The 113044-nt window shown below is 71.4% G+C and carries 108 protein-coding genes and 1 tRNA gene (2 of these 109 only partly in view); 39 read left to right on the top strand and 70 right to left on the bottom strand.

Annotation, left to right across the window (positions count from 1 at the left end; translation table 11 throughout):
* Positions 1–1152, bottom strand: partial view of a nickel pincer cofactor-dependent isomerase, group 22 gene (locus QFW96_RS05895; RefSeq protein WP_281454498.1) — the 5' portion only. Its footprint begins 144 nt before the window's first position; the window shows 1152 of its 1296 coding nt (coding positions 1–1152); the start codon lies at positions 1150–1152; the stop codon falls past the left edge of the window.
* Positions 1153–1300: 148 nt separating this feature from the next.
* On the opposite strand from QFW96_RS05895, the gene QFW96_RS05890 reads away from it, so the two are divergent.
* Both QFW96_RS05890 and ilvA read left to right on the top strand, forming a co-directional pair.
* Positions 1301–1645 (top strand): DUF5313 family protein, encoded by a 345-nt coding sequence (locus tag QFW96_RS05890; protein ID WP_425524717.1) that lies wholly within the window; start codon positions 1301–1303, stop codon positions 1643–1645.
* A gap of 46 nt (positions 1646–1691) precedes the next feature.
* Positions 1692–2939, top strand: coding sequence for a threonine ammonia-lyase IlvA (ilvA, locus tag QFW96_RS05885; RefSeq protein WP_281454496.1), 1248 nt, complete (start codon positions 1692–1694; stop codon positions 2937–2939).
* Positions 2940–2993: 54 nt separating this feature from the next.
* Here ilvA and QFW96_RS05880 read toward each other — a convergent pair whose 3' ends face one another.
* From QFW96_RS05880 to QFW96_RS05870, 3 genes are all read right to left on the bottom strand, one after another.
* Positions 2994–3515, bottom strand: a complete 522-nt coding sequence (locus tag QFW96_RS05880; protein ID WP_281454495.1) for a lytic polysaccharide monooxygenase auxiliary activity family 9 protein — start codon at positions 3513–3515, stop codon at positions 2994–2996.
* A 392-nt stretch (positions 3516–3907) separates the two neighbouring features.
* Positions 3908–5488 (bottom strand): phytoene desaturase family protein, encoded by a 1581-nt coding sequence (locus QFW96_RS05875; RefSeq protein ID WP_281454494.1) that lies wholly within the window; start codon positions 5486–5488, stop codon positions 3908–3910.
* A gap of 86 nt (positions 5489–5574) precedes the next feature.
* Positions 5575–6876 carry an MFS transporter gene (locus QFW96_RS05870; RefSeq protein ID WP_281454493.1) on the bottom strand — a complete coding sequence of 434 codons (1302 nt, stop codon included), beginning with the start codon at positions 6874–6876 and terminating at the stop codon, positions 5575–5577.
* Between the two features lie 104 nt (positions 6877–6980).
* On the opposite strand from QFW96_RS05870, the gene QFW96_RS05865 reads away from it, so the two are divergent.
* Positions 6981–7169 (top strand): hypothetical protein, encoded by a 189-nt coding sequence (locus tag QFW96_RS05865; RefSeq protein WP_281454492.1) that lies wholly within the window; start codon positions 6981–6983, stop codon positions 7167–7169.
* Between the two features lie 30 nt (positions 7170–7199).
* On the opposite strand, the gene QFW96_RS05860 is transcribed toward QFW96_RS05865, so the two are convergent.
* The 5 genes from QFW96_RS05860 to QFW96_RS05840 form a co-directional block, all read right to left on the bottom strand.
* Positions 7200–7619, bottom strand: coding sequence for a hypothetical protein (locus tag QFW96_RS05860; protein ID WP_281454491.1), 420 nt, complete (start codon positions 7617–7619; stop codon positions 7200–7202).
* Between the two features lies 1 nt (position 7620).
* The gene (locus tag QFW96_RS05855) at positions 7621–9027 is read right to left on the bottom strand and encodes an Nramp family divalent metal transporter (RefSeq protein WP_281454490.1); all 1407 of its coding nucleotides are present in this window, start codon (positions 9025–9027) and stop codon (positions 7621–7623) included.
* Between the two features lie 301 nt (positions 9028–9328).
* Positions 9329–11458: an acetate--CoA ligase family protein gene (locus QFW96_RS05850; protein ID WP_281454489.1), complete on the bottom strand. Its 2130-nt coding sequence runs from the start codon at positions 11456–11458 to the stop codon at positions 9329–9331.
* Position 11459: 1 nt separating this feature from the next.
* The gene (gene frc / locus QFW96_RS05845; protein WP_281454488.1) at positions 11460–12686 is read right to left on the bottom strand and encodes a formyl-CoA transferase; all 1227 of its coding nucleotides are present in this window, start codon (positions 12684–12686) and stop codon (positions 11460–11462) included.
* A gap of 11 nt (positions 12687–12697) precedes the next feature.
* Positions 12698–14395: a thiamine pyrophosphate-binding protein gene (locus QFW96_RS05840; protein WP_281454487.1), complete on the bottom strand. Its 1698-nt coding sequence runs from the start codon at positions 14393–14395 to the stop codon at positions 12698–12700.
* 303 nt (positions 14396–14698) lie between these two features.
* On the opposite strand from QFW96_RS05840, the gene QFW96_RS05835 reads away from it, so the two are divergent.
* The gene (locus QFW96_RS05835) at positions 14699–15781 is read left to right on the top strand and encodes a 2-dehydropantoate 2-reductase (RefSeq protein ID WP_281454486.1); all 1083 of its coding nucleotides are present in this window, start codon (positions 14699–14701) and stop codon (positions 15779–15781) included.
* Positions 15782–15845: 64 nt separating this feature from the next.
* On the top strand, positions 15846–16955 hold the full coding sequence (locus QFW96_RS05830) for an acyl-CoA dehydrogenase family protein (RefSeq protein ID WP_281454485.1): 1110 nt from the start codon (positions 15846–15848) through the stop codon (positions 16953–16955).
* Between the two features lie 506 nt (positions 16956–17461).
* On the opposite strand, the gene QFW96_RS05825 is transcribed toward QFW96_RS05830, so the two are convergent.
* Positions 17462–18157: a GntR family transcriptional regulator gene (locus QFW96_RS05825; protein WP_281454484.1), complete on the bottom strand. Its 696-nt coding sequence runs from the start codon at positions 18155–18157 to the stop codon at positions 17462–17464.
* A gap of 259 nt (positions 18158–18416) precedes the next feature.
* Between QFW96_RS05825 and QFW96_RS05820 the strand changes: the two genes are divergently transcribed.
* From QFW96_RS05820 to QFW96_RS05800, 5 genes are all read left to right on the top strand, one after another.
* The gene (locus QFW96_RS05820) at positions 18417–19235 is read left to right on the top strand and encodes a hypothetical protein (RefSeq protein ID WP_281454483.1); all 819 of its coding nucleotides are present in this window, start codon (positions 18417–18419) and stop codon (positions 19233–19235) included.
* A 60-nt stretch (positions 19236–19295) separates the two neighbouring features.
* Complete coding sequence (locus QFW96_RS05815) at positions 19296–20687, top strand: amidase (RefSeq protein ID WP_281454482.1); 1392 nt, start codon at positions 19296–19298, stop codon at positions 20685–20687.
* On the top strand, positions 20684–21673 hold the full coding sequence (locus tag QFW96_RS05810) for a PHP domain-containing protein (RefSeq protein ID WP_281454481.1): 990 nt from the start codon (positions 20684–20686) through the stop codon (positions 21671–21673). Before QFW96_RS05815 ends, QFW96_RS05810 begins: the two co-directional genes overlap by 4 nt.
* A 109-nt stretch (positions 21674–21782) precedes the next feature.
* Complete coding sequence (locus QFW96_RS05805; RefSeq protein ID WP_281454480.1) at positions 21783–22778, top strand: NsdA family TPR-like regulatory protein; 996 nt, start codon at positions 21783–21785, stop codon at positions 22776–22778.
* A gap of 27 nt (positions 22779–22805) precedes the next feature.
* Entirely contained in the window at positions 22806–23294 is a 489-nt protein-coding gene (locus QFW96_RS05800) for a MarR family winged helix-turn-helix transcriptional regulator (RefSeq protein ID WP_281454479.1), read from the top strand.
* A gap of 249 nt (positions 23295–23543) precedes the next feature.
* Here QFW96_RS05800 and QFW96_RS05795 read toward each other — a convergent pair whose 3' ends face one another.
* Positions 23544–25523: an ABC transporter ATP-binding protein gene (locus tag QFW96_RS05795; protein ID WP_281454658.1), complete on the bottom strand. Its 1980-nt coding sequence runs from the start codon at positions 25521–25523 to the stop codon at positions 23544–23546.
* A 226-nt stretch (positions 25524–25749) separates the two neighbouring features.
* Here QFW96_RS05795 and QFW96_RS05790 point away from each other — a divergent pair, with 226 nt between their 5' ends.
* Positions 25750–26565 (top strand): GPP34 family phosphoprotein, encoded by an 816-nt coding sequence (locus QFW96_RS05790; RefSeq protein ID WP_281454478.1) that lies wholly within the window; start codon positions 25750–25752, stop codon positions 26563–26565.
* Positions 26566–26587: 22 nt separating this feature from the next.
* A complete protein-coding gene (locus tag QFW96_RS05785) occupies positions 26588–28063 on the top strand; it encodes an APC family permease (RefSeq protein ID WP_281454477.1) in 1476 nt (491 codons plus the stop codon).
* A gap of 57 nt (positions 28064–28120) precedes the next feature.
* On the opposite strand, the gene QFW96_RS05780 is transcribed toward QFW96_RS05785, so the two are convergent.
* Entirely contained in the window at positions 28121–28333 is a 213-nt protein-coding gene (locus QFW96_RS05780) for a hypothetical protein (protein ID WP_281454476.1), read from the bottom strand.
* A 164-nt stretch (positions 28334–28497) separates the two neighbouring features.
* Between QFW96_RS05780 and QFW96_RS05775 the strand changes: the two genes are divergently transcribed.
* The gene (locus QFW96_RS05775; protein WP_281454475.1) at positions 28498–29529 is read left to right on the top strand and encodes a DUF3616 domain-containing protein; all 1032 of its coding nucleotides are present in this window, start codon (positions 28498–28500) and stop codon (positions 29527–29529) included.
* 1 nt (position 29530) lies between these two features.
* Here QFW96_RS05775 and QFW96_RS05770 read toward each other — a convergent pair whose 3' ends face one another.
* From QFW96_RS05770 to QFW96_RS05760, 3 genes are read right to left on the bottom strand one after another with little or no spacing between them, the layout of a single operon-like run.
* The gene (locus QFW96_RS05770; protein ID WP_281454474.1) at positions 29531–30166 is read right to left on the bottom strand and encodes a LutC/YkgG family protein; all 636 of its coding nucleotides are present in this window, start codon (positions 30164–30166) and stop codon (positions 29531–29533) included.
* Complete coding sequence (locus tag QFW96_RS05765) at positions 30163–31596, bottom strand: LutB/LldF family L-lactate oxidation iron-sulfur protein (RefSeq protein ID WP_281454657.1); 1434 nt, start codon at positions 31594–31596, stop codon at positions 30163–30165. The genes QFW96_RS05770 and QFW96_RS05765 overlap by 4 nt, the downstream gene beginning before the upstream one ends.
* Positions 31597–31613: 17 nt before the next feature.
* Positions 31614–32348, bottom strand: a complete 735-nt coding sequence (locus QFW96_RS05760; RefSeq protein WP_281454473.1) for a (Fe-S)-binding protein — start codon at positions 32346–32348, stop codon at positions 31614–31616.
* Between the two features lie 144 nt (positions 32349–32492).
* On the opposite strand from QFW96_RS05760, the gene QFW96_RS05755 reads away from it, so the two are divergent.
* Entirely contained in the window at positions 32493–33248 is a 756-nt protein-coding gene (locus QFW96_RS05755; protein ID WP_281454472.1) for a FadR/GntR family transcriptional regulator, read from the top strand.
* A gap of 202 nt (positions 33249–33450) precedes the next feature.
* Here the strand turns inward: QFW96_RS05755 and QFW96_RS05750 are convergent, their stop codons facing one another.
* The 9 genes from QFW96_RS05750 to QFW96_RS05710 form a co-directional block, all read right to left on the bottom strand.
* Positions 33451–34251, bottom strand: a complete 801-nt coding sequence (locus QFW96_RS05750; protein WP_281454471.1) for an IclR family transcriptional regulator — start codon at positions 34249–34251, stop codon at positions 33451–33453.
* Between the two features lie 38 nt (positions 34252–34289).
* Positions 34290–34673 (bottom strand): 4-carboxymuconolactone decarboxylase, encoded by a 384-nt coding sequence (gene pcaC / locus QFW96_RS05745; protein ID WP_281454470.1) that lies wholly within the window; start codon positions 34671–34673, stop codon positions 34290–34292.
* Positions 34670–35428 carry a 3-oxoadipate enol-lactonase gene (pcaD, locus tag QFW96_RS05740; RefSeq protein ID WP_281454469.1) on the bottom strand — a complete coding sequence of 253 codons (759 nt, stop codon included), beginning with the start codon at positions 35426–35428 and terminating at the stop codon, positions 34670–34672. Before pcaD ends, pcaC begins: the two co-directional genes overlap by 4 nt.
* Positions 35425–36741 (bottom strand): 3-carboxy-cis,cis-muconate cycloisomerase, encoded by a 1317-nt coding sequence (gene pcaB / locus QFW96_RS05735; protein ID WP_281454468.1) that lies wholly within the window; start codon positions 36739–36741, stop codon positions 35425–35427. The genes pcaD and pcaB overlap by 4 nt, the downstream gene beginning before the upstream one ends.
* Before the next feature lie 38 nt (positions 36742–36779).
* Positions 36780–37340 carry a protocatechuate 3,4-dioxygenase subunit alpha gene (gene pcaG / locus QFW96_RS05730; protein WP_281454467.1) on the bottom strand — a complete coding sequence of 187 codons (561 nt, stop codon included), beginning with the start codon at positions 37338–37340 and terminating at the stop codon, positions 36780–36782.
* Positions 37340–38092, bottom strand: coding sequence for a protocatechuate 3,4-dioxygenase subunit beta (pcaH, locus tag QFW96_RS05725; protein ID WP_281454466.1), 753 nt, complete (start codon positions 38090–38092; stop codon positions 37340–37342). Before pcaH ends, pcaG begins: the two co-directional genes overlap by 1 nt.
* 218 nt (positions 38093–38310) lie before the next feature.
* Positions 38311–39066: a CoA-transferase subunit beta gene (locus QFW96_RS05720; RefSeq protein ID WP_281454465.1), complete on the bottom strand. Its 756-nt coding sequence runs from the start codon at positions 39064–39066 to the stop codon at positions 38311–38313.
* Positions 39063–39884 carry a CoA transferase subunit A gene (locus QFW96_RS05715; protein WP_281454464.1) on the bottom strand — a complete coding sequence of 274 codons (822 nt, stop codon included), beginning with the start codon at positions 39882–39884 and terminating at the stop codon, positions 39063–39065. Before QFW96_RS05715 ends, QFW96_RS05720 begins: the two co-directional genes overlap by 4 nt.
* 114 nt (positions 39885–39998) lie before the next feature.
* On the bottom strand, positions 39999–40505 hold the full coding sequence (locus QFW96_RS05710) for an NUDIX domain-containing protein (RefSeq protein ID WP_281454463.1): 507 nt from the start codon (positions 40503–40505) through the stop codon (positions 39999–40001).
* A 184-nt stretch (positions 40506–40689) separates the two neighbouring features.
* On the opposite strand from QFW96_RS05710, the gene QFW96_RS05705 reads away from it, so the two are divergent.
* Positions 40690–42135, top strand: a complete 1446-nt coding sequence (locus tag QFW96_RS05705) for an Nramp family divalent metal transporter (protein ID WP_281454462.1) — start codon at positions 40690–40692, stop codon at positions 42133–42135.
* 93 nt (positions 42136–42228) lie between these two features.
* Here the strand turns inward: QFW96_RS05705 and QFW96_RS05700 are convergent, their stop codons facing one another.
* Positions 42229–43179 carry a DUF3048 domain-containing protein gene (locus tag QFW96_RS05700; protein WP_281454461.1) on the bottom strand — a complete coding sequence of 317 codons (951 nt, stop codon included), beginning with the start codon at positions 43177–43179 and terminating at the stop codon, positions 42229–42231.
* 185 nt (positions 43180–43364) lie between these two features.
* Here QFW96_RS05700 and QFW96_RS05695 point away from each other — a divergent pair, with 185 nt between their 5' ends.
* The gene (locus QFW96_RS05695) at positions 43365–44684 is read left to right on the top strand and encodes a carboxypeptidase regulatory-like domain-containing protein (RefSeq protein ID WP_281454460.1); all 1320 of its coding nucleotides are present in this window, start codon (positions 43365–43367) and stop codon (positions 44682–44684) included.
* Positions 44685–44758: 74 nt separating this feature from the next.
* Positions 44759–45502: an SDR family oxidoreductase gene (locus QFW96_RS05690; protein ID WP_281454459.1), complete on the top strand. Its 744-nt coding sequence runs from the start codon at positions 44759–44761 to the stop codon at positions 45500–45502.
* A 187-nt stretch (positions 45503–45689) separates the two neighbouring features.
* Here QFW96_RS05690 and QFW96_RS05685 read toward each other — a convergent pair whose 3' ends face one another.
* The 7 genes from QFW96_RS05685 to QFW96_RS05655 all read right to left on the bottom strand — a co-directional run bounded on the left by QFW96_RS05685 (position 45690) and on the right by QFW96_RS05655 (position 52788).
* Positions 45690–46814, bottom strand: a complete 1125-nt coding sequence (locus QFW96_RS05685) for an MsnO8 family LLM class oxidoreductase (RefSeq protein WP_281454458.1) — start codon at positions 46812–46814, stop codon at positions 45690–45692.
* A gap of 15 nt (positions 46815–46829) precedes the next feature.
* Positions 46830–48167: an NtaA/DmoA family FMN-dependent monooxygenase gene (locus QFW96_RS05680; protein WP_281454457.1), complete on the bottom strand. Its 1338-nt coding sequence runs from the start codon at positions 48165–48167 to the stop codon at positions 46830–46832.
* Positions 48164–49285, bottom strand: a complete 1122-nt coding sequence (locus tag QFW96_RS05675; RefSeq protein ID WP_281454456.1) for an LLM class flavin-dependent oxidoreductase — start codon at positions 49283–49285, stop codon at positions 48164–48166. Before QFW96_RS05675 ends, QFW96_RS05680 begins: the two co-directional genes overlap by 4 nt.
* A 352-nt stretch (positions 49286–49637) precedes the next feature.
* A complete protein-coding gene (gene selD / locus QFW96_RS05670; protein ID WP_281454455.1) occupies positions 49638–50636 on the bottom strand; it encodes a selenide, water dikinase SelD in 999 nt (332 codons plus the stop codon).
* A 34-nt stretch (positions 50637–50670) separates the two neighbouring features.
* A tRNA-Sec gene (locus QFW96_RS05665) sits at positions 50671–50765 on the bottom strand.
* Between the two features lie 37 nt (positions 50766–50802).
* Positions 50803–51786, bottom strand: a complete 984-nt coding sequence (locus tag QFW96_RS05660) for a sigma-70 family RNA polymerase sigma factor (protein WP_281454454.1) — start codon at positions 51784–51786, stop codon at positions 50803–50805.
* A gap of 72 nt (positions 51787–51858) precedes the next feature.
* A complete protein-coding gene (locus QFW96_RS05655; protein WP_281454453.1) occupies positions 51859–52788 on the bottom strand; it encodes a siderophore-interacting protein in 930 nt (309 codons plus the stop codon).
* 60 nt (positions 52789–52848) lie between these two features.
* Here QFW96_RS05655 and QFW96_RS05650 point away from each other — a divergent pair, with 60 nt between their 5' ends.
* Complete coding sequence (locus QFW96_RS05650) at positions 52849–53856, top strand: ABC transporter substrate-binding protein (RefSeq protein WP_281454452.1); 1008 nt, start codon at positions 52849–52851, stop codon at positions 53854–53856.
* A 96-nt stretch (positions 53857–53952) separates the two neighbouring features.
* Here QFW96_RS05650 and QFW96_RS05645 read toward each other — a convergent pair whose 3' ends face one another.
* From QFW96_RS05645 to QFW96_RS05635, 3 genes are all read right to left on the bottom strand, one after another.
* Positions 53953–54939 (bottom strand): LLM class flavin-dependent oxidoreductase, encoded by a 987-nt coding sequence (locus QFW96_RS05645; protein ID WP_281454451.1) that lies wholly within the window; start codon positions 54937–54939, stop codon positions 53953–53955.
* A 145-nt stretch (positions 54940–55084) separates the two neighbouring features.
* A complete protein-coding gene (locus QFW96_RS05640) occupies positions 55085–56104 on the bottom strand; it encodes a LacI family DNA-binding transcriptional regulator (protein WP_281454450.1) in 1020 nt (339 codons plus the stop codon).
* Between the two features lie 69 nt (positions 56105–56173).
* Positions 56174–58486 (bottom strand): beta-xylosidase/alpha-l-arabinosidase, encoded by a 2313-nt coding sequence (locus tag QFW96_RS05635; RefSeq protein WP_281454656.1) that lies wholly within the window; start codon positions 58484–58486, stop codon positions 56174–56176.
* Positions 58487–58785: 299 nt separating this feature from the next.
* Here QFW96_RS05635 and QFW96_RS05630 point away from each other — a divergent pair, with 299 nt between their 5' ends.
* From QFW96_RS05630 to QFW96_RS05620, 3 genes are read left to right on the top strand one after another with little or no spacing between them, the layout of a single operon-like run.
* Complete coding sequence (locus QFW96_RS05630; protein ID WP_281454449.1) at positions 58786–60084, top strand: extracellular solute-binding protein; 1299 nt, start codon at positions 58786–58788, stop codon at positions 60082–60084.
* Positions 60081–61013: a carbohydrate ABC transporter permease gene (locus tag QFW96_RS05625; protein WP_281454448.1), complete on the top strand. Its 933-nt coding sequence runs from the start codon at positions 60081–60083 to the stop codon at positions 61011–61013. The genes QFW96_RS05630 and QFW96_RS05625 overlap by 4 nt, the downstream gene beginning before the upstream one ends.
* On the top strand, positions 61013–61831 hold the full coding sequence (locus QFW96_RS05620) for a carbohydrate ABC transporter permease (RefSeq protein WP_281454447.1): 819 nt from the start codon (positions 61013–61015) through the stop codon (positions 61829–61831). Before QFW96_RS05625 ends, QFW96_RS05620 begins: the two co-directional genes overlap by 1 nt.
* A 46-nt stretch (positions 61832–61877) precedes the next feature.
* Here QFW96_RS05620 and QFW96_RS05615 read toward each other — a convergent pair whose 3' ends face one another.
* Positions 61878–62534, bottom strand: coding sequence for a response regulator transcription factor (locus tag QFW96_RS05615; protein ID WP_281454446.1), 657 nt, complete (start codon positions 62532–62534; stop codon positions 61878–61880).
* Positions 62522–63769 (bottom strand): sensor histidine kinase, encoded by a 1248-nt coding sequence (locus QFW96_RS05610; RefSeq protein ID WP_281454445.1) that lies wholly within the window; start codon positions 63767–63769, stop codon positions 62522–62524. Before QFW96_RS05610 ends, QFW96_RS05615 begins: the two co-directional genes overlap by 13 nt.
* A 124-nt stretch (positions 63770–63893) precedes the next feature.
* On the opposite strand from QFW96_RS05610, the gene QFW96_RS05605 reads away from it, so the two are divergent.
* On the top strand, positions 63894–64112 hold the full coding sequence (locus tag QFW96_RS05605; RefSeq protein ID WP_281454444.1) for a hypothetical protein: 219 nt from the start codon (positions 63894–63896) through the stop codon (positions 64110–64112).
* A gap of 167 nt (positions 64113–64279) precedes the next feature.
* On the opposite strand, the gene QFW96_RS05600 is transcribed toward QFW96_RS05605, so the two are convergent.
* The 6 genes from QFW96_RS05600 to QFW96_RS05575 form a co-directional block, all read right to left on the bottom strand.
* Complete coding sequence (locus tag QFW96_RS05600; protein ID WP_281454443.1) at positions 64280–66214, bottom strand: cellulase family glycosylhydrolase; 1935 nt, start codon at positions 66212–66214, stop codon at positions 64280–64282.
* Positions 66215–66277: 63 nt separating this feature from the next.
* Entirely contained in the window at positions 66278–67117 is an 840-nt protein-coding gene (locus QFW96_RS05595; RefSeq protein ID WP_281454442.1) for a carbohydrate ABC transporter permease, read from the bottom strand.
* The gene (locus QFW96_RS05590; RefSeq protein ID WP_281454441.1) at positions 67110–68078 is read right to left on the bottom strand and encodes a carbohydrate ABC transporter permease; all 969 of its coding nucleotides are present in this window, start codon (positions 68076–68078) and stop codon (positions 67110–67112) included. The genes QFW96_RS05595 and QFW96_RS05590 overlap by 8 nt, the downstream gene beginning before the upstream one ends.
* Positions 68075–69382 (bottom strand): ABC transporter substrate-binding protein, encoded by a 1308-nt coding sequence (locus tag QFW96_RS05585; protein WP_281454440.1) that lies wholly within the window; start codon positions 69380–69382, stop codon positions 68075–68077. Before QFW96_RS05585 ends, QFW96_RS05590 begins: the two co-directional genes overlap by 4 nt.
* Before the next feature lie 134 nt (positions 69383–69516).
* On the bottom strand, positions 69517–70536 hold the full coding sequence (locus tag QFW96_RS05580; protein ID WP_281454439.1) for a LacI family DNA-binding transcriptional regulator: 1020 nt from the start codon (positions 70534–70536) through the stop codon (positions 69517–69519).
* Entirely contained in the window at positions 70533–71714 is a 1182-nt protein-coding gene (locus QFW96_RS05575; protein ID WP_281454438.1) for an ROK family protein, read from the bottom strand. Before QFW96_RS05575 ends, QFW96_RS05580 begins: the two co-directional genes overlap by 4 nt.
* A 78-nt stretch (positions 71715–71792) precedes the next feature.
* Here QFW96_RS05575 and QFW96_RS05570 point away from each other — a divergent pair, with 78 nt between their 5' ends.
* The 3 genes from QFW96_RS05570 to QFW96_RS05560 all read left to right on the top strand — a co-directional run bounded on the left by QFW96_RS05570 (position 71793) and on the right by QFW96_RS05560 (position 75341).
* On the top strand, positions 71793–73280 hold the full coding sequence (locus tag QFW96_RS05570; RefSeq protein WP_281454437.1) for a sugar porter family MFS transporter: 1488 nt from the start codon (positions 71793–71795) through the stop codon (positions 73278–73280).
* Between the two features lie 375 nt (positions 73281–73655).
* Complete coding sequence (locus QFW96_RS05565) at positions 73656–74408, top strand: SDR family NAD(P)-dependent oxidoreductase (RefSeq protein WP_281454436.1); 753 nt, start codon at positions 73656–73658, stop codon at positions 74406–74408.
* Between the two features lie 3 nt (positions 74409–74411).
* Positions 74412–75341: an aldo/keto reductase gene (locus tag QFW96_RS05560; RefSeq protein ID WP_281454435.1), complete on the top strand. Its 930-nt coding sequence runs from the start codon at positions 74412–74414 to the stop codon at positions 75339–75341.
* A gap of 34 nt (positions 75342–75375) precedes the next feature.
* On the opposite strand, the gene QFW96_RS05555 is transcribed toward QFW96_RS05560, so the two are convergent.
* On the bottom strand, positions 75376–76314 hold the full coding sequence (locus tag QFW96_RS05555; RefSeq protein ID WP_281454434.1) for an NADP-dependent oxidoreductase: 939 nt from the start codon (positions 76312–76314) through the stop codon (positions 75376–75378).
* A gap of 82 nt (positions 76315–76396) precedes the next feature.
* On the opposite strand from QFW96_RS05555, the gene QFW96_RS05550 reads away from it, so the two are divergent.
* The 3 genes from QFW96_RS05550 to QFW96_RS05540 all read left to right on the top strand — a co-directional run bounded on the left by QFW96_RS05550 (position 76397) and on the right by QFW96_RS05540 (position 79054).
* Entirely contained in the window at positions 76397–77221 is an 825-nt protein-coding gene (locus tag QFW96_RS05550; RefSeq protein ID WP_281454433.1) for a PhzF family phenazine biosynthesis protein, read from the top strand.
* A 400-nt stretch (positions 77222–77621) separates the two neighbouring features.
* Positions 77622–78476, top strand: coding sequence for a polymorphic toxin type 44 domain-containing protein (locus QFW96_RS05545; protein WP_281454432.1), 855 nt, complete (start codon positions 77622–77624; stop codon positions 78474–78476).
* Positions 78461–79054 (top strand): hypothetical protein, encoded by a 594-nt coding sequence (locus QFW96_RS05540; RefSeq protein ID WP_281454431.1) that lies wholly within the window; start codon positions 78461–78463, stop codon positions 79052–79054. The genes QFW96_RS05545 and QFW96_RS05540 overlap by 16 nt, the downstream gene beginning before the upstream one ends.
* Before the next feature lie 71 nt (positions 79055–79125).
* On the opposite strand, the gene QFW96_RS05535 is transcribed toward QFW96_RS05540, so the two are convergent.
* Positions 79126–79887, bottom strand: coding sequence for a TetR/AcrR family transcriptional regulator (locus tag QFW96_RS05535; protein WP_281454430.1), 762 nt, complete (start codon positions 79885–79887; stop codon positions 79126–79128).
* Positions 79888–79954: 67 nt separating this feature from the next.
* On the opposite strand from QFW96_RS05535, the gene QFW96_RS05530 reads away from it, so the two are divergent.
* Positions 79955–80332 (top strand): VOC family protein, encoded by a 378-nt coding sequence (locus QFW96_RS05530; protein ID WP_281454429.1) that lies wholly within the window; start codon positions 79955–79957, stop codon positions 80330–80332.
* A 201-nt stretch (positions 80333–80533) separates the two neighbouring features.
* On the top strand, positions 80534–81328 hold the full coding sequence (locus QFW96_RS05525) for an SDR family NAD(P)-dependent oxidoreductase (protein WP_281454428.1): 795 nt from the start codon (positions 80534–80536) through the stop codon (positions 81326–81328).
* Here the strand turns inward: QFW96_RS05525 and QFW96_RS05520 are convergent.
* The 4 genes from QFW96_RS05520 to QFW96_RS05505 all read right to left on the bottom strand — a co-directional run bounded on the left by QFW96_RS05520 (position 81304) and on the right by QFW96_RS05505 (position 84173).
* Positions 81304–81519: a hypothetical protein gene (locus tag QFW96_RS05520; protein ID WP_281454427.1), complete on the bottom strand. Its 216-nt coding sequence runs from the start codon at positions 81517–81519 to the stop codon at positions 81304–81306. The genes QFW96_RS05525 and QFW96_RS05520 overlap by 25 nt on opposite strands.
* Positions 81520–81560: 41 nt before the next feature.
* Entirely contained in the window at positions 81561–82322 is a 762-nt protein-coding gene (locus QFW96_RS05515) for an IclR family transcriptional regulator (RefSeq protein ID WP_281454655.1), read from the bottom strand.
* Complete coding sequence (locus QFW96_RS05510) at positions 82322–83551, bottom strand: D-arabinono-1,4-lactone oxidase (RefSeq protein ID WP_281454426.1); 1230 nt, start codon at positions 83549–83551, stop codon at positions 82322–82324. Before QFW96_RS05510 ends, QFW96_RS05515 begins: the two co-directional genes overlap by 1 nt.
* Positions 83552–83621: 70 nt before the next feature.
* Positions 83622–84173, bottom strand: a complete 552-nt coding sequence (locus QFW96_RS05505) for an NADPH-dependent FMN reductase (protein ID WP_281454425.1) — start codon at positions 84171–84173, stop codon at positions 83622–83624.
* 117 nt (positions 84174–84290) lie between these two features.
* Here QFW96_RS05505 and QFW96_RS05500 point away from each other — a divergent pair, with 117 nt between their 5' ends.
* The 4 genes from QFW96_RS05500 to QFW96_RS05485 all read left to right on the top strand — a co-directional run bounded on the left by QFW96_RS05500 (position 84291) and on the right by QFW96_RS05485 (position 87959).
* Entirely contained in the window at positions 84291–84947 is a 657-nt protein-coding gene (locus QFW96_RS05500) for a TetR/AcrR family transcriptional regulator (RefSeq protein WP_281454424.1), read from the top strand.
* Between the two features lie 154 nt (positions 84948–85101).
* Complete coding sequence (locus tag QFW96_RS05495; protein WP_281454423.1) at positions 85102–86109, top strand: TRAP transporter substrate-binding protein; 1008 nt, start codon at positions 85102–85104, stop codon at positions 86107–86109.
* 9 nt (positions 86110–86118) lie between these two features.
* Complete coding sequence (locus tag QFW96_RS05490) at positions 86119–86652, top strand: TRAP transporter small permease (protein WP_281454422.1); 534 nt, start codon at positions 86119–86121, stop codon at positions 86650–86652.
* The gene (locus QFW96_RS05485; protein WP_281454421.1) at positions 86649–87959 is read left to right on the top strand and encodes a TRAP transporter large permease; all 1311 of its coding nucleotides are present in this window, start codon (positions 86649–86651) and stop codon (positions 87957–87959) included. Before QFW96_RS05490 ends, QFW96_RS05485 begins: the two co-directional genes overlap by 4 nt.
* Before the next feature lie 630 nt (positions 87960–88589).
* Here the strand turns inward: QFW96_RS05485 and QFW96_RS05480 are convergent.
* Both QFW96_RS05480 and QFW96_RS05475 read right to left on the bottom strand, forming a co-directional pair.
* Positions 88590–90056, bottom strand: coding sequence for a CoA transferase (locus QFW96_RS05480; protein WP_281454420.1), 1467 nt, complete (start codon positions 90054–90056; stop codon positions 88590–88592).
* Positions 90053–90697, bottom strand: coding sequence for a TetR/AcrR family transcriptional regulator (locus QFW96_RS05475; protein ID WP_281454419.1), 645 nt, complete (start codon positions 90695–90697; stop codon positions 90053–90055). The genes QFW96_RS05480 and QFW96_RS05475 overlap by 4 nt, the downstream gene beginning before the upstream one ends.
* An 85-nt stretch (positions 90698–90782) precedes the next feature.
* Between QFW96_RS05475 and QFW96_RS05470 the strand changes: the two genes are divergently transcribed.
* A complete protein-coding gene (locus QFW96_RS05470) occupies positions 90783–91589 on the top strand; it encodes an oxygenase MpaB family protein (protein ID WP_281454418.1) in 807 nt (268 codons plus the stop codon).
* 65 nt (positions 91590–91654) lie between these two features.
* Here QFW96_RS05470 and QFW96_RS05465 read toward each other — a convergent pair whose 3' ends face one another.
* Together QFW96_RS05465 and QFW96_RS05460 are read right to left on the bottom strand one after the other, a co-directional pair.
* The gene (locus QFW96_RS05465) at positions 91655–92431 is read right to left on the bottom strand and encodes a DUF1932 domain-containing protein (protein ID WP_281454417.1); all 777 of its coding nucleotides are present in this window, start codon (positions 92429–92431) and stop codon (positions 91655–91657) included.
* A gap of 78 nt (positions 92432–92509) precedes the next feature.
* Complete coding sequence (locus QFW96_RS05460; protein ID WP_281454416.1) at positions 92510–93763, bottom strand: amidohydrolase; 1254 nt, start codon at positions 93761–93763, stop codon at positions 92510–92512.
* Positions 93764–93934: 171 nt separating this feature from the next.
* Between QFW96_RS05460 and QFW96_RS05455 the strand changes: the two genes are divergently transcribed.
* A complete protein-coding gene (locus QFW96_RS05455) occupies positions 93935–95845 on the top strand; it encodes a primary-amine oxidase (RefSeq protein WP_281454415.1) in 1911 nt (636 codons plus the stop codon).
* A 3-nt stretch (positions 95846–95848) separates the two neighbouring features.
* On the opposite strand, the gene QFW96_RS05450 is transcribed toward QFW96_RS05455, so the two are convergent.
* Positions 95849–96058 (bottom strand): DUF2277 domain-containing protein, encoded by a 210-nt coding sequence (locus QFW96_RS05450; protein ID WP_281454414.1) that lies wholly within the window; start codon positions 96056–96058, stop codon positions 95849–95851.
* A 73-nt stretch (positions 96059–96131) separates the two neighbouring features.
* On the opposite strand from QFW96_RS05450, the gene QFW96_RS05445 reads away from it, so the two are divergent.
* Entirely contained in the window at positions 96132–96920 is a 789-nt protein-coding gene (locus tag QFW96_RS05445) for an MBL fold metallo-hydrolase (RefSeq protein WP_281454413.1), read from the top strand.
* Between the two features lie 5 nt (positions 96921–96925).
* Here the strand turns inward: QFW96_RS05445 and QFW96_RS05440 are convergent, their stop codons facing one another.
* The 14 genes from QFW96_RS05440 to QFW96_RS05380 all read right to left on the bottom strand — a co-directional run bounded on the left by QFW96_RS05440 (position 96926) and on the right by QFW96_RS05380 (position 110200).
* The gene (locus QFW96_RS05440) at positions 96926–97978 is read right to left on the bottom strand and encodes a DUF418 domain-containing protein (protein WP_281454412.1); all 1053 of its coding nucleotides are present in this window, start codon (positions 97976–97978) and stop codon (positions 96926–96928) included.
* Positions 97979–98065: 87 nt separating this feature from the next.
* Complete coding sequence (locus QFW96_RS05435) at positions 98066–98680, bottom strand: response regulator (protein ID WP_425524722.1); 615 nt, start codon at positions 98678–98680, stop codon at positions 98066–98068.
* 74 nt (positions 98681–98754) lie between these two features.
* Positions 98755–99957 (bottom strand): sensor histidine kinase, encoded by a 1203-nt coding sequence (locus QFW96_RS05430; protein WP_281454410.1) that lies wholly within the window; start codon positions 99955–99957, stop codon positions 98755–98757.
* Positions 99958–100067: 110 nt separating this feature from the next.
* The gene (locus QFW96_RS05425; RefSeq protein WP_281454409.1) at positions 100068–101405 is read right to left on the bottom strand and encodes an MFS transporter; all 1338 of its coding nucleotides are present in this window, start codon (positions 101403–101405) and stop codon (positions 100068–100070) included.
* 25 nt (positions 101406–101430) lie between these two features.
* Positions 101431–102903 carry a mannitol dehydrogenase family protein gene (locus tag QFW96_RS05420; protein ID WP_281454408.1) on the bottom strand — a complete coding sequence of 491 codons (1473 nt, stop codon included), beginning with the start codon at positions 102901–102903 and terminating at the stop codon, positions 101431–101433.
* A 29-nt stretch (positions 102904–102932) separates the two neighbouring features.
* Positions 102933–103910: a LacI family DNA-binding transcriptional regulator gene (locus QFW96_RS05415; protein ID WP_281454407.1), complete on the bottom strand. Its 978-nt coding sequence runs from the start codon at positions 103908–103910 to the stop codon at positions 102933–102935.
* Positions 103911–104029: 119 nt separating this feature from the next.
* A complete protein-coding gene (locus QFW96_RS05410) occupies positions 104030–105319 on the bottom strand; it encodes a hypothetical protein (RefSeq protein ID WP_281454406.1) in 1290 nt (429 codons plus the stop codon).
* Positions 105320–105470: 151 nt separating this feature from the next.
* Entirely contained in the window at positions 105471–105959 is a 489-nt protein-coding gene (locus QFW96_RS05405) for a winged helix-turn-helix domain-containing protein (protein ID WP_281454405.1), read from the bottom strand.
* 50 nt (positions 105960–106009) lie between these two features.
* Positions 106010–106090 (bottom strand): putative leader peptide, encoded by an 81-nt coding sequence (locus QFW96_RS30200; RefSeq protein WP_406693064.1) that lies wholly within the window; start codon positions 106088–106090, stop codon positions 106010–106012.
* Between the two features lie 66 nt (positions 106091–106156).
* On the bottom strand, positions 106157–106657 hold the full coding sequence (locus QFW96_RS05400) for a DnaJ family domain-containing protein (protein ID WP_281454404.1): 501 nt from the start codon (positions 106655–106657) through the stop codon (positions 106157–106159).
* 50 nt (positions 106658–106707) lie between these two features.
* The gene (locus tag QFW96_RS05395; protein WP_281454403.1) at positions 106708–107217 is read right to left on the bottom strand and encodes a mycothiol transferase; all 510 of its coding nucleotides are present in this window, start codon (positions 107215–107217) and stop codon (positions 106708–106710) included.
* Between the two features lie 97 nt (positions 107218–107314).
* A complete protein-coding gene (locus QFW96_RS05390; RefSeq protein WP_281454402.1) occupies positions 107315–108229 on the bottom strand; it encodes a ribonuclease Z in 915 nt (304 codons plus the stop codon).
* 43 nt (positions 108230–108272) lie between these two features.
* Positions 108273–109910, bottom strand: coding sequence for a cytochrome bc1 complex cytochrome b subunit (gene qcrB, locus QFW96_RS05385; RefSeq protein ID WP_281454401.1), 1638 nt, complete (start codon positions 109908–109910; stop codon positions 108273–108275).
* A gap of 104 nt (positions 109911–110014) precedes the next feature.
* The gene (locus tag QFW96_RS05380; RefSeq protein ID WP_281454400.1) at positions 110015–110200 is read right to left on the bottom strand and encodes a hypothetical protein; all 186 of its coding nucleotides are present in this window, start codon (positions 110198–110200) and stop codon (positions 110015–110017) included.
* Between the two features lie 161 nt (positions 110201–110361).
* Between QFW96_RS05380 and QFW96_RS05375 the strand changes: the two genes are divergently transcribed.
* Positions 110362–111468, top strand: a complete 1107-nt coding sequence (locus QFW96_RS05375; protein ID WP_281454399.1) for a VIT1/CCC1 transporter family protein — start codon at positions 110362–110364, stop codon at positions 111466–111468.
* 48 nt (positions 111469–111516) lie between these two features.
* Here the strand turns inward: QFW96_RS05375 and QFW96_RS05370 are convergent, their stop codons facing one another.
* Together QFW96_RS05370 and QFW96_RS05365 are read right to left on the bottom strand one after the other, a co-directional pair.
* Positions 111517–112500: an aldo/keto reductase gene (locus QFW96_RS05370; protein ID WP_281454398.1), complete on the bottom strand. Its 984-nt coding sequence runs from the start codon at positions 112498–112500 to the stop codon at positions 111517–111519.
* Between the two features lie 90 nt (positions 112501–112590).
* Positions 112591–112902 (bottom strand): GNAT family N-acetyltransferase, encoded by a 312-nt coding sequence (locus tag QFW96_RS05365; RefSeq protein WP_281454397.1) that lies wholly within the window; start codon positions 112900–112902, stop codon positions 112591–112593.
* A gap of 74 nt (positions 112903–112976) precedes the next feature.
* Here QFW96_RS05365 and QFW96_RS05360 point away from each other — a divergent pair, with 74 nt between their 5' ends.
* On the top strand, positions 112977–113044 hold the 5' end (the start) of the coding sequence (locus QFW96_RS05360; RefSeq protein ID WP_281454396.1) for a pirin family protein. It continues 925 nt past the right edge of the window; 68 of the gene's 993 nt are visible here — the first part of the coding sequence; the start codon lies at positions 112977–112979; its stop codon lies beyond the right edge, outside the window.

Below are 113044 nucleotides of genomic sequence, written 5' to 3'. Positions count from 1 at the left end.
GTTGCGGATGCGCACGACCTTCGGTGCCCGCGGCCGGGGCCCTTGGGTGAGGGCCACGGCTGCGGTGATCGCGTCGCGGTCGGAGGCCAGCGCCATCGGGATCCGCGCTCCGTCGGGAACGCCCGAGGTCAGCGAGTTGGTGTAGAACGAGCCGAACTCGATCTGGTCCACGCAGCCCTGGGTGGTGAAGTCCGCCAGCCCGAGCCCGCACGCGTTGCCGTTGGTGTGCTCGGTCAGCCCCAGCACCACGATCCGCTTCACCGGTGTCGCGCGGAACTTGTCGGCGTTGACCGGGGCCCGGCCGGTTATGTTGGGGTCCATGCCCGCGCCGCTGATGTCCTTGCCGATCTCGTCGACGACCAGCACGTCGATGTCGGACATGAGCAGCTTCGGCATCAGCGACTTCGCCTCGGCCAGCAGTTCGGCCTCGCGCTCCAGCAGCCCCTCGGTGGGCACCAGTTCGAGCCGGGCGAGGTCCTCGTAGGCGTTCTCCACCACGGCCAGGGCGAACTCGAACGGCAGCACCGCCAGGGCCGCCGCCGCGGTCTCGGGGATCAGGGTGTCGAACTTCTCGAAGCCGTGGCGGTGCAGCGTCGCCGCGCCCTCGTGCTTGCCCAGCCCGATGGCGATCATCTTCGCCAGACCGCTCTCGTGGGAGCCACGGAAGTCGGTGTGCGGCTTGACCCGGCCGAGCACCACGATGCTGTCGGCCTGGGCGGCCTCGGCGTCGCAGTGCACCGGTGTGCCGTCGGGCAGCTCGGTGACCACGACGGTCTCCATCGAGGCGATCACCGGCGCGCCCACGGTCTCCTCGGTGACGCCGTACTCGGCGAGCACCTGCCGCTGCCCGTCGGCGGTGCCGCCGCCGTGGCTGCCCATCGCCGGGATGACGAACGGTTTCGCCCCGTGCTCGGCCAGGGCGCCGACGAGGGCGATGACGATCCGGTCCAGCTGCGCGATGCCGCGGCTGCCGACGGTCACCGCGATCCGCTTGCCGCCGAGCTGGTGGGTGCGGGCGTGCTCGGCGACCTGCGCGCGGATCGTCCCTTCGAGGTCCTCGACCGACGAGGCCGCGAAGCGCTGCTCGACGGGCAGCATCCGCGGCAGCGGCACGTCGGCACCGGCCAACCGAACTCTCTCAACGTTGAACATGCTTCTTCTCCGGGGCTGCGGACCAGGTGTTTCCCCCACCCTGGCAGGTCGAACGGCCGCGATCACCACCTGAGCGGCGTGGTTCTATGCTGGGGGAATGCTGCGGCCGGGGCCTCTTCGGTGGATCGCGTACCAGTACGGACGGCGGTTGCCCGATCGGTACCGGGACTGGGTGCTGCACGACGCGACCTGCCGGACGTGGGTGCTGCGCGTGCTGATCCGGGGATTGCTGCAGATCGCGCCGCTGGGTGTGCTGCTGTTCCTCGCCCTGGGTGTGCTGGGCGGGGCGTGGCCGATCGCGGCCGGGGCGCTGCTGCTGGGGGTGCTGGTGGTGGCCCGGATCGTGCTGACCAGCTCGGTCGACAGCGTCGACAGCAGGCTCGCGAAGTACGGCTTCCCGCCTGGTCACGGCTCCGCTGTGCGGCGGCAGCGGGACGCCGCGGCCGCCGAGCGGTACCGGGCGGTGTGGCGGCAGGACCCGCCTGAGAGCTGAGCCACCCGACGGCCGCCCGATTCACCAGCGGCTTTAGTATCGACAGGTGTCCGTTGAGCTGAGTCCCGCCGCGATCTTCCGGGCCGGAACGCGCCTGCGTCAGGTGGTCCGGCGCACGCCGCTGGAGACCAGCAGCCGCCTGAGCGCGGAGCTGGGCGTTCCGGTCCGTCTCAAGCGCGAGGACCAGCAGGTGTGCCGGTCCTACAAGGTGCGCGGTGCCTACAACCTGATCTCCGGTCTCGACGCCGAGGAGCGCGAGCGGGGAGTGGTGTGCGCCAGCGCGGGCAACCACGCGCAGGGGCTGGCGTTCGCGTGCCGCGAGCTGCGGATCAAGGGCCGGGTGTACCTGCCCGCCAACACGCCGCGCCAGAAGCGCAAGCGCATCGCGAGCATCGGTGGCGAGTGGGTCGAGCCGATCATCGCGGGGTCGTCGTTCGACGAGGCCAGCGCGGCGTCGAAGGCGGATTCGGAGAGCACCGGCGCGATCTACGTGCACCCGTTCGACGATCCGCGCACCATCGCCGGTCAGGGCACGGTGGGCCTGGAGATCGCCGAGCAGCACGACGGTCCGATCGACACGGTGATCGTGCCGGTGGGCGGCGGTGGGCTGCTGGCCGGGATCGTGCTGTGGCTCAAGGAGCACTTCCCGGAGATCCGCGTGGTGGGTGCCGAGCCTGCCGGTGCGGCGAGCATGCGCGCGGCCTTCGAGGAGGGCGCGCCGGTGAAGCTGCCGGAGGTCGACACGTTCGTCGACGGTGCGGCGGTGGGCCGCGTGGGCGATCTGGGCTTCGAGGTGGCGCGGGAGCTGGTCGACGAGCTGGTGGCGGTGCCCGAGGGTGCGGTGTGCACCGAGATGATCGAGCTGTACCAGACCGAGGGGATCATCGCCGAGCCCGCGGGTGCGCTGGCGAGCGCGGCGTCGCGGATGCTGGAGCGGGCGCCGCGAGGTCCGGTGGTGTGCGTGGTCTCCGGTGGCAACAACGACCTGAGCCGCTACGGGGAGATCGTCGAGCGGTCCCTGCTGCACGAGGGTCTGCGGCACTACTTCCTGGTGACGTTCCCGCAGGAGCCGGGCGCGCTGCGGCACTTCCTGGACGACGTGCTGGTGGACGGCCAGGACATCGTGGCCTTCGAGTACGTCAAGAAGAACAACCGGGAGACCGGTCCGGCGCTGGTGGGCATCGAGCTCGACAACGCCGACGACCTCGACGACCTGCTGAGGCGGATGAAGGAGTCCCCGCTGCAGATCGAGCAGGTCTCGCCCGGTTCGCCGCTGTTCTCGTTCCTGGTCTAGCAACGGTCGTGGGAAGGCGGGCCCGGGATCGTCCGGGCCCGCCTTCTCGCGTTCCTACTTCTTGGCGCCGACGTTGACGTCGATGCAGGCGTAGAAGGCGTTGGCGGTGTCGGCGACGTTCCACACCGCGAGGACCTTCTGCGGGCCGCTGTAGCCGGACAGGTCGACGTTGTGCTGCAGCGTCTGCGGGGGTTGCTCGCCGCCCTGGTCGAAGGAGGCGACCAGCTTGTCGCCGATGTAGTACTCCCACGTGGTGGTGGCGTGGGCGGCGGTCAGCTTCCAGTTGAAGGTGGCCTGGGTGCCGATCGGGGTGGCGGTCCAGCCCTTGGAGTCGTCGTCGAGCTCGGCGAAGCTCTCGTTGCCGCCGCTGCAGCTCTTGAGGCCCTTCGGTCCCTCGACGCTCTGCGGCTCGTAGGTGATGGACCCGCACTGGACGGTGCCGGCGGCGCACTGGGCCTGGCGGCTCGGCGGGGCGTCGATGTAGCCGTGGGCGCTGGCGGTTCCGGCGGGGATCGCGAGCAGGAACGGTGCGACGGCGGCACCGACCATGGCTGCGGAGATCTTGCGCTTGGGCATTGTCAGCTCCTTCGGGGGAGAACGCGCGACAGTGTGAATCGATTCCGAACAGCGGTGCCCGTGGTGGGGCGCTCGTTGTCGGTTTTTCCTGTCGCGGAAGGGAATTCACCAATCGCTTGGTGGTCTGGACCATAATTCGGACGCGTGGGCCGGTCAAGGACGAATCGGCTACGCGTCCATTCGCCCGCGCCGGCGAAAGCGTCCTGACCTGCGAGAATGGATGATGTTCGTCGGTTGGTACGAAATTTCCCAGCCGCATTCCCGTTTTTTGTGGAGGATGGCATGAATTCGCCACGCGCGCGGCGAAGATCATTCTTTCGCCTGCTGAAAACACGCCGATCCAGGGCTCTTCCGGCGTTCTGAATCGGGAATGGCGGTGAGCGGAGGGGTGCTCAGCGAATGCGCTTGAGCAAGGCCGTGGCGGCCGCGTGACCGGACCCGCCGCCCATGCCCGGGCCCGGGTGCGTCGAGGCGCCGATGTGCCACAGGCCGGGGATCGAGGTCGAGTGGCCGCCCGCCGAGGGCAGCGGGCGCCACAGGTAGTTCTGGTCGAGCTCGGTGCTGCCGCCGTAGGGATCGCCCTGGGCGGAGTTCGGGTTGTGGGCGGTGAGCTCGGGCGGGCTGATGATGTCGACCGCGCACACCAGGTCGCCCAGGCCGGGGGCGTGGGCGTCGAGCCGGTCGAAGACCCGCCGGGCGTAGCCCTCGGCCAGCTCCCGCGTCCAGCCCCGGCTCGTGTCGAGCTCACCGGCCGAATCGCCGACGGGGTGGAACGGCAGCTCCTGCAGCTGCAGCCACAGCGACGCCGCGCCGGTGGGCACGCGGCTGGCGTCCACCAGGTACTGGCGTCCGACCACCACCGTGGGCCGTCGCGGCAGCAGTCCGGCTTCGGCCTCGGCGCACGCGATCCCGGTGCTCGCCGACCCGTCGGTGAGGTGCACGATGGGGAAGTCGGCGAGGCGTTCGTCGCGCCACTGCAGGGGTGCGGACAGGGCCACGTGGATCTGCATGGCGGCGCGCCCGTAGCGGAACTGCGAAGCCTGGCGCGCCAGGTGGGGTTTCACCGCGCTCGGCGGCAGCAGCCGCTGGTAGAGGGTCGAGGGGGCGACGGAGGCGAGCACGCCGTGGCGGGCGCGGAAGACGTGGTCGCCGGAGATGACGCCGATCGCGCGGCCGTCGTCGATCATGATCCGCTCGACCTCGGTGTCGGTGCGCACCTGCACGCCGAGGGAGTCCAGCAGCTCGGCGAAGGCGGTCACGAAGTTGTCCGCGCCGCCCTCGACCACGGGCAGCCCCGCGCCGTGCAGGCCGGCCGCGAGCAAGCCGGTCATCAACCCGCCGGAGGCGTGGTCGGGCCCGAGTCCGGCGTGCAGCAGCCACGGGGTGAAGAGGTGGTCGACCTCGTCGCCGCGGAACTCGCGGCGGCAGAACGAGCGCCCGCTGGTGGCCAGCTGCCGCAGCCAGCCCTCGGCGCCGCGGACGCCCCCGGTGTTGATCAGCTTCGCGCCGTGCCGCAGCAGCGCCCAGGAGCGCAGCTCGCTTCCGAGGAAACCGTTGATGGCGGCCATGTTCCCGCCGATCCTGTCCAACATGGACAGGTAGGCGGAGCCGTCGGCGTCGTGCTCGAAGCCCTCGACGGTGCGGACCGGGTCCCGGTGGGCCAGGCTCACCCGGCCGTCGTCGGCGACGCTGGCCGCCGCCCAGGTGTCGGTGTTGCGGTAGACCAGCCCGTGCTCGTGCAGCTGCGCGCCGAGGGAGGCGTAGGCGGGCCCGGCCAGGAACAGCGGGTGCCACGAGGAGTAGGTGTCGTGGACGTAGCCGGGCGCGGTGCGCTGCTCGGAGGTGATGAAGCCGCCGAGGCGGTCGTTGCGCTCGACGAGCAGGACGGAGCGGCCCGCGCGGGCGATCTCGGCGGCGGCGACCAGGCCGTTGATGCCGGATCCGACGACGATGACATCGACTTCGGTGCTCATCCCAGCCCGACCCTCCCGCGTGCCCGGCCGCGGGCACCTGATCATCACCAGAAGCGGAAAGATCCTCGCACTCGGCGCTAGACCGATCAAGGTCTTCCGCTGGGCAGAGTGTGGGGAAATCCCTGGCGTCGCAGTGCTCCGCACAACGTCGTGGCCAGCAAGGACAGCACGGCCGCGAGGGCCAGCGCCACCGCAGGGCCCCAGCCGGCCAGAACCAGCCAGCCCAGCCCGATGCCCACCACGCCGCTGATCGCCTTCGCGCTGTAGACCAGCCCGTGGACCTCGACGCTGCGGGACTGCCCGAAGCACTCCCGCGCCAGCGCCGCGAACAGCGGGTAGAACGCGCCGCCGCCGAGTCCGGCGACGGCGGCCCCGGTCGCCAGCCATCCGGGCGAGCCCTGCGAGATCCCGGTCAGCAGCAGCACCTGCCCGAGAGCTTGGGCGGTCATCACCCAGCGCAGCGCGCGTCGCCGGCCCAGCCGCGCGGCGACCGGGGTCGCCACCGAGCGGCCCGCGCCGTTGGTCGCCACGAACAGCGCGATCGCCGCGACCGGCGACAGCGGGGCGGCCAGCAGGGCGAGGAACGCCGCGTCGAACAGCGACACCGCCGCCGCGCAGAACAGGCAGGTCGCCATCAGCGGCAACGCCGGGGTGCGAAGCGCTTCGGCGGCCGAGAACTCCCGCGCGGCAGGCGGATTCGCCCGCGCCCAGCTGCGGTGGTCGACGTGCGCGGGCCACCAGTGCCGCGGCGGGTCGGCCAGCAGGAACCCGCACCCGGCCACGCCGACGAGCAGGACGGGGGAGTAGGCGATCAACCCGGTCTCGACGTGATCGGGTGCCAGGGTCGCGGCGATGACCAGCGGGGTGGCTCCGTAGGCGAACGCGCCGGTGACGACGCCGACGCGCGCGGCGGGGCTCTCCGGGAACCACTTCTCGGCCGTGGAGGTGCAGGCCGCGTAGACCAGGCCCGCGCCGGTGCCGCCCAGCAGCCAGTACCCGGTCGTCATGCCGTGGCCGAGGCTGAGAACTCCTGCCGCGCAGAGCATCCCGCCGACCACGAGCATCGTGCGCGGTCCGCTCCGGGAGCGGCGGCGCAGCAGAGCGGCCGGGTAGCCCGCGCCGGCCTGCAGCACGGTCCAGCCCGCCAGCGTCCAGCACAGCTCGGCCAGGTCGTGCCCGGCGGCCAGCAGGCCGGGGATCGCGGCGCCGAAGGCGTACTGCAGGGCGCCGACCAGCAGCATCGGCAACCAGCAGGCGCCCAGCATGACCGCGCGCGGCAGTCCCGCGAGCTCGCGCGGGCGCTCGCCGACGCGGTAGCGGCGACCGTGGTGGTCGCGCACCACCAGCTGCGGGGTGTGCAGGCCGATCATCGCCTGGTCGTCGCGCATCGGCTCCCCTCCGTTCGGGTGTCGGTGCTCACAAGAACTTCGTCAACCGGACAGCGAACCGGCATACTGTATGCAGTGAACGAGAACGGGAGGAGGTGAGGACAATGCGGATCATCGGAGCCATCCTGCGCCATTTCGAACGCATGCCGCGCGGCTACGCGGCGGACGGGCGCGTGCTGGGACTGGCCACGTCCGCCGCGATCGCGTCGGCTCGTCACGACGACCGGCGCGGTGGCGCGCGGCCCGAGCCGGGACGCGCCGACGAGGGGCGACTCGTCGACGCGCACGGCTGATCGCCGGTGGTGGTGCCCGGTCCGCTCATGTCAGGCACCACCCCGCACCAATCGCTCCTGCACCCACACGAACCCGATCGTGAACCCGATGCTGATCAGCGCCTGGTAGACCAGGAAGGACCCCGGCTGCGGCGGCAGCGCGAACCCGTCGCCGACCACCAGCCGGGTGCCGACCTCCTGGATCAGCCGCGCCAGCGGGAACGCGATCAGCCAGTACAGCGCGATCGGCGCGAACGCCCCGGTGCGCAGCCTCCCGCTCAAGCGCAGCGCGCTGCACCCGGCGCCGAAGACCGCCAGCGGCACCGCCAGCAGCAGCCCGCCGGTCACCGCCCACGCCGCCGGCGCCCCGGCCACCAGCGCGAACAGCGCCGCGAACAGCCCGGCGACGGTGCCGATGACCAGACCCGGTGCGGTGATCCTCGTGGCAGCCCTGCCTCCCGTGATCGTCATGTCAGCTCACGACCACGCCGAACTCGACCAGGCTGTAGAACAGCATCCCGAGGTAGAACACCGCGCCCAGCCCGATGATCAGGTTGGACCACCACCTCGGCCGGATCGGCTTGGGCAGCATCCGGTTGTTCACCAGCAGCAGCACCACGCAGTAGGCGCCCATCGCGAAGGTGGACAGGAACGCGAGGATGTCCAGGATCGAGCTCGGTCCGTCGGCCGGGCCGAACAGCAGGATCACGATCCCGAAGATGATCACGCCCCACAGGAACGCCGCGTAGAGCTTCGACATCCCGAACCGCTTGGCGCCGGGCACGAAGTGGTAGGTCATGTCCGCCTGGCCGCGGGAGAACGAGTCGAACAGACCCAGCGTCGCGTTGAGGCCGATCAGGGCGATGAACCCGAGGAACACCGTGCCCAGCACCGGCGAACCCGCCGCCGAGAACGCGTCCGACATCGCCGACAGCGCGGCCTCGCGCTCGCCCGACTCGATGAGCGTCTTGACGTTGGGGTTCTCCCGCGAAGCGGCCTGGGCGAGGACGGTGAACGAGATCGTCACCAGCATCGTCACGCCCCAGAACAGCAGCAGCGCGTCGAAGGTGACCCAGCGCCGCCAGCCCTTCCACTTGGCCATCTCCGACGGGTCGTCGGTGTCGAACATGAACCCGCGCGAGGGCATGGCCTCCTCCTCGCCCGCGTGCCTGAGGCCGCGGATGCGGGGGATGTGCGAACCCATGCCGGCACCCGAATCGCGCAGGTGCAGGGTGTACCACATCTGCTGCATGCCCGACGGTCCCGCGAAGGCGATCGCGCCGACGACCACCGGGAACCACTCCGGCGACATCGCCGCCTGCGGGAAGTACCCGAAGTGGAACATCCCGGCGATCGTGCTGGTCAGATCGCCGAGGTTGCCCACCAGCGAGGCGATGACCGCGGTGCCCACCACCAGCAGGCCGATCAGGATCGACAGCACGTTCTCCAGCAGGCTGTAGATCACCTTGGCCATCGTGAAGATGACCCCGACCAGCAGCAGGCCCACGCATCCCGAGATGTACCAGGGGATTCCGGTGATCTGCTCCAGCGCCGCCGCGCCCGCCGAGAGGTGGCCGGGCCAGATGTAGACCGCGATGGCGGTGATGAAGAAGAACCACATGACCGGTTTGGCCACGCGCGCCGCGCCGGAGAAGATGCTCTCGCCGGTGGCCATCGCGTAGCGCGCCATCTCCAGCATCACCACGGCCTGCAACGTCACACCGATCAGGAACAGCCAGCGGATCTCCGGGCCGAAGATCAGCACCAGCCGCGGCCACATGTAGGACTCGCCCATGCCCACACCGAGCGCCACGAGGAACACGGTGGGGCCGAGCAGGTGGATCGACGGCGGAGCGTCGGGCAGCTTGCGGATGGGCATCGGCTCCAGCCCACCTGCGCGCCACACCCGACCGCCGTCTGCTAATACCGGTTCTTGATCGTCTCTCCCAGGCGCCTGCTCAGCGTCCACATCGGACCTCCTTGTCCTTTGGGGTTGTCCATGGGAGTGCACACCGGCCCCCGCAGGTCGAATACCGCGGTTCTCGCCCGGACGGGAACCGCAGTTCTCGACCCGACGGGAACCGCGGTGTTCGACCCGACGAAAACCGCAGTTTTCACGCGAGGAAAACCGCGGTCTTCGACGCGACGAATGGTGCGGTTTCCGTCCGGGGGACCGCCGATCAGGGGAGGAGGTGGGCGGAGCGGGCCCATTGGTACTTGGCGCCCAGGACCGCTACCGGTTTCTCCGTCGTGTAGGGGAAGGCGACTATGCCGTGGTCGAACAGGTAGTCCGCGGCCTTCTCCACCTCCGTGTCGCCCGCGAGCGACACCACGATCGGCTTGTCGATCCCTTCCGCGCGAGCCTCTTCGGCGACGCGGGAAGCCAGTTCGGCGAACACCATCGGCGGGGTGACGATGGTGTGCCAGTAGCCGAGGATCAGCGAGTGGATCCGCGGGTCGCGCAGGCCGAGCCGGATGGTGGCCTCGTAGGTGCTCGGCGGCTCGCCACCGGTGATGTCGACCGGGTTGCCCGCCGCGCCGAACGGCGGGATGTAGCGGCGGAACTCCTCGTCCAGATCCGGCGGGATGTCCATCAGCCGCAGCCCGTTGGCCACGCAGGCGTCCGAGAGCAGCACCCCGGACCCGCCGGCACCGGTGATGATCACGACGTTCTCGCCCTTCGGCGTCGGCAGCACCGGCAATCCACGGGCGTACTCCAGCATCTCGTTGAGGCCAGGCGCCCGCACCACGCCCGCCTGGCGCAGGACGTCGTCGTAGACCTTGTCGTCGCCGGCCAGCGCGCCGGTGTGCGAGCTGGCCGCCCGCGCACCCATGTCGGTGCGCCCGGCCTTGAGCACCACCACCGGCTTCTTCTTGGTGATGCTGCGCGCGGCGTCGACGAACGCCCGGCCGTCCTTGAGGTCCTCCAGGTGCATGGCCACCACGTTGGTGTTGTCGTCGTGCTCGAAGAACGTCAGCAGGTCGTCCTCGTCCACATCGGACTTGTTGCCCAGCCCCACGATCGCCGACACGCCCATCTTCGTGGTCCGCGAGAACCCCAGGATCGCCATGCCGATCCCGCCGCTCTGCGAGGTCAGCGCCACGCCGCCGCGCACGTCGTAGGGCGTGCAGAACGTCGCGCACAGGTTCTTCGGCGTGTAGTAGTAGCCGTAGATGTTGGGGCCCAGCAGCCGGATCCCGTGCTCGCGGGCCACCGCCACGACCTCGTCCTGCAGCTCCTGGTTTCCGGTCTCGGCGAAACCCGACGGGATCAGCACCGCAGCCGAGACGCCCTTGGCACCGCAGTCCCGCAGCGCCGAGGCCACGAACTTCGCCGGCACCGCGAACACCGCGACGTCCACCGGCCCCGGCACGTCGGTGATGCTCTTGTGGGCCGTGCGGCCCATGATCTCGTCGGCCTTCGGGTTGATCGGGTGGATCTCGCCCGCGTAGCCGCCGTTGATCAGGTTCTTCATCACCGAGTTGCCGATCTTGCCCTCCTCGTTGGAGGCCCCGATCACCGCGACGCTGCTCGGCGTCATCAACCGCCGCATCGACTCCAGGATCTCCTCGGGGGAGCGCTGCGGCACCGCCGCCGGCTCGTCGGAGCGCAGCACCACCCGCACGTCGGCCGCCGTGGCCCCCGACGGCGTGGCGAACACCGGGTTGAGGTCCAGCTCGGCGATCTCCGGGAAGTCGCTGACCAGGTTCGAGACCCGCCGCAGCACCTCGGCCAGGGCCTCGGCGTCGACCGGCTCGGCGCCGCGCGCGCCGCGCAGCACGTCGGCGGCGGCGATGTCGTCGAGCATCGACCTGGCCTCGTCGGCGCTCAGCGGCGCCAGCCGGAACGTGACGTCCTTGAGCACCTCCACCAGCACCCCGCCGAGCCCGAAGGCCACGACCTTGCCGAAGGTCGGGTCGGTGGTGGCGCCGACGATGACCTCCTGGCCGCTGACCATCTGCTGCACCTGCACCCCGGCGATGGCCGGGTTCTCGGTGTGGGCGTGGGCGTTGGCCAGGATCGTCTCGTACCCGGCGCGCACGTCGTCGGCGCCGCGGACGTCGACGAGCACGCACCCGGCGTCGGTCTTGTGCAGGATGTCCGGTGAGACGATCTTGAGCGCCACCGGTCCGCCGATCTCGGCGGCCAGCGCGACCGCCTCGTCGGAGCTGGTGGCCAGGCCCTCACCGGCGGTGGGGATGCCGTAGGCGTCGCACAGCTTCTTGGCCTCGGGGGCGGTGAGCGCCGTGCGGCCGTCGGACCGCACCGCGTCGAGCACCTCCCGCACGAGGGCACCGTCGTATGCCACGTCAGATCACTCCGTTCGCCTTGAGCTCGGCCAGTTCGGACTCGTCGATGCCCAGCCGGTCCCGGAAGACCTCGGCGGTGTGCTCGCCGAGCAGGGGGGAGCGCTGGACGTGCACGGGGGAGTCGGAGAGCTTGATCGGGCAGCCGACCGTCTTGAACTCACCGCGCTCGGGGTGATCGACGCTGACGATCATGTCGTTGTCGGCCAGCGAGGCGTCCTCGATGATCTCCTTGGTCGACAGGATCGGGCCGCAGGGCACGTTGTGCTCGTTGAGCGCGGCCAGCACGGTCCACTTGTCGTGCCCGAGCGTCCACTCCTCGATCATGCTGAACATCTTGTCCAGTTTGGACAGACGTGCTTCCGGGGTGGCCCAGTCCGGGTCCTCGACCAGCTCCGGGCGCCCGATGAGGTGGGCGATCGGCGCCCAGCCCTGCGGCTGCACGATGACGTAGATGTAGTCGTTGTCGCCGCCGGGCTTGCAGCGCACCGCCCACCCGGGCTGGCCGCCACCGGAGGCGTTGCCCGAGCGCGGCACCTCGTCGCCGAACTCGGCGTTGGGGTACTCCCGCAGCGGGCCGTGCGCCAACCGCTGCTGGTCGCGCAGCTTGACCCGGCACAGGTTCAGCACCGCGTGCTGCATCGCCACCGACACCCGCTGGCCCTCGCCGGTGCGCTCGCGCTGCAGCAGCGCGGCGAGGATCCCGGCGACGGTGTGGATCCCGGTTCCCGAGTCGCCGATCTGCGCTCCGGTGGCCAGCGGTGGCCCGTCCTCGAACCCGGTGGTCGACATCGACCCGCCCATCGCCTGGGCGACGACCTCGTAGGCCTTGAAGTGGGTGTAGGGGCCCTCGCCGAAGCCCTTGATCGAGGCGTAGATCAGCTTCGGGTTCATCTCGCGCAGCTTGTCCCAGGTGAAGCCCATCCGGTCCACGGTGCCCGGGCCGAAGTTCTCCACCAGCACGTCGGATTCGGCGACCAGGCGGGTGAAGATCTCCTTGCCCGCCTCGGACTTCATGTTCAGCGTGATGCTGCGCTTGTTGCAGTTGAGCATCGTGAAGTAGAGGCTGTCGGCGTCGGCGACGTCGCGCAGCTGCTTGCGGGTGATGTCGCCGGTGGGGGCTTCGAGCTTGACCACGTCGGCCCCGAGCCAGGCCAGGATCTGGGTCGCCGACGGGCCCGACTGCACGTGAGTCATGTCCAGGACCCGGACACCTTCGAGTGCGCTCATGACGTCACACCTCACTTGTACATGGTCTGGTTCATCGTTCCCGGGGCGTAGACCTCGGGATCGACCCAGACGTTGATCAACGACGGCTTGCCGGACTCGCGTGCGCGCTGCAGCGCGGGGGCGATGTCGGCGGGGTCGTCGACCTCCTCGCCGTAACCGCCGAGCATCTGCGCGAACTTGCTGTAGGAGATGTCGCCGAGGGTGTTGCCGACCCGGCCGCGGTCCTCGCCGTACTTGGCGATCTGGCCGTAGCGGATCTGGTTCATCGAGGAGTTGTTGCCGACGATGCCGACGAAGGGCAGGTCGAAGCGCACCATCGTCTCGAAGTCCCAGCCGGTGAGGCTGAAGGCACCGTCGCCGAACAGGCACACGACCTCCTTGTCGGGGCGGGCCTTCTTGGCGGCCATCGCGAAGGGCACGCCGACGCCGAGGGTGCCCAGCGGTCCCGGGTCCATCCAGTGGCCGGGGGACTTGGGCTGGATGACCTGGCCGGAGAAGGTGACGATGTCACCGCCGTCGCCGATGTAGATCGAGTCCTCGGTGAGGAACTCGTTGATCTCGTGCACCAGCCGGTAGGGGTCGATGGGGGAGGCGTCGGAGTGCTGGCGCGGCAGGCGCTTCTGCAGCGCGGCGGTCTCGACCTCGCGCAGCTCCTGCACCCAGGTCGTGCGGCCGCCGGCGCCGTTGTTCAGGCGCCCGGAGGCGGCCTGGGCCACGGCGGTGAGCACCGCGTCGGCGTCGCCGACGATGCCCAGGTCGACGTCGCGGTTGCGGCCGACCGTGCGGTAGTCCAGGTCGATCTGCACGACGGTGGCCTGCGGCGACAGGCGCTTGCCGTAGCCCATCCGGAAGTCGAACGGGGTGCCCAGGATGATGATCAGGTCGGAGTTCTGGAAGGCGTAGCGGCGCGCCAGCTGGAAGTGCAGCGGGTCCGCGGGCGGAAGCGTGCCCCTCCCGGCCCCGTTGCAGAACGCGGGCACGTTCAGCTCGCGGACCAGCTTCACCGCCGAGTCCGTGGCTCGGCAGGTCCAGGTCTGGCTGCCCAGCAGGATGCAGGGCTTCTCGGCCTTTACCAGCAGGTCGGCCAGCTTCTCGATCGCGTCGGGGTCGCCCGCGGAGCGGGTGGTGGCGCGGTAGCCGCCGGGACGCGGCACGCGGGCGCGCTCGACCGGAACCCGGGCGTCGAGGACGTCGCGCGGGATCTCCAGGAACGACGGGCCGGGGGAGCCGTGGTAGCACTCGCGGAAGGCCATCGACACCATGTCGGCGGCGCGCTCGGTGTGCGGCACGGTCGCGGCGAACTTGGTGATCGGGTTCATCATGTCGACGTGCGGCAGGTCCTGCAGCGACCCCATCTTGTGCTGCGACAGGGCTCCCTGGCCGCCGATGAGCAGCATCGGGCTCTCCGCGCGGAAGGCGTTGGCCACGCCGGTGACCGCGTCGGTGGTGCCGGGGCCGGCGGTCACGACCGCGCAGCCGGGCTTGCCGGTGATGCGGGAGTGGCCGTCGGCGGCGTGGGCGGCGACCTGCTCGTGGCGCACGTCGACGACGTCGATGCCCTCGTCCACGCAGCCGTCGTAGATGTCGATGATGTGGCCACCGCAGAGGGTGTAGATCGTGTCCACGCCTTCGGCCTTGAGCGCCTTGGCGACGAGGTGCCCGCCGGAGATCGTCTCGGGTTCGCCTGCGTTGTCGGAAGCCTGGGCCATGTGCGCTCATCCCCTTTGAAGAAGGCCGCGTCTACGGTCGGCGACATACTGCATACCGTATGAGGTGTGTCTCAGGCATACCCCAGCGGAAGCCGGGTGTCCATAGGTCGAGCCGGGGAACCGGGCCCCGCCGAATTCGTCCAGTGTGGACTCAAAGGTCCGGATTCAGCCTGGTCGCAGGCGGTTCGGAGGCGACTCTCGACGGCCTGAGGAGTGCGGAAATCTTGTCCGCGAAGTCGCATACTGTATACTGCGTGCACCGACACCCACGCCTGGCCCGCATGACCAGAGTGGAGATCACCAGTGAGAGTCGCTGTTGTCGGCGCCGGTGCCATCGGCGCGTACATGGGTGCCTGCCTGCAGCGGGCAGGCGCGGACGTGAGCCTCATCGCCCGCGGGGACAACCTCGCCGCCCTCCGCAGCCGCGGGGTCGAGGTCCTGAGCCCCCGAGGGGGCTTCCAGGTCGCACCGCACGCCACCGACGACCCCGCCGAGATCGGCCCGGTGGATCACGTCATCCTCGGCCTCAAGGCCTACTCCTACGCCAGCTCCGGACCCCTGGTCCACCCCCTGCTCAAGGAGGACACCACCGTCATCGCCGCGCAGAACGGCATCCCGTGGTGGTACTTCCACGGACTGCGCGGCCCGCACGAAGGCCACCGCATCGAGACCGTCGACCCCGGCGGCGCGGTCAGCCGAGTCCTCCCCCCGCACCGCGCCATCGGCTGCGTCGTCTACGCCGCCACCGAACTCGACGCCCCCGGCGTGGTGCGGCACCGGGAAGGAACCCGCTTCTCCATCGGCGAACCCGACGGCAGCGACAGCGCGCGCTGCCGCGAGTTCAGCGACGCCATGATCGCCGGTGGGCTCAAGTGCCCCGTCGAGGACGACATCCGCCGCGACGTCTGGATCAAGCTGATGGGCAACGTCGCCTTCAACCCGATCAGCGCCCTCACCGGCGCCACCCTCGCCGGCATGTGCCGGCACCCGGGGGTGCGGGAACTGGTCGCCGCCCTGATGCGCGAAACCCTCCAGATCGCCGCCGCGCTCGGCTGCCACCCCGACATCGCCGTCGAACGCCGCCTCGCCGGGGCCGAACGCACCGGCGAGCACAAGACCTCCACCCTCCAAGACCTGGAGCGGGGAAAACCCCTGGAACTGGCGGCGATGCTCACCGCGGTCGTCGAACTCGCCGACCTCGTGGGCGCCGACGCCCCGACCCTGCGCACCGTCAACGCACTCGGCGACCTGCTCGGCCAACGCCTCGCGCCCCGCGAACCCGCGCCCCGCGAACCCGCGCCCCGCGAACCCGCGCCCCGCGAACCCGCGCCGCGCGAACCGGCGGTGCGCGAACCGGCAGGGGCCGGGCCGAACTCACGGGAGTGAGCATGCACGAGAGCACCACCCGGGCCCGTCGCGCACGCGCGGCGGGCCCGACCCGGGACCGGACATGACCGCCCACCGGAGCGACCCGCTCGGACACGTCCTGCGCACCGCCGTCGAACCCCGCGCCCGCGAGATCGACGACCGCGGCCGCTTCCCCCGCGACACCCTCGCCGCCCTGGCCGGAGCGGGCCTGCTCGGCCTCACCCTGCCCAGCAGGTGCGGCGGAGGAGGCCGCGGCCTGGTCGAAGCCACCGAGGTGATCACCCGCCTCGCCCGCGCCTGCGGCTCCACCGCCGCGATCCTCGCCTCGCACTACACCGCCACCGCCGCACTCGCCCGCCACGCCGGGCCCGAGCTGCTGCGCGCCCTGGCCACCGGACGCCACCTCAGCACCCTCGCGCTGGCCGAGGCCGGCAACCCCGGCACGGTCCCCACCGGCCGCGCCGAGTCGGGCGGGGGAGTGACCGCGCTGTCCGCGCGCAAGAACTGGGTGACCGCCGCCGGCGAAGCCGACAGCTACCTCTGGTGCAGCCGAGACGAGCAGGGCCTGTCGTGGTGGCTGGTCCCCTCCCAAGCCCCAGGGCTGTGCGTCCCCGCGCACGCCGACGCCGTCGGGCTGCGCGGCAGCGCCACCGCCACCATCACCGCCGACCCCGTGCGGGTCCCCGACTCCGCCCTGCTCGGCACCCGAGGCGGCGGAACGGCCCTGCTCGTCGACGAGGTCCTGCCCTGGCTGTGCGCCCTGCAAGCCGCGCTCGCCCTCGGGCTCATGCAAGCCGTGCTCACCCGCAGCGTCGAATGCGTCACCGGACCGCAACCCTCCTGGTCGCGCTGGCAGGACCCGCCCAGCCGGCAACCCGAGGTCCGGGCCGACCTCGCCCGGATGCGCACCAAGGTCGACACCGCGGCGCTCGTGCTCACCGACGCCGCCGGAAGCCACTGGCACGCCGACGGACTCGAACGACTCCTGCAAGCCCGAGCGCTCGCCGGCGACAACGCCGTGCAGGTCGCCGAACTCGGCATCAAGGTGTGCGGCCAGCACGCCTTCCGCCAGGACTACGGCGTCGAACGCCGATTCCGCGACGCCCACACCGCCGCCCACGGCCAACTGCCCGCCGACCGGGCCCTCGACCACCTCGCCCGCCTGACCTGCGGACAACCGCTGCTGAGCTGAAACCCGGCGGCCACCGCGATGTTGTGCGAGCCGAACGAAGAGAAAGGGCGACCGCTCCCCACAAGCGGCCGCCCTTTGGTCCCCCTCCTGAACGGTGACGCCGGCGCCGGTGCGACGAATCCCCCATCCTCATCGAACCGACGCCCGGCCACCCGGGCGGCCGTCGAACCCAATCAGCGGACGCCCTGTGCCCCAGGCAGGCAAAAAGGATAATGCCCGATGTGGCTTTCTCGGGACTTTCACCGATGGGAAATCCGAGGTCATGATCGTTTCGCGGGGTTAGGGGTTTCGTCCACTGACAAGGCTCTGCGGTCTCTTTGCTCGGCGGTGCGGGTGGCGGAACCCGACACGCCTTCTCGTTCCGGGATCCGAGGCTTGTGCGTGCCGACGCACGACACGTCGGCTGTCCTCCCCAGAAGACGTGTCAGAACCCGCGGCGGTGCCAGGTGCTTGCTCGGGGCAAAGGGAAAGCGCCTGCGGCGCTTGCCTGACGGTGGTTGCTCTCGTCAGTCCTCGTCCGCGTCTGCGCTCTGGTCCAGGTAGGTCTTTCGGGTGTGCTCCGTGTGCTCTCGCATGAGGGTGGCCGCTGTGTCGGCGTCCTTCTTGGCGATGGCGTCGATGAGGGCCGAGTGCTCGTCCCAGGCCTGCTTGCCCCGGCTCTTGGCGACCGGGGTGTGGTACCAGCGGACCCGGCGGTTGATCTGCGAGGCGAGTTCGATGAGGACCTTGTTGCCGGAGAGCTCCGTGATGGTGGCGTGCAGCTCGGAGTTGGCGGCCACGACCGCGTCGATGTCGTCGGCCTTGAGGGCGGCGACGCCGCGCTTGTAGATCTGCTTGAGGGCCGCGACGCCGTCCTTGGTCGCGTGCAGCGCGGCCAGCCGGGCTGACTCGGCCTCCAGCAGGGTGCGCACGCCCAGCAGCTGGTCGGCCTCCTCGGGCGTGGGGCTGTGGACGAACGCGCCGTAGCCCGGGCGCAGGTCCACCCACTCGTCCTTCTTGAGCCACTGCAGGGCTTCGCGGACCGGCTGGCGGGACACGCCCAGCGCCTCGGCCAGCTCCTTCTCGACCAGGTGCTGGCCCGGCTTGAGCTCGCCGGTGATGATCAGTTCGAGGATGGCCTCGTAGACCGTCTCGCGCAGCGGGACCGGGCGCGCCACCTGGCGGGCGGCGAGGGCCTCGGACGGTTTCGAGGTCAGGGACATGCGGTCAGCTCCGGTTGCTCGTGGGCGATGCGGTCCACGGGTTCAGCCCGTGGCTTTAGCATACAGTATCCCGCCATGCGTGACGGGTCGCGGCGAACGGCCCCGACCGAGCCGTCCAGTGTGGACCACCCCTTGGGCCGAACGGATGGATCGGCGGTGTGGTTCTGGACACCGCCCTTCCGCCCGACTAGAACCACCGATGCCAGGCCCGAGAGCCGTGGCCTGCGGGGATCACCGACTCCCCACGCCGGAGGCGCCCATGAGCGTGCCCGCCTTAGTCCCGTCCGCAGCGGTGATCCTGCTGCTCGCGGCCCTGACCGCCGACCTGCTCACCTGCGCCCGGGAGCGCGCGCCCACCCGCCGCGACCCGCTGGTCGCCGGCGCCGGCCTGCTCGCCGCACCTCTGCTCGCGGGCGCGCTCGCGCTCGACGCCCCGGCGAAGGCGGCGGAGTTCCTGGCCGCCTGGGGCGCGGCGCTGGCGATGACCGTCGACCTCGTCGTGCTGCTGGTCCTGCTCACCCACCGCGCACCCGGCGCCGGCGAGAACCCCGGTGTTCGTCGCGTCCGCAGCGGTTCTCGACGCGTGCCGGTCGCCGTCGGCGCCTCGGCGCTGGTCCGGATCGTGCTGGTGAGCACCGGAGCCCCCGGGCTCGGGTGGCTCTCGGCGGCCACCGGGGTCGTGGTGCTGGTGGGTGCCTGGTGGCTGTTCCGCCGGGACGAACCCGGGCTGCCCGAGGTGCGGGTCGCCCGGCTCGCCGCGATCCCGGTCGCCGTCGTGCTCGGCGCCTTCGCCGTGACCGCCACCGGCGGGAGCTCCCCGCTGGTGCTGTGCGCGAACCTGCTGGCGCTGCTCGGCGTCGCGCGCCTGGTGCGCGCGGCCGCCCCGCTGTGCTCCCGCGCGCCGGGAGCGTCGGTGGGCGGAGCGGCCGTGCTGGTGTTCCTCGGCGTCGAAGCGCTGCTGGCCGGGATCGCCGGGCACGGGCCCGCCCAGGACGCCTCGGTGACCGCGCTGTCGCTGACGATGACGCTGCTGGTGGTGGTGCTCGGGGCGATCACCGCCGTGCGCTCGGGGCGTTGACGATCACCGACCGCGAGCGCACGATGAGCTCTTCGCTGACCACTCGGGGCGGGAGTCGCGTTGAGCACCGGAACACAGCACACGACGGGATATTTCCGCGGCCGCACCATCGCCGAGCTCGGTGAGCGGTTGCGCGCCGACGAGATCCGCGCCGTCGATCTCGTCAAGGCTGCGCTGACCGCGATCGACGCGCTCGACGGGACGCTCAACGCCTTCGTCACCGTCGACCGGGCCGGGGCGCTGCGCGCCGCCGAGACCGCCGACGCCGAACTCGCCGACGGGCGCGACCGCGGGCCGCTGCACGGCATCCCGGTCGCGGTCAAGGACATCATCGACGTCGCCGGGCTGCGCACCACGATGGGCTCGGCGCACTTCGCCGACAACGTGCCCGCGCAGGACGCCGAGTGCGTGACGCGGCTGCGCGAGGCCGGGGCGATCATCATCGGCAAGACCACCACCCAGGAGTTCGCCTTCGGCCCCACCGGCGACCGCGCCCACAACGGGGCCTCCCGCAACCCGCACGACCCCGGGCGGATGACCGGCGGTTCCAGCGGCGGCAGCGGCGCCGCGGTCGCCGCCGGCATCGTGCCGCTGGCCCTGGGCACCGACACCGGCGGTTCGGTGCGCATCCCCGCCTCGCTGTGCGGGGTGGCCGGGTTCAAACCGGCCTACGGCGCCGTGCCCACCGGCGGGGTGTTCCCGCTGTCGCAGACCCTCGACCACGTCGGCGTCCTCGCCGGCAGCGCCGACGACTGCCGCACCGGCTACCGGGTGCTGGCCGGACTGCGGCCGATGCCGCGCCGCGAGCGCGGAGCCGAGGTGAGCGTCGGCTGGATCCCGCCGGACCTGCTGCACCCCACCGATCCTCGGATCGCCGAACTCGCCCGCACCGCGGTGCGGGCCGACGGTCTCGACATCCGCGACATCCGGCCCGGCGGCCTGGACGGGATGCTGCGGGCGTTCGGCGCCATCCAGTTCAGCGAGGCCCACGCCGTGCACGCCGAGCGCGTCGCCGAGGCGCCGCAGCTGTTCACCGACGACGTGCTGGCCATCCTGCGGCAGGCGGGGGAGACCGCCGGGTGGCAGTACGTGCGGGCGCTGACCGAGCGCGAGCAGTGGCGCGCCGAGGTCGGTGCGCTGCTCGACCAGGTGGACCTGCTGGCCATGCCCACCACCTGCGTCGCCGCGCCCGAGGTCGACCAGCGCGAGATCGAGGTCGGCGGCGCGCCGCTGCCGGTGCGCGGACCGCTGATCGGGCTCACCCGGCCCTGGAACCTCGCCGGAACTCCCGCCCTGTCGGTCCCGGTCGGAACCGTCGACGGGCTCCCGGCCGGCCTGCAGCTGGTCGGCAGCCCCGGCCAGGAGGACCGGCTGTTCGCCGTGGCCGAGCGCATCGGCGCGGCGCTGCAACGGTGGCGCGGAGCGACCGGAGCCGATACCAAGGACGGGTGAGCGACGACGCGACCGCGGCGCTGCGCGAGATCGCCTTCTGGCTGGAGCGGCAGAACGCGCCCACCTACCGGGTGCGGGCCTTCCGGCGGGCCGCCGCCGTCCTCGACGACGTCGACGACCTCGACCGGCGCGTCGAGCGCGGCACGCTCACCGACCTGGAGGGCATCGGCCGCACCACCGCCACCGTCATCGCCCAGGCCCACCGCGGCGAGACGCCCGACTACCTGGTGAAAGTCCGCGACGCCGCCGAGGTTCCGGAGAACGGGACCGCGCTGCGGGAGGCGCTGCGCGGCGACTGCCACGCCCACTCCGACTGGTCCGACGGCGGCAGCCCGATCGCCGAGATGGCCACCACCGCCCGCTGGCTCGGGCACGAGTGGATGGCGCTGACCGACCACTCGCCGCGGCTGACGGTCGCGCGGGGTCTGTCCGCCGAACGGCTGCGCGAGCAGCTCGACGTGGTCGCGCGGCTCAACCGCGAGCTCGCGCCGTTCCGGATCCTCACCGGGATCGAGGTCGACATCCTCGGCGACGGCTCCCTCGACCAGGACGAGGACCTGCTGGCCGAGCTCGACGTGGTGGTCGCCAGCGCGCACTCCGAGCTGCGGATGGCCTCCGGGCCGATGACCCGCCGCATGGTCACCGCCGCGAGCAACCCGCACGTCGACGTGCTCGGGCACTGCACCGGCAGGCTCATCGGCGACCGCAAGCGCCCGCAGTCCACCTTCGACGCGCGCGAGGTCTTCACCGCGTGCCGCGACCACGACGTCGCCGTGGAGATCAACTCGCGGCCCGACCGGCTCGACCCGCCTCGCGAACTGCTGCGCCTGGCTCGCGACCTGGGCTGCGAGTTCACCGTCGACTCCGACGCCCACGCGCCCGGCCAGCTCGACTGGCTGGTGCACGGCTGCGCCCGCGCCGAGGAGTGCGGCATCGGTGCCGACCGCGTCCGCAACACCCGCCCGGCTGCGGACATCGCCCGGTAGACCCCACTTGCGGGCCGGGTCGGCGGGCTGTCACCGTACGCCTGAGCCGCCGAAATCCCAGGTCCGGACCGGCTCGTGAGGCAACGGCCACGTGGAGAGCGAGGCGCTCATGCCTGCTACCGAACCCGTCACCCCCGCCCGGTCCGGCCACGGCGGGCCGCAGAGCCTCGACCGCTTCCGCGTCGACGTCGCGCGGATCATCGACGACTACCCGCACCAGCCGGTGTTCCCGCTGTTCGTGGAGCTGCGCGAGCTGCGTGACCGGGCGCTGAAGGTGCTGGAGCGGAGGGTCCCGGCCGAGCACGCCCGCGACTGGTTCCGCACCGCCGGGTTGATCTGCGCGGCGATGTCCACCGCCGCCTTCGACCTCGGCCACCCCGCAGCGGCCGAAGCGCAGGCGCGCACCGCCTTCCAGTGCGCCGATCAGGCCGGGGACGACGCGCTGCGCTGCTGGGTGCGCGGCACCCAGAGCCTGGTGGCCTACTGGGACGACCGCGGCCGCGACGCCGTCGAACTCGCCCGCGACGGACTGCACTACCCGCCCGAATCCGGCACCGCCGCAGTGCGATTGGCCGCGATCGAGGCCCGCGCGCACGCGCGCCTGGGCGACGCCCACGCCGCCGAACGCGCCCTGACCCGGGCCGAGCAGGCGCGCGAGGAGGTCGCCGAGGCGGACTTCCCGGCCGGGATGATGGAGTTCCCGGTCGCCAAGCAGTACGCCTACGCCTCCTCCACCGCGCTGTGGCTGGGCGGGCAGGTGGGCCTCGCCCACGCCGAGCGGGACGCGATCACCGCCATCGCCGGTTACGCCCAGGAACCGCCCGAGCGGCAGCGGATCGGGGAGCTGTGCCTGGCCCGGCTGGACCTGGCGGAGGTGCGGTTGCGGGGCCGCGACGTCGACGGCGCCGCGGAGCAGGTCGACCTCGTGCTCGCCGCGGCCACCACCCGGCGCACCGAGGCCGTGCTGCGGCGGCTGCGGCGGCTCGGCCGGTCGCTGGAGCGCACGCCGCTCCAGGCGGCCCCGGCGGCGGTTCGGTTGCGGGAGGAGATCGGGTCGTTCTGCGCCGCGCGCGGCGTGTCGCCGCTGGTCGTAGGGCCTCTTTGAAACTTCAACCCCTGTTAAGCTCGGGTCGTGAGCGATACGCGCTGGCTGAGCGACGACGAGCAGCGCGCCTGGCGGAAGCTGGCGGCCCTGATGACGGTGGTTCCCGCCGCCCTGGACGCGCAGCTGCAGCGCGACGCGGGCCTGACGATGTTCGGCTACTGGGTGCTGTCGATGCTGTCGGAGGCGCCCGGGCGCGAGCTGCGGATGAGCCACCTCGCGCAGCAGTCCAACGCCTCGCCGTCGCGGGTCTCGCACGTGGTGTCCCGGCTGGAGCAGCAGGGCTTCGTCGCCCGCCGCAAGGCCGAGGACGACGCCCGCGGCAGCATCGCCGAGCTCACCGAAGCCGGCCTGGCCAAGGTCGTCGCCTCGGCTCCCGGCCACGTGGAGAAGGTCCGCTCGCTGATCGTCGACGCCCTCGACGAGTCCCAGGTGACCCTCCTCGACGACCTCTGCACAGCCCTCCTCACCCAGGTCGACCCCCGAGGCACCCTCTCAGTCGCACCACCCCGGGAATAACCCGCCCAAAACCCCTTTCAAAATCCCCTCCCAAATCTTCCTCCGGGGACTCGTCTCAGAGGCACCCTTCGGTGCACCTCCTGCCCCCGAGGTCCCTCCGGGTGGTTCGCGGTTCTGGAGGGGGACAGTTTTAGCCATAATTGTCCCGACATTTCGGACATTGATCATGGGTGATTATGGCTAAAACTGCCCCCTGCCAACGGACGTTGTCACCGTGACCGTTGGCAGGGGAACGAGGAGCGCTGACCGCTAGGCGGCTTCGTCGGAGTCCGAGGCCGCGTCCGGACCGGTCCGCTGGGTGTCCGGGCGGGTCTGCTGAGCGTCCGAGTAGGACTGCTCGGCGTCCGGGCCGGTCTGCTGAGCGTTCGAGGCGGACTGCTCGGTGTCGGGGTCGGTCTGCTGGGCGAACTGGGTTCGGTAGAGCTCGGCGTAGTGGCCGCCTCGGGCGAGGAGCTCTTCGTGGGTGCCGTCCTCGGCGATGCGGCCGTCGTCGATGACCAGGATCCGGTCGGCTTCGCGGATGGTGGCGAGGCGGTGGGCGATGACCAGGGCCGTGCGCCCGGACAGGGCCGTGGCCAGGGCGCGCTGCACCGCGGCTTCGGACTCCGAGTCGAGGTGGGCCGTGGCCTCGTCGAGGACGACGATCGGCGGGGCCTTGAGCAGCAAGCGGGCGATCGCCAGGCGCTGCTTCTCGCCACCGGAGAGGCGGTGCCCCCGGTCGCCGACCACCGTGTCCAGGCCGTCGGGCAGCGAGTCGATCAGGTGCCCGAGCTGAGCCGTGCGCAGCGCCTCGGTCAGCTCCTGCTCGGACGCGTCGGGGCGGGCGAAGGTGAGGTTGGCGCGGATCGTGTCGTGGAACAGGTGCGCGTCCTGCGTGACGACCCCGACGTGGTCGTACAGCGAGGCCAGCGACGTGTCGCGCACGTCCACGCCGCCGATGCGCACCGCGCCCGCGTCGACGTCGTAGAGCCGCCCGGCCAGGTTCGTGATCGTGGTCTTGCCCGCCCCGGAATGCCCCACCAGCGCGACGGTCCGGCCCGGCTCGGCCCGGAAGCTGATGTCGTGCAGCACCGGGTGCGCCGGGGAGTGATCCGCCCGCGCCACCGACTCCAGCGACGCCAGCGACACCTCGCTGGAGGCCGGGTAGCGGAACGAGACGTGGTCGAACTCCACGTCGGAGGCCCCCGCGGGCAGCACCCGCGCATCCGGCTTCTCGGTGATCATCGGCTTGAGGTCCAGGATCTCGAAGACCCGGTCGAAGCTCACCAGCGCCGTCATCACGTCCACGTGCACGTTCGACAGCGCCGTCAGGGGCCCGTACAAGCGGTTGAGCAGCGTCGCCAGCGCCACCAGCGTGCCCAGCTGGAACGCCCCCGCCAGCACCAGGCCGCCGCCCAGGCCGTAGACCACGGCCGTGGCCAGCGCCGCCAGCAGCGTCAGCGCCACCATGAACACCCGGCTGTACATCGCCGAGATGACGCCCATGTCGCGCACCCGCTCGGCGCGGGCGGCGAAGCGCTCGGACTCCTCGTCGGCGCGGCCGTAGAGCTTGGCCAGCATCGCCCCGGCCACCCCGAAGCGCTCGGTCATCAGCGAGCTCATCTCGGCGTCGAGCTTCATCTGCTCGCGGGTGATGCGCTGCAGCCGGCGGCCCACCCAGCGCACCGGCAGCAGGAACAGCGGCAGCAGCAGCAGCGCGATCACGGTGATCTGCCAGGACAGCGTGAACATGGTGACCAGCACCAGCACCAGGCTCAGCACGTTGGACACCACCGACGACAACGTCGAGGTCAGCGCCCGCTGCGCGCCGATCACGTCGTTGTTGAGGCGGCTGACCAGCGCCCCGGTCTGGGCGCGCACGAAGAACGCCACCGGCATCCGCTGCACGTGGTCGAAGACCTCCCGGCGCAGGTCGTAGATCAGGCCCTCGCCGAGGCGGGCCGAGTACCAGCGCTGGGCCAGGCTCATCGCCGCCTCCAGCACCGCCACCCCGGCCACCGCCACGGCCAGCCACACGACCAGCGAGAAGTTCCGGGGCACGATGCCGTCGTCGATGATGGCCTTGAACAGCAGCGGGTTGACCACGCCGAGCGCGGCGGCCAGCGCGACCAGCACCAGGAACGGCACGATGTCGCGCAGGTAGGGGCGTGCGTAGCCGCCGATGCGGCGGAGCAGGCCGGCGGACAGGCGTTGCCGGGTGACGGACTTGTCGCTCGCGAACGAGCGCATCGTCGACCAGTTGGCGTTCACTGGAGGTCCTTCGTGACGTGGTGGTGGTGTCGTTCGGGTGGTTCCATCCTCGAACCTCGACTCAGGTGGAAGTCAATGCGCGTCCCGGTTGTTCCCGCCCGGTTCCGGCGCTGAGCGCGGACCGGTAAACGGACGGTTAGCCACCACAACGATTCGGCCACATCAGACGCCCGGCCGATGCGCGACCCGGCGTTGATCTTGAACGATGGGGTTCACCACGCGGAGTGCCGCCCTGGACACCTTCCGGAGTGCAACTCCCGCGACGAACGCGTTCTGGCTGGTGAAGGAGATCGACCACGTGTTGAAGGGCGTGGCCAGGAATGGCCGGAGCGTTTCCGAGCCCGACGGCACGCGGCTCCCGCTGCGCATCGCGGACCGGTTCTTCCTCGCCGCCCACAGCGGCGAGAACCGGATCTCGCCGCGCATCGACGCCGACCTGCTCGCCCTCGGGTGCTCGGGCGGGCTGCTCGCCGAGCTGATCGTGGAGGAGGAGATCGCCCTCACCCCCGACGTCCGACCCAGCGGCAACGGGCGCTGCCCCGACTTCCTGTCCTGGACGGTGCTGCGCGAGATCCGCCGCGAAGCCGGCCACGACCTGCGCACCTGGTTGGAGTACCTCGCCCAGACCTCCGTGGAGAAGGTCCGGTCGCGGCTGGTGCTCGTCGACGTGCTGCGGGAGGTCCCCATCTCCGGCGGGCTGCGCGGGGGAGCGGCCGCCGCCTGGCGCCTCGCCGACACCCGCCGCGGCACCACCGCCGAGCTCGAAGAGCTGTTCACCGGGACCGACACGGCCACCGGCAACGGCGTGATCACCGTGCCCGAACGGCTCACCGAGATCACCTTCGCGCTGCTGACCCGCGAGACCGGGGTGCTGCGCCACCTGCGCTTCAGCAAGAACGCGCTGCGGCAGGGGGAGTTCCGGATGAACTCGTGGGAATCGCTGCTGCCCGGAACCCTGCGCAGCCTCCTCCACGAGATCGGCGCGGCCCGCGGAGCGTCGGCGATCACCCCGCGGCACTGAACCGAGCACTAGGAGCGTGAACGTGCCCCCTTCGAAGGTGTCGGCGACGCTGGCCGGATCCCGGATGGGCGTGTTGTCGATCGTGTTCTTCACCGTGGCCGCCGGTGCCCCTGCCACCATCGTCGGCGGTGTGGCCGCCAACGGCTTCGCGGTCGCCGCCACACCCGGCCTGCCGCTCGGGTACTTGGTGGTGGCCCTGGTCGTCGGCGTGTTCGCGATCGGGTACGTGACCATGTCCCGGCACGTCGACAACGCCGGTGCCTTCTACGCCTACATCGCCAAGGGCCTGGGCCGGGCCGCCGGAGCCGGTGCGGGCGCGGTGGCCGTGGTGTCCTACCTGCTCATCCTCGGCGGGCTGGTCGGCGGTTTCGGCGTCGGCGCGGCCGACTTCGCCCGCCGCCTCACCGGCGCCGACCCGACCTGGTGGTGGTACTCGGCGGCGGCGATCGCGCTGGTGGCCGCGCTCGGGCTGCAGCGCATCGACGTCAACGGGCGCGTGCTGGCGCTGCTGCTGCTCGCCGAGGTGACGGCGCTCGTGGTCTACGACGTGGCGTTCGTGGCGGCCCCCGGGCCCGAGGGCCTCACCTTCGGAGCGCTGGACCCGTCGGTGCTGCTGACCGGTTCGGCCGGGGCGATCCTGCTCGTCGCCTTCACGGGGTTCATCGGGTTCGCCAACCTCACCGTGCTGGCCCGCGAGGCCCGCGATCCGCGCACCGTCATCCACGCCGCGGCCATCTCGCTGCTGGTCATCGGCGGGCTGTTCTCCGCATCCACCTGGGCGATGACGGTGGCGACCGGGCCCGGATCGGTCGTGGCCGCCGCCGACCGCGACTCCACCCGGCTGCTGTTCGCCCTGGCCGCCCAGCGGCTGCCCGCGACCCTGGTCGACGTCGGCAACGTCCTGTACCTGACCTCGATGTTCGCCGCCGCCTTGGCCTTCCACCACGTGTGCGCCCGCTACCTGTTCTCGCTCGGGCTGGAAGGCGTCGGAGCCCGCTGGTGGGTGCGCACCAGCGCCCGGACCGGTGCGCCGGTGGCCGGGTCGCTGGTCGCGACGGCGGTCAGCGCCGCGGCCGTCGCGGTCACCGCTGTGCTGGAGCTGGACCCGGCGGTGCACCTGTTCTCCCGGGGCGCCACGACCGGTGCGCTCGGCGTGCTGCTGCTGGTGCTGCTGACATCGGTGGCCGTCGTCGGGTTCTTCCGCCGCACCGGCGGTCACGGGCACGGCGCCTGGCCCACCACCATCGCGCCCGCGCTGGCCGCCGCGCTGCTGGCGCTGGTGCTGGTGGCGGCGGTGCTCTCGTACCGGACGACGCTGGGCGTCGCGCCCGGGCACGCGCTGGGCTGGGTGGTGCCGTCGGGTCTGGCGGGCGTCTTCGCCGTCGGATCGGCGTGGGGGATGCTGCTCAAGCGGGCGAAACCCGAGGTGTACGCCCGGATCGGAGCGGGCGCGCGGGCCACGGTCATGCGCAGCCCGGAGGCCCTCGCCCGGCGGTGATGATCGGTGACGACCGGCAGGGCACCCGGCTCCGTGCCCTGCCGCCGCCGCGGGGTGTCAGGTCTCGGCACCCACGTAGCGGAACTCCCAGGTTCCATCACCGTGCTTGCCGGAGCGCTCGTAGATCAGCCGAGGCGGTACGGCCTCGGGATTGCGAGCGCGGGCGGGCAGGGTGATGCGCGGGATCGGTTTGCCCGATGAGTCGGCCGAGACGGTCAGCTCCTGACCGTCCTGCGGCCCACCGCGGAGCCGGACCCGGATGTCTGGCACGGCGACCCCTTTCCTTCTCCCATGGACGCGTGGACAACGACATCGCCTAGGACCGCACCCCCGGCGCGACGGTTCCAGCAGTCACTTGATCGTGTGGGCGAGGAGAACATCCGGACTCCCTGATCGAGGAGCTCGTCGCGGAACCGCCTGGTAGAAAGCGATGGATGAACGTAGCACGAACGGTGCGCCTGATCTTCACCGCCGGGGCGGTCGAATCCGACACCCACGTCAACCTCTCCGCGGTGCGCACCGACGGCGAGCACCTGTGGATCGCAGGCGACGAGACCGCCACCGTCGAACGGCTCCGCTGCGACGACCCGGACCGGCCCGCCGAGTACCGCGAGCACGTCACCTTCCCGCTCGCCGACGTCGTCGACCTGCCCGGCGAGGCCGACGAGGAGGTCGACGTCGAGGGCATCTCCCGCAACGGCCCGTTCCTGTGGGTCGTGGGCTCGCACAGCGCCAAGCGGCGCAAGATCAAGGAGCACCACACCGACGCCAAGGCCGCCAAGCGGCTGGCCTCGGTCAGCGCCGAACCCAGCCGCCGCGTGCTCGCCCGCATCGCCCTGTCCGACGACGTGCCCGCCGAACGCACCCCCGAAGGCGCCCGCAGCGCCGCGCTGGGCAGGGGAGGGCTGATCGACCTGCTCGCCGACGACGACCACCTGGCCCCGTTCCTGTCCATCCCCGGCAAGGACAACGGGCTCGACGTCGAAGGCATCGCGGTGCACGGCGAACCCGGCCACGAGCGCGTCTACCTCGGACTGCGCGGCCCCGTGCTGCGCGGCTGGGCCGTGGTGCTGCTGCTCGAACCCCGCGAGGACGACGGCGAACTGGAACTGCGCAAGATCGACGACGAGCGCTACGCGAAGATCTTCCTCGACCTCGACGGACTGGGCATCCGCGACATGTGCGTGCACGGCGACGACCTGCTGCTGCTCGCCGGGCCTTCGATGGCCCTCGACGGTCCGGTCCGCGTCTACCGCTGGCCCGGCGCCGCCGCCCTCGACACCGCCGACGTCGTGCACCGCGCCGAACTCCACCGCGAGCTCGACGTCCCCCACGGCGAGGGCGACGACCACGCCGAAGGGCTGGCGCTGCTGCCCTCCGGGGAGCTCCTCGTCGTCTACGACAGCCCCGCCGCCCACCGCCTGACCGAACCCGGGGTGGTCCTCGCCGACGTCCTCCCGCTCTAGCTCAGGCCGACGGTGCGACCAGGACGTGGAGGGTTCGGGGGCCGTGGACGCCCTCGACCCGGTTGAGCTCGATGTCGCTGGTGGCCGAGGGCCCGCTGATGAAGGTCGTGGGGCGGGCCGGGTCCAGGCGGGCCAGGGCCGCCGGGACGTCGTCGGCGACCTGGGGCTCGGCGACGACGCACACGTGCAGATCCGGCACCAGGGTCACCGCGCGGCGGCCCTGGCCCGGGCCGTGGTCCAGCACGATCGTGCCGGTCGAGGCGATGCCCACCGCGGCTGTGGTGATCACCGCGTCGACCTGCTCCAACGCCGTCGTCGACGCCTCGGGGTCGACGAGCTCGAACTCCTCGCCCAGCGCCGCGGACCACGCCTGTGGTGCCCCGTCCGGGACGAGCAGGCGGCGCGCGCCCGCGTCCCGGACGATCCCGGCGATCCGGGAGACCACCTCATCGGCGGCAGCCCGGTCCACAGTGGCCTTGTAGTCGGCGACCGCCTCGCAGAACGCCGCCACCAGATCCGCCCGCGGGCGCGTGGAGCGGTAGTCGCGCGGTACCGCCGACAGCGGTGTGCGCTCGGTGTCGCGCAGCGCTCGACGAACCCTGCCCAGCACCGCCTCGCGCGCCGAATCCGACTTCATCGCCCGCCCCCTTCCTCGCCGCGGGTGCGCTGCCACCACGAGCGGAACGACTCCTGCGCCGGAGCGGGTGCGTCCCGCGCGTCGGTCCACCCCGACAGCGGACCCGGCAGCCGGCCGATCGTGCCGCGCCGTCCGATCACCTTCCGGCTCCACGACGCCACCTTCTGCACCGCCGCCAACCGCTTGGCGTCGCCGAACACCCACGACGCCAAGCCCATCAGCGCGTCCATCGGCTTGTCCTTCGCCGAGTGCTCCTCGACGACGCGAGTCCGCAGGTGCACCAGGAGGTCCGGGATGTCGATGGCCACCGGGCACACGTCGTAGCACGCGCCGCACAACGACGACGCGTACGGCAACGACTTGTCCACTTCGGACGCCGTGCCGCGCAGCTGCGGCGTCAGCACCGCCCCGATCGGCCCCGGGTACACCGAGCCGTAGGCGTGGCCACCCGTGCGCTCGTACACCGGGCACACGTTCAGGCACGCCGAGCAGCGGATGCAGCGCAACGCCTGGCGGCCCACCTCGTCGGCCAGCGCGTCGGTGCGCCCGTTGTCCAGCAGCACCACGTGGAACTCCTGCGGCCCGTCCCCGGCCGTGACGCCCGTCCAGGTCGAGGTGTAGGGGTTCATCCGCTCACCGGTGCTCGACCGCGGCAGCAGCTGCAGGAACACCTCCAGGTCCCGCCAGCTCGGCACCACCTTCTCGATGCCCACCACGCTGATCAGCGTCTCCGGCAGCGTCAGGCACATCCGCCCGTTGCCCTCGGACTCGACCACCACCAGCGTGCCGGAGTCGGCGACCGCGAAGTTCGCGCCCGAGACCGCGACCTTGGCCCGCAGGAACTTCTCCCGCAGGTGCCGCCGCGCCGCCTCGGCCAGCCGCGCGGGCTCGTCGGTGAGGTCCTCGGGAGCCGGGGTGCCGACGGCGCCCATCTCGCGGCGGAAGATCTCCCGGATCTCCGCGCGGTTGCGGTGGATCGCCGGAACCAGGATGTGGCTGGGCGTGTCGTGCCCCAACTGGACGATCAACTCGGCCAGATCGGTCTCCCACGCGTCGATCCCGGCCTCGGCCAGCGCCTCGTTGAGCTCGATCTCCTGCGTGGCCATCGACTTGACCTTCACGACCTCCCGCTCACCGGTCGCCCGGACGAGATCGGTGACGATCCGGTTGGCCTCCGCGGCGTCGCGGGCCCAGTGCACCGTGCCCCCGGCCTCGGTCACCGCGGTCTCGAACCGCTCCAGGTAGGTGTCCAGGTTGGACAGCGTGTGGGCCTTGATTGCCGCGCCCGCGTCGCGCAGCTGCGCCCAGTCGTCGAGCTCGCCGACCACGTCGGCGCGCTTGCGGCGGATCGTGGAGGTGGCGTTGGCCAGGTTGTGCCGCAGCTGCGAATCGGCCAGCTCCCGCTTGGCGGCGGTCGGGAACGAGGGCATCCCCAGGGGAGTGGCGCTCACCGCTGGTCTCCTTCCGTCGAGGCCAGGATCTCGGCCAGGTGCAGCACCCGGACGCCCGAGCGCTGCCGCGACAGCAGGCCCCCGATGTGCATCAGGCACGACGCGTCCCCGGCGCAGAGCACCTCCGCGCCGGTCTCGCGCACGTGCCGGGCCTTGTCGGCGCCCATCGCCACCGACACGTCGGGGTTCTTCAGCGCGAACGTGCCGCCGAACCCGCAGCACTGCTCTGAGGCGGGCAGCTCCACCAGGTCCAGCGAGCGCACCGCGCGCAGCAACCGCAGCGGGCGCTCGCCGACGCGCAGCAGCCGCGCCGAGTGGCAGGTGGGGTGGTAGGTGACGCGGTGCGGGAAGTAGGCGCCCACGTCGGTCACGCCCAGCACGTCGACCAGGAACTCCGAGAGCTCGTGCACCTTCGGCGCGGTGCGCTCCACCGCGCGGGTGAGCGCGCGGTCGCCGTCGGCGACCTGGGTGTGCTGGTGGCGCACCGAGGCCACGCACGAACCCGACGGCGCCACGACCGCGTCGTAGTCGGCGAAGGCCTCGACGAACGTCCGCACCGAGGAGCGGGCCTGCTTGCGGTAGCCGGTGTTGGTGTGCATCTGGCCGCAGCAGGTCTGCGCGGCCGGGAAGTCGACCTCGCACCCCAGCCGTTCCAGGAGCCGCACCGTCGCCTTCGGCGCCTCCGGGAACAGCGTGTCGCCGAGGCAGGTCGCGAACAGGGCCACCCTCATGCGCGCATCACCGGTTCCTCTCCGTCCTCGCCGGAATCCTCGCGCACCGAACGCCACGACACCCGACTTGTCGACCATTCTATGGTCCGACCATAGGCGGCACTTACCCTAGGGATCACGGACGGCGCGTGTAAAGGGGACCGAGTGAGCGGATTCGAAGCCGACGCGGGCGACGCCGACTGGCGTCCCGTCGCCCGCACCCGCACCTACGAGCTGGTCATCGACCGCGTCGAGGAGCAGATCGTCACCGGTGCGCTCAAGGTCGGTGACCGGCTTCCGGCCGAGCGCGACCTCGCCAAGATGCTCGGCGTCAGCCGCGCCGCGGTCCGCGAGGCGTTCCGCGCGCTGGAGGCCCAGGGCGTGCTGCGGATGGGAGTGGGAACCGGGCCCGACTCCGGCACGACGGTGGCCGCGCTGCCCAGCCAGGCGCTCACCCGGCTGCTGCGGTTGCACGTGGCGCTGGCCAACTTCCCCGTCGCCGACGTGGTGCGCGCCCGGCTCATGCTCGAACGGGAGAGCGCCCGGCACGCCGCCGCCCGCGCCCGGCCCGACGACCTGGCCAGGCTCGCCGAACTCCTCGACGAGATGGACTCACCCGACTGCGACCGGGCCCGGTTCAACGATCTCGACACCGAGTTCCACGTGCGCATCGCCGAAGCCGGCGGCAACCGCCTGGTCGCCGACATGACCATCGCGATCCGCGAGTCGATGCGCCGCCCGCTGCTGGCCGCCTTCGACGCCCTCGGCGACGACTGGGACCCCATCGCCGACGAACTCCGCGCCGACCACCGGGCGATCTACCAGGCCCTGCGCGACGGCGACGCCGAAGCCGCCGAGGAGCGCACCGCGGCCCACATCCGCGCCTTCTACCGCCACGGCTGGGCTCAGGACGACCTGTGAGCTCTTTTCGGCGTTGAGGTATCGCCTTGCTTGGCGGTGCGGGTAGCAGAACCTGATCGGCTCCGTGGACTCCGTGCGCCGTTCCTTGAGTTGCCAATTCGCGGCGTCCCGGCGTACTCGCCACGAAGCCGATCAGAACCCGCGGCGGTGCCAGTGCCTTGGGTGGTGAAAGGAGAATGCGGCGTCGCCGCATGGCAGGAAGCTAGCGCACCACGGCGCGGGACTGCGGCGAGACCGCCAGATCTCCGGCGATGCGCCCGGCGGTGGCCAGCAGCGGTGGCAGCAGGTCCTTCTCGGCCGCTTCGCGGGTGGTGCGGCTGGCGTGCGAGGAGATGTTCACCGCCGCCACCGCCCGGCCGTAGCGGTCCCGGATCGGAGCCGCGATCGAGCGCAGCCCCGCCTCCAGCTCCTGGTCGACCAGCGCCCAGCCCTGCTCGCGGACCCGCGCCAGCTCCTCCTGCAGCGCCTCGCGCCCGGTGATCGTGTGCGGGCCCAGTGGTGCGAGGTCGACCTGGTCGAGGTGGGCGCGCAGCCGGTCCTCGGGCAGGTCGGCCATCATCACCCGGCCCATCGACGTCGCGTAGGCCGGGAAGCGGGTGCCGATGTTGATCGAGACCGTCATGATCCGCGACGTGGGAACCCGCGCCACGTAGACGATGTCGGTGCCGTCGAGCACCGACACCGACGCCGACTCGTGCACCTCCGAGACCAGGCCCTCCAGGTGGGGCTGGGCGATCTCCGGCAGCGACACGCTGGACAGGTACGAGAACCCCAGCTCCAGCACCCGCGGCGTCAGCGCGAACACCCGCCCGTCGGTCCACACGTAGCCCAGGCCGACCAGGGTGTGCAGGAACCGGCGGGCCGCCGCGCGCGACAGGTCCGTCGCGCGGGCGACCTCCGAGAGCGTCATCTCCGGACTGGACTCGCTGAACGCGCGAATCACCGCAAGCCCCCGCGCCAGCGACTGCACGTAGCCGCTGCTGGTGTCGGACTCGGACTCCATCGATGATCCCCTCGTCGGCGGAACGGCCTCGGATGAAACTACCCCGGCTCTTCCTCGCTCAGGATCGTATTGGCGATGCCGAACGCGGTGTTGGCGCGGGGCACGCCCGCGTAGATCGCCACGTGCATCAGCACCTCCTTGATCCGCTCGGGCTCCAGGCCGTTGCGGCGGGCCGCGCGCACGTGCATCGCGAACTCGTCCTCGCAGCCGGTGGCGGCCAGGATCGCCAGCGTCAGCATGCTGCGGGTCGGCCGGTCGACGCCGTCGCCGGTCCACACCTCGCCCCACGCGTAGCGGGTGATGAAGTCCTGGAAGCCCTCGGTGAAGTCGGTCTTGCGGGCGTTGGCGCGGTCGACGTGCGCGTCGCCGAGCACCTCGCGCCGCACCGCCATGCCCGCGTCGTAGCGGCTCTCGTCGCTCACGCGGCACCCCCGAAGTGCTCCAGCAGCAACCGGTTCACGGCCTCCGGCTGCTCGGCGTTGGCCAGGTGCGCGGCGGGTGAGAGGACCTCGACCCGCGCCCCGGGCACACCGGCGGCGATGCGCTCGGCGTGCGACGGGGGAGTGGCAGGGTCCTCGGCACCGGCGATCACCAGCGTCGGCGCGGTGATCCCCGGCAGGCCGTCGGCGAGGTCCATCTCGGCGATCGCCTCGCAGCAGCCCGCGTAGCCCTCCGGGTCGGCGCTGAGGATCATGTCGGTGAACTTCTCCCGGATCTCCGGGTTCCCGACCGCGGCGGGGGTGAACCAGCGCGGCAGCGACGAGTCGACCATCGCCGCCATGCCGTTCGCGCGCACCGTCGCCGCCCGCTCCGACCACGACGGGCCGCCCAGATCCGCCGAGGTGCACAGCAACGCCAGCGAGGCGATGCGCTCCGGCGCGTTCTCGGCCAGCCACATCCCGGTCATGCCGCCCAGCGACACCCCGGCGAAGTGGGCTCGCTCGACGCCCAGCCGGTCCAGCAGCTCCAGCGCGTCGCCGCCCAGGTCGGCCAGCGAGTACGGGCCCGGCTCGGCCTTCGTGCCGCCGTGCCCGCGCTGGTCGTAGCGCAGCACCCGGAAGTGCTCGCGCAGCGCGGGGACCTGCTCGTCCCACAGGCGCAGGTCGGTTCCCAGCGAGTTGGACAGCACCACCACCGGAGCCCCCTCGGGCCCGGTCAGCTCGTGGTTGACGTTCAACGCTCCTCCATTCCGGTGTGCGCGGCCAAAGCCCGATCGATGAATTCCGACGCCGACCCCAGGTAGTCGCTCGCCGAGGTCGCCGCGACCACGTCGTCCTCCGAGAGCACCTCGCGCACCCGGGGTTCGGCGAGGAGCTCCGCGCGCAGCGTGCTGCCGTTCCCGGTGGTGCGCCGGCACAGCTCGGCGACCAGCGCTTGCGCGTCGGTGCGGCCCAGCGCGCCCATGAGTCGCCCTGCGGCGTTCTCCGCGAGCACCAGCCCGCGGGTGAGGTCGAGGTTCTCGGCCATCCGGTCCGGGTGAACCTCCAGGTCCTCCAGCAGTTCCCGCGTCCGCCGGGCCGCCGCTGCCGACAGGCGCAGCAGCTCGGTCAGCGGTTCCCACTCCGACTGCCAGGCACCGGCCGCGCGCTCGTAGGACTGCGGCATCGCCGACAGCAGCGTCGCCACCAACCCCGGAACGCGTTGGGTCGCGGCCGTGATCAGCACCGACGTGGCCGGGTTCTGCTTGTGCGGCATGGCCGAGGACCCGCCGGGCCTGCCCTCGGTGAGTTCGCCGACCTCGGTCTGGGCGTGCAGCTCCACGTCCAGCGCGATCTTGCCCAGCACCCCGCACGCGGTGCCGAGAGCACCCGCCAGCTCGGCGATCCGGGCGCGGTCGGTGTGCCACGGCAGCACCGGCTCGGCCAGCCCCAACCGCTCGGCGACCCCGCCCAGCACCTCGGTGCCGCCGTCGCCCAGCGACGCCAACGTGCCCGCCGCGCCGCCGAACTGCACCGCCGGACGAACCCGCCGCAGCCCGGTGATCGCCTCGTCCAGCGAGGTCAGCCAGCCGGCGCAGCGCAGCCCGAACGTCGTCGGAAGCGCCTGCTGCAGCAGCGAACGCGCGATGAGCACCGTCCCGCGATGCTGATCGGCCAGCCTCGCGCACTCCCGCGCCGCCGCCAGCAGGTCCTCGACGACCAGCTCCAGCACGTCGCGCGTCAGCAGCATCGCCGCGGTGTCGATGACGTCCTGGCTGGTCGCGCCCCGGTGCACGTGCGGACGCGACCCCGGGCCGACCGCCGCCGCGAGGTCCTTGACCAGCGCGATCACCGGCGTCGCTGAGGCCACCGCGCGATCGCCGATCGAGGCCGCGTCGAACAGCTCCGCGCGGCAGTGCGCCGCGATGTCCTCGGCCGCCTCGGGTGGCACGATCCCGGCCTTGGCCTGCGCCGCGGCGAGCGCCGACTCGAAGTCCAGCATCGCCTGCAGCCAGGCCGCGTCGCCGGTGCGCTCGGTGGCCTCCGGAGTGCTGAACATCGAACCGAACACACCCGACTCCTTCGATCTCCTGTGGACTGACCGCCCCATCAGACCGCGAAGAACACCGTTTCGCCATCGCCCTGCAGGCGGACGTCGAACCGCAGCCCCTGCTCGTCGGTGACGCCCAGCAGCGTGTCGCGCCGCTCGGCGGGCACCGCCGCCAGCACCGGGTCGGCGTCGTTGGCCGCCTCGCCGGGGAAGTACACGCGGGTCACCACGCGGTTGAGCATGCCCCGGGCGAGCACGGTCACGTCGATGTGGGGTGCCTCGGTCTCGCCGCCCGGGGTGGGAAGCGCACCGGGTTTGACCGTGCGGAACCAGAACCGGCCCTCGGTGTCGGTGGGGCAGCGGCCGAAGCCCTGCCAGCCCGAGGAGTCCGGGCGCGGGTCGTCGGGGTGGTCGAAACGGCCCTGCTCGTCGGCCTGCCAGATCTCGATCACCCCGTCCGGGACCGGATCGCCGTTGCCGTCGCGGAGAACGCCGTGCAGCACGAACGCGCCGTCGCGGTCGGCGGGCACGAGCTCGGGCCCGTCGTCCCACAGGATCCCGTCCGGCAGGGCGTAGAACGGGCCGACCGTCTGCGACGGGGTGGTGGCGGGAACGCCCATCAGTCGTCGTCCTCCTCTTCCTCGTCCTCGAACACGGTGGCCTGCGGGCCGCGCAGCACGATGTCCCACTTGAAGCTCAGCGCCCACTCGGGAACCGTGGAGTCCAGGTCGAACCGGGAGATCATCCGCTCGCGGGCCTTCTCGTCGCGCACCGAGTTGAAGATCGGGTCCTGGTAGAACAGCGGGTCGCCCGGGAAGTACATCTGGGTGATCAGCCGCTGCGTGAACGCCTGCCCGAACAGCGAGAAGTGGATGTGCGCCGGGCGCCACGCGTTGTCGTGGTTGCGCCACGGGTAGGCGCCGGGCTTGATGGTGATGAACCGGTAGTTGCCCTCGGCGTCGGTCATGCACCGCCCGGTGCCGGAGAAGTTCGGGTCCAGCGGAGCGGGGTGCCGGTCGCCCTGGTGCAGGTAGCGACCCGACGAGTTCGCCTGCCAGATCTCCACCAGCGTGTTCGGGATCGGCTTGCCCGCCGAGTCGAGCACCTTGCCGCTGACGATGATCCGCTCGCCCAGCGGCTCCCCGTCGTGCTGCGCGGTCAGGTCGTGGTCCTGCTCGCCGCACCGGTCCTGCCCCAGCAGCGGCCCGGTGACCTCGGTGAGGTTCTGCGGCAGGTACTGCAGCGGCTGCTTCGGGTGCCGCAGCGCCGAGGACCGGTACCCGGGGGAATCCAGCGGCGGGTGCGAACCCTCGTCGGGCAGGTACTCGGGCAGGATGAGACCGGAATCCGACCGAGTCTCATGAACAGTCATAAGTGGACTCCTTGAACTTGGGTCAAATCTCGGTGGTCCTTGTGCTTGGCGGTGCGGGTGGCGGAACCTGAGCGGCTCTCTGGCTCCGGGATCCGAGACTGATGTATTCCAATACACGGCGCTACGGCTGTCCTCACCAGAGAGCCGCTCAGAACCCGCGGCGGTGCCGGTTGCTTGCTTGGGGCAAAGAGGAAGCACCTTCGGTGCTTGCCTGACGGTTAGACCGTAGCTTTGAGGGCGCGCAGGACTTCCAGCTCGTTTTCACTGGGCGGATCCTGGGTGCCGAGGTCGTCCGAGACCTTGAGGTCCCAGCCCGCCGCTTCCTTGGCCTGCTCGACGGTGGAACCGGGGCTCAGCTCGGTGAGGGTGAGCTCGCAGGTGTCGGGATCCGGGCGCAGCACGCCGAGGTCGGTGATGACCTTGACCGGGCCCTTGCCGCGCAGGCCCAGCTCCTCGCGGTCGCCCTTGCCGGTGCCGTAGCCCAGCGAGGTCACGAAGTCCACGCGGTCGACGAAGCTGCGCGGGCTCATCCGCATCACGATCAGCACCTCGCGGCACGAGGCCGCGATCTCCGGGGCGCCGCCCGCGCCGGGCAGCCGCACCTTCGGGTTGCTGTAGTCGCCGCCGATGACGGTGGTGTTGATGTTGCCGAACTTGTCGACCTGCGCGCCGCCGAGGAAGCCGATGTCGATGCGGCCCGGCTGCAACCAGTAGTTGAAGATCTCCGGCACGCTGATCACCGAGTCGGCGGTGTCGGCCAGCACGCCGTCACCGATGGACAGCGGCAGCCGGTCGGGCTTGGCGCCCAGGGTGCCCGACTCGTAGATCAGCACCAGGTTCGGGGCGTGGGTGCGGCGCGCCAGGTTGGCCGCGGTGCTGGGCAATCCGATGCCCACGAAGCACTTCGCGCCGTCCTCCAGCGACCGGGCCGCCCCGACCGTCATCATCTCGTCGGAGGTGAACTCCAGGCTCATCGCGCGCTCCTCTCCGCACCGCGGACCTCGGTGGCCAGCCACTGCTCGAACCGCTCGCGGTCCCGGCCGATCGGATCCCACTCCTGGTAGTAGCTGTTGTCGCGTTCGTAGTAGCCCTGCGCGTACGAGGGGTGCGCGCCTCGCGGCACCTCGGCGACGGCGGTGACCGCCCACTGCGGCAGCACGACGGCGCCCGGCACCGGTTCGAGCTCGTCGACGATCTCCTCCACGGTCGCCAGCGACCGCGCCGAGGCCAGCACCGTCTCCTTCTGCACGCCGGTGATGCCCCACATCTGCACGTTGCCCGCCCGGTCGGCGCGCTGCGCGTGGATGATGCCCACGTCCGGGTTCACCGCCGGGACGGCGGTGAGGCGCTCGCCGGTGAACGGGCACTCGATCGGCTTGATCGTCTCGGTCTGGGCCGGCAGGTCGGTGCCGGTGTAGCCGCGCAGCACGGCGAACGGCAGCCCGGAGGCCCCGGCGGCGTAGCGGTTGGCCATGCCGGCGTGGCTGTGCTCCTCGATCTCCAGGGGCACCGGCCAGGAGTTCTGGATGGCGTCGCGGAAGCGGTGCAGCGAGCCGACGCCGGGGTTGCCGCCCCAGGAGAAGATCAGCTTGCGCGCGCATCCGGCACCGATCATCTGGTCGTAGACGATGTCCGGCGTCATGCGGATCAGCGTCAGGTCCTTGCGGCCTTGCCGGATGATCTCGTGTCCGGCGGCGACCGGGATGAGATGCGTGAAGCCCTCCAGCGCGACCGTGTCGCCGTCGTGGACGAGCTCCGCGACGGCCTCGCGAAGGCTCAGGATGCGTGCCACCCCGACCACCCCTTGTTGTGCGCATAGTGAACAGATGTGCTGCATGCGAACAATAGGGGAGATGCGAGGTCCCGGTCAAGAGAGGTCGTGCCTGGTCGACGCGCGGTGGAGGGGTCAGAGATCGCCGGACGGGGGCAGTCCCTCGGCGGGCAGCCCGAGCACGTCCACGGCCGCCTCGGCGGCGCAGGTGGCCTGCAGGTAGCCGGTCTCGCCCCAGGCCAGCAGGTCACCGGCCTTGCTCGGGTGCACCAGCAGGCGCCGGTAGGTGCGGCCGCTGTCCGGGTCCGGCGCGGGCGGGTAGGCGCACGAGATCACCGCGGCCATCCGGACCTGGGCGTAGGGGGAGATGCCGTCGTCGACGCGCTGGTACCCGAGGTAGTGCGGCTCGTCGATGTCGACGGTGACCTCTTCCATCGCCTCGCGGCGCAGGATGTCGGCGTAGGCGACCTCGCCCGGCTCCGGCCGACCGCCGGGCAGCGTGTGCTTGCTGCCGTCGAGGCGGATCAGCAGCCTGCCGTCGGGGACGAACAGGAACCCGTACACCTGCCGCACCGCCAGGCCCGCCGGAACGGGGTCGGTGTGCCAGGAGAACTTGGGCATCGGTGCGGGTCCCTTCGCCATCGAGTCAGAAAAGATCACTTTACCGGAGAGCGGCCTGACCGCACCGGCTTTCGGCGGGGTGTTTCCGCTGCGCACGGCTTTCGATTCGGACATTCGGGATGGATCCAGATGTGTGAGCTGGTTCACAAGCGGATGTCGGGTTGCTACACCTGATCGGCCGTATCCGCTCCACCCAGGAGGCACCGTGGCCATCCAGGACCGAGAGATACCGGAAGCAGGGGCCGTCGCCCGCGAACTGCCGAGCAAGTTCCTCCCCCCGGCCAGGTACCGGGACCTGCCCGAGCCGCGCCGGTTCCGGCAGATCTTCGGCGCCAGCATCATCCTCACCGCCACCGCGATCGGCTCCGGTGAGTTCGTGCTGTGGCCCTACATCACCAGCCAGGTCGGTCTCGTTCTCATGTGGACCGCCGTGCTCGGGTTCTTCATGCAGTACATCCTCAACATGGAGATCGAGCGGTACACGCTGGCCACCGGCGAGACCGCGGTCACCGGCTTCACCAGGATCTGGCCCCCGCTGGGCGTGCTGATCACCGTCATCGCGATCATCCCCAACCTCTGGCCGGGCTGGGCGACCGGCGCGGCGACGATCGTGACCTACGTGGCGGGCGCCGGAGCACCGGTGCCGATCGCGATCGTGGCGATGGTGGCCATCGGATCCGCGCTCACCCTGTCCAAAGTGGTCTACCGGACCGTGGAGCGCGTCGAGATGGTGCTGGTGGGCGGCATCGCGGTGTTCCTGGTGGTGGCGCTGTTCGTCGGCACCGGCCTGTCGGACTGGGCCGCCTTCGGCGCCAGCTTCGCCAGCGTGGGCCAGCTGCCGCCGATGGAGGAGGTCGGCGGCGTCGCCGCGCTGCTGGGCGCGATCGCCTTCGCCGGAGCCGGTGGCGGCAACAACCTCGTGCAGAGCAACTGGGTGCGCGACAAGCAGATGGGCATGGGGCAGTTCATGCCTCGGGTGACCTCGCCGTTCACCGGCGAGGAGGCCGCCGCGGCCGGGACCGGGCACATGTTCCTCGACAGCGACGACAACCGGCGCCGCTGGAAGGGCTGGTGGAAGGTCGCCAACGTCGAGCAGTTCGGCACCTTCTTCGTGCTCGGCTGCGGCACCCTGGTGATCATGTCGGTGCTGGCCTACGCCACGGTGTTCGGCCACCCGCTGCCCGAGGACGACTTCGACTTCATCAAGGCCGAGGGCGAGATCTTCGGGCAGAACTTCGGCCTCTGGTTCCAGATGGCGTTCTGGTGCGCCGGTGCGATCGCGCTGTTCTCCACCCAGCTGGGCATCATGGACTGGGTGAGCCGGTTGACCGCCGACACCGTCAAGGTCACGTTCTTCCGCGACAGCACCAAGGTCACCGAGAGCCGCATCTACTTCGCGGTGATCTGGGCGATGATCATCGCCGGGTCGGCGATCCTGCTGTCGGGCACCGAGGAACCGCTCGCGCTGATCCTGATCTCCTCGTCGGCGGGCGGCGTGGTGATGTTCCTGTACTCGATGCTGCTGATCGTCATCAACCGCCGGTTCCTGCCCCGGGTCATCCGCCTCGGCGGCTGGCGCCTGGTGATGATGGGCGTGGCTGTGGTCTTCTACGGCTACTTCTCCATCGCCCTGCTCATCGACCAGTTCTAGAGGGCTGTTCCGGTTGCGGCGCCAGCCGCTGTCTCAGGTGTGGGACTCAGCCGCCACCGCACCGCTGAGCAAAGCAACCTCAGGAGCGATTTCTTAGTTCGGCTCCAGCACCACCCAGACCTGGCCGGCCGCCACAGGCAGTGGTGCGCCGGCCTGGTCTGCGTAGGTGGTCGGGGCTTCGGGGGAGGGGCGGTTCCAGGTGCCCGTGTAGCTCTTGCCGTCGCGCAGCACGATCGCCTGGCCGCTGCCGATCGTCTCGGCGACCGGGGAGGTGTTGCCCGCCGCATCGCGCACCACCGAATCGTGGGTGCGGACCTTCTGGACGATCACCGTGGACACGCCCAGGCGTCCGCTGTTGACCGCGGCGTAGGGCTCGCCGTCCATCGAGATCATCCAGCGGCGGTTGTCGTGGTTGAAGAAGAACCCGGCGGTGGCCGCCGTGTAGTGGACCTCGTAGCGCTCGGTGGGCGCGCCCCCGGCGGGCGCGTCGCCGACGAGCGGGCGGGAGGCGCCCGACCAGGGCTGCCCGGGCGGGAGCTTGGTGGAGTCGACGAACAGGTTGTGCGGCACCGGGCGGGAATCGTCGCGGGAGTACGCGTCGGGCACGCGCGCGTCGGAGGCGTCGGTGAGCGGGGCCGCGTCGATCGTCGGCAGCACCTCGGGTGCGGCGCCGGAGTAGGCCAGGGTGGGGCGGCCGTACTGCGGCAGGATCTCGGCGTCGGTCTCGCGGGCGCTGCGCACCGGGCCGATGGTGGTGGGCTTGTGGGTGGCGAACAGGGCCAGGATGCGGCTCAGTCCGCCTTCGACGGGTTCGAGGTAGACCACGTCGGCGGCTTCCAGGCCCACCGGCGGGCGGCCCTCGGCAGCGTTGTCGATCTTGACGGCGACCACCGGCGGCCCGTCCGGCGCTCCCGCGCCGCCCTGCTGGTCGGAGGTGACGCCGCCGCCCTGCTGCGGTGGTGCCGGTGCCGGTTGGCACGCGCTGATGCCCGCGAGCGCGAGCGCGGCCAGTGCGGCGGAGAACGTGCGTGAGCGGATGCGCATGATGCCGCGAACTCCTTCCCCCCGCAGCTCAGACTACGTATCTGGAAAGAATTCGCATTTCGATCGAGGTCGTGGGCGTCGGGTGGGGCGCGATCCGGAATAAGTTAGTCTTGCTAATGGTTGTTCGAGTCAACCGTCTCCGGGTCCGGCGCACGGGAACCCCGTGCCGAGAAGAAGGAGGTTCCTTGACCGAGCCACAGCCACCCTCGACGGTGCGCACGCTGGTCAACACCCTGTGGTTCCCCGCGTTCTTCATCTGCGGGTTCATGCTCTGCTACCTACTGCCGCTGCACGCCCCGAAACCCCACGACATGCCGGTGGTCGTCGTCGGCGACCAGGCCGCGCACCAGCTCGCCACCACCTTCGAGGCGGCGATGCCCGGGGGCTTCGACGTCACGGCGGTCCCCGACGAAGCCGGTGCGCGCGAGGCCATCACCCAGCGCGAGGCCGTCGCCGGGTACGACCCCGACAACGGTGAGCTGCTCTACGCCAAGGCCAACGGGTCGGCGCTGATGATGATCCTGCAGCAGATCTTCACCCCCGTGGCCTCGGCCACCGGACACCACCTGGTCCTCACCGATCTCGCGCCCTCCGCGCCCGGCGACGTCATGGGCACCGGCCTGCTGTACTGCCTGCTGGCGATGAACATCCCGCCCTACGTCACGGTGATGATGCTGCTGCGCGCCGAACTGCGCACCCGCCAGAAGCTCGCCGCGCTCGTCGGTGTCGGCGCCTTCGCGGCCGTCGTCTGCTACAGCGCCGCCCTGGCGATGGGCGTGATCTACAACCGGCCGCTGCTGCTGCTCGTCGGCTTCCTGCTCACCCAGGCCGTCGGCTGGACCAGCTTCGGGCTGGTGCCCTTCGTCAAGCAGTTCCTGCCCGGCGTGGCGATGGGGACCTTCGTGCTGCTGAGCATGCCCTCCTCCGGCGGCGCGATCCCGAAGGAGCTGGTGCCACCGTTCTTCCAGGCGCTGCACGGGTTCCTGCCGCTGGGCCAGGCCGTCGACGCGATGCGCGGCATCCTCTACTTCGACGGCGTCGGAGCCCCGCGCGGCATCATCGGCCTGTGCTGCTGGTACGCCCTCGGCATCGCCCTGGTCGTCGGTCACCGGCTGTGGGTGCGGCGCAAGGGCGACCCGGCGGCCGTCACCGCGGCGGGCACCTACGAGCACGAGGACGACGGAGACGTCGTCGTCGACCCGGTGCTGGAAGCGCCGAAACCCCGCAAGCACCGGACGCTTTCGGGTACCGTCCGCGACGGCGACGGAACCCCGGTTCCCGGCGCGATCCTGACCATCACCGACCAGTCCGGGCTGCAGCTGGCCCGGCTGGTGACCTCCACCGACGGCGAGTACGAGGTCCACGACCTGCCCGAGGGCTTCGCGACCGTCGTCGTGTCCGCCCAGGGCAGGCGACCGGCCGTGGACCGCGTGCCCGTCCGCAGCGGGCGATCCGGTGACCAGGACTTCGTGCTGAGCACCGAACGACTGGCCGCGAGGAGGTAGGCACGTGTGGGACTGGCGCTGGGGCTACGGAGGCGGCTGGGGATTCTGACGCCCGGCCCTGCATCATGGAGCGCATGAGCAACGAGCGAGTCGCGGTGGTGACCGGAGCCGGAACCGGGCTGGGGCGGGTGATCGCCCGAGCCCTGCTCGCCGAGGGCTACCGGGTGGCGCTGGCCGGGCGCCGCCCCGAACCCCTCGCCGAGACCGCGGGCGAGTCCACCGCGGCCCGCGCGATCCCCACCAACGTCACCGACGCCGCCTCGGTGGCCGCCCTGTTCGACACCGTCCGGCAGGAGTGGGGACGCGTCGACCTGCTGGTCAACAACGCCGGCACCTTCGGGCCCGCCGGTGACGTCGGCGAACTCGCGCCCGACGACTTCGACGCCGTCGTGCGGGCCAACCTCACCGGCTCGTTCCTGTGCGCGCACCACGCGTTCCGGATCATGTCCGAGCAGGCACCGCGCGGCGGGCGGATCATCAACAACGGCTCGATCTCGGCCCACGCGCCCCGGCCGCGCAGCGTCGCCTACACCACCACCAAGCACGCGATCACCGGGCTGACCAAGTCGATCTCGCTGGACGGCCGGGCGCACGACATCGCCTGCGGTCAGATCGACATCGGCAACGCGGCCACCGACATGACCTCCGGCATCGCCACCGGCGCCACCCAGGCCGACGGCTCGGTGAGCCCCGAACCGACCTTCGACCCCCGGCACGTCGCCGACGCCGTCCTCTACATGGCCGGTCTCCCGCTGGAGGCCAACGTCCAGTTCATGACCATCACCGCGACCACCATGCCGTTCATCGGACGTGGCTGAGAACGCGCGGTTCTCATGAAAACCTCACCACCCCGAAGACCGGGGGACGGGGAGGTTTTCATGAAAACGTCCCCTCTCCTGGTGAGGGAGGTTTCTGGCGATAACTCCCTCACCACCGGAAATCCGAGGATTCAGCGGAAACGTCGGGTTCTCTGGAGGAGGGAAGTTTTCATGAAAACTGCGCGCCTCACGAGCCGGCCCAGGACTTGGCGAGGAGGTCGTAGGAGCGGACTCGGTCCGCGTGGTCGTGGGTGATGGTGGTGATGACGAGTTCGTCGGCGTCCGTGACGCGTCGCAGGGTCGCGAGCCGGTCGGCGACGTCGTCCGGGGTGCCGACGAACTGGGTGGCCAGCCGGTCGGCGACGACGTCGCGGGCTTCGTCGTCCCACTCGAACTCGGCGGCCTCGGCGGGGGAGGGGAACGGGATCGCACCCGCGCCCGCGCGGATGCTGTGCACCCACATGCCGTAGGGGGAGGCCAGTTCGCGGGCGCGCTCGGTCGTGTCGGCCACCACGACGTCCGCCGAGACCACCACGTGCGGCCGGTCCAGGTGGGCCGAGGGCCGGAAGTGCTCGCGGTAGGCCTCCACGGTCTCCAGCACCGTCGACGGCGTGATGTGGTAGCTCGCCGCGAACGGGATCCCCAATTCCCCTGCGGTGACGGCGCTCTCGCCGCCGCTGGAGGCCAGGACCCACATCTGCAGGTCGGCGCCCTCGGCCGGGTTGGCGCGCACCGGCTTCCCGTCCGGCCCGGGGAACCCGCCCTCCAGGAACCACCGCACCCGCTGGACCTGCTCCCGGTAGGTGAGCTCCTCTGCCGGGGCACCGACGAGCTCGGCCTGCTGGCGCAGGCGGGCCGCGTACTTCTCCGACCGCGCCACGGCGCGCGGTTTCGCCGGCACCACCAGCCCGTCGACCGTGCTGCCCTCGTGCTCGACCGGGGCGGTCAGCCGCTCGGTGAGCTCCCGGGTGCGCTTCTTGCCCGACCGGCCCACGCCCAGGTCCACCCGCCCCGGGTGCAGCTGCGCGAGAGTGCCGAACTGCTCGGCGACCGTCAACGGCGAGTGCTGCCCCAGCAGCACCGCGGCCGAGCCGACCCGGATCGTGCTGGTGACACCGGCGATCGCGGTCAGCAGCACCGCCGGAGCCGCCGAGGCGACACCCGGCGTGAGGTGGTGCTCGGCGATCCAGTAGCGGCGGTAGCCGAACTCCTCGGTGCGGCGCGCGAGGTCGAGCGTGTTGCGCAGGGCATCGGCTGCGGTCTGCCCGGAGACGATGGGCGAGAGGTCCAGGACCGACAGGGGGACTGGCATCGAAGCCTCCGGGCTCTAGGGAACGGGTGGCAGACCGAGGTTCTCGCGCAGCGTCGTCCCCGGGTACTCGGTTCGGTAGACGCCGCGCTCCTGCAGCAGCGGCACGACGCGATCGGCGAAGTCGTCCAGTCCGCCCGGCGTCAGGTGCGGTACGAGGATGAACCCGTCGGAGGCGTCCTCCTGCACGAACCGGTTCATCTCCTCGGCCACCGTCGACGGGCTGCCGATGAACGACTGCCGCGCCGTGACCTCGATGATCAGCTCCCGGATCGAGAGCTTCTCGGCCTCGGCGAGCTCGCGCCAGCCGCGGGCGGTGGCCAGCCGGTCGCCGAACATGCGGGTGCTCGCCCGGCCCTGGGTGATGGCGTCGCCGTCGACGACCGGGTCGAACTCCGGCAGCGGGCCGTCCGGGTCGAGCTCGCTGAGGTCGGTGTTCCACAGCTGCTCCAGGAACGAGATCGCGGTCGGGCCGCTGACCTGCTGCTCGCGGATGATCGCCGCCTGCTCCTGGGCATCGGCATCGGTGTCGCCGACGACCACCGAGGTCGCCGGGAACACCAGCAGCTCCTCGCGGTCGCGGCCGTGCGCGGCCAGCCGGGACTTGACGTCGGCGTAGAAGTCCTTGCCCGCCTGCAACGTCGAGTGCCTGGTGAAGATCGCGTCTGCCGCCGAGGCCGCGAACTCCCGCCCGGCCTCGGAATCCCCCGCCTGGAAGATCACCGGCCTTCCCTGCGGGCTGCGCGGCACGGTGAACCGGCCGCGGATGTCGAAGTGCGCGTCGGAGTGCTCGAACTCCCCGGCGCGCGGATCGGACAGGAACGCACCGGAGTCCTTGTCGGCGAGGATCTCGTCGCCGCGCCACGAGTCGAACAGCTCCGTCGCGGTCTCCAGGAACCGCCGCGCGCGCTCGTAGCGCTGGTCCTCCGGCAGGAACCCGCCGCGCCGGAAGTTCTCGCCGGTGAACGCGTCCCACGACGTCACCACGTTCCACGCCGCCCGTCCCGCCGAGAGGTGGTCCAGGCTGGCGAACTGGCGCGCCACCTCGTAGGGCTCGTTGAACGTGGAGTTGATGGTGCCCGCCAGCCCCAGCCGGTCGGTCGTCCCGGCCAACGCCGCCAGCACCGTGAACGTGTCCGGCCGTCCCACGACGTCGAGGTCGTGGATGCGTCCGGCGTGCTCGCGCAGCCGCAGGCCCTCGGCGAGGAACAGGAAGTCGAACCGCGCCCGCTCGGCGGTGCCGGCCAGGTGGGTGAACGAGGAGAACTCGATCTGGCTCAGCGATCGCGGATCGCTCCACACCGTCGTGTTGTTGACGCCGGGGAAGTGCGCGGCGAGATGGATCTGCTTGGTCACGGCGTGCCTCCAGCGCTCGCGTAGCGGTTGACCGGCCGGGCCAGCCCCAGCCGGTCGCGCAGCGTCCCGGCGTCGTAGCCGGTGCGGAACACCCCGCGCCGCTGCAGCTCCGGCACCAGCTCGTCGGTGATGGCGGCCAGGTCGACGGGAAGCTCACCCGGGTGCAGCCGGAACCCCGTCACGCCACGTTCGGCCAGCTCCGCCAGCAGGTCGGCCAAATCCCGCGCGTCGCCGACGAACTCGGGCAGGTCCGATGTGGACGGATCGAGAGAGTCGAGACGTGCCTTGCGCTCCGCGGCGTCGGTTCCCAGGTGGACCACCAGGTCCCCGAAGACGGGCAGCGCACCGGCCAGGGCCACCGCCCGGTCCGCGACGCCCGGGTCGGGCAGCGGGGTGAACACCACGTCCGCGGAGCGGCGGGCGAAGCCGAACCCGGCCTCGTCCGAGGCGGTCGCGGTCACCAGCGGCTGCCCCTGGGGCGGGCGGGGCGTGATCGACGGGCCCTTGACGCTGAACCACTCGCCCCGGAAGTCGATGTGGTGCAGCTTGTCCCGGTCGATGAACCGGCCGGTGGCCACGTCGCGGATCTCCGCGTCGTCCTCCCAGGAGTCCCACAACCGGCGCACCACCTCCACGTGATCGGCGGCCTCGTCGAGCAGCCGATCCGGCTCGATCGCGCGGCGACCGAAGTGCGCGTTGTCCCCGGCGCTCGCGCTGACCTGCGGCAACCAGCCGGCCCGGCCGCCGGAGACGTAGTCCAGCGTCGCGATCGCCTTGGAGATGTGGAACGGCTCGGTGTGGGTCACCACGGCGACCGGGACCAGCCCGACGTGCCGGGTCCGGGGCGCGACGCGCGCCGCGATCAGCCCGGCGTCGAGCCGGCCGCGCACCCGGTCGGTGCGCTCGTCGGGGCCGTCCGGATCGCTGGACTGCGGGCCCAGCGAGTCGGCGAACGTGACGAGGTCCAGCAACCCGGACTCGGCGCGCGAAACCAGGTCCAGCCAGTACCCGGCGGTGAACAGGTCCTCGGGTCTGGCCTGCGCGGACCGCCACGAGGCCGGGTGCGCGCCGGTCCCGTCGAGGGCCACGGCCAGATGCCACTGCGTGGGTTGAACCATCCTCGTGTCCTCCCTGCGCCTGCTGCGCGGGTCGAGGGGTGGGAACGCCGCTGCGATGCGGTTCGGGAATTACCGCTCGACCCGGTCACGAGACCGGGCGACGAGCGGAGAACGGGGGAGAGCGGCCGGAACTCGCCCGTCAGCGGGGACAGGCGGCGGCGATGACCCGGAGCAGGTCGATGTGGTCGCGCGTGACCAATCGCAGCCGGAGAGCCATGCCTCCCAAGCTAGAACCGCGCCTCGACCCCGTCAACGCGGTCCGAGATGTGGGCACCGCCTGGAAAACGGCGGTAATCCGTTGTCGGAAAACTGCCGTATTCGGGGACCGGAGGACTGCCGTGTTGCGGGAGTTTCAGCGCAACGTGATGCGGATGTCGTCGGTGCGGTGGGGGAGGACGTGGCCGATGACCGGGGAACCGGGGACCTCGCCCACGACGAGGAGGCCGCCGGAGGTCTGGGCGTCGGCGAGGAGGAACAGGTCTTCGGCGCTGGTGCCGCCCGGGTCGAGGTGCGGGCGGACCCAGTCGAGGTTGCGGCGGGTGCCTCCGCTGATGAAGCCGTCGCGGACCGCTTCCCGCGCGCCGTCGACGACCGGGACGGCCGCCACGTCGATCTCCGCGGACGTGCCGGAGGCGCGCATCGTCTTGAACAGGTGCCCCAGCAGGCCGAAACCGGTGACGTCGGTGGCGCACACCGCTCCCGCCCGCAGCGCGGCGCGGGAGGCGTCGCGGTTGAGCTCGGTCATCACCGCCACCGCGTGATCGAAGAGCTGCCCGGTCCGCTTGTGCCGGGTGTTGAGCACCCCGACCCCCAGCGGCTTGGTCAACGACAGCGGCAGACCCGGCCGCGCCGCGTCGTTGCGCAGCATCCGGACCGGATCGACCAGGCCGGTCACCGCCAGCCCGTACTTCGGCTCCGGATCGTCCACGCTGTGCCCGCCGCCGAGGTGGCACCCGGCGCTGGCGGCGACGTCGGTGCCGCCGCGCAGCACCTCACCGGCAAGCTCGAACGGCAGCACCTCCCGGGGCCAGCCCAGCAGGTTCACCCCGAGCACCGGCGTGCCGCCCATCGCGTAGACGTCCGAGAGCGCGTTGGCCGCCGCGATCCGGCCCCAGTCGTAGGGGTCGTCGACCACGGGCGTGAAGAAGTCGGTGGTCACCACGATCCCGGTGCCCTCGTCGGTGCACACCACCGCCGCGTCGTCGCCGGTGTCCGTGCCGACCAGCAGCTTGGCGTTCGGCTCGGGCACGTCCGGCACGAGGGAACCGACGACGTCCTCCAGCTCGCCCGGTGGGATCTTGCAGGCGCACCCGCCGCCGTGCGCGTACTGCGTCAGCCGGTAGCCGCCCATCGAACCCGTCCTCGCGGTCGGTGGCAGAGGTCTTTGGCGGAGACGGACGGGAATCGAACCCGCCGCGTCGAGTTGCTCGGCGCCAACGGCTTTGAAGGCCGCGGGGGTCACCAGACCCCGAACGTCTCCGCCGCCCACTGTAGGAGAACGGGCCCGGCTCCACAGATCAGGAGCTCACCGACTCCGGCAGCCCGAACCGGGCGAAGTCGACGTCGAAGAAGCACACCACGTGCCCGACCCGCTCGTCGTCGAGTTCCAGGACGTGCAGTTGAAAGGGGCGGAACACGTCGTCGTCGCAGCGGATGTAGACGCCGTAGGCGAGCTGGCCGTTGGCGCGGGTCGGTCGCAGCCGCAACCCGTCCGGACCCGCCGGGCACTGCCGCGCGGTGAGCTGCGCGATCAGCTCACCTCCCCGCACCCACAGCTCGAACGGCGGCATCTCCCACACGGCCTCGGCGGTGAACAGGCCCACGATCGCGTCCACGTCCTTGGCCTCGAACGCCGCGACGTAGCGCTCCAGCAGCTGCTCCTGCTCGGCGGTCAGCGGCTGCGGGCGGTCGTCCTCGGAGGGGGCGGCGTCGGCGAGCTGGGCGCGGGCGCGCTGCAGGACGCTGTTGACCGCGGCCGTGGAGATGTGCAGCGCGTCGGCGACCTCGGCGGCGCGCCACTTGAGCACGTCGCGCAGGATCAGCACCGCCCGCTGCCGCGCGGGCAGGTGCTGCAGGGCCGCGATGAACGCCAACCGCGTGCTCTCCCGCAGCCCCACGATCGAGGCGGGGTCGGTGGCCTGGTCAGCGATCATCCCGTCCGGGATCGGCTGCAGCCACGGCACCTCGCCGGACTCGACGACCTTCTCCCGAGGCACCTCGTCGGTCGGTGCGCCCAGGCCGCTGGGCAGCGGCCGCCGCTTGCGGCCCTCCAACGCGGTCAGGCAGGTCGTGGTCGCGATCTTGTAGAGCCAGGTGCGCAGCGAGCTGCGGCCCTCGAAGCCGGCGTAGGAGCGCCACGCCTTCAGGTAGGTCTCCTGCACGAGGTCCTCGGCGTCCTGCAACGACCCGAGCATCCGGTAGCAGTGCGCGAGCAGCTCGCGGCGGTAGGAGTCCGCCTGCGCGACGAAGTCATCGGTTGGCGCGGTCGTCGTGACTGGCATGGCGCTGGCCCTTCGGTGAGAGGTGGCCCGACCCGATGCCGAAGACCGTAGCGCGCTGCTCCGACAAGAAGGTCAGCTCCGACCTTCGCGCCAATAGCCCATGAACGCCACCGAGCGCTTCGGGATGCCGTGCTCGTCGACGAGCAGCCGCCGCAGGCGCTTGATCACCGCGGCCTCGCCCGCGAGGAACCCGTAGATCGAGCCGGTGGAGTCCTCCGGGACCTCCCACAGCACGCCGGTGTCGACGTCGACGTCCTCCAGCGCGCCGTCCCGCGAGCCGGAGGACTCCGCCGGGCACAGCTCGTTCAGCGCCGCGGCGACGCCCTCGCCGAGCAGCTTGCCGTGCGGCGCGCCGGTGCGCGCGTACCAGCGCACCCGCACCCCGGCCGGGCACGCCCACTCCTGCCGGTCGTCCTCCTCGGGGACCTCCACGCACACCACGCCGCGCGCGTCGGCGGGCAGCGACTCGACGATGGCCGCCAGCGCGGGCACCGCGGTCTCGTCGCCGGCCAGCACGAGGCGGTCGGCCGAGTCCGGCGGAGCCCACTCGCAGCCCCACATCCGCCCGGTGCCCGGGCGGTCCGGGGCGAACAGGCCGATGACCTGGCCGGGCCGCGCTCCGGCGGCGAAGGTGGAGGCCGGTCCGGCGTGACCGTCGTCCAGGCCGTGCAGCACGAAGTCGACGTCGACCTCGCAGGACTCGGGCCGGTAGTCGCGGACGGTGTAGGTGCGCAGGTCCGGGCGGACGTCCTCGGGCAGGCCCAGCCAGCGCGGGTACCAGTCGTCGCCCTCGGGGAAGTCGTCGAGCGCGCGGCCGGGCTTGGGCAGCACGATCTTGATGCGCTGGTCGTGCCCGCCGAAGCCGAACCCGGACAGGCAGGCGCCGCCGAAGGTGATCCGCACGAAGCTCGGGCCGAGCCGCAGCACGCGGGCGACCTCCACGGGGAACAGGCGGTAGCCCGGCTTGGCCTGCTCCGTTCGCCCGTTGCGCGTCCCTGTCATCCGAAACCTCCCGATCGTGGTGCTAGGTTAGCCTAGCCTTATAACAATGGGAGGTCGACCTTGCGTCACACGATCAGGGCCGCTGCGGTGATCGCGGCGTCCTTAGCTGCCGTCGGCACGCTGTCCGCGTGCGGACCCTCGCAGCCCGAGCAGACCGGCACCGGCTGGTCCTACACCGACGATCGCGGCACCACGGTCACCCGCCCCGAACGTCCGCAGCAGATCGTCGCCCAGGTCTCCTCCGCCGCCGCGCTGCAGGACTTCGGCGTGCAGGTCGCCGGAACGTTCGGTCCGCTGGTGCGCGACGACGGCTCCGTCGAACCCGAAGCCGCCGGTCTCGACCCCGCGAAGGTCACCGACGTCACCGGCGCGGGCTACGGCGAGATCAACCTGGAGCGGCTCACCGCGCTGCAGCCCGACCTGCTGGTCAGCGGCAAGTACGCGGAGTACCCCGGGCTCTGGCACCTCGTGGAGGACCAGGAGAAGAAGGTCGCCGAGATCGTGCCGACCCTCGGCGTGCAGCAGTCGGGCATCGCGCTGCCGGCGGCGATCGGCAAGTACCGGGAGCTCGCCCGCGCGCTGGGCGCCGACGTCGACTCGCCGAAGGTGAAGGCCGACGAGCAGGCGTTCCACGCCGCCGCCGAACGGCTGCGCGGCATCGGCGCCCGGATGAAGGCCGAGGGCCGGTCGATCCTGGCGATCGGCGGCACGAAGGAGGAGTTCTTCGTCGTCGTGCCCGGTCGCAACCCCGACCTGGACTACTACGTCACCGAGCTCGGCCTGCCGATCACCACGCCGAACAACCCCGACCAGGCCAGCGGCGGCTACTACGAGCGGCTGTCCTGGGAGAAGGCCAACACCTACCCGGGCGACATCATGCTGTGGGACGCCCGCTCGGCGTCGATGACCCCGGAGCAGATGATGCAGAACCCGGTCTTCGCCAACACGCCCGCGGCCGCGGCCGGGCGCTTCGCGGAGTGGGACGCGGTCGCCCCGATGAGCCACGCGAGCTACGCCAAGATCATGAACGAGCTCGCCGACCAGCTGGAGTCCCGCCTCGCGGCGTGAGGTGGGTCGAGCAGTCCGCTTCGTCCGGACGGTGAGGACGAAAAACCGCCCTGCTCCTGGAGTTCCAGGGGCAGGGCGGTTGCGTGGAACAGCGGGTCAGCTGCCGAGGCCGCGGACGTCGGCGAGGAGTTCCAGCGAGCGGAGCCAGGCGGTGCGGTCGACCGCGGAGGAGACGATCATCAGCTCGTCGGCCTGGGCCTGCTTGGCGAAGCCGTCCAGGTACTCGTCGACCTCGTCGGGGGTGCCGACGGCGCTGTAGCGGGCCATCGACTGGACCTGGCGGCCGGCGGGGGAGGCCAGCAGGGCGTCGATCTCCTCGGTGCTGAGCTTGCGGCCCTGGGCCAGCATCCGGCCCGCGCGGTAGCGCTTGGCCTCCAGCAGCTGCTCCTCGGCGTAGTCGGTGGTGTCGGCGGCGATCACGTTCACCCCGGCGATCACGTAGGGCTCCGACAGCTGCGCCGAGGGCTTGAACTCCTTGCGGTAGTGCGAGGTGGCCGCTTCCAGCGCGTCCGGGGCGAAGTGCGAGGCGAACGCGTACGGCAGGCCCAGCAGGGCCGCCAGCTGCGCGCCGAACATCGACGAACCCAGCACGTACAGCGGCACGTTCGTGCCGTAGCCCGGGGTGGCGTTGACACCGGCGACGCGGGACTCACCGGCCAGGTAGCCCTGCAGCTCCAGCACGTCCTGCGGGAACGAGTCGGCCGAGGTGGGGTCGCGGCGCAGCGCGCGCATCGTGCGCTGGTCGCTGCCGGGCGCGCGGCCCAGGCCGAGGTCGATGCGGCCCGGGAACAGGGTTTCGAGGGTGCCGAACTGCTCGGCGATCGTCAGCGGGGAGTGGTTCGGCAGCATGATGCCGCCCGCGCCCAGCCGGATCGAACTGGTCTGCGCCGCCACGTGACCGATCAGCACGCTCGTCGCCGACGAGGCGATGGTGGGCATGTTGTGGTGCTCGGCGTACCAGATGCGGTGATAGCCCCAGCGTTCCGCGCGCTGGGCCATGTCGACGCTCGCGGTGAAGCTGTCCGCGGCGGTCTCCCCGTCGCCGATGTGCGCCAGGTCGAGAACGGAGAGAGCCACAGTCACGGCAGGATCAGCCTTTCCACACGAGAACACCGCGGGACACCACGTCCCGCCCTTCCCGTGCCAACGCGGAGCGAAACGTCGATATTTCCGGGCCCGCCTGTGATCTGGCCCTGCCTGCGCGCCGTGACCGGGCGGACGCGCAGCGTCAGGACCGGGGGCCGGCGGTGCTGCCGCGAACGACGAGATCGGTGGCCAGCTCCACGCGGTGGGTGTCGAAGCGGCCGGTCTCGGAGTGGCGCAGCACCATCCGCGCTGCCTCCGCCGCCATCGTCGCCACCGGCTGGTTCACCGTGGTCAGCGCCGGTGAGATCCACTGGGCCATCGGCAGGTTGTCGAAGCCCACCACGCTGAGGTCGTCCGGGAGGCGCCTACCGCGCCGCTCCGCGGCCCGGTAGGCGCCGAGCGCCTGCTGGTCGTTGGCGGCGAAGATCGCGGTCGGCGGGTCGGGCAGCGCCAGCAGCTCCTCGGCGGCCCGCTCGCCCCGGTCGTGGGTGAAGTCGCCGTCGGCGACGAGAGCGTCGTCGACGCCGATCTCGGCCGCCATCAGCGCCGACCGGTAGCCGTCCAGCCGCGCCACCGAGCACTGCAGCTGCGGGGGTCCGCCGATGAACCCGATCCGCCGGTGGCCCAGTTCGAGCAGGTGCTCGACGGCGGCGCGCGCACCGCTCCAGTTCGTCGCTCCCACCGAGGCCACCCGCGCGTCCGGCTGGCCCAGCGAGTCGATGATGATCACCGGCACGCCCAGGCCGTGCAGCTGCTCGGCGTGGCGCGGGCCGAGCTCGGTGACCGCCAGGATGATCCCGTCCGAACGCCGCGAGGTGAGGTTGTCCAGCCACGCGCGCTCGGTCTTGCGCCCGTCGTGCACCGCCGAGACGACCATCCCGACCCCGGCGTCGTGCGTGACGCTCTCGACGCCGCGCACTATCTCCAGCACCCACTCGTTGTCGAGCGTGTGGAAGACCAGGTCGATCAGCCCGGCCCGGCCGCTGCCGTGACTGGCCCGGCGGGAGTAGTTGTAGCGGGTGATGAGCTTCTCGACCCGCTCCCGGGTGTGGGCGGCGACCTCCGGACGGCCGTTGAGCACCTTCGACACGGTCGGCACCGAGACACCGGCCTCCCGCGCGATGTCGCTGATCGTCACGCGGTTCTTCTTCGCCTCGGTCACCGTGCCTCCTAGCTCGACCGACGTCACCGTACCTGAAAGTTTCGGGCCTGCCGCCCACACCCGATCACGTCACTCCGAGATCGTCACCGGGGTGTCCAGCACGCGGTCCGCACCGACCTCGCGGACCTCTCCGACGAGGCGGAACTCGCCGGAGAGACGGGGGTTCGCGCTGTCGCCGCCGACGTGGACCTCGATCAGACCGGGGTCGACGATCCGCTTCCCGCGCGCACCCGCGTAGGCCGTCCGGTCGGCGTGCAACCGGAACGACACCCGCCTGCTCTCGCCCGCGGGGACCGAAACCCGGGCGAAACCGGCCAGCTGCCGCACCGGGCGGGTCACCTGGGCCACCGGGTCCCGCAGGTAGAGCTGCACGACCTCGTCGCCGTCGCGGTCGCCGGTGTTGGTGACCGTGCACGCCACCTCCACCGCGCCGTCGGTGCCGACCTCCTCGGCGCTGACCTGCAGGTCCGAGTAGGCGAAATCGGTGTAGGACAGGCCGTGCCCGAACGGGAACAGCGCCGTCGGGTCCAGCGAGCTGACCTCGCTGGCCGCGCCGAGGGGAGCGGTCAGGTAGGTGCCCGGGTTGCCGCCCGGCGTCACCGGGATCGACACCGGCAGCCGACCCGACGGGTTCACCTCTCCGGTGAGCACGCCGGTCAGCGCCGCAGCGCCCGCCTCACCGGGGAAGAACACCTGCACCACCGCCGCGACCCGGTCGGCCAGCGCGCCCAGCGCGTACGGGCGGCCGCTGGAGACCACCAGCACCACCGGGGTCCCGGTCTCGATCAGCGCCTCCACCAGCTCCTGCTGGTCACCCGGCAATCGCAGGTCCGCGGCGTCGCAGCCCTCCCCGGAGGTGCCGCGGCCGAACAGGCCCGCGCGGTCGCCGACCACCGCCACGCACAGGTCCGCGCCCGCCGCCGCTGCTCGCGCGGCGTCGAAATCCGCTCCACCGGACGGCAGGTCGCAGCCCTTGACGTGGTCGACGTGCTCAGCGACGCGGGCGATCTCGTCGCGGAACGTCGGCAGGTCGATGCCGTGCGGCCAGTCCGGGTAGGACACACCGATGTGAGCGGGGAACGAGTAGCAGCCCAGCAGCGCGAACGGGTCGTCGGCCAGCGGGCCGACCACCGCCACCCGGCCGGGCTCGCGCACCGGAAGCGTCCCGTCGTTGGCGACCAGCACCACCGACTCCTCGGCGAGCCGTCGCGCCAGGTCCCGGTTGGCGGCCGAGTCGAACTCGCGCGGTCCCGGCGCCTCCGGTGACCAATCCGGGTCCAGCAGGCCGAGTTCGACCTTCTGGCCCAGCACCCGGCCCAGCGCCCGGTCCACCAACGTCTCGTCGACCTCGCCCGAGCGCACCAGCCGCGCCAGCGGGTCGACGTAGCAGCGGGCGTTGGGCAGCTCCACGTCCACCCCGGCGCGCAGCGCGGCCGCACCGGCCTCGCCCGGTCCCCCGGCGACGCCGTGCAGCTTGTGCAGGAACGACACGCCGAAGTAGTCGGCGACGACGGTGCCGGTGAAACCCAGCTCGTCGCGCAGCAGATCGGTCAGCAGCACCTCGTCGGCGGCCGAGGGCATGCCGTCGACGTCGGTGTAGGAGTGCATCACCGAGCGGGCGCCGCCGAGCCGCAGCGCCATCTCGAACGGCGGCAGCACCACGTCGGCGAACTCGCGCGGACCCATGCTCACCGGTGCCAGGTTGCGGCCCGCGCGGGAGGCCGAGTAGCCGGCGAAGTGCTTGAGGGTGGCCACGATCCCGCTGGACTCCAGGCCTGCGACGTAGGCCGAGCCGACGGCGCCGATCAAGTACGGGTCCTCGCCGAGGGTCTCCTCGACCCGGCCCCACCGCAGGTCCCGCACCACGTCCAGCACCGGCGCCAGACCCTGGTGCACGCCCGCCGAGCGCATGTCGGCTCCGATGCTCGCGGCCATCTCGCCGACCAGTCCCGGGTCGAAGGAGGCGCCCCAGGACAGCGGCACCGGGTACGCGGTGGCGCCCCAGGCGGTGAACCCGGCCAGGCACTCCTCGTGCGCCACCGCCGGGATGCCGAAGCGGCTGGAGGTGGTGATCTCGCGCTGCAGCCGGGTGAGAGCGGCTGCGCCGCAGTCGGGTTCGATGGGCGCGCTGCCGAAGACGCGGGTGAGCTGACCGAGCCCGCTCTTGATCATCTCGTCCCAGGGCGGGGTGTCGTCGGCGAAGTCCTCCTGGTGCGGGGCGACGCGCTCCTCGGCGCCGGAGACGTAGATCCACATCCCGACGAGCTGGTTGAGCTTCTCCTCCAGCGTCATGCGGGACACCAGATCGGCGACCCGCTCCTCGACCGGTAGTGCGGGATCGCGGTAGGGCTGGCGGTCCTCGGTCGGGCGCGACTGCGGCATGTGCTGCGACTCCCGTCGTGGTTGGGCGGCCGTCCGCGTCGACACTTTCGAAACAGTTTCGGCGTCGTGGTCCGGTCACCGGGGTGTAACGATCGACAGATTGCCACATCGTCCGCCGAATGTCCTGCATGGATCCCGATAAATGCCGGGGAGGTCGGTCTGTGAAAGTTTTGGAAACTCAGTCTTGTCGATCGTTCGGCCGCTGCGGTACCGTCTCGCCGTCCGGCAGCCGGGTGTGACCGCGTGCACACCACCTCCGGAGATCGTGGAAAGTTCGCAACGGTGCGACGGGAGCGACGATGCGTGGACTGCGACGTCTGTGCGCGATGGGGGCGGCGCTGGCGCTCGCCCTGACCTCGACCGGGTGCGCCGTTCTGCTGCCACCCAGCGAAGGCAGCGCCGACCTGGTCACCACCTGGGCGATCAGCGGCGGCGGTGAGGAAGAGCTGATGCCCGTCGAGGGCGAGAAGTTCGAGCAGCGGACCGGCCGCCCGATGCAGACCCAGTTCTTCCAGAACGACCCCTACAAGAACAAGCTCTGGGTCTCGATGGGCTCGGGCACCCCTCCCGACACGTTCTTCGGCTGGGGCGGGGGAGCGCTCGAAGCGTTCCTCGACGCGGGCAAGGTCGCCGACCTCGGACCCGCGATGCGCGAACACCCCGAGTGGCGCGAGCACTTCCTGCCCAGCGTCATGAGCCCGGTCGACATCCGGGGCGGCACCTACGGCATCCCCATCGGCGGCATGCAGCCCGTGCTCCTCTACTTCAACGAGGACGTCTACGCCGAGACCGGGCTGCAGCCGCCGCGCACCTGGAACGAACTGCTCGACCAGATCCCGAAGCTCCAGCAGGCCGGATACCTGCCGATCTCCCTGGGCGGCGCCGACTCCTGGACCTACCTGATGTGGGAGGAGGCGATCGTCGACCGCGTCGCCGGTCCCGAGGCGTTCCAGGCGGTCCTGGACGGGAAGCCCGGCGCCTGGCTCAACCCCGACATCATCAAGGCCAACACCATGCTGCAGGACCTCGTGCGCCGGGGAGCCTTCGGCAACGCCTTCGCCTCCACCAGCGCCGAACTCGGCCAGCAGCGAACGCTGCTGCGCAGCGGGCGCGCCGCGATGATGGTCCACCTGGGCGCCGGCTACTCCGACATGCTCGGCGACGACGAGAAGTGGGTGCGCGAAGGCCACCTCGGCTGGGCGCCGTTCCCCGCCGTCGAGGGCGGCAAGGGCGATCCCGCCAACCTCGTCGGCAACCCCACCACCTTCATGTCCGCCACCGCCGGACCCGACCAGCAGGTCGCGATCGACTACCTCCGCGAGGAGCTCTCCAGCCCCGAGTTCACCCGGGGCCTCATCGAACGCGGCGACGTGCCACCGGCGGCGGGCGTGGAGGAGCAGCTGCGCGCCTCCGACGACGCCGACTACATGACCTTCGTCTACGACCTCGCCAAGAACGCGCCGCACTTCCAGCAGTCCTGGGACCAGGCGCTGCCGCCCGGCCCCGCCCAGAACGTGCTGATCAACCTGCAGAAGCTGTTCCTCGACCAGATCAGCCCGGAAGAGTTCTCCCAGCTGATGGAGGAGTCCTCGCGATGACCGCCACCGAGGCCCTGCGCCCGACCGCGCCCGCCCCAGCCCCACGGCGACGCCGCCCCGCGCGGCACTGGACCGAGCCGTCCACCTGGTTCGCCGCTCCCGCCCTGCTGTTCTTCGCCGCGCTGGTCATCGCGCCGATCGTCGTCGTCATCGTGCTGTCCATGATGGACTGGAACGGCATCTCGGCGCCGCGGCTCAACGCGGCGGAGAACTGGAGCGAGCTGGCCACCGACTCCGGCATGTGGCACTCGGTGTGGGTGTCGCTGCAGGTCATGATCCTGTGCTGGGTCGTGCAGACCCCGATCAGCATCCTGCTCGGCGTCTACGTCGCCGGGAAGCAGAAGCACCGGGCCGTGCTCGCCGCCCTGTTCTTCCTGCCGCTGGTGCTGTCGTCCACCGGCATCGGCATCGTGTGGCGCAACCTGGTGGACCCCGAGTTCGGCGTGCTGCCCGCGCTCGGCCTGCCCGGCCTGAACCTGCTGGGGGACGCGAACTTCGCGCTCCACACCCTCATCTTCGTGGTGTCCTGGCAGTTCATCCCGTTCCACACGCTCATCTACCAGGCGGGCGTGCGGCAGATCCCCGCGCAGCTCTACGAGGCCGCCGAGCTCGACGGCGCCGGACCGGTGCAGCAGTTCTTCAGGATCACGCTGCCGCAGCTGCGCAACACCATCGTCACCTCCAGCACGCTGATGCTGGTCGGCTCGCTGACCTACTTCGACCTGTTCTACGTGCTCAGCGAGGGCGGTCCGGGCGATGCCACCCGGATCCTGCCGGTGAACATGTACGTCACCGGCTTCCAGCAGTACCAGCTGGGCTACGCCAGCGCGATCGCGCTGCTGCTCGTGGCGCTGGGCACCGCCCTGTCGCTGGGACTGACCAAGTACTCCGGCTTCGCCCGGATGCGCAGCGAGCAGGAGGGCGCGTGATGCTGCGAATCAGAGGTCTGCTGCCCAACGCCGCCGCCCTGCTGTGGGCGCTGGTCGTGGCCATCCCGCTGTACTACGTGGTGGTCACCAGCCTGCGCGGCGAAGACGCCGCGGTGACCGAGAACCCGCTGTCGCTACCGGCCATCCCGACCCTGGACAACTACGGGCTGGTGTTCTCCGACGGGTTCGCCGGGTTCCTGTTCAACAGCCTGCTCACCACCGCGATCACGGTCGTCGTCGTGCTCGCCACGGCGCTGCCCGCGGCCTACGTGGTCGTGCGCGGGCGGCGTCGGCGGCACCAGTGGTTGTTCCGGATGTTCCTGGCGGGCCTGGCGATCCCGCTGCAGGCCACGATCATCCCGGTCTACGTGATGATCGTCGAGGCCGGTCTCTACGACAGCCTGCTGGCCATCATCCTGCCCGCCATCGCCTTCGCGATGCCGCTGTCGGTGCTCATCCTGAGCAACTTCCTGCGCGACATCCCCGAGGAGCTCTACGAGTCCATGTGCCTCGACGGAGCGGGGCAGTTCCGGGTGCTGGTGAACCTGGTGCTGCCGCTGTCGCGACCGGCGCTGCTGGCCGTCGGCATCTACCAGGCGCTGCAGGTGTGGAACGGGCTGCTGTTCCCGCTGATCCTCACCCAGCGCGAGGAGACCGCGATGCTGCCGGTGATGCTCTGGCAGTTCCAGGGCCAGTACACGGTCAACGTCCCGGCCATCATGGCCGGTGTCGTGCTCTCGGCGATCCCGGTGCTGGTGCTCTACATCCTCGGCCGCCGGTTCATGATCGCCGGACTCACCGCGGGCGCGGGCAAGTGAGGAGGGCGCCGGTCGGCGGCCAGGGGCAGGCCGCCGACCGGCGCGATCACGACCGGGTCGACGGCGAGCGCTCCAAGTAGCGCAGCACCGCCGTCACCCGGCGGTCCGCGCGGTCGTCCGGTGGCAGGTCGAGCTTGGCGAAGATGCTGCGGATGTGCTTGTGCACGGCGCCTTCGGTGACCACCAGGCGCTCGGCGATCGCGCCGTTTCCCAGGCCCTCCGCCATCAGAGCCAGCACGTCGCGCTCCCGGGGGCTCAGCCGGTCCAGGCCCGAGCCGGACCGGGTCAGCAGCTGCGCGATCACGTCCGGGTCGATCGCCGTGCCGCCGTCGGCGACGCGGTGCAGGGCCGCCATGAACTCCTCGACGCGGCCCACCCGCTCCTTGAGCAGGTAACCCAGCCGGGCGCTGCCCGAGGACAGCAGCTCGGTGGCGAAAGCCTGCTCCACGTAGGCCGAGAGCACCAGCACCGCCAGCGCCGGGCACCTCCGCCGCGCCTCCACAGCGGCCACGATGCCCTCGTCGGTGTGCGTCGGCGGCATCCGCACGTCGACCACCGCGACGTCGGGCCCGTGCTCGTCCACCGCCCGCAGGAACCCCGCCGGGTCCTCGGCCGTGGCCACCACGTCGAGGCCCTCGGCGCGCAGCAGCAGCGCCACACCCTCGCGCAGCAGCGGGTCGTCCTCGGCGATCACAATCCGCACGGCAGGCTCACCTCCACCGATGTCGGGCCGCCCACCGGGCTCACCAGGTCGAACGTGCCGTCGTGGGCCTCCACCCGGCGCCGGATGCCCTCCAGGCCCGAGCCGCCGCGCTCGTCGGCGCCGCCGCGGCCGTCGTCGGTGACCACCACCCGGAGCCGGTCGTCCTCGGTGCGGCGCAGCAGGACCGAGGCCGTGCGGGCCCCGCTGTGCTTGGCGACGTTGCTCAGCGACTCGGCCACCGCGAAGTACACCGACGCCTCGACCGAGGCCGCGCACCGGCCGGGCAGGTCGGCGTCGATCCGGCACTCGGCCGGGCAGTCCGCGGCGAGCGCGGCCAAGGCGTCCGGCAGGCTCCGCTCCAGCAGCACCGGGGGCATGAGGCCGCGCACCACCGCGCGCAACTCCCGCAGCGCCTGCTCGGCGGCGTCCTGCGCGCGGCCGAGCATCTCCTCGGCCTCCTCCGGTCCGCGCCGAACGGCCCTCCGGGCCGCTCCCACCAGCACCGTCACCGCCACCAGGCGGTTCTGCGCTCCGTCGTGCAGGGACCGCTCGATGCGCCGCAGCTCGGCCGAGTGCGCGTCCAGCGCCGCCGCTCGCGTCGCCGTCAGGTGCGCCACCCGCATCGCCAGGTCCGCCTCCGGTCCCAGCCCGAGCAGCCGACGCCCCGGAAGCGCCTGCCACCGCGCCATTCCCGGCAGCAGAACCAGGCACGCCAGCACCCATCCCAGGCCCATCAGCGACACCAGCAGCGAGCCCGCGACGTCGCGCACCTGCCACAGGCCCAGCGACGCCGTCGCGTCGGCAGGGGGAAGCAGGAACCACCACAGCGGGAACGTGCCGTCCCGCACGGTGTTCAGCGCCAGCGTCAGGCCCACCACGCCGAGCGCGAACCCGGTCACCGCGTGCATCGCGACCCACGCGAGCTCCCGGCGCACCGCGCGTGCCCGCAACGCCGCCACCAGCGATCCGGGCACCGGGCCGGGGCCGATGACATCCGGGCCCCAGCGCGTCAAGCGGGTGCGCTCCTGCTCGGCCACCACGTGCGCGAACCGCAGCACGAGCGGCGCCAGCACGATCCCGACGCCCAGCGGGACCAGCGCCGCGCACACCACCACCAGCAGCACCGCGATCAACGCCAGCACCGAGGTGCCCAACCCGCCCACCACGTGCTCCAGCGCGTCGAACGTGACGTGCGCGCGGTGGGTCAACCGGGCCCGGGTGTTCCGCTGCCACATGACACCCCCTGTTCCCGCGAAACCCTAACCGGCGCAGGGGGAGCGGCGCGGTAGTGCAGGCTCTACCACCGGGCGTCGCGTCCGCTGGATCGCCGGGACCGCCGGGCGGGACTAGCTTTCCGGCATGCCCGATGACGCCACCCGCATCGTCGCCAGAGTGAGCGGCAGCGCGATGCGCATGTCCCGCAAGGTCAAGATCCTGCTCTGGAGCACCTTCGCGATCTGCGTGGTCACCAACGCCGTGACCTCCTTCGCCCAGCGCCCACCGGCGGTCCCGTTCCTGCTCGGCCTGCTCACCACCGCCTGCGCCGTCGCCCTGTTCGCCCAGCACCGGCGGCGCTGAGCAGAACTCGGTCGCGCCGCGCCGGAATCCGCCCCTCAGCCGCAGGATTCCGCCCCGGCGCGACCCGCCGGGGGTCGGCCGCCGGCGCAGGGCGGCCGGCCCCACAGCCCTTCGGAAGGTAGGAGTGCGGGCCCCGATCCCCCGAGCGACCGAGGCCGCCCCGGTGGTCAGGGCTTGAGCTCGACCACCTCGACGCCGTACGGCGCCAGGAGCACCTCCGACAGCGGCTCGCCGGACAGGCTCCGCACCGAGCCCGCGCACTGCGGCGAGACCGTCGTTTCCCGGGAGTGCTGGCTGACCAGCCAGGCGAATCGGCGGCCGTCCTCGTGCACCAGGACGTCGGCGAACACCCGCGGGTCGTCGACCACGACCTCCCGCTCGACCCCGGAGATCGCGGCCAGCGCTGCGTAGAGGCGGTGGCTGTCGTCCGGGTTCACCCGCGTGCTGCGGGCCGCGAACAGCTCCACCGGGTAGGTGCACAGCACCGCCTCGCCCGCGCCCGTCGCGTACCGCAGCAGCGCCGGGTTGCCGTGCGCGTCGGTCGCCACCACCGTCGCGCCCCGCGGCGTGACCGGGAGGAAGGCGCGGCTGTGCACGTTGCCCGACACCCGGAACCGCAACGACTCGCCCGCGCCGATGCCGCCGAAGTCCTCGGCGAAGTCGAACCGCACCTCCTCGTCGACCACCTCGTCCACCACCCCGTAGGTGATGTTCTTGCGCACCCCGAAGGTCTCGTCGAAGTAGGGGATCCACGGCTGCCGGTGATGCCCCACCTCACCGGCCGTGTACGACAGGTACAGCACCGCGCCCTCGCGCACGCGCTCGCGCAGGCGTTGCCACGTCGGTCCCTGGATCTGCTTGACGCACGGCAGCAGGTACAGGTCGACCTCGGCGTCGATGCCGTCGCGCTCCCGCGTGAAACCGACCGGCAGATCCGCCTCCCGCGCCGCCACGTACGCCTGGTGCAGCGTGTCGAAGATCAGCGGGCGGTCGTCGTCCTGCGTGAACGGGTAGCCGCGCTCCAGGTACTCGGTCACCACCAGCGCGGCGCGGGCGTCGCTGCGCTCGCAGCGGGCGAAGTCCACCCGCTCCAGCACCTCGGCGAACGACGCCAGCTCCCGCAGCGGCGGTTTCGGAGCCCCGGTGGAGTCGGTGATCCCGAAGTGCATCTCGAACGGGTGGTGCGAGTACGGGCCCCGGCCGATCAGGTCGTCGTAGTCGGTGTTGTTCCACGCCACCCAGCCCGTCGACCCGGCCAGCAGCGAGTTGTGCAACGTCTGCCGGTAGTAGTGGGCGGCGTTCTCCGGCGACACCTGGTCGCCGGACAGCCCGAACTCCTCCAGCACCACCGGTTTTCCCGCCACCGCCGAGAGCTCGCACACGAACGCCGCGATCAGGTGCTGGCGCACCGGGTCGCTGTCGATCCGGTACACGTGCGGGCCCACGAAGTCCACCATCGCGCCGGTCTCGCGCACCGAGAAGCCGTTGTCGACGCCGGTGACCTCGATGCCCCACGCGCCGTCGCCCAGCGACACCGGCTGGGTCCCGCCGCCGGCGCGCACCGCCTGCACCATCAGCCGCGCCCACGCGCTGACCTGCTCGGTCGGGGCCTTCGGCTCGTGCCGCAGACGGCCGTAGATCGGCATCTCGTTGCTGATCAGCCAACCCGCCACCGCCTCGTGTCCGGCGAAGCGCTCGGTCATCCGCTGCACGAACCACGCCTGCTGGGACACCAGCCACACGTCGGCGTAGAGATCACGACCGCCGCGCCACTCCGGGTCCCAGTTGTCGCCGGACATGTGCCCGACGATGAACGTGGGGATCGAGGTCATCCCGACCTCGGCGTGCGCGTCCAGGAAGTCCTGGTAGTGCGCGACCTTCTGCTCGTCCACCTCGTTCGGGGCCGGCATGAAGTCGGGCCAGTAGAAGAACGACCGGGTCTGCCGCAGGCCGTGCTCGTGGAGCACCCGCAGCTCCTCGCGCACGACCTCGGGGGAGTAGTCGCGCCACATCAGCGGGCCACCGGTGCGCGACCAGAAGTTCGCGCCCAACCACACCTCCGGTCGCCCGTCCGCGGTCACCTTGGCGGTGTTGCGTCGCATGAGAACCCTTCCGCAGCGATGGAAACTGCACGGAACACCACGACCGGTCCCGCACCGGCCGAGTCACTTCACCGCGCCCGCCGTCAGCCCCTGCGCGAGGTAGCGCTGCAGCGCCAGGAACCCGATGACCACCGGGATGCTGACCACCAGCGACGCGGCCATCACCTCGTTCCAGTACACCGAGGTCTCCGTCGAGTACTCGCGCAGACCGACCGCCAGCGTCCGCGAATCCGAATCCGTCATGATCGACGCGAACAGGGTCTCGCCCCACGCCGTCATGAACGCGTAGATGCCCACCGCCGCGATGCCCGGCCGCGCCGCGGGCAGCACCACCCGCCACAGCGCGCCCAGCGGGCTCGCCCCGTCGATCAGCGCGGCCTCGTCGAGATCGCGCGGGATCGTGTCGAAGTAGCCGACCATCATCCAGATCGCGAACGGCAGCGAGAACGTCAGGTACGTGACGACGAGCCCGAGCAGGCTGCCGTAGAGCTCGATGCCGGTGTAGCGGCCGATCGTCGCGTAGATCAGGTACAGCGGCAGCAGGAACAGGATGCCCGGGAACATCTGCGTCGACAGCACCACGATCCGGAACCCGTCGCGACCCCGGAACCGGTAGCGGCTCACCGCGTAGGCGGCCAGGATCGCGATCGCCAGCGACACCGCCGCCGCGCCCAGCGCCACGATCGCGCTGTTGAGGAAGTAGTCGGCCAGGTCGATCGTCGACCACATGTCCACGAACGGCTCGAAGGTCAGGTTCCCCGGGAACCACTCGAACCGGTCCCGCACCTCGCCCAGCGGTTTCAGCGCCGAGGTCACCATCACGTACAGCGGGATGACCGTGAACAGCGTCAGCGCCACCAGGCCCACGACCCGCAGGACGCGGAACCACCTCGGCTCAGGCATCCTTCATCCTCCGCGATGTGAAGGCCAGGTACCCGGCCGTGACGACCAGCAGGAACAGCAGCAGCAACGTCGACATCGCCGAACCCATCCCGAAGTTCCAGGTGATGAACGAGTTGTTGTAGATGTGGATCGACAGCAGGTTCGCCGCGCTGGGCACCGACTTGTCGAACAGGACGTAGGGCACGTTGAAGTCGTTGAACGTCCACAGGAACAGCACCAGCACCAGGACCTGGTTCACCGGCCGCAGCATCGGCAGCGTGATCGACCGGAACTGCTGCCACAGCCCCGCGCCGTCCACCGTCGCCGACTCGTAGACGTCGTGCGGGATCGACTGCATGCCGGCCATCAGCACCAGGAACGCGAACGGCCACAACCGCCACGTCGCCGTCGCCACCGTGGCCAGGAACGCGTTGTCGCCCAGCAGCCAGAACGTCTGACCGTCGGTGATGCCCAGCCCGCTCAGCGTCGCGTTGACCATGCCGTCGTCCTGGTCCAGCAGGAACTTCCAGACCATCGCCGCGGTGTAGACCGGCAGGGCGTAGGGCACCAGGAACAGCGTCCGCAGCACCGCTCGCCCCCGGAACGAGCGCTGCAGCAGCGTCGCCGCGAACACCCCCAGCAGCCACGACAACCCGACGGTCAGCACCGAGAACCCGGCGGTGACCGCGAACGAGCGGACCAGCGCCGCGCCGACGGCACCGTCGAAGTCCAGCGCGAAGCGGAAGTTCGCCAGACCCGCCCACGGCGCGTGCAACCAGTCCCGCAGGTAGAACTGGGTCAGCTCCAGCACGCTCATGTACAGCCCGCCGAGCATCGGCAGCAGGTGCACCAGCAGTTCGAAGCACAGCGCCGGAGCCACCAGCAGGTACGGCAGCAGCCGCCTGCTCGGCGTCCACCGGCGGCCCGGCGGAGGATCGGGCGGGGCGACCGGTGCGGTGGGGGAGGTGGCGGTACTGGTCAACTTCCGGTACCTCGCATCTTCTGCTCGGCGTCGGCCAGGGCCGCCCGCACGTCCTCGGTGGTGACCTCGCGGCCGGTGGCGATCTCGGCGAACAGGTCCCGCATCGCCGAGCCCACCGTGGTCTCGAAGTGCGCTTCGGTCGGGATCATCGGAGCGGGCTCGGAGTAGTTGGCCAGCACGTCCGAGAAGACCCTGTCCCGCTCGGTGCGGAACGCGGGGTCGTCGTAGGCGTCGGTGACCACCGGCAGCGTCCCGTACTTCTTGTTCAGCGACGCCTGGGTGTCCTTGCTGGTCAGGAACCGCACGAGTTCGAGGGCCTGCTCGCGCTTCGGGCTGTCGGCGAACACCGCGACGTTCGAGCCCGCGACGTGGCTCAGCGCCGGGGTCCCGCCCGGCGGCAGCGGATCGGGCGCGGGCAGCCGCACCACGCCGTAGGCGTCGCCGGACATGCCGTTGTCCTCCAGCGTGGGGATCACGCTGTTCTGCGCGATGAGCATCGCCGCGTTGCCGTCGGTGAAGTCCTCGGCGGCGCTGGAGGTGGTGCCCTCCTCGGCGTCGCCCGGGCTCACGACCTTCTGCGTCGACATCAGGTCGAGGTAGCGCTGGACGGCCGAGACGGCGCCCGGCGAGTCGAAGTCGGGGCCGTGGCGGGTGATCAGGTCGACGCCCTGCCACCGGGCGAACATGAAGGCGAAGTGCGAGTTCTCGGTGTAGCTCGCGCCGGCGATCGTCAGCCCCCAGCGGTTGCGGGCCGGATCGGTGAGCTTCTTCGCCGCCGCGACGAACTCGTCCCAGTCGCGCGGCGGGGCCACCCCGGCCTCGGCGAAGAGCTTCTTGTTGTAGAACACGCCGTAGCTCAGGCCGTACAGCGGCAGCGACGTCGGAACCTGCCCCGCCATGCCGGTGGAGCTCATGCTGCTGTCCAGGAAGCGTTCCCGGCCGCCGAAGCGCTGCATGAGCTCGTCGTCGAACGGCACGAACGCTCCGGTCGCCTGCAGCGAGGCCGACCAGGTGTTGCCCAGGTTCACCACGTCCGGTCCGACTCCGGAGGTCGCCGCGCCCAGGATCCGGTTCAGCAGATCGTTCCAGCCGATGACCTCGACGTTCACCTCGATGCCGGTCTCGGCGGTGAACCGGGCCAGGTCGTCGTGCAGGACCTCCATGTCCTGCTCGGCGCTCTCGCCCTGGTTGCTGGCCCAGTAGGTGATCGTGTTCTGGTCGTCGGCCGAGCCTGCGCAGCCGGTCAGCGTTGCGGCGAGCACGGCGGCGATGAGCGACACCGTCGCGAGCGAGCGTTTGATCACGAAACGACTCCTCGGCCTCGTCGGACCCGTCGTTGGGCCCGCCGCTCAAGCTAGGGACTTAACCGGTTAATCAGAAGGTCCGGTACGACCGGCGTGACCGATTCGTTACCGCTGACGGCCCTTCGCTGCTCCGATCAGCGCACGGGCGCTTCGCCCGTGCTGTCGCGCGTGATCAACTCGCGCGGGTGCATCCGGGCGTCGTCGGCCACGCCCGTCTCGATCAGCTCCAGCAGCATCAGCGCCGCCCGCTCGGCGGCCCCGCCGACGTCGTGCGAGAACGCGGTGATCGCGGGGCGGACCACCCGGCACAGCATCGAGTCGTCCCACGCCAGCACCGAGAGATCGCCCGGTACGCGCACTCCCAGCTCGTCGGCGCGGGCGACCGCGGCCACCGCCATCACGTCGTTGTCGAAGATGATCGCCGTCGGCGGCCGCGCAGCACCCAGCAACCGGGCCGCGGCCGCCACGCCACCGGCCTCGGTGTAGTCGCCGTGCGCGGGAACCAGCTCCGTTCCCGGCATCTCGGCGACCGCGCAGCGCAACTCCCGCTCCCGGCGGGCGGTGTGGCGCAGCTGCTCCGGGCCCTGCACGTGCCCGATCCGCCGGTGGCCCAGCGCCGCCAGGTGCCCCACGGCGCTCGCCGCGATGTCGCGCTCGTCGACCCACAGCACCGGGATGCCCGCCATCGGCCGCTCGGTGCCGAAGAAGACCGCCGGAACCCGCAGCTCGCGCAGCAGGGCCGGGCGCGGGTCGTCGACCCGCAGGTCCGTCAGCAGCACGCCGTCGACGCGGCGCTCGGCCCACCAGCGCCGGTAGGTCTCCAGCTCAGTCGCCGTGTCCGAGGCCAGCGCCAGCTGCAACGAGAAGCCGTGCGCCGACAGGGTTTTCTCCAGGCCCGCCACCACCTGCATGAAGAACGGCTCGGTCCGCAGCACCTCCGGCGAGCGGGCCAGCACGACGCCCACCGTGGCCGCCCGGTCGCTCGACAGCGCCCGCGCGGCGCTGCTGGCGCGCCAGCCCAGCTCGGCGGCCACGTCCAGGATCCGCTCCCGCGTCTCCTGCGAGACGCCGCCGCGCCCGTTGAGCGCGTAGGACACCGCCGCCTTCGACACCCCGACCTCGCGGGCGATGTCGATGATCGTCGGGCGCTTCACGGCGCCACGGCCTCGTCCAGCCGCCGCGCCAGCAGCACCGCCCCGTCGAGCTCGGCCTGCGGCACGTCGCTGAAGACGACCTGGCGCGCGCGGTGCTGCGGCAACGACGACCGGGGCAGTTCCTCCCGCAACGGCCCCAGCAGCAGCTCCCCGGCCCCGCGCACGGCGCCGCCGATCACCACCAGATCCGGGTCCAGCACGTTGAGCAGGTACGAGATGCCGCGCGCCAGGCCGCGTCCCGCTCGCGCCAGCGCCGCGCGGGCGGCCTCGTCGCCCTCGTGCGCCGCATCGATGATCAGGCGCAGGTGGCTCCCCTCGCGCAGGGCGCTGAACCGGCCGTCGCGCAGCGCGACGTCCACGGCCCTGGTGATGGCCGGCTCGCCGGCGACCGTCTCCAGGCAGCCCGTGTTCCCGCAGCCGCACTCCAGGCCGTCGTCCTCGACGCGGCAGTGCCCGATCTCCCCGGCGATGCCCGTGCTGCCCGAGAACAGCTGCGATCCCAGCACCACGCCGGAGCCGACACCGGTGCCGACGCTGAGCCGGACGAACGACTCCACGCCCACCGCCACACCGGCGTGGTGCTCCGCCAGCGCGCCTGCGTGGGCCTCGTTGAACACCGTCGCCGGAGCCCCGACCAGCTCCTCCATCCGCGCCTGGATCGGCACGTCCCGCCAGCCCAGGTTGGGGGCGAGCAGGCAGCGGCCCGAGGTCTGGTCGACCAGGCCCTCCACCGAGACGCCGACGGCCGCCACCAGGTCGATCGCCATGTCGGCGCGCCCGCACGCGCGCAGCACCAGCGTCCGGGCGGCGCGCAGGCCGCGCTCGGCGTCGCCGAGGGAGCTGGCGGTCGAGGCGCGGGCCAGCGGGTTCCCCAGCGCGTCGGCGAGGGTCACCATCGTCCGCTGCGCCCCGAAGTGCACGCCGACGTAGGCGCGGTGGCGCTCGTTGAAGCGCAGCAGGTTCGGCCGCCGGCCTCCCGCCGAGCCGGGTTCGCCGACACCGGCGTCGAGGAGGAATCCCTCGGCGAGCAGTCCGTCGGTGATGGCGGAGGCGGACGGCTTCGTCAGGCCGGTCTGCCGGGCGACGTCCGCGCGCGACCGGACCTCACCGTCGCGGAACAGGTCGAGGACCAGTCGGCGGTTGAGCTGTCGCACCATCTGCGGGCCGTTCGGGGACACCGGGGAAGTATGCCCGGGCGGGCGAGGGCGCGGTGGTGTGGCCAAGGCGGGCACCGCCTCCCTTGACGATGAGTTGGTATGTGTCCTTTACTAACCCGCGCCGCACACGCGGCGCAAGAGAACAACGCACTGCAACGGAGCAACGCCATGGCGGAAAGCGCCAGGACCGTCACCCCGGGTGACGGAAGAACAGCCGGTCCGCGACGTGTGAAGGCATTGCACTTCGCCTGCGTCGCGGCCCTCGGCGGATTCCTCTTCGGCTACGACACCGCCGTGATCAACGGCGCCGTCAACGCCATTCGAGATCATTTCCAGATCGATGCAGTGGCCACCGGCGTCACCGTCGCCATCGCCCTGCTCGGATCAGCCGTCGGCGCCTGGTTCGCCGGGTCCATCGCGGACCGCTCCGGCCGGCTCTTCGCGATGCGCCTGGCCGCGATCCTGTTCTGCATCAGCGCGATCGGGTCCGCCGTCCCGTTCTCCGCCTGGGACCTCGGGTTCTGGCGACTGGTCGGCGGCGTCGCCATCGGCATGGCCTCGGTGATCGCCCCCGCCTACATCGCCGAGATCGCGCCCGCCTCGCAGCGCGGCAAGCTCGGAACCCTGCAGCAGCTCGCGATCGTGCTCGGCATCGCGATCTCGCAGGTCGTCGACTGGGGCATCGCCGAAGCCGCGGGCGGCGCCACCCAGCCGCTCGGCTTCCTGTCCGCCTGGCAGTGGATGCTCGGCGTCGCCGCCGTGCCCGCGATCCTCTACGGCGTGCTGTCGTTCACCATCCCCGAATCGCCGCGGCACCTGGTGGCCACGGGGCGCTCCGACGAGGCGCGCGAGGTGCTCGTCGCGCTCGAACCGACCGATGTGGACACCCGCCTGTCGGAGATCGAGGAATCGCTCAGCAGCGACCGCAAGCCCCGGCTGAGCGACCTCAAGGCCAAGGGCACCGCGCTGCTGCCGATCGTGTGGATCGGCATCGGGCTGTCGATGCTGCAGCAGCTCGTCGGCATCAACGTGATCTTCTACTACTCGTCGGCGCTGTGGCAGTCGGTCGGCATCAACGAGGACAGCTCGCTGCTGCTGAGCATGTCCACGCAGATCTTCAACATCGCCGGCACGATCGTGGCCCTGGTGCTGCTGGACCGCCTGGGGCGTCGTCCGCTGCTGCTGACCGGCTCGGTGGGCATGGCCGTCACCCTGGGCGCGGCCGCGTTCTCGTTCGCGCAGGCCCAGCTGGTCAACGGTGAGCCGACGATGCCCGACCCGTACGGCGTGATCGCCCTGGTCGCGGCGCACGCGTTCGTGTTCTTCTTCGCGATCTCCTGGGGCCCGGCGGTGTGGGTCCTGCTCGGCGAGATGTTCCCGAACCGCATCCGCGCCTCGGGACTGGCCGTGGCCGCCGCGGCTCAGTGGGTCACCAACTGGGCCGTCACGGTGACGTTCCCGTCCCTGTCCGAGTCCAGCCTCTCCGGCGCCTACATCGGCTACACGGCCTTCGCGGTCCTGTCGATCTACTTCGTCTGGAAGTGGATCCCGGAGACCAAGGGCCGAACCCTGGAGCAGATGGGCTGATCCCACGTTCCACCGCCAGCGGGGGCGCGACCACCAGGTCACGCCCCCGCTTTCGCGTTTTCGACGGTGGGAGAGGGGCGATCCGGTGGAGTGACCGTCGTGCGGCGGTAGGGTGCCGGGTTCGTCGGTGTGTGAGGGGTACGTCGTGGGTGATGGCGAGGTTCCGGGGCCGGGGAGTTCGGGGTGGTTCCCGTGGTTCGAGGTGGGTGGGGGAGGTTTTCATGAGAACTTCGCCGACCACGGGACAGGGGTGGTCGTGGAAGGGGAGGTCGTGGAGTCCCGGGTTGAGGTCGTCGGGGGCGAGGAGTTCTTGTTGTTCGTTCGTTCGGGGTGCTAGAGGTCCGGGAGGGCTTCGGCGAGCGAAGGGGTTGCGCGGTGGGTGTTGGGGAGTTCGACGGGTTGTCGGCGGTGGTCACCGGTGGTGGTTCGGGGATCGGCTTGGCCGTGGTGCGGGAGTTGGCCTCGCGCGGTGCGAAGGTCGCGGCTCTGGACCTGGATCCGGGTGACGTGCCTGCCGGGGTTCTCGGCCTGAAGTGCGATGTGAGCGACGAGGGGTCCGTGCGGGTCGCCGTGGACGAGGCGGTGCAGCGGCACGGCGGGGTGGACGTGCTGGTCAACAACGCGGGGATCGGGGCCCAGGGCACCGTCGAGACGAACTCCTACGAGGAGTGGCACCGCGTGTTCGACGTGAACGTGCTGGGCATCGTGCGCACCACGCGGGCCGCTCTGCCGCACCTGCGGAAGTCGGCGGCGGCGTCGATCGTCAACACCTGCTCGATCGCGGCCACGGCGGGACTCCCGGATCGCGCGGCCTACAGCGCGAGCAAGGGAGCGGTGCTGTCGTTGACGCAGGCGATGGCCGCCGATCACATCCGCGAGGGCATCCGCGTCAACTGCGTCAACCCGGGAACCGCCGACACCCCGTGGGTGCGCCGGTTGCTGTCGGCCGCCGACGATCCCGACGCGGAACTCGCCGCGCTCAACGCCCGCCAGCCGTCCGGCCGATTGGTGTCGGCCGAGGAGGTGGCGGCCGCGGTCGCCTACCTGGCGGGCCCGTCGGCGGGGGCCACGACCGGGACGTCGCTGGCGGTCGACGGCGGCATGCAGGGCCTGCGGCTGCGGAAGTGACGCATGCGGGTGAGCCCTTGGGGTTTCGGCGGAGCGGTCATCGGCAACCTCTACCGCGAGGTCGACGACGACACGGCCGCCGCCACCGTGGACGCGGCCTGGAACGCCGGGGTCCGCTACTTCGACACAGCCCCGCACTACGGACTCGGCCTGGCCGAACGCCGCCTCGGTGCCGCCCTGGCGGGACACCCCCGACACGAGTTCGCGGTGTCCACGAAGGTCGGGAGGATCCTCGACCCGGTCGACAACCCGCGCGGAACCCGAGACGACGCGGCCGGGTTCGCCGTCCCCGCCGATTTCGCCCGCCGGTGGGACTTCAGCGCCGACGGCGTCCGCCGCTCCCTGGAATCCAGTGCGGACAGGCTCGGGCTCGACCACGTCGACCTCGTGCTGCTGCACGATCCCGACGACCACTGGCAGCAGGCCGTCGACGAGGCCTACCCGGCCCTGCACGACCTGCGCGCGCAGGGAGTCATCGGGGCGATCGGCGTCGGCATGAACCAGTGGCCGATGCTGCACCGCTTCGCGACCGAGACCGACGTCGACGCCGTCATGCTCGCCGGCCGCTTCACCCCGCTGGACTCCTCCGGCGAACCGCTGCTCGACGAATGCGCCCGGCGCGGCGTCTCGGTGCTGGTGGCGGGCGTGTTCAACGGCGGCCTGCTGGCCACCGACGACCCGGCGGCCCACGCGGTCTACGACTACCGCCCCGCCCCGCCGCAACTGGTGGCGAGAGCGCAGCGGCTGGCCGAGATCTGCCACCGGCGCGGGGTGTCGCTGCCGCAGGCCGCGATCGCCTTCGCGCGGCGGCACCCGGCGGTGGCGTCGGTGGTGCTCGGGGCGCGGACGCCGGACGAGGTCCGCGGCCACGCCGAAGCCTTCGACGCGCCCGTGCCGGAGGAGCTCTGGGAAGACCTGGTGGAGGCCGGGTGAGCCCGGCCTCCACGCGGGACCAGAACAGGCGGGATCAGAACAGCACGACCAGGCGGCCGCGCGTGCCGCCCGCTTCGAGGCGGTGGTGCGCCTCGGCGCCTCGCTCGGCCGGGATGGTGTCGGCGACGCGCAGCGTCAGCACCCCGTCCTCGGCCTGCTGCCGCAGCTTGTCGAGCTTGTCCCGCTCCTTCCAGTAGTCGCTGACCAGCACCCGGTGATAGGTGACCCCGCGGTCGGACTCGGTGGAGAAGAAGCGCACCGTCGCGAGACCGCCGCCGTCGCGCACGGCGGGCTCGACCTTGTCGTCGAGCACCGCGGCGTCCACGACCGCGTCCACGCCGTCGGGCGCGATCTCGCGGAAGCGGGTCGCGACGTCCTCGCCGCGCTCGACGATCTCGTCGGCACCGAAGGAGGCAACCAGCTCGCGGTCGGAGTCCTTCGCGTCGGCGAGGACCCGCAGCCCGTCGGCCTTGGCCAGTTGCACGACGTAGCCGCCGAGCGTGCCCGCGGCACCGGTGACGGCCAGCAGGCTCCCGGGCGCCAAGGCGAGGCTGTCGAGCGCCAGGCGCGCGGTCAACCCGTTCATCGGCAGCGTCGAGGCGGCCGCGTGGTCGGCGCCCGCCGGGACGCGGGCGACCGAGTCGGCGGGCACCACGAGGCTCTCCGAGTAGGCGCCGTGCGAGCCCGACGGGACGACGATGGCCATCACGTCGTCACCGACCCGCAGGTCCGTGTCGGTGCCCGCACCGATCTCGTCGATGACCCCGGCCGCGTCCATGCCCGGCACGTAGGGAGGTTCGAGATCGCGGTACCGCTCGGTGAACCAGCCGGCGCGTCCGGCGGTGTCGGTCGGGTTGACCGCCGCCGCGCGCACGCGGATCCGCACTTCGCCGGGGCCGGCGTGCCGCTCGGGCACGTCGTGGATCCCCAGCACGTCCGGACCGCCGAATTCGGTGAAACCCAAAACACGCATGTCGATCACAACCCGCCCCCGGAAGCGGCTATTCCGCACCGTTGAACTCCTCACTCCGAGCGGGCCGCTAAGGTCGGCGGTCATGCGGAGGTTTCAGCAGGTCGACGTGTTCACCGACACCCCGTACTACGGCAACCCGGTGGCGGTGGTGCTCGACGCCGAGGGCATGTCCGACGAGGCGATGCAGCGGTTCGCGGCGTGGACGAATCTGTCGGAGACGACGTTCGTGCTGCCCCCGGAGGACCCCGGCGCCGACTACCGGGTGCGGATCTTCACCCCGTCCGAGGAGCTGCCCTTCGCCGGTCACCCCACCCTCGGCACCTGCCACGCCTGGCTGTCGGTGCACGGCGACCGCGACTCGGTGGTGCAGGAGTGCGGCGCCGGACCGGTGACGGTGCGGCGCTCGGGCGGCGGGCTGGCCTTCGCCGCGCCGCCGCTGCTGCGCTCCGGCCCGGTGGAACCCGACGTGCTGGAGCGGGTCGCCGAGCACCTCGGGATCGGCACCGGCGAGATCGTCGACGCCCAGTGGGCCGACAACGGACCGGGTTGGGTCGCGGTGCTGCTGGCCGACGCCGACGCGGTGCTGGCGCTGGAACCGTCCTACCGGGAGGACATCAAGATCGGCGTCGCGGGCCCGCACCCCGCGGGCGGGCCCGCGCGGTTCGAGGTCCGCGCCTTCGCCCCGCTCGGCGGCGCGGGCTGCGTCGAGGACCCGGTGACCGGCAGCCTCAACGCGTCCCTCGCCCAGTGGCTGCTCGGTTCCGGGCGCACCACCGCGCCCTACACCGCGCGGCAGGGCACGGCGCTGGGCCGGGCCGGAACGGTGCGCGTCGACACCGACGACAGCGGCGCGGTGTGGGTCGGCGGCAGCACGGTCACCTGCATCGACGGCCAGGTCGCGATCTGACCTGAGGTCCGCCGAGAGCGAGGCGCCTCGACCGGTCGCGATCCCACTCCGCTGTCCGAGTGATTCCACCCGGATCGCCGGACGACCCCGCGCATCCCTGCGAGTCTCCGGACATCGGGGGGAAACCAACGCATGGGGGTCGATCAGCGAAATGGCGGAAAAGTTACCTGAAGGGCCGTCGGCAGGCCGAGCGACGGGTCGTCCTGACCCGGACGTGGGACGGGTCATCCATGCCGTCGGTGAGCACCTCGACGTGTCCGACCGGGTGATGCTGGCTGCATTCGAAGCCGCATTGGTGGAGTCGGGGATGGAGAACCTCGATTACGGGGATCGGGACTCCGTGGGTGTCTTCCAGCAACGTCCCAGCCAAGGTTGGGGCTCCGCGAAGGACTGCATGAACGTGAACTACGCGTCGAGGCAGTTCTTCTCCCGCGCAGTCGAGGCCGAGGAGGACAACCCGAAGTTCAGCGCCGACGAGCTCGCGCAGGAGGTGCAGCGCTCCGCTTACCCGGGTCGTTACGCGGAAGCCGAGGACCGCGCACGGGATCTGCTGGAGAACGCCGAGAGCTCTGGGAAGCGGCAGGATTCGTCCCGTTCCGGGGGTTCCCGCAAGCGGGCCGACTGGGCCGATCTCAGCGAAGCCCGTTTCAACCGGACCCTGGAGTACATCTACGGCGAGATGATGACGAATGGGAATTCGGCCATCGCGTGGGCGATCTGGGCCCTGAACTTCGGCGGGCTGGGTTCCTCGATCGGGGATATCGCGGGGAAGCTGTTCGGAGGTCCCGAGTGGGCCAAGTGGTTGGAGCTCGTCGAGCAGGCGGCCGGCCGTCCGACACCGACGCTGATCTTCGCGGTGAAGGTCGCGCCGGGAATGGATTGGGACCACAAGCCCAAGATCGCGGCCCGGGAGGACCTGGACACCGGGAACGCCGACGAGCTGTACTTCAAGATTCCCGGCGACGACGAGGGCCGGGAGGTCTTCTACGACATCTGGTCGAACGTTCACTACGGTTACGTCGGCCGGTCGTGCGGCTTCGACGAGGACGTCCTGCACACGGCTCCGACGTTGCCCGGGACCGGCGAGCACGACAAGGGCGATGTCCTGACCATGCAGGCCGGGATGGACCTCTGGGACGAGCACGAGCAGGACCTGACGTTGTCCCAGCTCCGCGCCAAGGTCCACCAGGTGATCGACCAGATCGATGACGAGAGGCCGAACCTGCAGCAGGTGCGCAAGTGGACCGCACCGTAAAGCGGGTCGTCGTCACCGTCGTCGGGGTGCTCGCGCTCGTGCTGGTGGGTGCCCTGGTGTGGTGGTTGGTGGCGCCGGGGGAGCAGCGGCGGGTGGTCGGTGCGGCCGAGCTCGTCGACGTCGCGCCTCCGGCGCTGCCGGGGCGCTGGACGGCCGAAGTGGTTGATCCTGGGCGGTTGTCGTCGGACTGGGGTGCGCAGGAGCAGGCGACGGCTTCGTGGCGCGCTCCGGAGGCCGTCGAGGTCGACTACACCGTGCGGCGTTACGCCTCCGCGCGGTGGGCGGGCTGGGCCTTCGGTCGGGTGGACCCGCGTGGTGGCGAGGGCTTCGACGAGACCTCGCAGCGCTTCCCGCGGGTGCCACCGCGCGAGGCCGACGACGTGCGCTTCGTGTGCGGGGAGATCCGGGGCAGGCCCGGCGCCTGCGACACCTGGTGGGTGGACCTGCGTTACGGGCAGTACCTCGTGCAGGTGCAGAGCACCGACGTGCCTGCCGAAGATGCTTCGGTCCCGTCGTGGCTGGATCAGCTGGTCGTGGGAGTGGACGCGGAGTTCGCGGAGGTCGTTCCCCGGCCGTAGCCGGTGTGCCGGAGGAGCCCGGCGACCCGGGTGGGCGACCAGCGCCTCGCCGACCGCCGAGCTCCGACCTCCTAGTTCTCGATCAGTGCGGCGAGGCCGTCGAGGATGCGTTGGAGGCCGAATTCGTAGGTGCTGTCGGCTCTTCGCGCTGCGAGGTGCTCGGCGCCTGCGGCTTCGCTGACCCGGAAGGTGTTGGGGTACTCGGCGGGGTCGAAGACCTCGGTCAGCAGCGTCTCGTTGGCGCGCCACCACTGCTCGTCGGTGGTGGCGCTGTCGCGCTGGGCCGCCTGGGCCTCGACCTCGGAGCGAGTGGAGGACTGCACGAAGTCCAGCACCAGCGTCAGGGCCTTCTCCAGGTGCACGTCGTCGAGGCCGAGGTCGAGGAACGCACCCACCTCGTGCTCGAACTTGGCGATCAGGCCGGGTCCCAGCGGCAGCCGGTTCGTCGAGACCTGCATCGCCCAGCGGTGCTCGCGGTAGAGCTCGCGGTTCTGCGCCGCGACCAGCGTCACCCGCTCCCGCCACGGCAGGCCGTCCAGCGGCGCGCGCGGCATCTGCTGGAAGAGGCGGTCGAGCATGAGGTCCAGCAGTTCGGCCTTGCCGGGCACGTAGGTGTACATCGACATCGTCGAGACCCCGAGGCTGTCGGCGAGCCGACGCATCGTCACCGCCGCCAGCCCGTCGGAGTCGGCGAGCTCCACCGCGGCGTCCACGATCTGGTCGATGCTCAGGCTCTTGCGCGGTCCGCGCTGCGCCGAGGGCTCACCGAGCTTGTGCCGCCACAGCAGTTCCAGCGTGCGCCCGGGATCACCGGCGCCGGTCCGCTCGACCACCTCACCACCACCTCTGAGCTCCGTACAGTAGACGACGCAGGGGGCGTCGAGGGAGATGGGGGAGCACATGAAGATCAACGCGACGGCGGTGTCGCTCAACGTCGAAGACGTGGCCGCGTCGAGCCGGTTCCTGGTGGAGCACTTCGGGTTTCAGGAGGTCATGGCCGCCGACGGATTCGCCTCCCTGACCAGGGACGACGCCGGGGCCAACGTGGTGTTCCTGCGGCGCGGCCTGGCCTCGCTCCCGGCCGACCAGCGCGACGATCACGCGAGCGGCCTCATCCTCGCGTTCGAGGTCGACGACCTGGAGGGCGAACTCGCTCGCCTGGAAGGCGAAGGCGTCACGATCACCATGCCGCTCACAGCGGAGGAGTGGGGAGAGCGCGCCTTCCAGGTCCGCGACCCCAACGGCGTCATCGTCCAGCTCGTCGACTGGAACGGGTAAACGGCCCTGACCCCGGGCGTGAGCCACTCCGGGTGCTCACGGGATCACCTGATTGTGGTGGTGTGGGGAAGTTTTCATGAAAACTCCCCCCACCCCACGACGAAAGAGCGCGTTCAGTCGCGAAAAGCCCGAACCCGACATCCTTCGGCCGGGTGCCCCCGCAGCGCGGCGGGGGAGGGAGAGGCGGCATATCCTCGCGGCATGCAGCTAGATCTTTCCGGACGCACCGCTCTCGTCACCGGCTCCACCCAGGGAATCGGGTACGCCATCGCGCAGGGGCTGGCCCGCGCGGGGGCGCGGGTGGCGATCAACGGCCGCACCGCCGAGCGCGTCGAGGAGGCCGTGCGGCAGATCCAGCAGGACGTGCCCGGTGCTGAGGCGATCGCCGCGACCGCCGACGTGACCACCGAGGACGGCACGGCCGGACTGCTGGAGGTGCTGCCGCGGGTCGACGTGCTCGTCAACAACCTCGGCATCTTCGGGGCCCAGCCGGCGATGGAGATCACCGACGACGACTGGCGCCGCTACTTCGAGGTCAACGTGCTCTCCGCGCTGCGCCTCACCCGCGCCTACCTGCCGGGCATGGTGAAGCGGGGCTGGGGCCGCATCCAGTACATCGCCAGCGACTCGGCGGTGGTCATCCCCGCGGAGATGATCCACTACGGGATGTCCAAGACCGCGCTGCTGGCCGCCTCCCGGGGTTTCGCGAAGGAGGCCGCCGGGACCGGGGTGACCGTCAACTCCGTGATCGCCGGGCCCACTCACACCGGCGGTGTCGAGAAGTTCGTCTACGAGATGGTCGACTCGTCGCTGCCGTGGGACCAGGCGCAGCGGCAGTTCATGCGCGAGCACCGGCCGCAGTCGCTGCTGCAGCGGCTCATCGAGCCCGAGGAGATCGCCAACATGGTCGTCTACCTCGGCTCCCCGCTGGCCTCGGCCACCACGGGCGCCGCGGTCCGCGTCGACGGCGGTTACGTCGACTCGATCGTCCCCTGATCGCGCAGGTGGGGGTGGGCGAGCAGCCAGTCCCACATCGGCGCTGCTGAGGTGAACTCGCGCTCGGCACCGCAGCGGCAGAGCGCCCGCATCCCGCCGGGCGTCCACTCGACGCGGTGCTCGACGTTCTCGCGGGTCAGGCAGGTGGTGTCGATGGTGGGCTCCTGTCGCGCAGAGGTCGGTTCCCACACTAGATGCTGTTGATCTTGACAGTAAACCGGGAAAGCGTAAATCAGGCGATGGCGCGCGAGATCGCGCGGGCGCTCGCGCGCACCAGGGCGCTCAGCGAGTGCGGGGTGGCGGTGCCGTGCCGCACGACCAGGGACACGGCGGCCGCCACCTCGCCGCGCTGGTCGATCACCGGTGCCGCCACCGACAGCGCGTCGTCGGTGACCTGCCGGTCGCTCACCGCGAAACCGCAGGCCCGCGTCTCGGCCAGCATCCGTCGCAGCTCCGCCGGATCGGTCACCGTGAAGTCGGTGAAACGCGGTATCTCGCCGCCGAGCACCACGTCCTGCACCTCGGCCGGGGCATGCGCCAGCAGCACCAGGCCCACGCCCGTCGCGGTGAGCGCGAACCGACCACCGACCCGGGTGCGCACCGGCACCGCTCCGGTGCCCGCTATCCGCTCGACGAACACCACCTCGGTGCCCTCGCGGATCGCCAGCTGCACGTTCTCCCTGGTCACCGCCGAGAGGTCTTCCATCGTCGGCAGCGCGTGCTCCCGCAGCCCGAGGCCGCGCGGAGCCAGCGCCCCGAGCTCCCACAGCCGCAGCCCGATCCGGTAGGCGCCGTCGTCACCGCGCTCCAGCGCGCCCCAGTCAACCAGCTCGCCGAGCATCCGGTACGTCGTCGAAGCGGGCATGCCGGTGTGGCGCGCCAGTTCGCTCAGCGTCATCGCCGTGCGGTCGGGGGAGAAGGCGTCGAGCAGCTGCAGCGCGCGGCGCACCACCGGGCCCGTCGGGCCACCCGGTCCGCCGCGCCGCGCGGCCATCACAGCCCGATCGTGCGCGCGAGGAAGTCGTTGGTGAACCTGCCGTCGGGGTCGAAACGCCGTGCCAGCGACCGGAAATCGGCCAACTTCGGGTACAGGAGGTCCAGGTCGGCGGGTTCGGTGGCGAACAGCTTGCCCCAGTGCGGCCGGCCGCCGAACGGCTCCAGCGCCGCCTCGATGTCGGGCAGCAGCGCCTCCACCGCCGACTGCTGGGGCCACCAGGTGAAGTGGAACGCCACCGAGTCCGCGCCGTGCGCCGGGCTCAGCCACAGGTCGTCGGCGGCGATCGTGCGCACCTCGCTGATCTGCAGCAGCGGCGCCATCTTGTCGGCCAGCGGCCGCAGCGCCGCCAGCGCGGCGGCCCCGTGCTCGGCCGGGACGAAGTACTCGCTCTGCAGCTCGTCGCCGTTGCTGGGGGTGAAACCCGCCTTGAAGTGCGGCAACCGGTCGTGCCACGGACCCGCCGCACCCAGCTGGTCGGTGAGGTTCTCGATGCCGGTGCCGCCCAGCATGTGCGTCGGCACCTCGGCCGGGCGGGCGCCGAACAGCTCGCCGCGCGCCTCATCTCCGACGCGGGCCTTCGCCCACACCTGGATGACCTCGTCGAAGTCGGTGAACACGCTGACGCTGTAGGCGGCGGACATCACCGCGTCGAACTCGCCCAGCAGCGCGTCCCAGCCCAGCCCCAGGTGCACCGTGGTGGCCACGTCGAACGCGGGCTGCACGCGCAGACCGATGCGGGTCACCACGCCCAGCGCGCCCAGGTGCACCACGGCACCGGGGAAATCGGGGTCGTCGGGGCGCAGCCGCACCAGCTCCCCGTCGGCGCGCACCAGGTCGAGCCCGGCCACCGCCGCGCTGAGCGACCGGTTGCCGACCCCCGACCCGTGGGTGCCGGTGGCGGTGGCCCCGACGACGGTGATGTGCGGGAGCGAGGCCATGTTGTGCAGCGCCAGGCCGGAGGCGGCCAGGTGGGTGGCGAGCTCGCCGTAGCGCATGCCGCCGGGCACCCACACCACGTCACCGTCGATCTCGACCTCGGCCGGAAGGGCGTCGAGGGAGAGGTGGTCCTCGGTGGTGTCGGCGATGTCGTTGAAGCAGTGCCGCGACCCCAGCACCTTGACCCGCTCGGATCCGGCGACGATCCGCCGCACCTCGTCGACGCTGACCGGGCGGTGCAGCCGCTTCGCCCGGTAGGTGAGGTTCTTCGCCCAGTTCGTTCCAGCCACGCAGCAACGTTAACGCCGTGCGCACCGGCGGCGGTACGCCCCTCTCCAGCGCACCGCCGCCGGGCGGGGCTCACGCGCTGATGTTGGCCTTGAGCTTGCCCAGCGCGGTGGTCAGCTGCTCGACGACCTCCGGGTCGTCGGCCGGGTGGGTCTCGGCGAACCGGGTCATCGAGCCGGGGATGCTCAGCTTGACCTCGTCGACGATCGTGGCGCCGGCGATGCCCGCGGACTTGCGGGTCTCGTCCTGCGCCCACACGCCGCCGTACTGGCCGAAGGCGGTGCCGATCACGGCGGTGGGCTTGCCCGACAGGGCGCCCGCGCCGAACGGGCGGGACAGCCAGTCGATGGCGTTCTTGAGCACGGCCGGGATGGTGCCGTTGTACTCGGGCGCGAACAGCAGGAACGCGTCGGCGGCGTTGGCGACGTCGCGCAGCCGGGTCGCGGCGGCGGGCACGTCGGTCTCGGTGTCGATGTCCTCGTTGTAGAAGGGCAGGTCGCCGAGACCGTCGAAGATCTCGATCTCGACATCGCCGGGTGCGAGGGTGCGGGCGGCCTCGGCGAGCTGGCGGTTGTGCGAACCGGAGCGGAGGCTGCCGACGAGCGCGAGGATCTTGACCGACATTGGTATCTCTCCAGGTGAGGAGTAAGGTGGGGAACAAGCGGACCGTGGTCCGATTGCATTTCTACCACCGAAGCGGACCGAGGTCCAGTTCCCTGTGGGAGGCGTTACGCTGTGCGCATGAGTGGTGGCATTCCCCGGATCGGACCCACCGGTGACGCCCTGGCCGGACCGGTCGAGTTCGAGGTCACGCCCGTCGACGCGGGCCGCAAGCCCCGCGCCGACGCCGTGCGCAACCGGGCCAAGCTGCTCGACGCCGCCGCCCGCCTGGTCACCCGCTGCGGGGCGGCCAATCTGACCATGGACGCCGTCGCCGCCGAAGCCGAGGTCGGCAAGGGCACCGTGTTCCGCCGCTTCGGCGACCGCAACGGCCTGCTGCTCGCTCTGCTCGACCACGAGGAGCATCGGCTCCAGCACGCCTTCCTGTCCGGCCCGCCGCCGCTCGGGCCCGAGGCCACCGCGATCGAGCGGCTGCGCGCCTTCGGTCCGGCCGTGATGCGCCACGAGCTCGACCACATCGAGCTCTACCTCGCCGCCGAGCCGCCCGTCGAACGCCGCTGCCAGGTCCCCGCGCGCGGGCTGCGCAGGTCGCACGTGGCGATCCTGCTGCGGCAGACCGAGGCCGCCACCGACGTCGAGCTCGCCGCCGAGACGTTGCTGGCCTCCATCGACACCCCGCTGCTGCACCACCTCGTCGTCCAGCGCGGCTTCCCCCTCGACCGGCTCGACGCCGCCTGGCGCGACCTCGTCGCGCGCTACACCACGCCGCCCGCCTGAGCCCTCGACCATGATCCTTCCGCTGGGCGGGAAGATCGACTTGGCGAATTCCCGTTCGTGGTGCGAACCTTCCGCGGCTTGAGCGCGAAGGGAGCCCGCCGGTGAACGTTCCGGGGAACGACGTGCCGTCCCAACGGCTTTCGGCGCGCGCCCGATGAGCGCGCTGAGCAGGCGGAACTTCCTGGCCGCCACCGGGGTCGGCGCCCTGGCCGCCCTCACCGGCTGCGCGCCCGGCGCGCACCGGCCGGTCGCCGCCACCTACCTGACCACGTCCTACGACGACCTGTACCCGGGCGTGGAGCGGTTCCTCGACACCGCCCGCGCGCTCGGCGGGTTCGACTTCGACGTCTTCCCGTCCGGGCAGCTGCTCGGAGCCGAGGAACTCGTGCCCGGCCTGCTCAACGGCGTCGCCGACGTCGTGCTGCAGACCAGCTCCTACGTCTCGTCGAGCTTCCCGATCCTCGGCTCGCTCGAACTGCCCTTCACCACCGAGCACTTCGACCGCTACCTGCGCGCCTGCGATCCGGCGAGCCCGGTCTCGGCGCTGATCAACGAGCGGTTGACCGGGCAGAACATGCGGATGCTCGGCGGCATGGCCACCGGGTTCGAATACCTCTGGACCATCGACAAACCCATCCGCGCGCCCGAGGACGTGCGCGGCCTGCGGCTCCGGGTGGCGGGCGAGATCGAGGGCGAGACCGTCAAAGCCCTCGGCGGCGCACCCGTGTTCCTCGGCTCGGCCGAGCTCTACCAGGCGCTGGAGCGCGGAACGATCGACGGGATGATGAGCTACCTGGGCACCGTCGTCTCCCGCGACCTGCAGGAGATCCTGCGCTACGGCACCGCCGCGCACTTCGGCGCCTACACCGTCGACGCCTACTGCCGCCAGGACTTCTACGCCGCGCTGCCGCCGCACCAGCGGCACGCCCTCGACGAGGCCGGGAAGGTGCTCTTCCGCGACGGCACCGCCACCCTCCTCGACGTCCACCAGAACCAGTACCTGCCCGCCGTGCGCGACGCCGGGGTCGAGCTCATCGAGCTCGACGAGGCCGGGCTGCGGCCGTTCCGCGACGCCGTGTCCGCCGTGCACGAGCGCTGGCGCGCCCTGCTGGGCGACCCGGTCGCCGCGCAGCGGGCCCTCGACCTGATCCGCACGGCCTGAGGAGCGACGATGCTCGACCACCTCCGCCGCATCGCGCTCATCGGCACCCGGTCGATGGCGGTGCTGGCGATGCTCACCGTGGGGCTGATGATGCTGTCGATCAGCTACGACGTCATCGCCCGCTACGCCTTCCGCGCGCCCACCGACTGGGCGTACCCGCTCAACTCCAGCGCCGTGCTCGCGGTGACCGTGCTGGCGATCCCGCACCTCTACGCCACCGGCCACCACATCTCGATGGACCTCGTGCACCGGGCGCTGCCGCGCGGGCTGCGCCGGATCGCCGACGCGGTGACCGCCGCGGCCGCCGCGCTGCTGGGAATCGTGCTGGCCGCCACCGGTTTCCACTCCGCGGCGCTGTCCTACGGGCACGGTCTCACCGGCTCGGGCACCTTCAGCGTTCCGCTGTGGGTGCCGGACGCGATCCTCGGCGTCTCCGGAGCGCTGCTGCTGGTGGTGGCGCTGCTGTTCCCGCCGCACGCCGAATCCGAGCTCGCCGCGACCACCGCCGGCGCCCCCGACACCGAGGACGGAGGTCCCGCGTGATCCTCTCCGACGGTCTGGTCGTGGCGCTGGCGGTCGCCCTGCTGCTGGTGCTCATCGCGGCCCGCACGCCGATCTTCATCGCCCTGTCGGTCTCCGGCATCACCGGGCTGCTGTGCCTGTCCGGGTTCGACGGGCTCAAGCTCGTACCGCTGGCGATGGGCGCCCAGCTGCAGGAGTACGCGCTGGTCGCCGCGCCGCTCTACATCCTGCTCGGCGAGGCGCTGGCCGTCACCGGGCTCGGGCGCGACCTGTTCGGCGCCGCGCACCGCTGGTTCACCCGCGTGCCCGGCGGGCTCGGGGCCTCGGCGATCGCGTCCTCGACGCTGTTCGGCGCCATGTCCGGCGTCAGCATCTCCTCGGTGGCGCTGATCGGGCGGATGGCCGTGCCCGAGATGCTCTCGCGCGGCTACAAGCCGGGCTTCGCCGCCGGATCGGTCGCCGCGTCCGGGGCGCTGGCTATGCTGATCCCGCCGAGCCTCATGTTCATCCTCTACGCCTCGGTGACCGGCGAGAGCGTCGCCTCGCTGTTCGCCGGGGGCATCGTGCCCGGCCTGCTGCTCGCGCTGCTCATGATCGGTTACGTGGTGGTGCGCGCGAAGCTCAACCCCGGCAGCGCGCCTCGCGACGGCGAGCACTTCGGCTGGCGGGAGCGCTGGGCCGCGCTAGGCAAGATCACACCGGCGCTGGTGCTGATCGCCCTGGTGCTGGGGTCGATCTACACCGGTTTCGCCACGCCCACCGAGGCCGCGGCGATCGGCGCGCTGCTGGCGCTGGCCATGACCGGCCTGGTGTACCGGAAGTTGGGCTGGGCCAACCTCAAGCTCATCTTCGCCTCCACCGCGACGGTCTCGGCGGCGATGCTGGCCATCGTCGGCTCGGCGTTCGTGTTCACGCAGATGCTCGTCGTGGCGCGGGTTCCCGAGACGCTCACCGACTTCGTCGTCGGCCTCGACGTGCATCCCCACGTGGTGCTGATCGGCATCATGCTGGTGCTGGTGCTGCTCGGGTGCCTGGTCGACGCGGCCTCGCTGCTGCTGGTGGTCACCCCGATCCTGGTGCCCGCGATCGAGGAGCTCGGCTTCGACCCGCTGTGGTTCGGCGTGCTGCTGGTGGTCAACCTGGAGATGGCGGTGATCACGCCGCCGGTCGGCCTGAACCTCTACACGATGAAATCGGTGGTCCCCGAACTCGACCTCGGTGACGTCTTCCGCGGCATCGCCCCCTACCTGGCGATCGAGTTCGCCCTCATCCTCCTCATGATCGCCGTCCCCGGCACAGCTACCTACCTCCCGAGCCTCATCACCTAGGGATACGTTTCAAAAGGAACGCGACCAGGATGACCCAAGCTTTGGTAGACGCGACCCACTACGGGTACGTTTCGCTAGGAACGCGACCAAGACGACGCAAGCTTTAGTAGACGCGACCCACTACGGGTACGTTTCGAAAGGCAGTGGCAATTTCTTCTGAAATTGGCAGACCGCACACGCAAGAAAACCACGAAACGCAGCCAATTTCTGGAGAAATTGTCACTCCGCACGCAAGCAGCTCGACCCCGCGAAGCGCTCCCGAAGACCCCCGTGGAGGTGGTGCAGTTTTCATGAAAACTGTCCCACCCCACGGGGTCTCTCTGTGGGGTGGACTCCAGGGTTCTCGAGGTGGTTGAACTGGGGTTTTGGGGTTCCGTCTTGTGGGTGGAGTGACACAGTTTTCATGAAAACTGTCCCACCCCCTCGGGGGCGCCTTGGGAGCGCTTCGCGGGGTGCTTCGGGTGGGCGCGGAGGGGCAATTTCGTCCGAAATTGGCTTCGTCTTGGGGGTTTCTTGCGTGTGCGGTCCGCCAATTTCGAACGAAATTTCCCCTGCCTTTCGAAACGTACCCGTAGTGGGTCGCGTTTACCGAAGCTTGGGTCGTTTTGGTCGCGTTTCTTTCGGAACGTCCTAGAGCCATGCTGGGCGGGAGGCGCCTCGGGGGAGGAGGACGTGGCGGTAGTGGCCCGGGGTTGCCGACATGCGGACCTGGTCGGTGACGCCCTGGTAGCGGCCGAGGGGCGTGTCCGCGGTGAAGGTCTCGGGATCGAGGTAGCGGTGCTGCTCGCCGCGATCGGCAGTCTCCGCGGCGTAGGCCTGGTCGAACACGCCCAGGCTCAGGATCCACAGCGCCGCGCGGGTCAGCGAGACGTGCACCCGCCAGCTGCCGCCCTCGGTGGCCCGCCGCGTCAGGGCCGCGACGACCCCGGCGGTGAGCAGCCACGACACGATGTAGTCGTTGACCACCAGGATCGGCGAGAGCTTCGGAGTGGTGCCGTCGCCCTCCAGGTCCATCATCCCGACGAGACTGCCCGCCGTCTGGTCGAAACCGACCCGGTCGGCCCACGGCCCGCGCTCGCCGTTGAGCGTCGTCGTCGCGTGCACGATCCCCGGCCGCATCTGCGCGGCCTCCTCCGGTGACAGCCCGATCGAGGCCAGGTAGCCGGGACGCCGGTTGGCGTAGAACACGTCCGCGCCCGCCAGCAGCTCGGCCACCTTCGCCTGGTGCGCGCGGGGATCCACCGTCGCCGAGCGCACGCCGACGTTGGCGCTCATGTAGGCGCCCTCGTGCTCGAACTCGCCCGGCCGCCACAGGTTCAGCACGTCGGCGCCGTGCAGCGCCATCGCCCGGCCCGTCCCGGCCCCGGCGATGACGTGGCCCATGCCCAGCGCGCGGATGCCCGAGAGAGGCTGCTCGACGCCCGGCGGCAGCGGCTCGGGCTCGGCGTCGCCGATGCGCTCGATCTCCACCAGCGGCATCTCGGCGAAGTGGTCGCGGTACTGCGGTTCGGCCAGGATCTCCTCGGGGCGGCGCAGCAGCGGCATCACCACACCCGCCTCGGCACCGGCCTCTTCGAGATCACGTCCCTTCCACCCGGCGATGGCCGCCGCCACCGACGCCGAGTCCTCGGGCACGTCGAGCAGCTTCTGCGCCCCGGCCTTGATCTTCGGGTACGGGTTGAGCGGCATCACCCACCGCTCGTCGGCGGTGGGGTAGAAGCGAAAGCCCAAGGCCTGGTTGGAATCCCCGGCGCCGGGATAGCCGTTGAGCAGCTCCCACCTGCGGTCGTAGAACGGGCACAGCCGGTGCGGAGCCACCCGCAGGTCGGTCTCGATGTCCTGACCCTCGCCACCGCGCAGCCGCCACAGGCGCGCGATCGCGGCCGACTTCGCCGCGAGGGTGATCGCCGCCGCGCCACCGAGTCGCAGGGTGCTGGGCACCACCGGGTCGGCGCCGAGGAACCGGACCTGACCGCCGGTGTCCGACGGGCTCATCCCGATCCCGGCCAGCACCTCGGCGAACTCGGCGTGGGCGTCGAAGGCGTCGTCGGTGCGGGGTGCTGCCACGGCCTCGGTGATCCGGTCGGTCAGCGTCACGGTGCTCTCCCGTCTCGCGGTCGTTGCGGAAGCTCGGAGGTGGCCAGGAAGATCTCGCTGCACCACTCGACGATCTCGGTCTCGGAGGCGGCCAGGTCGCCGTCCAGCCACGCGGTCAACGTCTGGGCCAGCCCGCCGACCAGGAAGCTCGACAGCAGCTCCAGCCGCGCACCGCCCTGCACGCCGTAGACCTGGCGGGCCTGGGTGCCCAGCAGCTGGGTGAACAGGCGGGTGGACTCGGTGCGCCGGTGCGCGAGCGGTGTTCCGGCCAGGAACGGGGAGAACAGCAGCCGGCCGCGCCGGGGATCCGCGGCGATGAGCCGCACGATGGTGGCCAGTCCGGTGCGCACCTTCATCTCGGCGTCATCGACGACGGTCACGGCGTCCAGGGCGGTGGTGGCGATCTCGTTGACCACGTGGTCGTAGACCGCGGTGGCGAGCTCGTCGCGGTCGGTGAAGTTCTCGTAGAAGTAGCGGTTGGCCAGCCCTGCCTGGCGGCAGACCCCGCGCACCGTCAGGCTCGGGTCGCCGTCGGGGGAGCCGAGCAGTTCCAGCCCGGCTTCGAGGAACAGTGCGCGGCGCTCGGCCTGGCGGTCCGAGCCCGTCACGCCGCCGTAGACGCGCAGAGGAGTGGTGGCCACCCGGCCATCTTGACATCTCGATCGCCCACTCGTCTCATGGTTCTGATAACGACTGTTACCAGATCGCTCCTCGGGAGGTCCTGCGATGCCCAGCGGCGTGGACGACTCGGTGCTCGGTGCGGGATTGCTGGCCGGCGCGGCGAACGTGATCATGCAGCTCAGCCGCCCCGGAGTCGGCCACGGCGTGGTGGAGAGCCGCGTCGACAGCGGCAACCTCTTCAAGCGCCCGGTCAAGCGCACCCGCACCACCATCACCTACCTCGCCGTCGCCCTGCAGGGCACCGACGAGGAGCGCGCCGCCTTCCGCCGCGCCGTCAACCGCCAGCACGCCCAGGTCCGCTCCACCGAGCGCAGCCCGGTGTCCTACAACGCGTTCGACCCCGATCTCCAGCTGTGGGTCGCGGCGTGCCTGTACAAGGGCGTCGAGGACATCTACCGCCTGTTCGGCGACATCACCGACCCCGACGCGCTGGAGGAGGTCTACCGCGAGTCGGCCGCGCTGGGGACCACGCTGCAGGTGCGCGAGGACATGTGGCCCGCCGACCGCGCCGAGTTCGAGCGCTACTGGACCGAGCAGCTCGACAACGTCCACATCGACGACACCGTCCGCGACTTCCTGCACGACGTGGCCGCGCTGAAGTTCCTGCCCGCCCCGCTCAGCACCGCGTTCGGCGGCTTCAACGTGTTCATGACCACCGGATTCCTGCCGCCGCGCTTCCGCGAGGAGATGCGGCTGCCCTGGACCGAGAAGGACCAGGCCCGCTTCGACCGGATCATCCGGGTCGTGGCCGCCGTCCAGAACCTCACCCCGCGCCCGCTGCGCCGCCTGCCCTACGACCTCGCCCTCTGGGACCTGCGGCAGCGAATGCGCCGCGGAATGCCCCTGGCCTGAGACCTGCGAGGGCTTGCCCCGCGCGGCGGGAGAGGGCGCGGCTGCGCCGCGTGCGCCGACCGCCCCTAGCTGTCCTCGCTCAGGCGGGCGTGCAGGTCCCGGCTGCCGGCGGCCATGCTGGGGGTGACGCCGAGGTCGGTGAGCATCTCGGTGGCGGCGGCCATCTCGTCGGTGCGGCGCACCGCGTGCTGGTAGGTGCCCGAGACGATGCGCTCCACAGTGGACTCACCGGCCGCGGTGAGGTCGGCGATGATGTTCTCCCGCAGCAGGTCCTCGAAACCGGCCGCCCGCGCGGCCTCCAGGGCCTCGACGATCGAGGCCGCCATGCCCTTGAAGTACACGCTGCGCAACAGCTTCCGCGTCGCCGCCAGGCCCGGCGGCCCGTCGAGGACCTCCACCCGAGCGCCGAAACCGCTCAGCAGCTCCGCCGCGCGCACCGCTCCCGGACCGCTGACCAGCATCGGCACCTGAAGTCGGGGCCCGGGTACCGGGGCCATGATCGCGATGTCGGCGAAGGCGATCCCGTGCCGCTCGGCGATCTCGGCGAGCCGCTCCTTCTTCGCCGGGGACGCCGTGTTGAGGTCCGCCCACACCGAACCCTCCGGCAGCGCACCGATCCCGGCCTCCATCACCTCGACCGCGACGGCCGAGCGGTTCACGCTGAGCACCAGGTCCGCGCCGGTCGCGGCGTCGGCCTCGCTGCTCGCCGCGACGAGGCCCGGCCCGGCGGGCACGGCAGGGTCGTAGCCGCGCACCTGCGCGCCCGCCGCCGCCAGGTCGGCGCTGAACGCGCCGCCGGCCTCGCCCAGGCCCAGCACGCCGATCACGGTTCGCTGCGACATCCGGTGTTCCCCTCCGCTCGTCCGACCCGTCCGCCCCGAACATAATCGCTCGGGCGGCGGTCGCTCCGGTCGACCACGTCACGCCAGCCACAGAGCGGCCGCGGTGACCAGCGCCGCCGCGGCCCGCCGCAGGGTCGGTTCGAGGCCGGTCGGCACGAACTCGGGGGAGTGGTTGCCCGGTGCGAGCCCGGCCGCCACCGCCGCGTTCGGCCTCGCCGGGTCCGGGTAGTCGGCCGGGTCGAAACCACCGAAGTTCCAGAACACCGACGGCACCCCGGCCGCGGTGCCGAACGCGCCGAAGTCCTCGCTGCCCGCCTTGGCCGGTGGCTCGTGCACGAAACCGTCCCCGAACTCCCCGGTGAACGCCTCGCTGATGCGCCGGGCGGCGTCGACGTCGTTGACCAGCATCGGGAACGAGTTGATCGGCTCGATGTCGGGTTCGCGCGGCGCTCCCGCCGCGGCGGCCTCGTGCCGGACGATGCGGCCGATGGCCTCCAGCACGGTCTCCCGCACCGCGCGGTCGAAGGTGCGCACGTTGAGCTTGAGCTCGGCGGTGGCGGGGATGACGTTCTCCTTGTTGCCCGCGTGCACCGCGGCCACCGTCACCACCGCGACGTCCTCGGGGGAGATCTCGCGCGCCACCACGGTCTGCAACCGCAGCACGATCGAGGAGGCGATGACGATCGGGTCGACCGCGGCCTGCGGCTGCGCGCCGTGCCCGCCCCTGCCGTGCACGGTGACGCGCAGGCTGTCGGCGGCGGCCATGAACGTCCCCGGCCGTACGTAGAGGTGCTCGCTGGGCGCCGAGGCGATGTGCTGGCCCAGAGCGACGTCGAAACCGGGGAACCGCTCGAGGAAACCGTCCTCGATCATCGCCCGCGCACCGCCGCCGACCTCCTCGGCGGGCTGGCACACCGCCAGCACCGTCCCCGACCAGGACTCCCGCCGGTCGGCGAGCTGCTCGGCCGCGGCGATCAGCGCCGCCATGTGCGTGTCGTGCCCGCACGCGTGCATCACCGGCGTCTCGGCGCCGTCGGGTCCGACGCCGGTGGCCGTGCTGCGGTAGTCCACGACCTCGACCTCGCGCACCGGCAGCGCGTCCATGTCGGCCCGCAGCAGCACCCCGGGTCCGTCACCGTTGCGCAGCACCCCGACGACCCCGGTGCCTCCGACCCCGGTGGTCACCTCGTACCCGGCGGCCCGCAGCCGCTCCGCCAGCACCCGGGCGGTGCGCACCTCCTGGAACGACAGCTCCGGATTCCGGTGCAGGTCCTCGTAGAGCTCGCGGATCCCCCCGATGCGCTCGTCCAGCCCCGCCAGCAACCCCGACATGCACGCTCCTCTCCTCGCGACCGGACCAGCCTCGCACCTCGCCCGTCCCGGCGGTGTGAAGCGGCGGTGACGACTCTGTTCGAGCGATCGTGCTCGCCCGCCCGCCGGGTCACCGCCATGCTGGAGGGGACCGAGCCGTCCGACCGGCGGCCGCTTCGGGGGAGGCACGAGATGACGATCGCCGACCAGCCCACCACCACCGCTCACCCGCTGGACCCGATGAGCGCCGAGGAGGTCGACGCCCTCCGCGCGGCGCTGGAGGACGCCGGGCTGCTCGGCGAGCACGTGCGGTTCACCTTCGTGGCGCCGGAGGAACCCGACAAGGCCGCCGTGCTCGCGCACCGCCCGGGCGAGCCGGTCGACCGCCGGTTCCGCGCCGTGCTGCTGGACCTGGCCACCGGTGTCTCCCACGACGCCGTCGTGTCCACCACGCGCTCCGCGGTGGACACGGTGCGGCGGCTGGACCCGGTCACCGACGGGCAGCCACCGATCATCGACACCGAGTTCGAGCTGGTCGAGGAGATCGTCAACGCCGACGAGCGCTGGACCTCCGCGCTGCGCCGCCGCGGCATCGACCCCGCCACCGTGCGGGCCGCTCCGCTGTCGGCCGGCGTCTACGACGAGCCGGGTGAGCGGGGACGGCGGATCATCCGCTCGCTGGGCTTCCAGCAGTTCCACCCCGCCGACCACCCGTGGGCGCACCCCGTCGACGGACTGTGCGCCTACGTCGATCTCACCCACCGCGAGGTCACCCGCGTCATCGACCACCGCGACCTCCCCGTCCCGCCCGAACCCGGCAACTTCGACGACCCCGAGGTGACCGGGCCGCCGCGCACCAGCCTCAAGCCCATCGAGATCACCCAGCCGGAGGGGCCGAGCTTCAGCGTCGACGGTCATCGGGTGCGCTGGGAGAACTGGGACCTGCGGATCGGGTTCAACGAGCGCGAGGGCCTGACCCTGCACCAGCTGTCGTTCCACGACCGGCCGGTGCTCCACCGCGCCTCGATCGCCGAGATGGTGGTGCCCTACGCCGACCCGTCACCGGTGCGGTTCTGGCAGAACTACTTCGACTGCGGCGAGTACATGTTCGCCCGCTACACCAACCCGCTGGAACTGGGCTGCGACTGCCTCGGCGAGATCCACTACTTCGACGCGGTCGTCGCCGACGACTTCGGGCGCCCGCGCACCATCCGCAACGGGATCTGCCTCCACGAGGAGGACTTCGGGGTGCTGTGGAAGCACACCGACCTGTTCACCGGTTCGCGGGAGACCCGGCGCCAGCGCAGGCTCGTGATCTCGTTCTTCACCACCGTCGGCAACTACGACTACGGCTTCTACTGGTACCTCTACCTGGACGGAACCATCGAGCTGGAGACCAAGGCCACCGGCATCACCTTCACCGGGGCCTACCCGGAGGAGGGCCACGAGCACGCCACCCGGGTCGCGCCCGGTCTGGCCGCGCCGTTCCACCAGCACCTGTTCTGCGCCCGGCTGGACGTCGCGATCGACGGGCCGCGCAACGCCGTGGACGAAGTAGAGGCCGAGGCCCTGCCGGTCAGCGACGCCAACCCGCACGGCAACGCCTTCCGCGCGAGGCGAACCCGCCTGACCACCGAGTCCCAGGCCGCCCGCCTGGCCGACAACTCGCGCGCCCGCACCTGGCACGTCGTCAACCCGGAGCGCCTCAACCGCCACGGCGACCCGGTGTCCTACGTCCTGCGGCCCGAGGGACAGCCGGTGATGCTCGCCGACGAGTCGTCCTCGGTGCACGCTCGCGGCACCTTCGCCACCCGGCACCTGTGGGTCACCCGCTACGACTCCGAACAGCGCTACCCGGCGGGCGATTTCGTCAACCAGAACCCGGGCGGCGCGGGTCTGCCGTCCTGGACCGAGGCCGACCGCGGCATCGACGGCCAGGACATCGTCCTGTGGCACACCTTCGGCCTCACCCACTTCCCGAGGCCCGAGGACTGGCCGATCATGCCCGTCGACCGCTCGGGCTTCACCCTCGTGCCCCAGGGGTTCTTCGACCGCAACCCCACCCTCGACGTCCCGCGCTCCGGCGGGCACTGCGGGTCCTGACGGTCAGCGGCCGCGGACCTGGAGGGAGTCCAGGAGCTTGGCCGTGGCGCGTTCGACCTCGTCCACCGCTTGTTCGAAGGTCTCGGCGTTGTGGGCGGCCGGGGCCCGGAAACCGGAGATCTTGCGGACGTACTGCAGGGCTGCGGCGCGGATGTCGGCGTCGGTGACCTGCTCGGCGTAGGGCGGGCGGAGGGTCTTGATGCTGCGGCACATGCCCGCATTGTCCGCCTGCCCACCGACACCGACCAGGGTTAGCGTGGAGCGGCCACCGACCCCGGAGGAGACGATGACGCTGCCGATCTGCGCGACCTGCGGGACGCAGTACGCACAGGCCCGCCAGGACTGCCCGATCTGCGAGGACGAGCGCCAGTGGGTTCCGCGCGACGGCCAGCAGTGGACCGACCTCCAGGCCCTGCGCGCCGAGCACGAGGCGGACCTGCGCGAGGAGGGCGGAGTGCTGGGCATCGGCTGCGCGCCGAAGTTCGCCATCGGCCAGCGCGCCCTGCTCGTGCGCACCGAGGCGGGCAACGTGCTGTGGGACTGCACCGCCTACCTCGACGACGAGATCGTCCGCACCATCACCGACCTCGGCGGGCTGATCGGCATCGCGATCAGCCACCCGCACTACTACACCACGATGGTCGAGTGGGCCCGCGCCTTCGACGTGCCGGTCCACCTGCACGAATCCGACCGCCAGTGGGTCGGGCGCCCCGACCGCGCGCTGCGGTTCTGGGGCGGCACCACCCACGAACTCGCCCCGGGGCTGACGCTGATCAACCTGGGCGTGCACTTCGCCGGCGGCACCGTCCTGCACCACGCCGCCGGTGCCGGGTCGCTGTTCTCCGGCGACATCGTGCAGGTCATCCCGGACCGAACCCACGTCGCCTTCATGTACAGCTACCCCAACCTCATCCCGGAGCGGCCGTCGGTGGTGCGCCGCGCCGCCGAGATCCTCGACGGCTACGCCTTCGACTCGCTGCACGGGGCCTGGTGGGACACCGTCATCCCCACCGGCGCCCACGAGATCGTCCAGCGCTCCGCCACCCGCTACCTCGACTTCGCCCTGGAACGCTGACGCGTTCACCGAGCGCTGGCGATCCCGCCCGCGGGGACGGACCGGCGCCGCAGCGGCACCAGTTCCCACCAGGTGATGCTGCGCAGCGCCCATTCCACCGGGCCGTAGCGGAACTTCCGCAGCCACCGGCGGCTGAACGCGGCCTGGATCGCGAGGATGATCAACGCCAGCAGCAGCGCGGTGGACCAGGCCGAGGACTCGTGCAGGCCCAGCGCTCCCGCGACCGCGACGACGATCAGAGTGGCCGTGAGGTAGTTGGTCAGGGCCATCCTCCCGAGCGGCTCGAACAGCGCGCGCACCGGGCGGCCCAGCCGCGTCCGGAGGACGAGCAGGAAGGCCGCCGCGTAACCGATCGCACCGAGAACACCCACGAGCGCGGAGATCCGGGAGGCCAGCGGCCCGTCCACCGGGTACACCAGTTCCGCCCACACGGTCGGCACGCTCAGCAGCACCGCGACCGCCAGCACGACGCGGAGTCGCCCCGGTCGGCGGGGAACGGTGTCGGCCAGCCCGGTCCGCGCGCACGCCAGTCCCAGCAGGAACAGTCCGGGGATGCTGAACGTCCCGCCCGAGGCCGCTGTGAAGCCCGCGACGGCCACCAGAACGCTCACCGGCACCAGAACCGCGTTCGGCAGCCACGACGCCGGAAGCAGGACCAGCAGTCCGGCGATGGCGTAGGGCAGCAGTGCCTCGCCGGGCTGCAGGAGGTGGTGCCCGACGCCGAGCAGGCCGAGGAGGACGAGCCTGCGGACGAGCAGCAGCCGGGGGTGCTTCGACCGCCTCTCGGCGCCGTCGAGGAACAGGGCGAAGCTCAACCCGAACAAGAAGGCGAAGATCGGGTAGAAGTGGCCTTCCACCACCATTCCGAGCCCGTCCGAGACCAGGTTCGACGTGGTGCTGTCCGCAGCGGGGGACAGCCGGGTGATCTGCGGGATGTTGATCAGGAGGATGCCGCACAGGGCGAAACCGCGCAGCGCGTCCCACTCGGTGATCCGGGACGGCGACCGCTCACCGGAAGCGGCGGTCGGCGCGGTCGGCGTGCTGGCTCGGGTGTTCATGACGACCAGCCTGCGCCGCGCCCCGCCTTCGCGCCTCGGCCTGCGGGCCGAGCCGCATCGGCCGAAAGTCCGGAACCGGCCGAGATCTCAACCGGCGGGGTCGGTGGTGACGGTGCCGGTCGACCACGCCCACGCGGCGATCTCCACCCGGTTGCGCACGCCCAGTTTGGACTGGATGTTGGTCAGGTGGGTCTTGATGGTGCCCAGCGAGATGTGGAGCTCAGCGCAGATCTCCTGGTTGGTGTTCCCGACCGCGACCAGTCGCGCCACGTCGAGTTCCCGCTCGGAGAGCGCCGCTCGTCGAGCGCTTGATCGGCCCGGGGGCGCTTCCCGGGGCGCCAGCCGGTGCAGCAGCCGGACGGTCACCGCCGGTGAGATCAGCGCGTCACCGCGGCGGGCGGCCTCGACGGCCTCGATCAGCAGCGTCGGGCTGGCGTCCTTGAGCAGGAACCCGCAGGCGCCGTTGCGCAGCGCCGCGTGCACGTAGTCGTCCTGGTCGAACGTCGTCACGACCACGACGCGCACCGGTTCGGTGGTCCCGGGACCGGCCAGGATCCGGGTCACCTCGAGCCCGTCGAGCCCGGGCATCCGAACGTCGACCAGGCAGACGTCCGGTCGCAGTCGCCTGGCCAGTTCGACGCATTCCACGCCGTCGGCGGCCTCACCGATCACTTCGACGTCCGGCTGGGCGTCGAGGATCATCCGGAACCCGCTGCGGACCAGCCGCTGATCGTCGGCGATGAGCACGCGCGTGGGATTCCCGGTGGTCTTCTCGCTCACCTGGCGGAGTCTGCCACGCCCAGCACCGGGAAGTCGGCTGCGATGCGCCAACCACCGTCGGGCGTGGCACCGGCTTCCATGGTCCCGTCCACCGCCGAGACCCGCTCGTGGAGTCCGACGACCCCGAACCCGCTGCGACCGCCGACCGGCAGCGCGGGTGACCGGGCGGGCGCGGTGTTGCGCACCTCGACCCGCAGCCGGTCGCCGGTCAGGTCGACCTCAACGGTCACCACCGTGCCGGGCGCGTGCCTGCGCGCGTTGGTCAGCGCCTCCTGCACCACCCGGAGCACCGAGGTCTCCACCTCCGGTGCGAGCCGGGCACCGCGCGCCGACGCCGCGACCGCGAGCGTCGCGAACTGCTGATCGGCGGTGCAGAAGTCGCTGACCAGGGCGGCGAGTTCGCCGAACAGCTCGCCCTGGCGGCGCGGCCGTCCGTCGGCGTCCCGCAGCACGTGCACCAGCCGACGCATCGAGTCGAGGGTCTCGACGCCCGCGTCGTGGATGTCGGCCAGGATCGCGTCGATCCGCTCGGGCGCGGTCTCGCGGACGGCACGAGCCGCGTTGGCCTGCACCACGATCCCGGTGACGTGGTGCGCCACGAAGTCGTGCAGGTCCCGCGCCAGTTCCAGGCGCTCGCCCTCCCGCACGGCCCGCACCGCGCGGGCCCTCCGGGCGTCGAGCACGCGCAGGTAGCAGCCGAGCCCGATCACACCACCGGCGGCGAAGGTCAGCAGGAACGAGAAGCTCAGCACCGAGGTCAACTGGTCCGGGTCCCAGTCGTAGGTGCGCAGCGGGCCGGAGATCACCGCTGCGGTGAGCGCGATCGCCACCATCGGCACTCGGATCCGGCGGCAGGCCTGGCACAGCAGGATGAGCAGGCACACCGACTCCAGCGCGCCCCAGGTGGCGGCTGCACCGGTGGTGAGCAGCATGGTCGCGGTCAGCGCGAGCGATCCGATCGCGGCGATCCACGACCGGAGGTGCAGCGGCAGGTACCGGTCGGGCACGGCCAGCAGGGCCGCCGCGAGCGCACCGGAGACCAGCGGTGCGATCCAGGCGCCGTGGACGTCGCGGATCCCGTCGGAGGACTCCAGGTCCAGCAACCAGACCAGCAGCAGGATCCCGCACAGCCCGGCGGCCAGCGCGTGGTGAGCGGGACGGGGCAGCGGTGCCGTCTCGGTGGGTACTTCGTTCTGCACGTCCCGAGGCTAGGGCATCCGCGCGGGCACGACCTCGTCCACGAGGCCGACCCGCGCGTGGTGGGCATCGGCCCGCAGGTCGATGCCCACCAGAACGAGATGGCTGGAGATCAGGCCGCGTCGTGCGGGACGTTGAGGTCGCGGTCCTTGGTCTCCGGGGCGATGAGCGAGGCGGCGAAGCTGATCGCCATGATCACCATCATGTAGATCGCCACCGGCACCCACGAGCCGCCGAAGGCGGCCATCAGCCCGGCGCAGATCAGCGGAGCCACACCGCCGCCCACGACCGAGGAGAACTCGCGGCCCAGCGCCACGCCCGCGTAGCGGTAGCGGTTGCCGAACAGCTCCGGGAAGTAGCTCATCTGCACGCCCACCGAGCCGTGGCAGGCCAGGACGAACCCGATCACGATGGCCACCGTGATCGCCACCGGCGAGCCGGTGTTGAGCGCGACGAACGTCGGCACCGGCAGCAGCACCAGCGCACCCATGATCGTGGAGTAGACCCTCTTGCGGCCCAGCACGTCCGACAGGGCGCCGAACCCGAAGGCCGCGATGCCGCCGCAGATCGCGCCCAGCAGCAGCACCTTCGGCACGAACGACTTGTCCACGCCCACCGTCGACACCAGGTAGGAGGCCATGAACACCTGGTAGGTGTAGGACTGGGCGTTGGACCCGACGTTGAGGAAGAACGCCAGCAGCAGCGGCCGCCGTCCCTCGCGGAACGTCTCGGCGATCGGGGCCTTCGTCTCGCCGACCTGCTCCTTGAGCTCCTGGAACACCGGGCTCTCGTTGAGCTTCCGGCGGATGACCAGCGCGGCGATGGTCACCAGCAGGCTGCTGCCGAACACCAGCCGCCAGCCCCAGCTCATCAGCGCGTCCTCGGGCAGCGCCTGCGCCAGGATCCACGCCACCGCGCCCAGGGCGGTGCCCAGCGCGGCCCCGGTCATCACCAGCGACGCCAGCGCGCCGCGCTTGCCGCGCCCGGCGGTCTCGGTCAGCAGCGTCGCCCCACCGGCCTGCTCGGCGCCGGCACCCATGCCCTGGAAGAACCGGCACGCCACCAGCAGGACCGGCGCCAGCAGTCCCACCTGCGAGTACGTCGGGAGCAGGCCGATCGCCAGCGTCGAGCCGCCCATGAGCAGCAGCGTGGCCACCAGCACCCACTTGCGGCCCAGCCGGTCACCGAAGCGGGAGAAGATCAGCCCGCCCAGCGGTCGCGCGGCGAAGCCCACCGCGTAAGCGCTGAACGAGGCCAGGATCCCGGCGACGGGGGAGATGTTCGGGAAGAACAGCTTGCTGAAGATCAGCGCTGACGCCGTGCCGTAGATGACGAAGTCGTACTGCTCGAGCGTCGTGCCGATCAGTCCGGCCCACGCCGCTCGCCGCACGGCCTTCCGGTCGGCCGGCGTCTCGGTGGTGTCCACTGTGGAACTTCGTTGTTCGCTCATCGGACCACGCAATCTTCTCGTGCGGTTATCTCTGGGCTTGCAGGGCTTCCTCGGTGGCGGCCGCGACCCCGTGGGTGGCGAGCACGTCGATGAACTCCGCGACCCGGGCCTGGAACTCGCCGTGGGCGGCCAGCTCGTCGCCGAGCAGACCGTCGCGCAGCGCCGCCGCCGCGAACTCGCGCGTGCTCGCGGCCCCGGCGTGCGCCTCGCGCAGCGCTTCGGCGGCGGGGTCGACGATCGCCGCGGTGTGCTCGTTGGTCTCCGGCGCGGTCGTGGCGCGCAGGTAGGCCGCCACGCACAGCGCCAGGTGCTGCGGCATCCGGCCCGCGGCCAGGTGCAGCGCAGCCGGGACCGGGACGCGCTGGGCGAGCTTGGTCGAGCCGTCGGAACCGACCTGGCGGGTCCGGTGCCCCAGGGCGCTGTTGCTCCAGCGCGTGAACAGCTGGGCCGCGTAGTCGTCGAAGTCGATGTCGGACGGCATCGTCAGGCTCGGCAGGTAGTCGGCGCGCATCACCTGCCGGGCCGCCTCGGCGATGTGCGGGCGCGCGGTGGAGTCGGCGATGAGGTCGCAGCCCTCCAGCGCGCCCAGGTAGGCGATCAGCGAGTGGGTGCCGTTGAGCAGCCGCAGCTTCATCAGCTCGTAGGGCTCGACGTCGTCGGTGAAGGTCACCCCACCGTGCTCCCACGCGGGCCGGCCGGCGGCGAAGCGGTCCTCCAGCACCCACATGCTGAACGGCTCGGCGGGCACCGGCGCCTCGTCGCGCAGGCCGAGCCGCTCGGCCACCGCCGCCCGGTAGGCGTCGGTGGTGGCCGGCACGATCCGGTCCACCATGCCGTTCGGGAAGCTCACCGAGTCCCGCAGGTAGGCCAGCAGGTCTTCGCGCTCGGGCGCGGGCAGCGCCTCGGCGAACTCGCGCACCAGGCGCCCGGTGAGCTCGCCGTTGCCGGTGAGGTTGTCGCAGCTGAGGATTGCCACCGGTGCCGCGTGCGTGGCGGCGCGGCGCTGCAGCGCGCGGGCCAGCCTGCCGACGGTGGTGCGCGGCGCGCCGCCGTCGAGGTCGGCCCGCACGGCCGGGTCGTCGAGGTCGAGCCGCTGGGTGCGCGGAGAGTAGCTGTATCCCTTCTCCGTGACGGTGAGCGTGACGATCCGGGTCTCCTGCGCCGCCAGCGCGTCGAGCACGGCCTCCGGCTGCTGCGCGGCCACCAGCACGTCGCTGTGCACGGCCGGGACGCCGACCTCGGTGCGTTCGGGGGAGATCTCCACGACGCCGTAGCGCATGTCCTGGTCCCGCATCGCCTGCGCGACCGCCGCCGAGGAGTTCGCGACCCCGACGATCGCCCACGGCCCCTCGGTGTGCTCCAGCGCGCGGGCGGTGTGCACGGCCTGGTGCGCCCGGTGGAAGTTGCCGAGTCCGAGGTGGACGATGCCCGGCGCGCCCAGCGAGCGGTGGTGCTGCAGGGCCGAAACGGGCGTGGTGGACGCGGAGAGTCGTTGCATGGCGAGCCAATCGGTGCGGGAAGGGGAAATCAGCGGGAGGCGGGAGCGGTGGATTCGCGCACCACCAGCTGCGCGGGCAGCAGGTGCTTGCGCGGCGGCATCCGGTGACCGCCCAGGATCGGGCCGAGCAGCTCCACGCTGAGCGCTCCAGCTTTGGACCAGGGGATGGAGATGCTGGTCAGCGAGGGGCGGGAGACCTCGGTGAGCGCCACGTCGTCGATGCCGATGACGCTGAGCCCGTCGGGCACGTCCACGCCCAGCGCGCGGGCGCCCTTGATCACGCCGATGGCGACCAGGTCGTTGTGGGTGATCACCGCCGAGGCGCCGGTGGCCAGGACGCTGGCGGCCACGGCGGTGCCCGCGGCGACCGTCTCGGCCTGCCAGTCCAGCACCTCCAGCTCGATGCCCGCCTCGGCGGTGAGCTCCTCGACGAGCCGCACCCGGCGGGGGCTGGACCACGAGTGGTGCGAGCCGGAGACGAACGCGATCCGCCGGTGGCCGAGCGCGGCGAGGTAGTCGACGGCCTGGCGGAGGCCGTCCGCGGCGTCGGCGAGCACGCAGTCGACGTCGTCGTGCTCCTGGTTGATCAGCACCGACGGCGTGGACCCGCACAGCTCGACGAGCTCGTCGGCGGGCAGTCGCGACGAGCACAGCACGATCGCCGCGACCTGGCTGCGCAGGTGCGTGATCGCCTCGCGCTCGCGCTCCGGATCGCGGTCGGTGTCGTGCAGCACGAGGGTCTGCTTGCGCCGCCTGCCCTCGCCCTGGGCGGCCTTGACCAGCGTGCCGTAGACGGGGTTGGCGATGTCGGGCACCACCATCGCCACGGTGGATCCGGCGGCCTGGGGCTCACCGGGCTTGGCGCCCTGGTAGCCCAGCTCCTGGGCGGCGGCGAGGACCTTGCGCAAGGTGTCCGGGCCGAGCCGCTGCGGGTCGCTGAACGCCCGCGACGCCGTGGACAGGGCGACGTCGGCCCGCTTGGCCACGTCGGTCAAGGTCGGCGCCATCGCCCCTCCGCTCTCGCACGTCCCGGTGCGGCACCGGGCAGAGCAGATATTGACCAACCTTGCGCAAACTTGTCAACTCCGTTGCCGAACTCGGTGGTCCGCACGCCGGGCGCCGACGGCTACTCCGGGGCCGAACCGCCCAGGACGTCGCCCAGGCGCAGGCGGTAGAGGCGGGTGGGGCGGCCGCGGCGGGTCGGCTGCGCACTGCCCTCGGAGGTGACCAGCTCGGCGGTGCCGAGCTTGCGGATCAACCGCCTGCCGCTCGGATCGGTGATGCCCATCAGCGTCGCCAGCTCGCTGGGGGAGACCGCCCGGCCGTGCAGCTCCCGCTCCAGCGAGACCAGGCGGGACAACGTCGTCGGGCTCAACCCGACGTCGCGGGCCAGCCGCTCCAGCTCCGCGCTGTGATCGCGGTAGGCGAACTCCGCCCGCCGCCCGGACCCGCCGATCGGCCCGATGATCACCCCGCTGTCCTGGATGACGAACCCGCACGAGTACGGCTCGGCCTCGGCGCGCACCACCGCGCGCTCGGCCAGCGAGATGCCCTCCCGCACCGACGGTCCCAGCCCGAACCCGGCCGCGATGCGCACGTTCATGTCGCGCTCGGCCCGCTGCAGCCCCGGAACCACCTGCCAGTCCGAGGTCGCCCGCTCCAGCAGCGCCTTGTGCCCGAACAGCACCAGCCCGCGCCTGCCGCGGTTCTCCACCCAGGACCCGGCCAGCTGCGGGTCCTGCAGCAGGAACTCCCGCAGGGCCGCTCGCGCCCGGTCCACGTCGTCGCCGTCGCGGATCTGGAAAACCCCTGCGGCGACGCGACAATCCTCGGCCTGGTCGGCGCGCACCCGCAGCGCCAGCTCCTGCAGCTGCGTCCGCACCGTCGACGCGGGCAGCTCGACCTCGACCACCGGCGCCTCGGCGCGCAACGAGTCGGCGACCTGCCTGCGCGGGGTGAGCACCACCCCGCCGTTGCGCAACGCCTCCCGGTGGTGCGCGACGATCTCCTCGACCGGCTGGCCCGGCGCGTAGGGCAGCGCCGAGTGGCGCACGCCGAGCGAGGTGGCGACCTCCTGGATCACGTGGTGGTCGAAGGAGTCGATGCTGGCCCGGCGGTGCTCGGGGAACTCCGCGCGCATCCGGCCCACGGCCAGCGCCAGCTCCAGCGGACCCGGTCGCACCACCGCAACCGGCATCCGCTCGGGGATCTGGTCGCGCACCGCGTCGTAGGCGTGCGGGCCGAGGAGCAGACCGTCCACACCGGGCGAGGACAGCAGCTCCCGCAACCGGTCGGACACCTCCTCGGGTGCACCGTGGACACCCCAGCGCGCGGTCGTGCCGGTGACGGTGCTCGCGGCCTGGCGGAAGACCTCCTGGCGCCGCGCGTGCACCAGCACGCCGATCACCACGCTCATGTCGCCACCCGGATTCGTTTCGCCGACGAAACTTCACCAGGATTGCGCGAACCGGAGACGCGGTCAACGTGATCCGGAGAGGAAGTGCGTCGTGGTTGCTCCGCGCGGCGGAAAGGTGGGGCCCGCACCTGAAACGGCGGGTGCCGCCGCGCTAGTCGGTGACGATCCGGACGCGTTCCGCGTGATCCAGGCGATATCCGACGCCGCGGACGGTGGTGATGAGATCGAGGTCGGGGCCGAGCTTGGTGCGGATGCGGCGGACGTGGACGTCGACCGTGCGGGTGCGGGGTTCGCTGGCGAAGTCCCACACGGCGGCGAGCAGCGTGTTGCGGTGGTGCACGCGGCCGGGATTGCGGGCCAGGAACAGGAGCAGGTCGAACTCCAGTCGCGTGAAGCGGACGAGGGTGCCGTCCGGGCGCACGATCTGCCTGGCCGCCACCAGGATTCGCAGCTGCGGCGGCGCCGCCGGCGCGGTGTCCACGATGGACTGGACGGGGATCGAGCCGCGCGCCTCGGCGTTGCGGGTCAGGATGCGTTCCAGCAGTCCCAGGTCCTCGCGGGTGATCACGAATCGGGCGTTGACCTCGACCAGCTCGGCGTCCTCCGGGGCGAAGTCCGCTGCTGTCGGTTCCAGCGTCATGGCACGTTTCTCCATCGCTGCGGGGTGTGAACGGGCGGGAGCGGCAGAGCTCAACCGCGCGGACACGCCGCGGAGGCGACCCGCAGCAGGTCGATGTGCGCACGCTGCACGAGCAGCGTTCCCGTGGCCATGCCACAAGATGGAATCAGGTCCCACAGATGCGGTCAAAGGGTGTCCGCACGGTGAGAACGCACAGGTCAGCGCCGGAACCAGCGAAGGAACCGGCGGTGAGGCTTGCGAGGCGGTTCGGGAGCGGGTTCCGGTTCGTCGAGTTTCGGCTCGTCGCGTTCCGCGGCCGCCCGGTCGGCCCGCCAGCGCCGGACCACGTCCTCGACGTCGACCGGCGCGACCGCCACCCGCGGTCCCTCCGGGAAGCGCAGGTGCTCGACGATCCGGCGGTTGAGCTCGGCGGCCAGGTCGCGCACCGACTGCTCGCTGGTCAGCTCCGCCACCGTCGACGGCAACCGCTCGACCTCGCGGCGCAGCCGCAGGGGAGTGGGCAGCAGCGCGTCCCCGGACAGGCCTTCGCGGCGGATCTGCTCCTTGACCCACCACTGCTCGTCCAGCGGTGCACCGGCCCCCGGCAGCGGCTTGCCCGCACCGGGCAGGTCGTCGAACTCACCGCGCTCCTGGGCGGTGCGGATCTGCCGGTCCACCCACGACTCGAACGTGACCCCCGGAGGCTTGCGCTCGCTCATGCCTCCCAGTGTCCGGCAACGATCCAGTGCCCGGCAACGACGTCCCGATGTCAGGCGGTGCGGCGCAGGAACCCGTTGAGCAGCGCCGCCTGACCGGCGTGCTGCAGGTCGTCGGCGATGACGCTCACCAGCCGCACGCCCAGCGTCACCGGCGGGGACCAGCTCGCGTCGATGACCTCGTCCAGCTCGGCGTCGTCGAGGCCGGTGACGAACCGCAGCGTCTGCTCGTGCACCGCGTCGTAGTAGCCGGTCAGCAGCTCACCGGGGGCGCGCACCGACTCCACCTGGTCGGTGTCGTGGCCGTAGCCGGTGTCCTCCTCGTCCAGCGGCAGCGCGAACCGCGACGCCCAGTTCTGCGCCAGCCACACCTGCTCGATCTCGGCGACGTCGGCGATGTGGTCGTCCTGCACCCGCGCGAGGTGCCACACCAGCCAGGCGATCGAGTTCGCCCCGTCGTCGATCCGGTGCGCCAGCTGCTCCTCGTCGAGCCCGTCGACCGCCTCGTGCACCGCCTCCTGAACCCTGCTGAACGCATCGACAAGCACATCGGCGCTGGTCATCGGGCCCCGCTCCTCACATCCGGATGCACACGCTGGTGCCGACAACCGTACGGCGCGTCCCCCGCCGCGGCAGCGCTTTTCGCTCCCGGTGTGTTTGTCAGCGGCGCGGTGGCACCGGGATCCGGTCGAGGTCGGCGGCCACCACGATCCGCCCGTCGAAGGCCGACGCCGCCTCGTCGTGGAAGCGGCGCGGGTCCGGATAGCGCTGCGAGAAGTGGGTCAGCACCAGGCACCGCACCCCGCACTCGGCGGCGACCCGGCCCGCCTGCGCGGCGGTGAGGTGCCGGTAGCGCTCGGCCAGCGCGGCGTCGGCCTCCAGGAACGTCGACTCGATCACCAGCATGTCCGCGCCGTCGGCCAGCTCGAACACCCCGTCGCAGAGCCGCGTGTCCATCACGAACGCGAACCGCTGACCGGCCCGGGCCTCGCTGACCTCCGCCAGCGCCACCGCCCGGTCGCCGACCCGCACCGAGCCCTCCCGCTGCAGCCGGCCGATGTCGGGGCCGCGCACGCCCAGCTCGGCCAGCCGCCCGGGCAGCATGCGACGGCCGTCGGGTTCCTCCAGCCGGTAGCCGAACGCCTCGATCCGGTGATCCAGCCGCACGGCCCGCAACGTCCCGAACCGGCCGCGCGCGACCTCCCCGTCCCGGGTGATCGGGTGCTCGTCGAGGCGCACCGAGTCGTCGTAGGCCGAGGCGTAGCGCAGGTGCTGGAAGAACTTCGCCCCCGACGCCGGGTAGTGCGCGTGCACCGCGCCGCGCACCCGGTCCGTCGACATCCGGTGGATCAGCCCGGGCACGCCCAGGCAGTGATCGCCGTGGAAGTGCGTCAAGCACAGGTGGTCGACGTCGTTGGCGCTGACCCCGGCGAAGGTCATCTGCCGCTGCGTGCCCTCGCCCGGGTCGAACAGCAGCCCGGTCCCGTCCCAGCGCAGCAGGTATCCGTTGTGGTTGCGGGTGCGGGTCGGAGCCTGGCTGGCCGTGCCGAGCACGACGAGTTCCCGGTTGGACACGCCGGTCACCCTATGCCGCCGATCCCTCCGGGCGGAGACGCCGTCACGCCTCGGGCCGGCCGGGTCGGGAGGATTTCACCTGGGATTCCTCCTGGTGTTCCCGCGCGGACTCCAGCGCTGCGGTCTCCTCCTGCGGATCGGGCCGCAGCAGGCTGCCGGGAACCGAATGCCCGGCCGCGCCCAGCTTGTTCATCTTCTTGGGCACCGGAGCGCCCTGGTAGTCCAGGTGCTCGGGGTGACCGCGCGAATCCACCGGGCCCAGGGGCTGGTGGATCTCGATGAACTCGCCGTGCGGCAACCGCCGGATGATGCCGGTCTCCACGCCGTGGTCCAGCACCTCCCGGTCGCTGCGCTGCAACCCCAGGCAGATCCGGTAGGTGATGTAGTAGGCCAGCGGCGGCAGCACCAGCACGCCGACGCGGCCGGCCCAGGTCATCATGTTCAGCGACAGCCCGAACACGAAGGCGACGATGTCGTTCATCCCGGAGATCAGCACCACGAGGAAGAACGCGATCGCCATGACCCCGAGCGAGGTGCGCACCGGGTTGTCGCGCGGCCGCTGCAGCAGGTTGTGGTGGGCGTCGTCGCCGCTGAGCTTGCGCTCCAGCATCGGGTAGGCCGCGGCGACGGTGAACACCAGGCCCAGCCCCAGGATCAGCGGGAAGAACGGGGCGCCGATGGTGAACGGGCCGAGGTAGAGCTCCCACGGCGGCCACAACCGGCCCATCCCGTCGGTCCACATCATGTACCAGTCGGGTTGGGACGCCGCGGACACCTGGGAGGCGACGTAGGGTCCGAAGTTCCAGATCGAGTTGATCTGGAAGATGCCGCTCATGATCGCCAGCACGCCGGTGACGATGAGGAAGAACCCGGTGGCCTTGACCGCGAACACCGGCATGATCCGCACCCCGACCACGTTGGACTCGGTGCGCTTGGGACCCGGGTACTGGGTGTGCTTCTGGTACCAGACGATCGCCAGGTGCGCGGCCACCAGCGCCAGGATGATGCCCGGCAGCAGGAACACGTGGAACAGGTAGAAGCGCGGGATGATCTCGGTGCCGGGGAACTCCCCGCCGAACAGCAACCACTGCAGCCAGGTACCGATGACGGGGATGGACAGCAGGATGCCGGAGGCGATGCGGAGGCCGGTGCCGGAGAGCAGGTCGTCGGGCAGCGAGTAGCCGATGAAGCCCTCGAACATGCCCAGCACGAACAGACCGATGCCGATGAGCCAGTTCGTCTCGCGCGGGCGTCGGAACGCTCCGGTGAAGAAGATCCGGAACATGTGCGCGGTGATCGCGGCCATGAAGATCAGCGCGGCCCAGTGGTGCAGCTGGCGCGCGAACAACCCGCCGCGGACCTCGAAGGAGATGTCGAGGGTGCTCTCGAACGCCCGCGACATCTCCACGCCGCGCAGGTTGGCGAACCGGCCGTCGTAGGCGACCTCGGCCATCGACGGGTCGAAGAAGTAGGCCAGGTAGGTGCCGGTGAGCAGCAGGACGATGAAGCTGTAGAGGGCGATCTCGCCGAGCAGGAAGCCCCAGTTGGTGGGGAAGACCTTGTTCAGCTGCCGCCGGATGCCGGGTGCAGCGCGGAACCGCTGGTCCAGCTCGTCGGCGCCGTGGGCCGCCGAACGGGACAGCCTGCTCTCGGGTTTCGTCGGCTGCGTCAGCTTGCTCATGTCGACTCCAGGCACGCCGGAATGCGCGACACCGCGCGACCAGACTAATGCCTCCGGCGCCGCTGAGCAGCTGATTTTTCCGGCGCCAGGGCCCTCAACAGGTGTTACTTGCCGTGGAAGAGGGTTTGGAAGAACGTCGTGAGCGAGCTGATCACGGTGGTCAGCGCGGCGATGACGGTGGTGAAGGCGTCGCGGACGGTCTGCGCCGCCGACACGGGGTCGCGGACCAGCAGCGAGCCGCAGACCAGCACCACGACGATCACGATCACGGTCACGGCTTTGCGGTTCATGGATCAGCCTCCGTCGGTCCGCCCGGCGCGCCGCAGGCACCCTACCTCGCGCACCCGCCCCAGCCGTCACGCGACGGGGTCATGCGTGTCGCCGCCCCGGGGGGGTCGGGTGCGCGGCGAGTCGAGTGGAGACCGCTCGTCGGCGCTGCGAAGCTGCAACCGTGCAGGACGAGATCACCGACGGCCGTTCGATCCGGCGCTGGCGCCGCAGGCTCGCCGACGAGCGCGAGGAGGCGCGGGTCTACCGCAGCCTGGCCGCTCGCCGCAGCGGCGAGGAGCGCGAGATCCTCCTCGGGCTCGCCGAGGCCGAGGAGCGCCACGCCCGCTACTGGGAGGAACTGCTCGGCGACGACATCGGCCCGCACCGCCGCGGCCAGTTCCACATGCGCATCCTGGTCGCCCTGGCGCGCCGCTTCGGCTCGGTGTTCGTGCTGGCCCTGGCCCAGCGCGCGGAGAGCCACTCGCCGTACCGCTACGACCAGGACGTCCCGGCCTCGATGGCCGCCGACGAGCGCATCCACGAGGAGGTGGTGCGCGCCCTGGCGGCCCGGGGCCGCGCCCGCGTGTCGGGCTCGTTCCGCGCGGCGGTCTTCGGCGCCAACGACGGCCTGGTCAGCAACCTCGCCCTCGTCCTGGGCGTCATCGGCGGCAGCCTCCCCACCGAGGCCGTCCTGCTCACCGGGTTGGCCGGCCTGCTGGCGGGTGCTCTGTCGATGGGTGCGGGCGAGTACATCTCGGTCCGCTCGCAGCGCGAGCTGCTGGCGGCGGCCGCCCCGGACCCGCGCGCCCGCGCGGTCGTCCCGGACCTCGACGTCGACGCCAACGAACTCGCCCTGGTCTACCGCGCCCGGGGCATGGACGAGGGCGAGGCCCAGCGCCGCGCCGACGCGTTGCTGCAGAAGCTCCAGCTGAAGCCCGAGGCCGCCTCCGAGACCACCCACGCGGGTGCCGGCGAGGCGTCCGCCGACACCTCCGGCGACCACGAGGTGGTGGGCACGGGCGCGAAGGCGGCGGTGTCGAGCTTCGTGTTCTTCGCCTCCGGCGCACTCGTCCCGGTCCTGCCGTTCGCGGTGGGGCTGAGCGGGGGCCCGGCGGTCGGGATCGCGATCGTCCTGGTCGGTCTCGCGCTGATGCTCACCGGCGCCACGGTCGGCGTCCTGTCCGGAGCCGCCCCGCTGCCGCGCGCCCTGCGCCAGCTCGCCATCGGCCTCGGCGCGGCAGGCGTCACCTACCTCCTCGGCCTCCTCTTCGGCGCCACGGTCGGCTGACCGAGGCGGGTCCGCGGGTCGGTGAGGGCCCGCGGACCCGCGCCTCGATCAGCGATCCAGCCGGGACATGCCGTCCGGGTGGTAGCGCTCGCCCTCGGCCGCGCCGGGCGGGAACCGGGCGGACAGCTCCGCGACCAGGTCCGGGGTGAGGGTGACGCTCGCGGCTTCGAGGTTGGCGCGGACGCGCTCGATGCGGCGGCTGCCCGGGATCGGCACGATGTCCTCGCCCTGGGCCAGCAGCCACGCCAGCGCCAGCTGCGCCGGGGTGATCCCGAGGGACTCGGCGTGCTCGCGCAGCGGCCGGGTCAGCTCGATGTTGCGCTGGAGGCTCTCCTCCTGGAAGCGCGGGTAGCGCTTCGCCCGCACCTCCAGGTTCTCCACGTCGGAGACGCTGGAGAACGCGCCCGTGAGCACCCCGCGGCCCAGCGGCGAGTACGCCACCAGGCTCACGCCCAGCTCGCGGGTCGTCGGCAGCAGGTCGTCCTCCGGTTCGCGGGTGAACAGCGAGTACTCCTGCTGGACCGCGGTGATCGGGTGCACCGCGTGCGCGCGGCGCAGGGTCGCCGCGCTGATCTCCGACAGCCCGACGTGGCGGATCTTGCCCTCGGCGACCAGCTCGCCCATCGCGCCCGCGGTGTCCTCGATGGGCGTGGTCTTGTCCAGCCGGTGCAGGTAGTAGAGGTCGATGTGATCGGTGCCCAGCCGCGTCAGGCTGGCCTCGACCGCCTTCCGGACGTAGTCGGGCTTGCCACCGCCGGTCTCCTTGTTGGCGCCGAACTTGGTGGCCAGCACGACCTCGTCGCGGCGGTGGGCCAGCAGTCCGCTGATGAGCTCCTCGTTGTGGCCGTCGCCGTAGACGTCGGCGGTGTCGAGGAAGTTCACGCCGAGGTCGAGCAGCTGCTCCAGCAGCCGCGCCGACTCGGCGTCGTCGGCGTTGCCGTAGACCCCGGACAGGCCCATCGCGCCGTAGCCGATGGCGCTGACCTCGGGACCGCTGCGGCCGAGCCGGCGGCGTGGGGGAGCGTCGGACACGAGATCGACTCCTCATTTCCGAGTGCGGATGTGGTTCACCGGACAGCCTAGACCCGGTCGTGAGCAATGCTCACGATCCGGGAGGTGGGCTCAGAGCTCGAAGTCCGCGCGGCGCTCGGCGGGCACCAGGTCGAGGTAGTCGGGGTGCTTGCCGATCCAGCCGCGCACGAACGGGCAGAACGGCAGCACCGCCAGGTCCCGGCCGCGCACCTCGTCCAGCGCGGCCCGAACGAGCTTGCCCGCCAGGCCCTGGCCGCTGAAGCCGTCGTCGATCTCGGTGTGGGTGAACGAGATCTGGCCGGGCTTGAGCTTGTACTCGGCGAACCCGGCGAGGGCGCCGTCCACGCGGATCTCGAAGCGGCTCGCGTCGGGGTTGTCCTTGACGTCGGGCTCGGTGCTCACGGCGTGCTCCCGTCGATAGATGACCTTTCAAGCAATATTGTGCACGCGCGTGGCCGATGGAGGAGGCTGAGGACGTGAGCAACGTCGAGAACCGACCGGACGAGCTGCGCTGCGGTGGCGTGGCCACCGCAGCGCCGGAACC

The organism is Saccharopolyspora ipomoeae, assembly GCF_029952525.1.
Classification (GTDB): Bacteria; Actinomycetota; Actinomycetes; order Mycobacteriales; family Pseudonocardiaceae; genus Saccharopolyspora; species Saccharopolyspora ipomoeae.
The sequence above is the reverse complement of the archived record's forward strand: the minus strand, read 5'-3'. Positions and strand labels throughout refer to the sequence as shown.

Excerpts from the sequence above, each read along its gene's own strand:
- QFW96_RS05415 (WP_281454407.1), bottom strand. The coding sequence starts at position 103,910 with ATGGCGCCGACCTTGACCGACGTGGCCAAGCGGGCCGACGTCGCCCTG.
- QFW96_RS05830 (WP_281454485.1), top strand. The coding sequence starts at position 15,846 with ATGACCGCCCACCGGAGCGACCCGCTCGGACACGTCCTGCGCACCGCC.
- QFW96_RS05395 (WP_281454403.1), bottom strand. The coding sequence starts at position 107,217 with ATGACCAGCGCCGATGTGCTTGTCGATGCGTTCAGCAGGGTTCAGGAG.
- QFW96_RS05495 (WP_281454423.1), top strand. The coding sequence starts at position 85,102 with ATGAGCGCGCTGAGCAGGCGGAACTTCCTGGCCGCCACCGGGGTCGGC.
- QFW96_RS05425 (WP_281454409.1), bottom strand. The coding sequence starts at position 101,405 with ATGAGCGAACAACGAAGTTCCACAGTGGACACCACCGAGACGCCGGCC.
- QFW96_RS05770 (WP_281454474.1), bottom strand. The coding sequence starts at position 30,166 with ATGAAGTCGGATTCGGCGCGCGAGGCGGTGCTGGGCAGGGTTCGTCGA.
- QFW96_RS05445 (WP_281454413.1), top strand. The coding sequence starts at position 96,132 with ATGACGCTGCCGATCTGCGCGACCTGCGGGACGCAGTACGCACAGGCC.
- QFW96_RS05860 (WP_281454491.1), bottom strand. The coding sequence starts at position 7,619 with ATGACGATCACGGGAGGCAGGGCTGCCACGAGGATCACCGCACCGGGT.
- QFW96_RS05455 (WP_281454415.1), top strand. The coding sequence starts at position 93,935 with ATGACGATCGCCGACCAGCCCACCACCACCGCTCACCCGCTGGACCCG.
- QFW96_RS05440 (WP_281454412.1), bottom strand. The coding sequence starts at position 97,978 with ATGAACACCCGAGCCAGCACGCCGACCGCGCCGACCGCCGCTTCCGGT.
- QFW96_RS05855 (WP_281454490.1), bottom strand. The coding sequence starts at position 9,027 with ATGCCCATCCGCAAGCTGCCCGACGCTCCGCCGTCGATCCACCTGCTC.
- QFW96_RS05775 (WP_281454475.1), top strand. The coding sequence starts at position 28,498 with ATGAACGTAGCACGAACGGTGCGCCTGATCTTCACCGCCGGGGCGGTC.
- QFW96_RS05405 (WP_281454405.1), bottom strand. The coding sequence starts at position 105,959 with ATGACGCTGGAACCGACAGCAGCGGACTTCGCCCCGGAGGACGCCGAG.
- QFW96_RS05470 (WP_281454418.1), top strand. The coding sequence starts at position 90,783 with ATGCCCAGCGGCGTGGACGACTCGGTGCTCGGTGCGGGATTGCTGGCC.
- QFW96_RS05450 (WP_281454414.1), bottom strand. The coding sequence starts at position 96,058 with ATGTGCCGCAGCATCAAGACCCTCCGCCCGCCCTACGCCGAGCAGGTC.
- selD (WP_281454455.1), bottom strand. The coding sequence starts at position 50,636 with ATGGGCGGCTACCGGCTGACGCAGTACGCGCACGGCGGCGGGTGCGCC.
- pcaG (WP_281454467.1), bottom strand. The coding sequence starts at position 37,340 with ATGGGCGTTCCCGCCACCACCCCGTCGCAGACGGTCGGCCCGTTCTAC.
- pcaH (WP_281454466.1), bottom strand. The coding sequence starts at position 38,092 with ATGACTGTTCATGAGACTCGGTCGGATTCCGGTCTCATCCTGCCCGAG.
- QFW96_RS05660 (WP_281454454.1), bottom strand. The coding sequence starts at position 51,786 with ATGCCAGTCACGACGACCGCGCCAACCGATGACTTCGTCGCGCAGGCG.
- qcrB (WP_281454401.1), bottom strand. The coding sequence starts at position 109,910 with ATGAGCAAGCTGACGCAGCCGACGAAACCCGAGAGCAGGCTGTCCCGT.
- frc (WP_281454488.1), bottom strand. The coding sequence starts at position 12,686 with ATGAGCGCACTCGAAGGTGTCCGGGTCCTGGACATGACTCACGTGCAG.
- QFW96_RS05760 (WP_281454473.1), bottom strand. The coding sequence starts at position 32,348 with ATGAGGGTGGCCCTGTTCGCGACCTGCCTCGGCGACACGCTGTTCCCG.
- QFW96_RS05560 (WP_281454435.1), top strand. The coding sequence starts at position 74,412 with ATGCGGGTGAGCCCTTGGGGTTTCGGCGGAGCGGTCATCGGCAACCTC.
- QFW96_RS05600 (WP_281454443.1), bottom strand. The coding sequence starts at position 66,214 with ATGCGACGCAACACCGCCAAGGTGACCGCGGACGGGCGACCGGAGGTG.
- QFW96_RS05880 (WP_281454495.1), bottom strand. The coding sequence starts at position 3,515 with ATGCCCAAGCGCAAGATCTCCGCAGCCATGGTCGGTGCCGCCGTCGCA.
- QFW96_RS05380 (WP_281454400.1), bottom strand. The coding sequence starts at position 110,200 with ATGAACCGCAAAGCCGTGACCGTGATCGTGATCGTCGTGGTGCTGGTC.
- QFW96_RS05690 (WP_281454459.1), top strand. The coding sequence starts at position 44,759 with ATGAGCAACGAGCGAGTCGCGGTGGTGACCGGAGCCGGAACCGGGCTG.
- QFW96_RS05620 (WP_281454447.1), top strand. The coding sequence starts at position 61,013 with ATGCTGCGAATCAGAGGTCTGCTGCCCAACGCCGCCGCCCTGCTGTGG.
- QFW96_RS05720 (WP_281454465.1), bottom strand. The coding sequence starts at position 39,066 with ATGAGCCTGGAGTTCACCTCCGACGAGATGATGACGGTCGGGGCGGCC.
- QFW96_RS05710 (WP_281454463.1), bottom strand. The coding sequence starts at position 40,505 with ATGGCGAAGGGACCCGCACCGATGCCCAAGTTCTCCTGGCACACCGAC.
- QFW96_RS05420 (WP_281454408.1), bottom strand. The coding sequence starts at position 102,903 with ATGCAACGACTCTCCGCGTCCACCACGCCCGTTTCGGCCCTGCAGCAC.
- QFW96_RS05570 (WP_281454437.1), top strand. The coding sequence starts at position 71,793 with ATGTGTCCTTTACTAACCCGCGCCGCACACGCGGCGCAAGAGAACAAC.
- QFW96_RS05795 (WP_281454658.1), bottom strand. The coding sequence starts at position 25,523 with ATGCGCTCGTTCGCGAGCGACAAGTCCGTCACCCGGCAACGCCTGTCC.
- QFW96_RS05805 (WP_281454480.1), top strand. The coding sequence starts at position 21,783 with ATGCCTGCTACCGAACCCGTCACCCCCGCCCGGTCCGGCCACGGCGGG.
- QFW96_RS05515 (WP_281454655.1), bottom strand. The coding sequence starts at position 82,322 with ATGGCCGCGCGGCGCGGCGGACCGGGTGGCCCGACGGGCCCGGTGGTG.
- QFW96_RS05870 (WP_281454493.1), bottom strand. The coding sequence starts at position 6,876 with ATGCGCGACGACCAGGCGATGATCGGCCTGCACACCCCGCAGCTGGTG.
- QFW96_RS05685 (WP_281454458.1), bottom strand. The coding sequence starts at position 46,814 with ATGCCAGTCCCCCTGTCGGTCCTGGACCTCTCGCCCATCGTCTCCGGG.
- QFW96_RS05865 (WP_281454492.1), top strand. The coding sequence starts at position 6,981 with ATGCGGATCATCGGAGCCATCCTGCGCCATTTCGAACGCATGCCGCGC.
- QFW96_RS05505 (WP_281454425.1), bottom strand. The coding sequence starts at position 84,173 with ATGTCGGTCAAGATCCTCGCGCTCGTCGGCAGCCTCCGCTCCGGTTCG.
- QFW96_RS05820 (WP_281454483.1), top strand. The coding sequence starts at position 18,417 with ATGAGCGTGCCCGCCTTAGTCCCGTCCGCAGCGGTGATCCTGCTGCTC.
- QFW96_RS05635 (WP_281454656.1), bottom strand. The coding sequence starts at position 58,486 with ATGCCGCAGTCGCGCCCGACCGAGGACCGCCAGCCCTACCGCGATCCC.
- QFW96_RS05465 (WP_281454417.1), bottom strand. The coding sequence starts at position 92,431 with ATGTCGCAGCGAACCGTGATCGGCGTGCTGGGCCTGGGCGAGGCCGGC.
- QFW96_RS05410 (WP_281454406.1), bottom strand. The coding sequence starts at position 105,319 with ATGAGCGTGGTGATCGGCGTGCTGGTGCACGCGCGGCGCCAGGAGGTC.
- QFW96_RS05750 (WP_281454471.1), bottom strand. The coding sequence starts at position 34,251 with ATGGAGTCCGAGTCCGACACCAGCAGCGGCTACGTGCAGTCGCTGGCG.
- QFW96_RS05400 (WP_281454404.1), bottom strand. The coding sequence starts at position 106,657 with ATGAGCGAGCGCAAGCCTCCGGGGGTCACGTTCGAGTCGTGGGTGGAC.
- QFW96_RS05840 (WP_281454487.1), bottom strand. The coding sequence starts at position 14,395 with ATGGCCCAGGCTTCCGACAACGCAGGCGAACCCGAGACGATCTCCGGC.
- QFW96_RS05610 (WP_281454445.1), bottom strand. The coding sequence starts at position 63,769 with ATGTGGCAGCGGAACACCCGGGCCCGGTTGACCCACCGCGCGCACGTC.
- QFW96_RS05675 (WP_281454456.1), bottom strand. The coding sequence starts at position 49,285 with ATGGTTCAACCCACGCAGTGGCATCTGGCCGTGGCCCTCGACGGGACC.
- QFW96_RS05500 (WP_281454424.1), top strand. The coding sequence starts at position 84,291 with ATGAGTGGTGGCATTCCCCGGATCGGACCCACCGGTGACGCCCTGGCC.
- QFW96_RS05765 (WP_281454657.1), bottom strand. The coding sequence starts at position 31,596 with ATGCCCTCGTTCCCGACCGCCGCCAAGCGGGAGCTGGCCGATTCGCAG.
- QFW96_RS05525 (WP_281454428.1), top strand. The coding sequence starts at position 80,534 with ATGCAGCTAGATCTTTCCGGACGCACCGCTCTCGTCACCGGCTCCACC.
- QFW96_RS05530 (WP_281454429.1), top strand. The coding sequence starts at position 79,955 with ATGAAGATCAACGCGACGGCGGTGTCGCTCAACGTCGAAGACGTGGCC.
- QFW96_RS05790 (WP_281454478.1), top strand. The coding sequence starts at position 25,750 with ATGGGGTTCACCACGCGGAGTGCCGCCCTGGACACCTTCCGGAGTGCA.
- QFW96_RS05435 (WP_425524722.1), bottom strand. The coding sequence starts at position 98,680 with ATGATCCTCGACGCCCAGCCGGACGTCGAAGTGATCGGTGAGGCCGCC.
- QFW96_RS05630 (WP_281454449.1), top strand. The coding sequence starts at position 58,786 with ATGCGTGGACTGCGACGTCTGTGCGCGATGGGGGCGGCGCTGGCGCTC.
- QFW96_RS05605 (WP_281454444.1), top strand. The coding sequence starts at position 63,894 with ATGCCCGATGACGCCACCCGCATCGTCGCCAGAGTGAGCGGCAGCGCG.
- QFW96_RS05555 (WP_281454434.1), bottom strand. The coding sequence starts at position 76,314 with ATGCGTGTTTTGGGTTTCACCGAATTCGGCGGTCCGGACGTGCTGGGG.
- QFW96_RS05825 (WP_281454484.1), bottom strand. The coding sequence starts at position 18,157 with ATGTCCCTGACCTCGAAACCGTCCGAGGCCCTCGCCGCCCGCCAGGTG.
- QFW96_RS05875 (WP_281454494.1), bottom strand. The coding sequence starts at position 5,488 with ATGAGCACCGAAGTCGATGTCATCGTCGTCGGATCCGGCATCAACGGC.
- QFW96_RS05700 (WP_281454461.1), bottom strand. The coding sequence starts at position 43,179 with ATGCGCATCCGCTCACGCACGTTCTCCGCCGCACTGGCCGCGCTCGCG.
- QFW96_RS05595 (WP_281454442.1), bottom strand. The coding sequence starts at position 67,117 with ATGCCTGAGCCGAGGTGGTTCCGCGTCCTGCGGGTCGTGGGCCTGGTG.
- QFW96_RS05625 (WP_281454448.1), top strand. The coding sequence starts at position 60,081 with ATGACCGCCACCGAGGCCCTGCGCCCGACCGCGCCCGCCCCAGCCCCA.
- QFW96_RS30200 (WP_406693064.1), bottom strand. The coding sequence starts at position 106,090 with ATGGCCACGGGAACGCTGCTCGTGCAGCGTGCGCACATCGACCTGCTG.
- QFW96_RS05655 (WP_281454453.1), bottom strand. The coding sequence starts at position 52,788 with ATGACAGGGACGCGCAACGGGCGAACGGAGCAGGCCAAGCCGGGCTAC.
- QFW96_RS05490 (WP_281454422.1), top strand. The coding sequence starts at position 86,119 with ATGCTCGACCACCTCCGCCGCATCGCGCTCATCGGCACCCGGTCGATG.
- QFW96_RS05550 (WP_281454433.1), top strand. The coding sequence starts at position 76,397 with ATGCGGAGGTTTCAGCAGGTCGACGTGTTCACCGACACCCCGTACTAC.
- QFW96_RS05460 (WP_281454416.1), bottom strand. The coding sequence starts at position 93,763 with ATGTCGGGGTTGCTGGCGGGGCTGGACGAGCGCATCGGGGGGATCCGC.